A 112,984-nucleotide genomic window follows, 5' to 3' on the forward strand; every position below is an offset into this window, starting at 1 on the left:
AGCCCTGCACCGCCGTGTTCTCCACCCGGAACGCGACCGCGGGCCAGCGCCGCCGGGCGTTCTGCAGGACGTCGTGCTCGGCGTCGGAGTCGCGCCCGCAGATCAGCCCGATCTTCCCCGGCAGGAACGGCAGCGGGCGCTTGCGCTCGGGACGGAACAGCCCCTCCGACGCCAGGACCTGCTTCAGCCGCTCCAGCCGGGCCAGCAGCTCGCCGACGCCGACCGGCCGGATCTCCAGGACGCTCAGCGAGAACGTCCCCCGGTTGATCCAGAAGTCGGGCTTGGCGTGCACCACCACGCGGGCGCCGTCCGTCACTGCCGGGCCGGCCGCCTCGAACACCGCGCGCGGCCCCACGACCCGCACCGACATGTTCGCCACCGGGTCGCGGAGCGTCATGTAGACCGTCCCGCCGCGGGCGTTGAGGTCGGTGATCTGGCCCTCCACCCAGATGCGGCCCAGCTTGCCGATCCAGCCGCTCACCGCCTGCAGGACCGTCCGCACCGGAACCGGGGATTCGGCAGTGGTCTCCATCGCCATGCAGGAACACTAGTCAACTACTCGGCCCTGAAGGACCGAGCTTGTTGACTCGGTCCAGGAAGGCTTTGCTCATGCTCCCGACTGCCCTCTACGGCGGGGCGGTCACGGGTCACATCGCCGGTTCCCGCTCAGGTGGGGACCGGTGGGGGCATGTTGACGAATGCCCACGCCGAGCGTGCGCGGTTACGCACGTTGACCCCGGCGACGTGGTCGGCCGGCCCAGCGAGGCCGCATCGACGACAGTGGTAGTGGTCTCGCGAGGGCCGGTTGTTCCTGGCGGTGTGCCCGCAGCGCGGGCAGCGCTGCGAGGTGTAGGCCGGGTCCACCTCGATGAACGGCACACCGGCGCGGCGGGCCTTGTAGGCGATGAACGCGCCGAGTTGGTGGAAGGGCCAGGAAGACTGCCGTGCTCGCTGGTCGCGTCGAACCGTGACCCGCTCGCGGATGCCCTGGAGCTGTTCCAGGGCGATGCCGCGTTCGGTGCGTTGGGCGACAGCAACGACGGTCTTGGAGACCTTGTGGTTGATGTGGGTGGCGTGCCGCGATTCCCGGCGTGCGCGCTTTTTGAGCAGCTGCGCAGCCGAGCGGGTCCTCTTGGCTTGGATCTCGGCCTTCTTGCGGGCCTGCCAGCGCCGGTAGCGGTCCAGGCGCCGCCCGGAGTGGTTGTCGCCGTCGCTGGTGGTGGCGAGGTTGTTGATACCCCGGTCCACCCCGATCCAGTCCTTCGGTTCGTACTGCTTGCCCTCGGGAACCTCGCATGTGGCGATCAGGAACCACTTGCCGTCCCGCAGCACCAGGTCCGATTCGCCCTGGCGGCATTCGGTGAGCCGCGTGAGCGCTGTGGGCGAGCAGGCGAAGCGGACGTTCTTCAGACGCCCGCCCATCGTCCAGATGGACACGGTCTGGGCGTCGTAGTTCCACGACAGGCAGCGGTCGTCGTAGGTGTGCGCGGCATCGGCGCGGAACATGATCGCCTTCGACTCGGCTTTGCGGCGTCGTCTGGAGCCCTCGCCGCCGAGGTTCCCCGCCCGGATATTGGCCCGCACTGTGGTGTAGGCGTCGGCCACGCGTTTGATGACGTGCTGCGCGGCCTGCGCGCCCAGGCCGTCGGCCTTGAGGTCGCCGTAGGTCATCGACCGCAGGTTTTTGACCGACCCCTTGAGCCCGTACACCTGGAACGAAGCGGCCGAGACCCGGTTCGCGCACTCGTTGACCGTGCGCAGGGTGCGCTCGAGCGCCGAAGCTTGCACGACGTCCGGCACGAGCTTGACCTGCACAACGATCTTCATTGTCGTGATCGTAGCAATACTTTGCGTAATCACCGCGTTCTATGGTGGCGCCCGCTGCGGAATATCGCCGAGTACACCCAGAGCACCTGAGGAGAGTGACCCGTGACCGCATCCGAACGCGAGCTGGCCGAACAGCTCAACCTGCGCCTGCGCCACGTCGTGCTGATGATGCGGCAGGTGAGCGCCGACCAGCCGGTCACCGGCCAGCAGCTGTCCGTGCTGGGCTCGCTGGAGCACGGGCCGCGCCGGATGACCGAGCTGGCCGCCGAGCACGGCGTCCGGCTGCCGACCATGACGGCCCAGATCAACCGGCTGGAACGGGACGGCCTCGTCACCCGCGGCCGGGACGGCGCCGACGCCCGCGTCGTCACCGCGCGGCTCACCGGGACGGGCCGCGACCGGCTGGCCGACGGGCGGGAGCGCCGCCTCACGTTCCTCAGCGGGCGCCTCGCGAACCTGTCGGACGAGGAGCGCGCCAGGGTCGCGGCGGCGCTGCCCGCCCTCGACAAGCTCCTCAGCGGCCCCTGAGACGCACAGGAGCCCCCGGCGGGCGCCGGGGGCTCTCCCTTGCCCTCGCGGTCAGCTGAGACCGTTGAGCTTCGCGATGCGGCGCTCGTACATGCGGATGACGTCCTCGCGGGCGGCGTGCTTGCGCTCGTACTCGCGCAGCAGCTTCACCTGCTCGACGGACAGGCCGCGCAGGCGGGCGCGCAACTGCGGCAGCGTCGCCGCGTCGTAGTCGGGGACCGGCAGGTCCGCCGCGATGTGCGCGGCCTCGGCCGGGGCGGCGGGCTTGTTCTCCGGCTTCGGCTCGAACGCCTTCTCGTCCTTGGCGACCGCCTCGCCGGTCGCCGCCTCGGACGCCTCAGCGGGGCCTGCCTTCCCGGCCTCTTTGGGCTCGGCCTTCTCGGCCTCGGGCTTCTTCGCCTCGGGCTTCTTCGCCTTGGGCTTCTTGGCCTCCGCCTTCTCCGCCTTCTCCGCCTCGGGCTTCGCGGGCTCGGCGGCCTTCGGGCTCGGCGCGGCCTTCGCCTGCGGCGCGGGCTCCTGCCGCGGTTCGGACGGCACCGGCTTCGGAGCGGGCTCGGCGACCGGCGTGCCGTCGTCCGCCGGCTTGGCGTGCCGCCGTCCCAGCGCACCGGGCTTCGCCGGCTTCGGCGGCACCCCCGGACGGGCGTGCTTCGGCATGTGCCGCGCCTCGGCGCCGGGCTTGCCGATGGAGATCTCCTCGCCGGTCGCGCGCGCCGCGGCCGGCCGCGCGGGCCGCGTCCTGCGGACGGGCTCGGGCTCCGGCTCCTCCTCCTCGCCGCGCACCCGCTGGGCGACCCGCCCGACGACCTTCTCGGCCGTGCTCTGGACGTCGTCGCGCAGCCGCCCGAGCACCGGCTTCACGCCGCCGCCCTCGGTGATCTCCTTGTAGTCCCGGGTGACCCGGTCGCCGAGCAGCAGCGCCCGGCCGACGCCGAACATGGCCAGCCGGACGGCGTGCAGCGGGAGATCGCGGACCTGCTCGCCCACCGTGTCCTGGACCTGCTCCTTGAGGCGGCGCGGCGATTTCGTCATCGACTCTTCCTCTTCCTGCCTCGTCACGAGAACTTCACTCTGCCCCATGGGTGCGATCGCGGTCACCCCGGGTTAATGGATTTCTGTCCAAAAGACACCGTGGAGTGGGTCACAGCCCGGTCACGGGTACGACCCCGCCACTCGTACGATAGAGCCATGACCGCCAACAGCCAGCGCCGAGTCCTGCTCGCCAAGCCGCGTGGTTACTGCGCGGGCGTCGACCGGGCCGTCCAGACGGTCGAGATCGCCCTGGAGAAGTACGGGGCCCCGATCTACGTCCGCAAGCAGATCGTCCACAACGTCCACGTCGTCAAGACGCTGGAGGAACGCGGCGCGATCTTCGTGGACGAGACCGAGGAGGTCCCCGAGGGGTCGATCGTGGTGTTCTCCGCGCACGGCGTCGCACCCGCCGTGCACGAGGAGGCCAAGGGCCTCGACCTGCGCACCATCGACGCGACGTGCCCGCTGGTCACCAAGGTCCACAAGGAGGCGGTCCGCTTCGCCGCCCAGGACTACGACATCCTCCTCATCGGCCACGAGGGCCACGAGGAGGTCATCGGCACCACCGGCGAGGCCCCCGACCACATCCACCTTGTGGACGGGCCCGGCGACGTCGCGAACGTCACCGTCCGCGACCCCGAGAAGGTCGCGTGGCTCTCCCAGACCACGCTGTCGGTCGACGAGACCATCGCCACGGTCGAGAAGCTCCGCGAGCGGTTCCCCAAGCTGATGGACCCGCCGTCCGACGACATCTGCTACGCCACCCAGAACCGCCAGGTCGCGGTGAAGGAGATGGCGGCGCAGGCGCAGCTCGTCATCGTGGTCGGGTCGACGAACTCCTCCAACTCCGTCCGGCTGGTCGAGGTCGCCAAGGAGCACGGCGCCGACAGCGCCTACCTCGTCGACTACGCCGAGCACATCGACCCCGCGTGGCTGGAGGGCGTCACCACGGTCGGCGTCACCAGCGGCGCGTCCGTCCCTGACGAGCTGGTCCAGGAGGTCCTCGCCTGGCTGGCCGAGCGCGGCTTCGGCGAGGCGGAGGAGATCGAGTCGGTGGAGGAGCACATGCGCTTCTCCCTCCCGAAGGAACTCCGCAAGGACCTGCGCATCACGCCGGTCTAGCCCCGGGCGCCGCTCAGTCCACCTCGCCGTGGTGGAGGCGGCGCTCCTGCGTCGTCGTGGGCGACTCGTCCCACCGGACGGGGTTCTCGTTCTCCTCCTTCTCGAAGAGGCGCACCCCGACGAGCTTGTCCCGCAGCTCGCGGACGTTCGTCATCAGGCCGCGGGCCAGGCAGATCACGACGACCAGCAGCGTCCCGAAGAACAGCCACGGCGCGGTGGCCGCCAGCGCGGTCAGCACGCCGACCGTGAGGCCGCGCAGCAGCGAGCCCTGCCCGAGCGTGGTGGCGGACACGACCGTGACCGTGGCCGCGAGGAACACCAGCGGCGGGCTGACGACGAGCGTGAGCAGGTCGGCCGGGCGTGTCGCGAACGCGGCGAGCGCGCAGCCGATCGCGAACCCGGCGCCGGCGAGCAGCGGCACGCCGAACCACCGCGACAGCAGCCCGCACAGCACCCCGGCGGCGAACATGACGACGATGCCGCCGCGTCCCGTCAGCGTGACCGGGCCCGCCCCGCCGGCCGCCGCCCGCGACCGGGGGGCCGCGCCGCGCTGACGTCCCACTGGACCCTCCGGAGCCGGCGAGGCGCCGCCGGGCGCACCGCGTACGGTGGATGAGCTCATCATCGCCACCTCTTCAGCCGGTCGATCTGCTCAGGGACGGCCTCTGCGCCGAAACCTACCGCTTCCGGGGCCGGGGCGGGCCGAGGCCGCTCGCCGTCCATGTCGTCGTCCAGGCCGCCGTTCATGTCGCCCATGTCGCCGTTCATGTCGCCGTCCGGGTGGCCGTCCTCCGCGGCCAGTTCGGCCGCGGAGAGCGCGCGGGGGCTCTCCTCCACGGGACGCGGGGCGTCCAGGCCGTCGTCGACCACGCCCAGCTCGTTCAGCTTGCGCGCGCTGACGAGCACGCGCGTCTCCAGCGACCCGACCGTCCGGTTGTAGGACTTGACGGCTCCGGTCAGCGCGCGGCCCAGCTCGTCCACGTGCTGGCCCATCGTGCCGAGCCGCTCGTACAGTTCCTTGCCCAGTTCGAAGACCGCGCGGGCGTTCCGGGAGAGGGCGGCCTGCTGCCAGGCGTAGGACGCCGTCCGCAGCATCGTGATGAGCGTCGTCGGCGTGGCGATGTGGACGCGGCGGCGCATCGCGTACTCCAGCAGGCCGGGGTCGCGGTCGAGCGCGGGCGCGAGGAACGCCTCCCCGGGGATGAACAGGACCACGAACTCGGGTGCCGGGCTGAACGCCTGCCAGTACGCCTTCGCCGCGAGACGGTCGACGTGGTCGCGCAGATGGCGGGCGTGCGCGTCCAGCCGGACGGGGTCGCCGCTCTCGGCGGCCTGCAGGTACGCGGCCAGGGAGACCTTGGAGTCGACCACGACGTTCTTGCCGCCGGCCAGCCGCACGACCATGTCGGGACGCACCGTCCCGTCCGCGGTGAAGGCACTGGCCTGCTCGTCGAAGTCGCAGTGGTGCGCCATCCCGGCCAGCTCCACGACGCGGCGGAGCTGGAGCTCGCCCCACCGTCCGCGCGCCTCGGGCCGCTGCAGCGCCCGGACGAGCGACTGCGTCTCGCGGCGCAGCTGGTCGGAGCTCTGCCGGACGAAGTCGACCTGCTTGGCGAGCATCGCGTGCGACTCGCGGCGGCCCGTCTCCACCTCGCGGAGCTGCTCCTCCACCTTGGCGAGCGTGTCCTTGAGCGGCGCGACCAGGTGCTCGACGGCCTGCTGGCGGCGCTGTAGCTCGCCCGCCGCCTCGACCCCGGCCGCCTTGAGCCGCGCGTCCGCCAGCTCTAGGAACCGCTGGTTGCTGGCGTCCAGCGCCTTCGCGGACAGGTTCTCGAAGTGCTCGGCCATCCGCTCCTCGGCGTAGGCGAGCTTCTCCTCGGCCGCCCGCGCCCGCGCGATCAGCGCGCCCTGCCGCCCCGTCGCGAGCGCGTACCCGGCCACGGCGCCGAAGACGGCGCCGACGAGGAGGCCGGCGAACAGCGCGAGGTCCATCCGTTCATCGTGACAGCGCGGCGGCGAAGCGCGTCCACGACGCGCCGGGATGCCGCGTGACGCCCCGTCCCGGACATTCGGCAGACGGGCGGCGATTCCGGACAGCCCGAGGGGTCCCCGCGCGCTCATAGACTTATCGGCCGTGAGCCTCTCCATCGGAATCGTCGGGCTGCCCAACGTCGGCAAGTCCACGCTGTTCAACGCGCTGACCAAGAACGACGCGCTGGCCGCCAACTACCCGTTCGCGACCATCGAGCCCAACGTCGGCGTGGTCGGGGTCCCCGACCCGCGCCTGCACGCGCTGGCGGAGGTCTTCGGCTCGCAGAAGATCATCCCGGCGACGATGGAGTTCGTCGACATCGCCGGCATCGTCAAGGGCGCGTCCGAGGGGCAGGGGCTCGGCAACAAGTTCCTCGCCAACATCCGCGAGACCAGCGCGATCTGCCAGGTCATCCGCGCCTTCGAGGACCCGGACGTCACGCACGTGGACGGCGAGGTCGCCCCGTCCCGCGACATCGAGACGATCAACACCGAGCTGATCCTGGCCGACCTCCAGACGATCGAGAAGGCGCTGCCGCGTCTCGACAAGGAGGCCCGCACCAAGAAGGACAAGGCGAAGCTCGCCGTCGTCGACGCCGTGAACGCCGCCCAGAAGCTGCTGAACGACGGCGTGACCCTCTTCGCGGGCGCGGAGCAGGCCGGCGTCGACCCGGCGCTCCTGCGCGAGTTGCACCTGCTCACCGCCAAGCCGTTCCTCTACGTCTTCAACCTCGACGAGAGCGAGCTGACCGACGAGGCCGTGCGCGCGCGCCTGCGCGACCTGGTCGCCCCGGCCGAGGCGATCTTCCTGGACGCCAAGATCGAGGCGGAGCTGATCGAGCTGCCGGACGACGAGGCGCTCGAACTGCTCCAGGGCATGGGCCAGGAGGAGTCCGGCCTCTCGCAGCTCGTCCGGATCGGGTTCGACACCCTCGGCCTGCAGACGTACCTGACGGCGGGGCCGAAGGAGGCGCGCGCCTGGACGATCCGCAAGGGCGCCACCGCGCCGGAGGCCGCGGGCGTCATCCACACCGACTTCCAGCGCGGTTTCATCAAGGCCGAGACCGTCTCGTTCGACGACCTCGTCGCCGCCGGCTCCATGGCCGCCGCCCGCACCGCCGGCAAGGTCCGGATGGAGGGCAAGGAGTACGTGATGCAGGACGGCGACGTCGTGGAGTTCCGTTTCAACGTCTGACAGGCCCGCCGCACCGTGCTCCCGCGGTCTGGCAACCGCCGTGACCAGTGTGATTTTGGCAACAGCGGGTCCTGCTGTGCCCCATGTGGCCGCTGAGCTGGGCGTTTTGCTGTGATATGTCGCGAATGGGCCACTCTGTCGGTTTCTTTCGGGAACGGATTGCGGCCGTCGCCGTCACCCGGTCAGCAAGCAACCGCCGAGTCGCGCCGCTTGTCCGGAACCTGGACCTGCGCACTCTTCGGAGCCTTGGATAGGGGATCGTCACCGTTTGGCAATCTTCCCCGTTCCTGCTGAGGTGGATTGCATTATCCACAACCGCGTGCCGGGGCTGTGCTTCGCTGCGATGCGCTGGAACAATTGACGCCCGTGGTTACCCTGGGCCCGAGGTGGGTTCAGAAAAGCCACCGGGACATGACCAGGCAACAGGGCGCGCCGACCGGGGGCGAGGCGCGAGCGGAGGCAGGATGGCTCGCAGGTCGGCCGCGGGACGCGGCCGTGACACCGCCGTAGTCGAGGAGACCGCGGCGCCCGGCCGGGCGCTCGCGTCCTCCGTCGACCCTTCGTGGGGCCTCCCCGAACCGGACGGCCGCGGCCGCCCCGGACGCGGCGGCGCACGGAGCGGCGGTTCGCGGACCGGCGGCCGCTGGGGCGGGTCCGGCGGGCGCTGGTGGGTGTGGGTCGGGCGCGCCGTGCTGTGGGCGCTGATCATCGTCATCCTCGTCAACGGCGTCCGCGCCCCCTTCGAGCGCTTCACCGCCGACGAGTCCGCCGGCGGCGCCCCGACCGCGTCCAAGCCGCCGAAGAGCGCCGGATTCCCCAGCAGCGCCGCGGGCGCCTTCGCCATCCAGTTCGCCAACGTCTATCTCAACTACGACCAGAAGACCGCCCCCGCCCGCGAGGCGCAATTGAGCACCTTCCTGCCCGACGGCGCCGACGCCCAATTCGGCTGGAACGGCGTCGGGAAGATGCAGGTGCAGTCCGTCCAGGTCGCCGGAGTGGACGCCCGCGACGCCAGCAACGCGACCGTGACGCTGCTCGCCCGCACCACCGACCAGTGGCTGCGGCTCGCCGTTCCCGTGTACGCCGACAAGAGCGGATCCCTGGTCGTGTCCGCCCGCCCCGCCCTGCTTCCCCCGCCGACCAAGGCGCAGCTTCCCCAGGACGGCGTCGAGAACCGCGACACCGCGCTGGAGAACGAGCTCAAGCCCTTCCTCGGCACCTTCTTCCAGGAGTACGCGACCGGCAACCAGGAGGCCCTGTCCCGCTTCTCCGACGGGACGACCATCGCCGGCCTCGCCAAGTCCGTCACGTTCATACAGGTCAAGGAGGTCGTCGCGCCGAAGGGCCCGGACGGCGAGCGCACCGTCACCGCGATGGTGGTGTGGCAGCCCGCCGCGGGCGGCGGCGGTGAACTCGAGCAGAGCTACCAGCTCACCATGGTCAAGAAGGGCACGACCTGGCTCGTGCGCGACATTCGCGGCAGCACCGAACCGAACGCGTCATGAGAGGCCGCGAATTGAAGAACCCGACCCCCGAATCCGCCGACCAAGGAAGGTAGTCAGTCGATGCTGCATCACCTCATGGCGTCGATTCCGCACGAAATCCTGGCGGCGCCCGACGACGAACTCAAGACCGACCAGCTCGCCGATTGGCTCCGTCAGATATTCGGCCCGCTGTTCCTCGTGATCGTCTCCATTGTGGCGATCTTCTTCCTGTTCACCCGCGAGATCACGCGTTTCGTCCAATTCATCGTGCTGGCGATCGGAATCGGAGTGGTCTTCTACGTGCCGAACATCATCGAGACCACGGCCAAGGCGATCGCCAAGGCCCTCGGTGTGGACGTCTCCTGACCCGGGGAGGCACGGCGCTCGCGCAGTGAGGGGAGTAGGGGCGTGGATCTACCCACGTACACGAACATCTGGCGTATCGAGAAGCGGCTCTACAAGCTGTACGACCTGCGGCTGCCCATGCCGCTTCCGCTCGTCCAGATCGGTGTGTTCCTCGGCGTCTTCGTGCCGTGGATCCTGCTGCTCAGGATCGTCGGCATCCCCTTCGAGTCGCCCTGGCACGTCCTCTACATCGTCCCGCCGGGCGTCCTGACCTGGATGGCGACGCGCCCCGTCATCGAGGGCAAGCGGCTCACCGAGCTGCTGCTCTCCCAGGGCCGCTACCTCGCCGAGCCGCGCACCTGGTGCCGCCTCACCCCGATCCGCGAACCCCGCGAAGTGGTGATCGTCGCCCGCGTCTGGCGCCGCACCGAGGCCCCCGCCCCGGTCGCCGCGATGGAACGCGCCGCCATCAAGTCCCGCCGCAGGCGCAGGCATGCGGACCCGGAGCCGACCCCGATCCCGGCCCGCCTGCCCCGCCCGGCGACCGCCGCGGCGCCCCCGCCCCTCGTCGAGTACGCCGCCCAGCGCGAACCCGAGCCCGTCCCGGCCGCGGCGCCCCCCAAGCCCTGGCGCCGCACCACCCGCGACATCTCCCACGAGGACGACGTCCTGCCCGTCCCCGCCGCCGAGATGGAACGCCCCCCGGCGACCCCCCAGCTGGAGACGCCCCCGGGCTCCGGCAAGCGCGCCCTGGCCTCCGGCGTCCGCCGCCCCGGCGCACCGGCCGAGTTCTGGCAGGCCGCCCAGCCCACCCGTCCCGACATCCCCCAGCAGACCCCGGCCGACATCCGCCGCACCGCCGAAGAGATCGCCAACGGCCCCCGCCCCGCGCCGGCCACCACGGAACGCACCCCCGCAGGCGGCCCGGCCGGAACCACCCCACCCGACGCCCACACCGCCGCAGGCCGACCGGTCGCGCCGCAGCGGCAGAGCCCGCCCCCCGCAGCCGAGCCCCCCCAGCCACCCCCCGTCCGCGCCGAGCCTCCGCACGATTCGGAGCAGGTCAGGGCGCAGGAGCCAGGATCTCCGACCACGGGCGCCGAGTCGTCGTCCGCGAGTGAGGTCGCTCAGCCGCCGCGCGTCCCATCCGACGCGCGGGCGGCCGGGCCCGCCGCTGCCGCTGCGCCCCAGCAACCCGAGTCGTCGGAGCAGACGAGGCCACAGTGGCCGGGCGTACCGGCCGCAGAGCGTGCGCGGACACCCGAGCCGTCGGGTGCGCGCGAGCCTTCCCAGACGCAGCCTGTCCGCGCTGAGGGTGATCCGTCCGATCTGCGGGTGGCCGGTCGTGCCGCTGGTGGTTCGTCTCCGGAGGGCGGGGCGTCCGGCGCTTCGCAGGAGTCGGAGCAGGTCAGGGCGCAGGAGTCGGGGTCTCCCGCCGCGGGTGCCGAGCCGGCGCCTGCGGGAGAGGTCGCGCAGCCGCCGCGGGTTCCGGCTGAGGACGTTCCGTCCGATGTGCGGGTGGCCGGTCGTGCTGCCGCGGCTCCGTCCCCTGGTTCCGAGTCGGAGCGGGTGAGGGCGCAGTGGCCGGGCGTACCGGGCGCGGAGGGCGCGCGAGCGTCCGAGTCGGCGGCTGCGGGTGAGGCTACCCGGACGCAGCCTGTGCGCGCCGAAGGCGGGGCGTCCGGGGCTCCGGGGCCTGCGGGCGGGGGCGCGCCGGGTGAGGCTTGGCCGACCGGGGTCGGGCAGGGGGGCGCCCCAGCGCCGGAGGCCGCTCCGTCCGAGGGTGGAGAGCCCGGGGACCGGAGGGTCGCCGGGGTGCGGACTCCTCCTCCGCCGCCGTGGGCGCCGCCGCCGGTCACGCGGCCGGACGTGCCGATGGTGCCCGGGGCGTTCGGGGCGCAGGGCGTGCAGCCGCCGGCGCAGGGCGGCCAGCCGCCGGCGCCGCGGCGGGAGCCGCCGAAGCCGTGGTCGGAGGAGCTGTCCAGGCCGCAGTGGCCGGCGGCCGAGAGGCCCGCGCCGCCCCAGCCCGCGCTGCCCCAGCCCGCGCCGCCCCAGCCCGCGTCGGCCCAGCCCGCGGCATCCCAGCCCGTGCCGGCGCCCGCGCCGCCGGTGGAGGAGCAGGCGCCGCCGCGGGAGGTCCGGTCGCAGCCGGCGTCCCCGGTGCGGCCGCGGCCGTTGCCGCCGCCACCGGCGCCGCCGCCGTCCGGGCCCGCGATCACGCCGCCGGGGCCCGAGCACGAGGTCACGACCGGCGGCCTGCGACGGCTCATCCATGCCGTCGGCGGCGGGCACGGCGAGGTCGACGCCGAGTACCAGCAGCGGTTGCAGCAGCCGTTCCACGGGACGCGGCACGTCGTGGTGCTCGGATGCACCGGCGGCGCCGGGCAGACCGTCACCGCGCTGATGCTCGGGCACACGTTCGCGCAGCACAACGGGGAGCCCGTCGTCGCGATCGACGTCAACCCCGGGCCGGGTGCGCTGGCGCGCCGGACGCGCAGCGACACCAACGAGACGCTGACCGGGCTCATCACGCGCGCCGACCAGGTCGGCAGCCTCACCGCCATGCGGCGGTACACCTCGCAGGCCAAGTCCGGGCTCGACGTGATCGCCGCGGGCAAGAACCCGCTGCAGGCGCTCGACGACCGGGACTACGCGCTCGCGATCCGCACGATCGACCGGTTCTACTCGGTGACGCTGCTGGACGCCGCGGCCGCGGTCGTCGCGCGCGTGCTGCCGTACGCCGACCAGATCGTGCTGGTCGCGCCGGCCAGCGCGGACGCGCCGCGCGCCGTGGCGATGACGTTCGAGTGGCTGGACGGCCACGGCTATGAGGAGCTGCGGTCCCGCGCGGTGACCGTCATCAACGGCGTGAGCCGCCGCAGCATGGACGACGTCGAGCAGGCCGAGGCCGTGGCGCGGGGGCGCTGCCGGGCCCTGGTGCGCATCCCGTGGGATGATCACCTGAGCATGGACCGCGCGCCGCGCAACGAGCTGAAGTCGTTGCGGACGCCGACGCGGCGTGCCTACCTTGCCCTTGCCGGTGTGGTCGCCGGAGGATTCACCGTCATGCCCGAGCGTTACCAGGAGCTTCAGCAGGAGCAGGAGGCCACCCGATGAGCGCCCCTCGCGGGCATCGAGCGGAGACCGGACGGGGCCGGGTGATCCTGGCGGACGCGTTCGACGTTCATGACCGTCCGGATGGTGAAAAGTCGCCCGGGCAGCCCTGCGCGGCCGCCCGCCCACCGGAAGAATCGTTGGTCGGAACCGAGGGCGGGAGGGCGGCATGAGCAAGTCCAGCCGGCTGGCCGTCCGGTACTTCGACGACCGCGTCCTGTTCACCGACCACGCCGCTTGGGCGTACTTCCGGCTGCCCACGGTGTCGTACGAGTTCACCACCGGTGAGGAGCGCGAGGCGCTCGCCACCAACATCACCATCGCGCTCGCGGGCATCCGCATGCAGGACGCGGAGGTCCACCTGCGGATCGCGCACCGCACCTACCCCGCGGCGGAGTGGGCGCTGGCCCTGGACCGGACGTCCGACGGCGGGCCGGGCTGGCGGGAGTACCTGGAGGAGACCTACGCCCACGTGTGGGCGAAGGACTTCTGGACCAAGGAGGTCTACCTCGGGGTGCGGCTCGGGCCGCGCGGCATGGGCGCGCACCTGTCCGGCGGTGTCCTGTCGCAGCTGCTCGGGCTCTACAAGCGCAGCGAGAACGTGCTCGGCGTCAACGACGACGCGATCGACAAGAAGGAGATCGCGCGCTGGACCGAGCAGGCCGAACGGATCGGGCGCGCGCTCGGCGGGTCGGCCCTCTACGCCCGCCACGCCACGTCCACCGAGGTCGCGTGGCTGTTCCAGCATGCCGTGACGGGGTCGCTGGCCGATCCGCCGCCGTCCGCCGTCCCGCGCAGGACGTGGGGCAAGGGCGAGATCGAGTCGCTGGTGGAGGGCGCCATCCACAACGGGCGCTCCTACCTGCGGATCGAGCAGCCCAACTTCACGGGCGCGGGCGGAGGCGCGACGGCCGCGTCGTATGTCGCGTACCTGTCGTTCGCCCGGTTCCCGGACATGATGCCGTTCCCGGACGGCGAGCCCTGGTTCCACTACTCCGACGCCCTCCCGTTCCCGGTGGAGATCAGCGCGCGGATGAAGCTGATCCCGCCGGCGAAGGCGTCCAAGGACGTGTCGCGGAAGCTGGCCCACGCCCGCGACATGGACCAGCACATCCGGGAGGCGGGCGCCGAGGCGCCGATCGCTCTCGCGGAGCAGATCGACGCGGCCCGCATGCTGGAGCACGGCATCACCAAGGAGCGGCTGCCGTTCGTCTACGGGTGGCACCGGCTGATCGTGTCGGCGCCGACGGAGGAGCTGCTCGCCCAGCGGGTGGACGCGGTGGTCGAGCACTACCGCGACATCGGCATCGACGTCGTGAACTCCACCGGCGACCAGTTCTCGCTGTTCCTGGAGTCGCTGCCCGGCGACCAGATCCGGCTCAACGCGTACGCGCAGCGCCAGCCGCTGCGGACGATCGCGGGCGGCATGCCGGTCGCGACCGTCGACCTCGGCGACCGTCCCGACGAGGAGAATGAGGGCTGGATCGGGCCGTACATCGGCGAGACGCTCGGCCGGGCCCGCGCCATCGTGCATTTCGACCCGCTCGTCGCGGCGGCCCGGAACCGTCCGACGGCGGTGGCGATCACCGGTGAGCCGGGCGGCGGCAAGACCACGCTCGCGCTGCTGCTGATCTACCAGATGGCGCTGCGCGGCGTCACGATCGCGGCGATCGACCCGAAGGGCGACGCGGAGTCGCTCGTCGAGCTGCTGAAGGCGCGCGGGCGCAAGGCGCGGATCCTGCCGCTCGGCTCGGCCGCGCCCGGCCTGCTCGACCCGTTCTCGTTCGGCGACGACCTCGCGACGATGAAGACGATGGCGACCGAGACGCTGCGGCTGCTGCTGCCGCGGATGTCGGAGGAGCGCGAGTCCGCCATGATCCAGGCGGTCGGCGCGGTCGCCAACGCCGAACGCCCGTCGCTCGGCCGCGTCGTCGACCACCTGGAGGCCGCCGACGACCCGGCGTCCAAGAACCTCGGCGCGGTGCTCCGCTCCATGTCGGAGATGAAGCTCGCGCGGCTGTGCTTCGACCCGTCCGGCGGGGAGCGCATCGACACCGAGGGCTGGACGACCGTGTTCACCCTCGGCGGCCTCACGCTGCCGGACGTCACCATCTCGCGGGAGGACTACTCCTACGAGCAGCGCCTGTCGGTCGCGCTGATGTACCTGGTGTCGCAGTTCGCGCGGCGGCTCATGCACGGCCTCGACCGGCGCCTGCCGAAGGCGATCTTCCTGGACGAGGCGTGGGCGATCACGTCGACGCCCGAGGGCGCGAAACTGGTGCCGGAGGTGTCCCGCATGGGACGCTCCCGGAACACCGCCCTGATCCTGGTCTCCCAGAACGCGGGGGACCTGCTGAACGAACAGGTGACGAACTGCCTGTCGTCGGTGTTCTCGTTCCGTTCCACCGAACGGGTCGAGGTCGGCAACGTCATGTCGCTGCTCGGCGTCGAGGCGTCCGACGAGCACAAGGCCGTGCTGCGCAACCTCGGCAACGGCGAATGCATCTTCCGTGACCTCGACGGCCGAGCGGGGCGCATCGGCGTCGACCTGATCTCCGAGGAACTGCAGCGTTGGCTGGACACCAACCCGACCCGGTCCCGTCCGGGCGCGTCCGAACTCACCGTCGCGGGGGCCGAGGTCCAGGAGGTCAGTCGATGAGGGGTCCCCGCGACCGGACGATCGCGCGCCTTCAGCGCTCGCCCGGCGAAGGGCTCGACCGCGCGGTCCTGGACCGCCGTCCCGGCCGCCGCCGGCGGAGGCTTCCGCGCACCCGCCGCTCCGTCCTCGTCATGCTGGTGGCGGCGATCTTCGTGGTCATCCTCTCGCCGATGGCGAGCGCGGGGCCGTTCTCGCCGAACAGCCCGTGCCGGCCGGCCGACAACCCCGCACCCGAGCAGTACGGGTCGGGGACGGACGGCATGATCAAGCCGCCCGACTACCCCAACGACAAGCTGCAGCAGACCAAGGTCGAACAGCTGACCTACTACGACCGGTACGGCACCGCAGGCCAGACCTGGTACGCGGTCGACATGGACTGCTCGGACGCGATGGCGCTCATGGGCAACGCCCTCGCCAACACGACGTTCACGATCGTCCGGGCCGTCGACCGGACGACGATCAGCGTGTACCAGGCCGCCGCGTCCGACTCGCTGCTCGGCTGGCTGAAGGACACCGTCGACGGCGTCATCAGCAACATCGGCAAGACGTTCAACGCGCGCTACTGGTCGTGGGTGGTCATCCTCGGCGCGATGTGGCTCGCCTGGTGGGGGCTGGTCCGCAAGCGGGCCAGCAAGGTCACCGAGGGCGTGATCTGGATGGTCGCCGCCATGGTGGCGCTCATCTGGCTGATCGCGCGCCCGGCGGACTTCACCACGCTCGGGACGAAGACGTCCGAGGCGACGAGCGCCGCGTTCAACGCGGCGCTGCCGCAGAGCGACACCAAGGGCGCGACCTGTATACCGAGGCCGGACGGCAAGCCCGATCCGGCGGCCTCCCAGAACCTGGACGCGACGACCCGCAACGCCAACGGGCTGTGGGTGGCGCTCGTCTGCAAGCCGTGGCTGCAGGGCGAGTTCGGCACCACCGACCCCAACGCGAAGATCGTCAAGGAGAACGCCGACAAGCTGCTGTGGTCGCAGGCGGTCGACCTGCCGGAGACCTACGGCGACAACAAGGTCGACCTGGGCAAGAAGGCCGACGCCTACAAGGACGTCACGAAGAACATCAAGGACAACCACCCGCAGACCTATTCGCTGTTCCAGGGCAAGAACTGGCAGAACCGGCTGGCGGTCGCGTTCGGCGGGCTGTTCGCCGCGCTGGTCGCGGGGCTGCTCATCATGGTCATCGCGATCGCGCTGATCGTCGTGAAGATCGCGTTCCTGCTGCTGCTCGTCGCCGGGCCGATCTTCCTCGGGATCGGGATACATCCCGGCATCGGACGGGTCATCGCCGTCCGATGGCTCGAACTCCTGCTGTCGATGCTGCTGAAACAGGCGGCCCTCATCGGCGTCCTGTCGCTGCTGCTGTGGGCGTACGGACTGATCCTCGGCGAGACGCTGCCGTGGGGCCTGCAGGTGCTGCTCATCGCGCTGGTGACCTTCGCGGCGTTCATCTACCGCAAGCCGTTCCAGCACCTGTTCTCCGCCGTCGGCTACTCGGCGGTCGGGTCGCGGGACAAGAGCGAGGCGCAGCTCAACAAGTCGGTCGCGGAGGCGCGCCGGAGCACCGCCGCGGTCGCGGGCGCCGCCGTGCCGGGCGCGGCCGGCTACCGGCTGGCCCGGTGGGCGAAGCGCGAGGCGACGTCCGAGGGTGTCGCGCCGGCGGCGCAGGGCGACGCGTCGACCGGTACCGCGGTCGCCGTCGCCGACCGGCGGGCCGGTGCTGGGGCGGGCGAGGGCCCGTCGCCGGAGGAGGCGCCGGTGCTGGCGGCGAAGCCGCGCGGCGCGGGCGCCGTGGTGGCGCGGCAGGGCCGGTCCCGGCGGGGCGCCCCGCCGCTGAACCTGCCGACGCGGGCGGGCGCGCTCAGCGATCGCCGCGCCGACGACGGAACGGCGGCGACCACCCGGCCGGGCGGCGTCTCGCCGGCGAAGGGCGGCGCCGGTGGCGGCGCGGGCGCGGGCGCGGCGGCCGGTGGCGGGAAGCCGTCGTCCGGTGCGGGGCCCGGGAAGGGCACGGTCCGTCCGACCACGTGGTCCGGCCGAGGCGGCGTCAGCGGTGGCGGCGACGACGGCGGTTCCGGCGGGGGCGGCGGCTGGTTCGCCGGCGGCCGGACGTCCGGCTCGACCGACCGCGGCCGCGGCCGCGCGGGCGGCGACTCAGGTGGCTCGGGCGGCTCGGGCGGTGGTTCCGGTGGCGCGGCGCCCGCGGCGAACGTCCCCCGGCAGCGCGGCGGTTCGGGCGGTGGCGCGTCCAACGGCGCACCGCCGGCCCAGGGCCCGGGCGGGCGGCGGCAGCCCCCGCCGCTGTGGGGACGGCGCGGCTCCGAGGAGGGCCCGCCGATCCCGTTCTGGCTGCGTCCGGTGGACCGCCCGTCCGGTGAGCCGGAACGGGACGAGTGATGAACCTGAACGACCGCCGGCGCAAGCTCCTGTTCGCGGGGCTGGTCGTCGTGCTCGCCGCCGTCGGCATCTACCTGACGGTGGCCGCGCCCGATGACGGCGACGACCGGACCGAGGCGCGGCCCAGCGCCAGTCCCACGGCCGGTCCCGCCGGCCCGGAGTCCCCGCCGCCGGGAATCCAGCAGGCCGTGAACCCGGGCGACTTCGACATCTACCGGCTGCTGCCGTTCTCCCGGCAGGAGTTCGCCACGGCGGCGGACCTCGCCCAGCGGTTCGTCGCCGCCTACGAGACGTACCGCTACGACGAGCCCCCCGAGACCTACATGGGGCGCCTGTCCGGCCTGGCCACCGACGACCTGGGGCAGCAGCTCGGCCGGGACGCCGCGACGCCGGGCCTGCTGGAGGAGCGCCGCCGCGAGCAGGTCGTCGCGCAGGGATCGGCGTCCCTCGACCAGGTGCGCACCATCGAGAACAACTCGGTCATCTTCCTGGTGACGGGCCGGCAGCAGTTGACGAAGAGCGGCAAGGAGAGCAGCGAGAGCGAGCAGTACGCGGTGACCGTCGCGCGCGACGGCGGCTCCCTGAAGGTGTACGCGTTCCAGCCCGCGGACGCCGGGCAGGCGGGTGACACCGGATGACCCCGCGCCGGTTGCTGCTCGCGGGCGGCCTTGGCGTCGCCGCGGTGATGTTCGTCGCGCTGGTGTTCGTCCCGATCCTGTTCGGCGCGAGCCAGTTCATGTTCGGCGGCGGGGTCGGCGGCGGGGGCTGCGTGGACGTCGCGGGCGCCGACGCCCAGCCCGCGGCGGCGGACGACGCGAAGGCCGTCCCGGAGAACTATCTGAAGCTTTACCAGGAGGCGGGCAAGAAGTACGGCATCCCGTGGAACGTGCTGGCCGGCGTCGGCAAGGTGGAGACCGACCACGGCCGGTCGACGCTGCCGGGCGTCGGCAGCGGGGAGAACTACGCGGGCGCCGGCGGTCCGATGCAGTTCCTGGCGGCGACGTTCAAGGCGTTCGGCGTCGACGGGAACAAGGACGGCAAGAAGGACCGCTACGACCCGGCCGACGCGATCCCCTCGGCGGCCGCCTACCTCAAGCACAACGGCGCCCCGCAGCGGATGAAGACCGCGATCTTCCAGTACAACCACTCGTCGGACTACGTGGACCTCGTCCTCGACTGGGCGAAGCGCTACGTCGGCGGTGACTTCAAGGTCGTCCAGGCGAACGGCGTCAACTGCGAGGACAACGAGCTGCCCGCCAACGTCGGCGCCCTCGTCCAGCAGATCATCCAGTTCGCGCTGGCGCAGCGCGGCAAGCCGTACGTGTTCGGCGCGAACGGCCCGGACGCGTGGGACTGCTCCAGTCTCATCCAGGCCGCCTACCGGCAGGTGGGGCTGAACCTGCCGCGCACGACGTTCGAGCAGTGGCCGTTCGGCGTGAAGGTCGGCAAGGGCAGGGAGCAGCCGGGCGACCTGGTGTTCTTCAACTCCGGGCCGGGGACGTCGGCGGGCAGTCCCGGGCATGTCGGAATGGTCATCGGCAGGGGCAAGATGATCGTGGCGAGCTGCTCGACGTGCGTGCCCGCGATCGGCGTGAAGACCTACAAGCGGTCCGACTGGGTGGGCGTGACCCGTCCGCTCGCGCGCCCCGACTTCAAGGAGAAGGTCGGCGAGCTGGCCGTCCGGCAGCCCTGATCCGCGCGGTCAGCGGAACCGCCGGTCGCCGACGGACAGCAGGAGGACGCGGAGCGCGTCGGCGGCGTCCCGGACGTCCGCCTCCGGGACGCGGCCCAGGACCTCCTCGTGTGCGGCGCCGGCCGCGCGCAGGGCCTGCTCGGTGATCCGCAGCCCCTCCGCGGTCAGCTGGACGAACCGGCTGCGGGCGTCGCCGGCGTTGGCCTCGCGCTCGATATGGCCCGCCTTCTGGAGGCGCTGCAGGACGTTGCTCGTCCCGCCGGAGGTGAGGAACGCCGACCGGGTCAGCTCGCTCGGCCGCAGCCGGTACGGCTCGCCCTCGCGGCGCAGGACGGTCAGTACCTCCAACTCGGCGTAGGTGAGGCCGAGTTCGGCGAGCGCGGGCCGCATCGCCTGCTGGACGAGCATGGCGATGCGCCCGGCCCGTTTGCCGACCTCCAGCATCGCGACGAGCGGCTCGGACAGCCCGTCCCGCCGCCACGTCCCGGCCACGGCGTCGATGTCGTCCCGGCGCTCCCCATGGTCTGCCTGCACGCACCGAGGATACTCACTCAGCATATTGCTTTCTAAAAAGCTTTTCCCTAACCTTTGTGGAATGACATCTTCACTGCTCCTCCGGAACGGCACCGTCATCGACACCGACCCGGTCCCGACCGTGCTTGCCGGCGCCGACGTGCTCGTCGAGGACGGCCGTATCGCCGCGGTCGGCCCCGGCCTGCCCGCACCCGCGGACGCCGAGGTGGTCGACGCGACCGGACGCATCGTCATGCCGGGCTTCGTCGACACCCACCGGCACACCTGGCAGGCCGGGATCCGCGCGATCCTGACCGACGCGACCCTCCCCGCCTACCTGGAACGCGTCCTCGGCGAGCTGGCGCCCCGCTACCGCCCGGACGACGTGTACACCGGCACCCTCGCCGGCGCGCTCGAATGCCTCGACTCCGGCATCACGACACTGGTCGACTGGTCGCACATCCAGCTGAGCCCCGGCCACACGGACGCGAGCATCGAGGCGCTCCGCGCGTCCGGCATCAGGGCGGTGTTCGGCTACTGCCACGGCGGTGATGGCGACCTCGAAGCCGAGACCCGCCGCGTCCACCGCGAGTACTTCGGCGCCCCCGCCGGCACGCTCAGCATGGCGATGGCGGCGCTCGGCCCGGAGATCGCGCGCGAGGACCGCGTGCTCGCCGAGTGGCGCCTGGCCCGCGACCTCGGGCTTCCGGTCACCGTCCACATGGGCGGGCACGGACCGGAGAGCGCCGCACGCGGCCTCGCCTTCCTCGCCGGCAACGGGCTGATGGAGCATCCGACGACCTACGTGCACGCCAACCACTACACCGACGAGGCGCTCAAGCGGATCGCCGCCGCGGGCGGGACGGTGTCCGTCGCGCCGACGATCGAGGCCGCCCTGGACATCGGCCCGCCGCCCACCGGACGGGCCCGGAACGCGGGCGTCCCCACGGGCCTCGGCGCCGACACGGTCGCGAGCGGCCCCGGCGACATGTTCTCCATCATGCGGGCCGCCTACCTCCTGGAACGCGGACGCCCGAACCTCTCGTTCGGCACGGCCGACGTCCTGCGGACGGCCACGATCGAGGGCGCCGAGGCCGCCGGGCTCGCGGACGTCACCGGATCGCTGACGCCCGGCAAGCAGGCGGACCTGCTGGTCCTGCGCACCGGCACCCTCGGCGTCGCGGCGGCCCACGACCCGATCGCGGCCGTGGTCCTGTCCGCGGACACTCGCAACGTCGACACCGTCCTCGTCGGCGGCCGCGTGGTCAAGCGCGGGGGAGAGCTTCTGGAGCGGGACGTCCCGTCGCTCCTGGACTCGCTCTCCGCGTCCGCCGCACGGCTGGCCGGACGATAATTGCTCGGGGAACGCCGGCGACGCGTGGCATGCTGATCGGCGTGGAGCCCGAGATAAGCATCCGCGTCGCCGGCGAGCTGCTGATGTTCCTGCCCGCCGCGCGGCGCGTGGCCGTGAACCGGGTGCCCTTTGACGGGACGTCGACGCTGGGGCACCTCGTCGAGTCGCTCGGCGTGCCCCTGCCCGAGGCGGGCCCGATGACGATCGGCGGCGCGGCGGCCGACCCGTCCACCCGGCCGGAGGCGGGCGACGAGGTGCACGTGGCGGCGGTGCCGCGCCCGCAGCCCGTGCCGCTGGAGCCGGGCCAGGCCGCGCCGAGCTTCCTGCTGGACGTGCACCTCGGCACCCTCGCACGGCGGATGCGCCTCCTCGGCCTCGACACCGCCTACCACAACGACATGGACGACCCGGCGCTGGTCGTCCAGGCCAACGCCGAGCGCCGCGTCCTGCTCACCCAGGACCGCGGCCTCCTGCGCCGCCGCGCGCTGTGGTTCGGCGCCTACGTCCGCGGTTCCCGCGCGGACGACCAGCTCCGCGACCTCCTCGACCGCTTCGCGCCCGTCCTCCGCCCGTGGACGCGCTGCACCGCCTGCAACGGAACCCTCGTCCCCGTCGATAAGCACGAGGTCGAAGGCGCCCTGCGGGACGGGACGCGCCGCACCTACGACATCTACGGACGCTGCGCCGACTGCGGCCAGGTCTACTGGCGCGGCGCGCACGGCGACCGGCTGGAGGAGATCGTCAGGGAGTCGACGCGGCTGGTCGCGTCCGTCCGGGGCGACGGGCACCCCAGGGCCGCCGTATCCGAGACATAGCGAGAGGGGCTGGTTGCGATCGATCCGATGGTGGTGGTGGGCGCGGCGATCGTCTCGGACGGCCGGCTGCTGAGCGCGCAGCGCGCGGAGCCGCCGCACATGGCGGGCGGCTGGGAGCTGCCGGGGGGCAAGGTCGACCCCGGCGAACCGGACGAGGACGCCCTGGTCCGCGAGTGCCACGAGGAACTGGCGATCAAGGTCCGCCTGATCCGCCGCGTCGGCGGCGACTGGCCGCTGAGCGAGCGCGCCCTGCTCCGCGTCTGGACCGCCGAGATCACCGAGGGGGAACCCCGGCCCCTCGAACACCTTGCACTCCGCTGGCTCACCCCCCAAGAGCTCTACGACGTCGACTGGCTCCCCGGCGACCGCCCCGTCATAGCCGCCCTGGCCCAGGGCGACTACATCTAGCCCTCACCGCACCCCGCACAGACCGAGGCCATGACGTCCTTGAGCCCAGCCATCGCCGACCTCCACGTTGCGATCGCGTCCGAAGGCAGGTTCAAGCGAAGCGAGAACCTGATCGCGCAGCGAGCCGCAAGGCGAGCCGGAGCGATGCAGCGATCGCCGCCTCGCCCGTGGAAGGGAGGGCGCTCCAGCGCCCGACCGCCGAGGGCGAGGCAAATGAGCTCGAGGGCTTCCTGCCGCGCCGCAGGAAGCCCCCGACATCTGTGGGGGAGCGGTCAGGTGATGCGGTTGGCGCCCGCGAAGTCGGAACGGTCCGACAGCCGGGAGATCTTCACCACATCGCCGGTCTGCGGGGCGTGCAGATACTTGCCGTCGCTGAGGTAGATGCCCATGTGGTGGAGGTTGCTGCCGAAGTAGACGAGGTCGCCGGAGCGAAGTTGGCCGCGGGAGACCTTCGTGCCGAGCTGGTACAGGTCGCCGGTGTAGTGCGGCAGCCCGGACTTGCCGACCTGGGCGTAGGCCCAGACGACGAGGCCGGAGCAGTCGAAGCTGCCCGGACCGGCGGCGCCCCACACGTAGGGGGAGCCGAGCTTGCCGTACGCCTTGCGGGCCATCTTGGCGGGCAGGTCGGAGCCCTTGATGGTCGCGGTGAGGCCGGTGCGCGGGTCGCTGGCGCTCGTGGTGGACAGCTTGTCGAGGCGCTTCATCACCTCGGTGACCTTCGACTTCGCCTCGGCGCGCGCCTTCTTGGCGCCCTCCCAGGCCTTCTTGACCTGCGCGGTCTTGGCCCCGGCGTCGCGTTCGGCGGCCTCGGCCTGATCGATCTGCCGCTGCAGGGCCTTGACGGCGTGCGCCTGGTTCTCGACGAGGTAGGCGCTGTCGGACAGCCCGTCCGGGGAGCCGCTCGCGCCGAAGATCGCGTCGGGGGCGCCGGCCATGTAGTTCGCCGCGGCCATCCGGCCGAGCTGCTCGCGGGCGGGGGCGGCCTGGTTCCGCAGGGTCTGGGCCGTCCTGGCGGCGTCCCGCTGGGCCTTCTGCGCGGCCTTCAGGTCGACGCGGGCCTTGTTGAACTTCTCCGTGAGGATCTCGGCCTCTTCGTTGAGCGCGTTGAGGCTCTTGCGCAGGCCCTTCTCCGTCGTCGGAGTGGGGCTCGGCGCCGCCTCGGGCGCGGCGGCCAGCCGGAACGGGGGCGCGGCGTGGGCGGCGACGGGCGCGGTGGCGCCGAGGCCGATCAGGAGCAGGGCGGCCGCGGTGGCGGCGGGCGTGACGCGCCGCCGCCGGTGGGGGTCCGGTGCCAAGCCGGTGTTCTCCTCTCCTCGCGCGCCTACCGGGTTAGCTGACGGGTTCGGGCCAGGAGTCGCCCTACGGCGCGCGCCCTGCGGCGTGTGCCGATTCACCCCGATTGCGTGGGTCCCCGGTTCTCCCTGGAGACGGGAGATTCGGCGTTCCGGCCGCAGTCCCGGGGGGTGGGACTCCGCACGACCGGATCTCGGGCAGATTACAAAGGATGGGCAAAGTTGGCGAATCGGGGCCGGAGTGACGCCCGTGAAGGCCGTGCCGCAAGGGGGTGGACGCGCGGGGGATGGGCGGCGCACGGCGGCGCGTAGAATGGAGTGCTGCCGCGTATCTGCGGCGACTCTCCTGAAACCTCACGCAAGGTAACCCGCATGCCCATCTCCACGCGCGACGACCTCCGGAACGTCGCGATCGTCGCCCACGTCGACCACGGCAAGACGACGCTGGTCGACGCCATGCTCTGGCAGTCCGGGGCCTTCCGCGAGAACCAGGACGTCGACGACCGGGTCATGGACTCCAACGACCTGGAGCGCGAGAAGGGCATCACCATTCTCGCGAAGAACACGGCCGTCAAGCACAACGGGCTGACGATCAACATCATCGACACCCCGGGCCACGCCGACTTCGGCGGCGAGGTCGAGCGCGGGCTGTCCATGGTCGACGGCGTCGTCCTGCTGGTGGACGCCAGCGAGGGCCCGCTCCCGCAGACCCGGTTCGTGCTGCGCAAGGCGCTCGCCGCGCGGCTGCCGGTGATCCTGGTCGTGAACAAGACCGACCGTCCCGACGCCCGCATCGACGAGGTCGTGGACGAGACCTACGAGCTGTTCATGGACCTCGACGCCGACGAGGACCAGATCGACTTCCCGATCGTGTACGCGTCGGGCCGGGCCGGGCGCGCCTCGCTGAACAAGCCCGCCGACGGCGCCATGCCGGACAGCGAGGACCTGGAGCCGCTCTTCTCGGTGATCACCGAGACGATCCCGGCGCCGTCCTACGACCCGGACGCGCCGCTGCAGGCGCACGTGACGAACCTGGACGCCTCCAGCTACCTCGGCCGGATCGCGCTGTGCCGCGTCCACGCCGGGACGATCAAGAAGGGCCAGCAGGTCGCCTGGTGCCGGCACGACGGCAGCATCGAGCGGGTGAAGATCACCGAGCTGCTGATGACCGATGCGCTCGCCCGCAAGCCCGCCGAGGCGGCGGGGCCGGGCGACATCATCGCGATCGCCGGCATCCCCGAGATCATGATCGGCGACACGATCGCCGACGCCGACGACCCGCGCCCGCTGCCGCTGATCACCGTGGACGAGCCCGCGATCTCGATGACGATCGGCACCAACACCGGGCCGATGGCCGGCCGCGAGAAGGGCACCAAGGTCACCGCCCGCATGGTCAAGGACCGCATCGACCGCGAGCTGGTCGGCAACGTGTCGATCAGGGTGCTGCCGACCGAGCGGCCGGACTCCTGGGAGGTGCAGGGCCGCGGCGAGCTGGCCCTCGCGATCCTCGTCGAGAACATGCGCCGCGAGGGCTATGAGCTGACCGTCGGCAAGCCGCAGGTCGTCACCCGCGAGATCGACGGCAAGCGGCACGAGCCGGTCGAGCGGCTCACCGTCGACATCCCCGAGGAGCACCTGGGCGCGGTCACGCAGCTGATGGCGGTCCGCAAGGGCCGCATGGAGCACATGACGAACCACGGCACCGGCTGGGTCCGGATGGAGTTCCTCGTCCCGGCGCGCGGCCTGATCGGGTTCCGCACCGAGTTCATGACCGAGACGCGCGGCACCGGCATGGCGCACCACGTCTTCGAGGACTACGAGCCCTGGTTCGGCGAGCTGCGCACCCGTCCGTCCGGCTCCCTGGTCGCCGACCGCTCCGGCGCCGCGACCGCGTACGCGATCACCAACCTGCAGGAGCGCGGCACGTTCTTCGTCGGGCCGACCACCGAGGTGTACGAGGGCATGATCGTCGGTGAGAACTCCCGCTCCGACGACATGGACGTCAACATCACCAAGGAGAAGAAACTCACGAACATGCGCTCGTCCACCGGCGACGAGCTGGAGCGGCTCACCCCGCCGCGCATCCTCTCGCTGGAGGAGGCGCTGGAGTTCTGCCGCGAGGACGAGTGCGTCGAGGTGACCCCGGCGAACGTCCGCATCCGCAAGGTCGTGCTGGACGCCAAGGAGCGCGAGCGCATGCGCGCCCGCACCAAGCGCGCCGGCTAAGGCCGCCAGGCGCAGCGTAAAGGGCGGCCCCGGGGTTCTCGGAACCCCGGGGCCGCCCTTCTACGTACCGGTCACTTCAGCTGGACGGTCCCGGTCACGTCGGCGGCCAGGCGGAGCTGGTCGCCGTCGCGGAGGGGGGCCTCCACGCCGCGGGGGAGGCGTTCGCCGTTGACGAACGTCCCGTTGGTGGAGCCCTCGTCCCGCACCCAGGCCGTGCCGGACGGGTCGAGCCAGACCGTCGAGTGGCGCCGCGACACGTTGTCGTACTGCGTGAACGTGGCCGCCACCGGGGACTGGCCCGCGTCCCGGCCGAGCACGAGGTGCTGACCCACCGACACCTTCAGCTCGCCGGTGGGGAACTGGACCCGCAGGACGGGCGTGCCCGACTTGGGCAACGGCCGCAGGCACGAGTCGCACTGCGCGGCGCCGGGGTTGCTCAGCACCGCCTCGCAGTACGGGCACATGAACGCGGTGCTGTCGGGGGCGGGGGGACGGCCCTGGTTGTGGTCGTGCGGCAGCAGCGTGGCCTCGCGGCCGTGCGGCGGCAGCGGCGGCTGGCCCCCGTGCTGCGGACCGCCCTGCGGGGGGCCGCCGAGCTGGGGTCCGCCGTGCGGAGGCTGCCCCTGCTGGGCCGGCGCGCCGTACTGGTCTTGCGGGGCGCCGTACTGGTCTTGCGGGGCGCCGTACTGGTCTTGCGGGGCGCCGTACTGGTCCTGGGGAGCACCGTATTGGTCCTGGGGGGCGCCGTACTGGCCCCGCTGGGCACCGTATTGGTCCTGCGGGGCGCCGTACTGGTCTTGCGGTGCGCCGTACTGGTCCTGGGGCTGCTGGTACTGCGGCTCGCGCTGCTGGTACTGGTCGGACGCCGGCGGCTGCGGCGCCCCCCACTGGTCCTGCTGCGGCTGGGGCGCGCCCCACGGGTCGGCGGGCGGCTGCTGGTGCTGCTGCATCGGCGGCTGGCCCCCGTGCTGGGGACCAGCTTGCTGGGGACCGCCCTGCTGGGGGGCACCCTGCTGGGGTCCGCCGTGCTGCGGCTGGCCGTACTGTCCCGGCTGGCCGTGCTGGTCCTGCCCCGGCTGGGCCATGGGGGGACCCCACGCGTCCTGCTGCGGCTGCGGTGCGCCCCACGGGTCGGGCTGCTGGCCGGGCGGGCCGCCGGGCTGCTGGTGCTGGCCGCCCTGCTGCGCGTACGGGTCATGGGGCTGCCCGTACTGCGGCTGGCCCCCGTGTTGGGGAGCGCCGTGCTGGGGGGCACCGTGTTGGGGAGCACCGTGTTGGGGTGCGCCATGCTGCGGGCCGCCGTACTGGCCGCCCTGGGGCGGGCCGCCTTGCGGCTGCTGGTCGTCGTACCCGCCCGGCCCCTGCCGGTGGGCGCCGCCACCGCCGCGCGCCAGATTGGCCCCGCAGTTCATGCAGAGCAGGTCGCCCTGCTGGTGCGGCTCACCGCAGACAGGACAGTTCAAGGTCGCCATGACACATCCCCCGAGCGCACCCCGGCGCGGTCGAGACTCGACGTCAGGTGCTCCATGTCACCCCTTCGCGGGATCCCGATGTAGTACACCCGCCTTCCCTCCGGCCCTTCGTCCACGGACACCTGCACTCGGGGCCCTGTTCCATCTCCAGTCTTCCCGACGCCGGCCAGTGCCCCGTACCGCCGCCGCCCCAGCGGGGACAGCGGCACGACACGCTGGTTGGCCGACCCCCTCCAGAGTAGGGAGCCGCCGCCGGAGTGTCGCCCCCCCGGGTTCAGCCGGTCGACGTACGGTCCGGTGATCACGGCGTCGCACATGCCGAGAAGCTCGCGCGTCTCGCCGCTGCGGGAGAGCCGCGAGTAGGCATATCCGCTGTAAGCCAATATGTCCAACTCAATCGTCTCACGGCCGGGGGTGTCCCGCCACGCGTGGACACCGCGCAGCAGGGCCGCCAGCGCGGCCGGCTGCTCGAACGGCTCACCACCGGAAATGGTGACGCCGTCGACCGGTCCGGGCAGGGACGCGAGCCATCCTAAGACGGTCTCCACGGGCACCGCGCGGCGCGGGTCGGCGTCCCAGGTGTCCCTGGACAGGCAGCCGTGGCAGTGCAGCGTGCAGCCCTGCGTCCAGATGCCGGCGCGGGTTCCGGGGCCGAGTGTGGTCACCGGGTAGTGCGCCTTGGCGAGCAGCAGCGCCTCGCCGGTCACGCGAGTTCCAGATGGACGATGCTTCCCTCGCGCCGGATGCCCGTCACGGTGACCTTCTCGTCCGGCACGAGCTCGCGGTCGAACAGCGCGCGCGCCAGCGGGTTGACGAAGTGCGACTCCAGCGCCATGCCGATGCCGCGCCCGCCCTTGTCCAGCTCCTCGGTGCACCACTCGCGCAGCGTCGTCAGCGCGTCGCCCTTCACGGCGAGGGACAGCCGGTGCTCCTCGGTGACCCGCCGGCAGATGTTCGCGAACTGCAGGTCGAAGATCTTGTGCGCGGCCTCGGCGGAGATGAAGTCGAACACGACGATGTTGTCGCCGAACCGGTTGAGCAGCTCCGGCCGGTTCAGCACCTCGGTGAAATGGTCGGCGACCGCGCCCTTGATGCGCTGCTCGACCTCGTCGTACGACATCCCGGGTGTGATGTTCTGCACACGGCCGGACGACCCGTACGGGGACCCGTCCCGCGTCGTCAGGTCCCGGCCCGGGACGTACATCCCGAGGTTCGAGGTGAAGATCAGGATGGACTCGGAGAAATGGACGGTGTTGCCGCGCCCGTCGGTGAGCCGGCCGTCCTCCAGGATCTGCAGGAACTTGTCCAGGATGCGCGGGTGCGCCTTCTCGATCTCGTCGAAGAGGATCACCCGGAACGGGTCCTCGCGGACGGCGTTGGTCAGCTCGCCGCCCGCCTCGTGGCCCACGTACCCGGGCGGCGACCCGATCAGCCGGTCGCCGGACCCCTCGCCGGAGAACTCGCTCATGTCGAAGCGCAGGTAGGCCGACTCGTCCCCGAACACCAGCTCGGTGATCGCCTTCGCCAGCTCCGTCTTGCCGGTGCCGGTCGGGCCCGCGAAGAACAGCACGCCGCGCGGCCGGCTCCCGGACCGGGTCGCCTGCGCCCCGGACAGGCCCAGCACGGCCCGCTTCAGGATGTCGAGGGTCTTGGTGACGGCCTGCGGCTGCCCGATCACCCGCTCCGGGACGCGCTTCTCGCCCTCCAGCACCCGGCGCCGCAGATGGCCGCGGCTCCACGGGTTGTCGAGCACGCCGAGCTTGTAGGTGCGCACCGCGTCCGGCAGGTCGGCCAGGTCGACGTTGCGCTCCTTGGCCAGCCGCGTCACCTCGATCATCGACTGCAGGGTGAGTCCGTCGGCCTGCTCGGCGAACGCGTCGCAGGCCGCCGCCGCGGCCTCGTCGTCCGCGACGTCGGTCACGCCGAACGCGCGCGCCAGCAGCCGCGCCGTCTCCTGCCGGTCGCCGAGGTGCGGGCGCGGGATCGTGATCTCGCGGATGTTCTCGTTGTCCGCCGTCAGCCACGGCGGCAGGTCGCCGGGCCGCTCCACCAGCCAGACGACCGGGTTGTAGAGCGGCTTCGGCCGCGGCCCCGTCACCCGCACCGGACGCGCCGTCCGCGACAGCTTCGCGCAGAACCGGAAGAAGTCGCGCTCGGCCGGCTCCAGGTCCGTCGGGGTGCGGGCGATCCGCGACGCCGAGTCGATCACGAACGCGGCGCGGACGTCCTCCTTCGGCCGGGCCACCGCCGACAGCAGCCTCGTCAGCCCCTCCAGGGACGGTTTCTCGTCCGCCTTGGTCTTGCCGAGCAGCCGCTCCGCCGCCCGCGCCGAGTCGTCGTCGCCCCCGGGCATGATCTGCAGGCCGTCCACCGGATCGTAGACGGCCATGAACGACGCGCCGCTGGAGCGCAGCGTCTCCCACAGCAGCGCGCGCAGCGGCAGCAGGCCCGTGGGCGCGCCGCCCTCCGCGGGCGGCGTCAGGAAGCTGTCGTACAGGTTCCCCGAAAGGACGTACTGGGAGTGCACGGACAGGGTCGCGTCGAGCTCGCGGATGAACGGCGGCCAGCCCTGCAGCCGGCCGCCGAGAGTCGGCGAATCAATGCTCATCTGTGCTCCCCTGCGAGGCGACGACGACCCCTGCCGGGGGCGACGCCCCTTGCGCCCCACTCCATGTTCCGCCCCCCGACATCTCAGTTATGACGTTCGCGATGGCGCTCGCGTTGCCCGGCACGCCCCTTAGTCTGCCGTGGCCGCGCCGAAACCGGCAGCTCACGCACCCCCGGCTCCAGCCGCCACGCCACGTCCGAGCGGATCCCGGCGTCCGCCAGCCGGTCCCGCGCCGCCTCGAACGCCTCGCACCACTCGCGCTCCCGCTCGACGTCCACCCGCCGGTCGTCCTCGCTCTCGGCGGGCCGCTCGCGCACCATCGACGCCCGGACGTGCGCGGCGTCGTCGACCCGCATCCGGACGCTGTGGTCGGGCCAGGCGCCCTTCGTCAGCGTCACCGTGCCGTCCTCGGCGGTCAGCGTCTCGAACCCGGCGTGGACCTCGTACCCCATGTCCTCGAACGCGGCGGTGATCGAGCCGAGCACGTACCGGCGCTCGGCCTCGGCCTGCTCGGCGGCGTCGCGCTCGGCCGCCGCCCGCCGCTCCTGCGCCCGCCGCTCCTCGGTGCGGCGGTTCGCGGCCTGGATCCGCAGCCGCACCTCCTGCAGGACGCCCTCGGCCTCCTCCGCCGTCCCGGCCCCGGCGAGCAGCCCGGCCGCCTCGGCGACGGCCCGCCGCTCCGCGTCCGCCGCGTCCGGCAGCAGCCGCGTCATGATCCGTTCGAGGTTCCGCTGGACGTCCTCGTCGCCGGGCGGCGGCGTGCCCGGGACCGTCCCGGCCACCAGGCCCTCGGCGGGGACGGCGAAGATCTGCGCGCTGACCTGGGCGGCGAGATGCTCGGACAGGTGCCGCTCCGCCTCGTCCAGCGCCCGGTCGGTGGCCGCGCACCAGGCCGTCAGCTCGTCGGGGGACTGCTCGTCCGGCCGCAGCGCGTCGGGCAGCGGCACCTCGGCGCCGATCTTCGCGCGGGTCTCGGCGAGCGCCTCGATGCGCGCGTTGCGCTCCACGACCTCGCGCAGGGCGCGCTCGTGCGACTCGACCTCGGCGAGCGCCGCCGCCCGCGCCTCGGCCCGCCCCGCGGCCAGCGCCGCGAGGGCCTCCGCGCCGCGCCCGGCCAGCCCGGCGCCGCGTCCGAGGACCCGGTTCATGCCCAGGCTGAGCACCACCGCCGCGTCCAGCGCGATGTCCGCGTCGATCCCGCTGCTCAAGACGTGCCTCCGATCGTGCGTGCCTGCCGCCAGCGGTGCAGCCGGACCCCGGCCGCCACGGCGTGCGCGGCGGGGACGGCGATGAGGACGAGAAGCCAGAGCAGGCTCGCGACCGACGTCAGCGCCGCGAGCAGCAGCAGGAGGAGCAGCAGCGGCAGCGTGACGGCGATCAGCAGGACGCCGCAGCCGCGCCGACCGGTCCGCCGCGCGGCGCCCGACATCGTCTGGGACGCCTTCGAGAGCCCCCGGCTGCCCGCCCCCAGGAATCCCGACAGCATCGACCATGGGCCGTACGGGAGGTAGTCCTTGCCCTGCACGCGGGCGAGGACCGCCTCGCTGCCGCACTGCACCGCCCAGGCGAGCACGGACACGACGGCCAGTGCGCCGAAAGAGAAGCCCGACGATGAACTGTGCACGCCCACGGAGGACGTCCCGTCGTCGCTGCCGCCGCCGAACAGCGAACCGACCACCCAGCTCCCGGCGAGCCAGAAGGCCAGGATCGGCAGCGTCCACATGACCGCCCTGGCCATGGCCGCGTTCCGCCCGGCCAGCCGCTGACGTTCCCGCTCCGCCTGCTGCGCGCGCAGCTCCGCGTCCCGCCGCTCGGCGGCGTGCCGGTCGCGCGCCCTGGACTCGCTCTCCAGCACGGCCTCGGGCGCGGCGCGCGTCACCGCGAGGAGCCGCAGCGGATCGTCGCCCGCCCCGTCCGCCATCCAGGTGAACCACGGCGCCGGGTCGGCGACGGCCGCGCGCGCCCTCCCCGCGCCGTTCGCGATCAGCCGGCCCGTCTCCGCCGGACGCGCCGCCAGCGCGAGCAGCGTCAGCAGCACGGCGGGCGGCTCCTCCGCCTCGGCGTCCGGCAGCCGCCGCGCGACCTCCGGCGGCGTCGCGTCCTGCTCGCGCAGCCAGCGGACCAGGTCGTTCCACGCCGGCACGAGGGCGCGCCACTGGTCGTCGATCCGGGCCAGTTCCTCGGCGCCCTCGAACCCCGCCATCACCTGCAGCAGATGGTGCTCCCACAGGGCCCGGCCGATCAGGAGGGCGGTGCGGTGGTCGGGGTGGCGCTGGTCGCCCGCCAGCGCGGCGAGTCCCGGCAGGTCGGCGGCCGTGACCCGGCGGCCCAGAAAATGCGGCGGCAGCGTCGGATCCAGCCACCGCACCAGGTGCAGCAGCTTCACGTCCGGGGGGAGCCTCGTCATGAGGTAGCCGTCGACGAGGCCGATGCGGCTGTCGTCCGGGACGTCCGCGAGCCACTCGCGCAGGCTCCGCCATGCCTCGCCGGACTCGCCGCGTCCGAAGAAGTACTGCGCGGCGTGATCCCAGCTCTCGACAAGCGCGCGCGCCAGCTCGTCCCTTCGCGTGTAGCGGCGACCCTGGAACGGGAGGCCGCTCCCCGCTTCGTCTGGAGCGCTCTCCTCGGCGACCGGGGGCGAGCCCCCGTCCAGCCATTCCTGGACCTGCTCGCCCGTCCACCTTCTGCGCGGGTCCCGGGTCAGCAGCCCGCGGCACAGCATCCGCAGCCCCGGATCCGCGACGTCGTCGGCGCTGACCGCCCGCGTCGCCAGATGGTCGACCACGACGGTCTCGCTCAACCCCTGGAACGGCGCCCGCCCCGTCGCCAGCTCCCGGACGATCATGCCGAGCGACCACCAGTCGCGCGCCGGCGACACCTGGCCGGACAGCGACTCCGGCGCCGCGTACGCCAGCGTCCGCGACGACGACGCGAACACCACGCTCTGGTCGAGGACCTTGCTCAGCCCGAAGTCGGCGATCGCCAGCCGCAGCGGCCCCGTCCCCAGCACCAGGATGTTCTCCGGCTTGAGGTCCCGGTGCACGATCCCGGCCCGGTGCAGCGCCGCCAGCCCCGCCGCGAGCTGCGCCGCGACCTCCCGGACCGCCTCCCCGGGAAGCGGCATCAACGCCCGCAGGTTGCCGTCCGGCACGTACGGAGTGATCTCGTAGTCGCGCCCGTCCGCGTGCCCCGTCTCCAGGATGCGCAGGACGTTCGGCGAGTCGAGCGCGGGCAGCTTCGCCCATACGTCCCGGTCGGCCCGGTAGCCGCGGCGGAAGATCTTCACCACGTACTCGTCGCCGCGCGCGTCCCGCACCAGCAGCAGGTCCGACTCGGCGCCCTGCACCGGCAGCTCCGCGACCGTCGCGTACCGCTCGCCGAGCACCGCGGGCAGCCGCATCAGCGGATCGCCGGCCGCCGCCGCGTCCCGCGCCGTCTCCGCCGCCGTCCGCGGCCCGGGAACCCGCGCGCCCTCACGCCGCGTGGCCCCGGCGTCCCGCCGCGTGTCCCGCGGCGGGGTCCCGCCGAACTCGCCCACCAGCAGCCCCGTCTAGACCTTGTCCTTGATGACCCGCAGATACTCGGCCTGCTTGAACCGCACCACCACCGCCTCCATGAGGATCCGGACGAACAGCATCTGGAAGAACCAGATCAGCGGCGTGGCGATGATCAGCAGGATGGCCACGGCCCAGTAGAAGTCCATGGAGATGATCCAGATGGCGAGCCCGACGATGGCCAGGCACTCGAGACTGATCATCACCATCGACAGCGTGTAGAAGACCTTGAGCAGCTTCGGGGTCACGAGCGAGTCGAAGTTGGCGTCGAGAAGAGCGCCCAGCAGCCCCTTGTCGGTTCGCTCCGGCGGAACCCACCCCTGCTGATCGGGCGGCCCCGCAGCGGGCGGGCGGGGCCCGGGGACGGGCCCAGGCTGCCGCGGACCGGGCGGTGGACCGTACGGGCCCCCCGGCGGTCCGGGCGCCTGCGAGCGCGGTGGTTGACCGGGGTCCGAAGGATTCGTCATCGCCGTCGTCTCCAGTGTGGGGCCTACATACAGACTCTAGAGCCTGCCCCCGCCCCGCACCCGGCCCAGCCACACCCGGCCGCCCCCGAGAACAAACCCGACCCGCTGAGGGCGGGCCGAGGAGCCTAGTGTCCCCTGCGCCCAGGGCGGCCGTCCTGCTTCGCGAAGGACAAGGCACTCGCCCTGCGCAAGGCGGCGTGTGTCGGTCGCCGCCTGCGGAGGGGCTGTTAGTGAGGAAAGTCGGTTCTTTTGGTCGGGTGGCCTGTACGTTGTGGGGGAGTCGCGGGACGGTGGCGGGTCTCGGCCTGTTCGTCCTCATTGGATCGGAATAGCGCGGCGGGGGCGGGTGATGTCGGGCTGGCTGCTCGTGATCGTGCCGCTGCTGCTGGGGCCGGCCCTCGGCATCGGCGGTGTCCATCGCTACCGCACATCGCGCGCATTTCTCGCTTCGGCGCATCGCGTGCCCGGAATCGTCGCCGGGGTCCATCGAAGGTCGACCACGGATTCCTACGAGTACTTCCCGGTGCTGCGTTTCCGCACATTGGACGGCGTCGACGTCGAGACGGTCGGCCAGACCAGGGCGGGGTCGTATGAGCTTTTCAGGCTCAAAGGGCACCAGGTGGAGGTCCTGTACGACCCGCGGAATCCTCGTGCGGCGCGGATGAACACGTCTTCGGGGCGCGCGCTGTCGGGCTCGGTCGGAATGGTGGCCGTCGGCTGCCTGGTCACGGCCATCGGTATCGCGATGCTGTTCGCGACCCTGGCGTGACACGGGCGAGGGAGCGATGATCGTTTTCGTGCTGCCGCCGGTGGGGTTCGCCGTCGGGATCCTCCTGGCTCCGCTGACCGCGCCGTACGTCGGCGCCGTCCCGCGCCGGCGGCGGGTCTTGATGGGGCTGGTCACGGCCGTCCTCTTCGGGGTGCTCGGATGGCGGGCGGGGGCGGAGCCCGTGCTGCCCGCACTGCTCTACCTCGCGGCGGCCGGTGCCCTGCTCGGCTTCATCGACGTCCAGGTCAAGCGGCTGCCTGACCGGTTCACGCTGCCGTCCTACGGGATCGCGGCGGCGCTGCTGGCGGCGGCGGCGCCGTTCACCGGCGACGGGCCGCGGCGGTTCGAGCACGCGCTCATCGGCATGGCGGTGCTGTTCGCGCTGTACTTCGTGCAGGCGTTCCTCGTCCCGTCCGGCATCGGCATGGGCGACGTGAAGCTGTCCGGCGTCCTCGGCCTCTACCTCGGCTGGTTCGGGCAGGACGCCTGGGTGCTCGGCCTCCTCGCGACCTACCTGCTCGGCGGCCTCGCGGCGGTCGGCCTCATGATCGTCCGCCGCACGCGGAAGGGCGAGTTCCCCTTCGGCCCGTGCATGCTCGCCGGGGCGCTCGCCGCCGTCCTGGCCTACGCCGGCGGCTGAACGCGGTCAGCCGCAGAGCTTCTGGCCGCCTTTCACCCCGCCCCCGATCTTGTTGATGGCGGGCGGCGTGAGCCGGACGCCGTTCGTGCCGATGACCAGCCGCACTCCGTCCTGCGGGGCCTTCGTGTCGGGGGCGAGCATCGCGTTGGGGACGTCCCGCGCGAGCGCCGTCGCCTGCGGTTCCGCGGCCGCCCCGTAGACGAGCCGGCTCTCCGCCGTCTCGGAGCCCTTCTCCACCTTCTTCGCGACCTTGTAGCCGCGCTGCCTGAGCTGTCGGACGACCCGTTCGACCAGCTTGTCCTTGGCGCCCGCGGCGACGACCGTGACATGCACCCTCGCCGGCGCGAGCGGCGCCGGCCCGGTCTGCGCGGGTTTCGCCGGCTCGGCGGGCAGCTCGCCGTCGTGTTTGATCGCGTCGAAGAGCGGCTTCGCCAGCTCCTGGTTCCACTGGACGCGGTTCGGGTCCGGCGCGTACCGCTCGACCGGGACGGTCACGAACCGCACCTGCCCCGCGCTCATCCCCCTCAGGCCGTCGGCCAGCTTCCGCATGGCCGCGAGATCAAGATCGTCATCGGTCGTCATCGACTTGGTCGCGGCTTTCAGGAACTTGTACGTCTTGGCCGGGTCGCTGAGGACGGAACCGCTGGTGGCCTTGTCCACCACCGAGGCCATGAACTTCTGCTGGCGCTCGATCCGCTCGAGGTCGGACCCGTTCCCGAGTGAATAGCGGGCCCGCACGTAGCCGAGGGCCTCCTCCCCCTTGACGGTCTGCTTCCCCGCCTTCAGATGGAGTTCGGCCCGCGGATCGTTCACGGGCTTGTCGACGCAGATCTGGACGCCGCCCAGCGCGTCGACCATCCGCTTGAACCCGGCGAAGTCCACCTGGACGAAATGGTCGATGTGGATGCCGGTGAGCGACTCCAGCGTCCTCCACGTACACGTCGGACCCGCATATGCGAACGCCGCGTTCAACATGCCGAACTGCGCTGGAACGGTCCCGCGCTTCTCCTTCTTGCACGCGGGGATCTTCACCATCGAGTCGCGCGGGAAGCTGATCCCGACGGCGTGATCCCGGTTGGGCGAGAGATGCAGCAGGATCGTGGTGTCCGACCGCGCCCCCGACATCCCCGCCGCCGCCCCGTACCGCGCGTTGTCGCCCTCCCGCGTGTCGGACCCGATCAGCAGGATGTTGAGCGACTTGTTCAGTTTCTTCGGACGGTCCGTCCCGAGCTTGTCGGTGACGTTCTCCTGCTCGATGCCTCCCACGAGATCGTGATACAGCCACGCGGCCCCACCGCCGCCGAGCAGCATGACCAGGACCGCCCCGAACGCGACCCGTCGCAGGATCTTCCGACGCCGCCGCCGGCCACCCGGGCCCTTGCCCCCCGGAATCTCGGCCGCCGTTCCACCACCACCCGCGCCCCCGGCGGTCTCACCGGCCCCCGATGCCGGGTCGTCTTCTGTCGCACGGGGCGGCTCACCCTCGACCAGAGGTGCGGAGCCGTCGGCCTCCTCACCCGCCGCGGCGGCGGCGCCGTCTCCGTCTTGCGCGGCACCGGTCGGGTCGCCGCCTTCGCCGCCTTCGGCGCCTGCTGTGCGGTTGCCGCTGTGCTCGCCTGGCGTGGCGGCGGATGGTTCGGCTTCGGTCCCTGATGTCGGGTCGCCGGCCTCTGCGCTCGGCGTGGTGGCGGAGGTCCCTGCCGCTTCCACGGTGGAAGGTGGTTCGCCGTCGGCCGTTGAGGCGAGGTTGTCGGACTGCTCGCCTGACGCGGTGGCGGAGGCTTCGGCTTCTTGGGTGGCGGGGGGGCGCTCGCCACCGGTCCGTGGCGCGGGGCTCGCGGGCTTCTCGCCTGCGGTGGCGGCAGAGGTCTCTGCTCCTTGGGTGGTGAGGGGTGGTTCGCCCTTGGCCCGGGGTGTGAGGCTGTCGGGTTCCTCGCCTGGCGTGGTGGCGGGGGTGTGTGCTTCGGGGTCGGCGGCCTTGTCCCGTGCGAGGTCGTCGCGGCCGGGGTCTTTGTCGCTCATCGGTGCCGTTTCGGGCGGGCCCTGGCTAGGGCGGGGGTCGGGTGGCTGATCATTCTATGGAGGCGGGGCGCGGGCTTCCCCTTGTTGGATGCCTGGATTGTCTGATGTGTTGACAGTTCCGGTCGGCCGGATCGGGCCGTGTTCCGTACGATCGGTGCCGTGGACGCGGGGTGGGTGATCGGCGGTCGGTTCACCATGCTCGACCGGATCGGGACCGGTGGGACGAGTCGTGTGTGGCGCGCCTACGACCGCGCGGAGGGGCGGTACTGCGCGGCCAAGCTCGTGCGGCGGCGGGGGCCCACGTCGATGCAGCGGGTCGTCCGGGAGCGGGCGTTGCGGCTGGCCCATCCGCATGTGGTGACGCCCTATGCGTCGTGCACGGCGGATGACGATGTGCTGCTCGCGATGGAGTTGGTGAGCGGTGGTTCGCTGGAGACCCTGCTCGGGGACTACGGCAGGCTGCCGCCCGCGTACGCGGCGGAGGTGCTCGATCAGCTGCTGGCCGCGTTGGGTCACATCCACGGCGCCGGGGTCGTGCACCGGGATGTGAAGCCCGCCAACCTGCTGCTGGAGCCGAGCCCGGTCGGGGCGCCGCACGTGCGGCTGGCCGACTTCGGGATCGCGCTCGGGGACGACGGGATGCGGCTCACCACGACCGGGTTCACCGTGGGCACTCCCGGATACCTGGCGCCCGAGGTGCTCGACTGGAACCGTCCGGGGCCGCGGCAGGATCTGTACGCGGCCGGCATGGTCTGCTGGCGGATGCTGACCGGCGCGGGCGACCCCGCGCCCCGGCAGCGGGTCGGGCCCGTGCCCGCCGGGGTGCCGCCGGCGCTGTGGTCGGTGGTCGGGCGGCTGTGCGCGGACGACCCCGCGCGGCGGCCGGAGAGCGCCGCCATGGCGCGGCGGGCGCTGGCCGCATGCCGTCTGGAGTTGCGGTTCCCCGTCCGGACGCTGGACGGCGAGCCGCTGCAGATCTTCGACCACCTCGGCCCGCCGCCGCGCTGACCCGCCCGGGCGGCCCGCCCCGCCTCGGGCGAAGCGCCGGTCACTCGATGGGGACGTTGGGGATGTCGCCGAACGGACCGGCGTTGAAGGTGACGGCCTTGACTTCGGGCGGGGGAGCGGGAACGTAGAAGAAGCCGCGGTTGTCGGTGCCGGGCTCGCCTCTGAAGGCCGACCAGCCGGGGTCGATGTAGGCGCCGCCCTCCTTGCCCAGGCGGACGCCGCTGTAGACGGTCTTGGTGGCGGGGTCGGTGACGGAGAACGCGCCGAAGGTGCCGCCGCGGGAGCCGGAGTAGTTCTCCGTCGGGCCGGGGCCGGTGTCCGGGCCGAGGTTGACGATGTCGAACACGACGACGAGGTAGGCGCCGTCGCGGTAGAACGGCTTCACGTCGAGGCGGCGTTTGTCGCCGGCCTCCCTGCCGAAGGACGCGTGGCCGCTCCCCACCGTCCGGCCGTCCGGATGGAAGGGGGCCGGCGGGCCCGCGGCGCCGCCCGGCTGCGCCTGCGTCCCGTGGGACGTGCCCGTCCCGGACGTCTGCTGCTTGATCTGGTACGAGATCTCGACGCGGCGGTTCTTCTGCCGGGCGCTCTCGTCGTCGGTGCCGCCCTCCTTGGCGACGGGGGCGGTCTCGCCCTTGCCCTCGGCCTTGTAGCGGTAAGCGGTGCCGAGCCGGGTCCGCAGCTCGTTGAGGACGGCGTCGGCGCGCCGCTGGGAGAGGGACATGTTGTAGTCGTGGGCGCCCCGGCCGTCGGTGTGGCCGGTGATCAGGATCGGCGGCTTGGCCGGGTCGGCCTTGGCCTCGGTCTCGGACGCCACCTGGTCGAGGACGGCCCTGGCCTGGGCGGACAGCGTGGCCTTGTCGAACTCGAACAGGACGTCGGTGCGCAGGCCGACCTTCTCCTCGCTGCCGCTGCTGGTGGTCGACTTGATCTCGCCCTCGGTGATGCCGTAGAGGTCGTGGGTCCCGCCGGTCGCCGGCGCGTCCAGCCCGCGCACGGGCCATGCGACCTGGCTGCCGGGCGCCGGCCTGTCGAAGAAGTCGGGCGTCGGCGCGGAGGGTTTCACCGGGCCCTGGCCGTCCACGACGGGCACGCCGGTGAACTCGCCGGCGGTGGTGGGGGAGACGACGGTGATGCGGTCCAGCGATTCGGGCAGCGGCGGGAACTCCAGGATCGTCTCGTACCGCGCGCCCGGGTAGGCGGACATGATGGTGAGGTCGCTGCCGACCGTCTTGTCGCCGCCGTCGTACAGCGGGGTGTAGGCCTTGTGCCCGACGGAGTCGACGAGCATGAAGTGCAGGTTGCTGTAGGCCGACCCGGCAATCGTCGTCCCGAAGGAGAAGTGCCTCGGCTCCTTGTCCGGGTTGGTCAGGTAGAAGCGCAGGACCGACCGGTCGCCGCGCCGCTCCACCTGCTTGATCTCCATCCGGGAGGGGGCCCCGCCCAATGAGGACCACGCGTCCTTGATCAGGGGGCCGGAGTACGGCTTCGGCTTCTCGGCGGCCGTGCGGTGCGGGGCCGGGTTCGCGCCGCCGCCGGAGCAGCCGGACAGGGCCAGCGCGAGGACCGATAAGCCGATGACGGGCTTCCAACGATGCATGGGCACCTCTCTGGGAATCAACGGGCGGCTGAGATCACGACTCGGCGGTTCTTGGCGCGGCCCTCCGGGTCGTCGGAGCCGTCCGGTCCGGTGTTGGGATGGGCGGGTTTCGTCTCGCCGTAGCCGGTGGCCTTGAGGCGGGAGCGGGCGATGCCGCCCTTGGTGGCGAGCCAGTCGGCGATGGCCTGGGCACGGCGCTCGGAGAGCGCCTGGTTGGACGCCGGGTCGCCCTTCCCGTCGGTGTGCCCTTCGACCTTGATGGGCGCACCGGACGGGATCTCGTTGCGGATCGACGCGGCCAGCTTCGTCAGGTCCGCCTCGGCGGCGGCCTTGACGTCGGCCTTGCCGAAGTCGAAGAGGACGTCCGTCTCGATGTTGTAGGCGATCTGGTCCTCGCCTTTGAAGACCTGGCCGGACCCGGCCACGTACGACGTGAGCGACGCCGACGGAACGCGGACGGCGGGAATGCGCACGGCCGGGAGGCGCACCGCCGGGACCCGGACCTCCGGGACGCATTCCCCGTTGTCATTGCACGTGCGCGAGCGGTACAGCGAGGTCCGGTAGAGGGAGGAGCGGTAGAGCGAGCTGCGGTACAGCGAGGAGCGGTACACGGAACTCACGTACTTCCCCTCCGCGGAGGGCTTGGTCTGGCAGACCTCCTCCTGGGACACCTCCCCCTGAGTGATCGCCTCAGTGGACACCGCCCCCGTCTCCACCGGGTCGACGTCGATGCCCGGCGCCTTGACGCCCGGTATCCGGGCCGCCGGGATCGCCGTGCCGGGGATCGTCGTCGCCGGGATGCTGACCGCGCCGAGGCAGCCGCCCGGGGCGGGCCGGTGCTCGACGCACTGCGCCGGCTTCGCGGCGCTCGGGCCGGTGCTCGCCGCCGACGTCCGCGACGGGCCGTCGCCCGCCTCGCCGCCGCAGGCGGTGAGGACCAGCGCCGCCGCAAGGAGGGCCGCGGAGATCCGGGTGGTGCGCTGCATGTTCGCTCACCCCTTCTCGTAGGTGATCTCTACGCGGCGGTTCTCGGCGCGGCCCGCCGGGTCGTCCTTGCCGCCCTGCTCGTTGGGGGCGACGGGCCTGGCCTCGCCGTAGCCCTTGGCGTGGAGGCGCGGGCCGGCCCCGCCCAGTGCGTCCCGCAGTTCGGCCACGACCGCCTCGGCGCGCCGCTCGGACAGCGTCAGGTTGTAGCCCGAGCCGCCGATGGAGTCGGAGTGCCCCGAGACCTGGACGGTGCCCTTGGCGCCGCGCAGCCGGGGAGCGAGGTCGGCGATGCGGCGGCGGGCGGCGTCGGTCAGCGTCGCCTCGCCGAAGTCGAACAGGACGTCCGCGGAGATGCGGACGGTGACCCGCGCGCCGTCGCTCTGCTCCTCTTCGAGGGGGATCACCGCCGTGGACAGGTCGATGCCGTACACGGAGCGGCCCGTCTCGATGGAGAGCACGGCCTTGGCCAGTTCGCCGTCCGGCACGGCCGGCTCCGCCCCGGCGACCGCCGGGGCCCCGAACACCAGGGCCGGAACGAGGACCAGGACGAGGGTCAGGACGCCCGCGAGGGCGACCGGCCGGCGCGTGCGGCGGCTCACCGTTCGACCGGGATGTTGCGGAACGTCGGCCACGACCCGATCTGCACGTCGATGGACTTCACGTTCTCCGGCGGGGCGGCGAAGGTGTAGAAGAACGGCGTGGTCTGGTTGTTCGTCATCCGCGTGAAGATGTCGTCGGTCTCCAGCTCCTTGCCGCCGGAGTCCTTCACCACGACGTACCGCTTCAGGTTCACCGGGTCGATGAGCGAGGTGCCGAGGCCGCGGTCGCCGTTCAGCCCGTAGGCGTTGATGCGGTCGGTCACCGTGCCGGGGAGGCGCGGCGTGAGATGGACGCCGAGCGTGGCCAGCCGGCCCTTCGCCTTCAGGCCCATGATGGCGATGTCGACCTTGGCGCCCTCCGCCGCCGGGCTGTCGAAGGTGCCCTGCACCACCGGCTTGGTGACGTCGTCGAAGCCCGCCTCGCCCGGCGGGACGGCGTCGGCGCCGCCGGACGTCGTATCGCGCCCGGACGACGCGCCGCTGTCGGACGACGAGCCGGACCCGCCGCCGAGCATCGAGCAGCCGGTCATCCCGCCGGCCAGGAGCAGGGCCGCCGCGCCGGCGGCCACCGGGCGAAATGCTGGGCGCATGGTCGATCCTCCCCGTCTGTCGCATATGCAAACAGCTCGGTCCGTGGCAACATGGCTCATGAACCACGTCAACGTGTGCGGACGTGAATCTAGCGTTTGCATTTGCGAATCGTCAAGGGTGGGGAGAAGTGAGCGTCGCCGAGGACACGGTCGCCCGGAACCGCGCGCTGCAGATCGAGTGGTACGGCGAGCCGCTCGGCGACCGGGTCCGCCCGCTGCTCGACCGGCTCGGCCTGTCCCAGTCCGGCCTCGCGGGCGTGCTCGGGCTGTCCGCGCCGATGCTGTCGCAGCTGATGTCCGGCCAGCGGGCCAAGATCAGCAACCCGGCCGTCCTGCACCGGCTGCTGGCGGTCGAGGACCTCGTCGCCGACCCCGCGTTCGACGCGCTCGCGGCCGCGGACGTCAAGGAGCGCCTGGAGGAGATCAAGGGGGAGACGGCGGCCACCACGTCCGGCCTCCGCATGGCCGCCTCCGAGCGCCCCGGCGACCGCCCCCCCGACGAGGGGGCCCGTCCGTCCACCCCCTCGTCCGAGCGGCCTCCGGAGGCCGAGCCGGCGCGGCTGGTGCAGGCCCTCCTGCGGGAGGTCGCGTCCGCCGCCGAGATCGACGCCGCCGCGGACCTCATCGCCGACCGCTTCCCCGATCTCGCCGAGGTCCTGCGGGTGTACGGGACGGGCCGCACGAGCGAGGCCGAGGCCCACTTCGCCCGGACCGTCCTCGGACGGCTGCTCGGCGACCGCTCGGTCATTCCGTAGCGCGCTCGTCTCGATTCCCGTCCGCCATAACAAGTGGTTATGGACGGCGGACGGTGCGACGCGGCCCCGACGAGGCTAAAGTCTGTGGTCAGACTCACATGCGGGTCTGCCTGTTATGTATGTCACAGCTCCCGTTAAGTGGCATAGGGTCGCTTCGCTGGAAGCGCACACGAGGCGTCACCGCCCGCATGCGGCACCGGCCTCCGGCCGCCGAGCGCGGTCCGGGCCGGAACGCATGGCCGGCGGCTCACGGCGCGAGGGCGCGATGGGCCGGCGGCCAGGGCGCGACTGCCGGACGGTGCGCGCGGACCGTGGTACGGGGACACGACGACCCGAGCTCAGGAGAGCGATCGATGAGCACTGTGGAGGCGCCCGCCAAAACGCGCGCCCAGATCAAGGAACGTACGCTCCGCAAGGACAACTGGCGGCTGTACCCGATCACGACCTTCGTGATCTTCACGGCGTGGGTGGTGTACGCGACAGTCCGGGCCTTCTGGGGCTCCGCGTTCTACGTGCCGGAGTACCACTACCTGACGCCGTTCTACTCACCGTGTCTGAACGAGATCTGCAACGACGTGGTCGGGCAGACCGGCCAGCGCGGCAACGCGGCGGAGTTCGGGACGTTCCTCCCGGAGAGCACCCGCGGCTGGATCCCGTTCGCGGCGATCTCGCTGCCGTTCCTGCTGCTGTTCCGCCTGACCTGCTACTACTACCGCAAGGCGTACTACAGGTCGTTCTGGGCGTCGCCCTCGGCGTGCGCCGTCCGGGAGCCGCACGGCAAGTACACCGGTGAGCGCCGCTTCCCGCTGATCGGCCAGAACCTGCACCGCTACTTCTGGCTGGCCGCCGTCCTCATCTCCCTCATCAACACCTACGACGCGATCCGCGCCTTCCACGGGAAGGACGGCGGGATCGGCATCGGGCTCGGCACCGTCATCCTGGTGGCGAACGTGGTCCTGCTGTGGCTGTACACGCTGTCGTGCCACTCCTGCAGGCACATCGTCGGCGGGCGGCTGAAGAACTTCTCCAAGCACCCGTTCCGCTACCGGATGTGGGGCTGGGTGTCGAAGATCAACGAGCGGCACGGCATGTACGCCCTGATCACCCTGGGCTCGCTGGTGGTGGCCGACGCCTACGTCGCACTCGTCGCCGGCGGCGCCTTCAACGACCCGCGTATCTTCAACTGAGGCCAAGGAATCATGACTGAGATCGAGAGGCACTCGTACGACGTCGTGGTGATCGGCGCCGGCGGCGCCGGCCTGCGCGCGGCGATCGAGGCGCGCCTCCAGGGCAAGAAGACCGCGATCATCTCCAAGTCGCTGTTCGGCAAGGCCCACACGGTGATGGCCGAGGGCGGCGCGGCCGCCGCGATGGGCAACGTCAACGCCAACGACAACTGGATGGTCCACTTCCGCGACACCATGCGCGGGGGCAAGTTCATGAACAGCTGGCGGATGGCGGAGCTGCACGCCAAGGAGGCCCCGGAGCGCATCTGGGAGCTGGAGCTGTGGGGCGCGCTGTTCGACCGCACCAAGGACGGCAAGATCAGCCAGCGCAACTTCGGCGGGCACGAGTACCCGCGGCTGGCGCACGTCGGCGACCGGACGGGCCTGGAGCTCATCCGCACCGCCCAGCAGAAGATCGTCGCCCTCCAGCAGGAGGACCACGCCGAGCACGGCGACTACGAGGCCAACCTCAAGGTGTGGGCCGAGACGACGGTGACCCGGCTGCTGAAGGACGCCGACGGCAGGATCTGCGGCGCGTTCGCCTACGTCCGCGAGACCGGCAAGTTCGTGGTGTTCGAGGCGCCCGCGGTGGTGCTGGCGACGGGCGGCATCGGCAAGGCGTTCAAGGTGACGTCCAACTCCTGGGAGTACACCGGGGACGGGCACGCGCTGGCGCTGCTGTCCGGCGGGACGCTGCTGAACATGGAGTTCGTGCAGTTCCACCCGACCGGGATGGTCTGGCCGCCGTCCGTCAAGGGCATCCTCGTGACCGAGTCGGTGCGCGGTGACCGCGGCGTCCTCCGGAACTCCGAGGGCAAGCGGTTCATGTTCGACTACATCCCCGAGGTCTTCAAGGAGCAGTACGCGACCTCCGAGGAGGAGGGCGACCGCTGGTACGACGACCCGGAGAACAACAAGCGGCCCCCCGAGCTGCTGCCGCGTGACGAGGTGGCGCGCGCGATCAACTCCGAGGTCAAGGCGGGACGGGGATCGCCGCACGGCGGCGTGTTCCTCACCGTCGTCGACCGGATGCCGGGCGGCGCCGCCGAGATCGTCAAGCGGCTGCCGTCGATGTACCACCAGTTCAAGGAGCTGGCGGACGTCGACATCACCAAGGAGGCGATGGAGGTCGGCCCGACCTGCCACTACGTGATGGGCGGCGTGGAGGTCGACCCGGACACCGGCGCGGCGAAGGTCCCCGGCCTGTTCGCGGCGGGCGAGGTGTCCGGCGGCATGCACGGCTCGAACCGGCTCGGCGGCAACTCGCTGTCGGACCTGCTGGTGTTCGGGCGCCGGGCGGGCCTCGGCGCGTCCGAGTACATCGACGCGCTGGCCGCGCGTCCGGCCGTCCCCGACGCCGAGGTCGAGGCGGCGACGGCGGAGGCCCTCGCCCCGTTCGAGCGGGAGGGCGGCGAGAACCCGTACGCCGTCCACGCCGAGCTGCAGCAGACGATGAACACGCTGGTCGGCATCATCCGCAAGGAGGAGGAGCTGGAGGAGGCCATCGCGGCGCTCGCCAAGCTCCGCGAGCGGGTGGCGAACGTGAGCGTCGAGCCGGTCGCGGTCGGCGACGGCCGCGGCTACCACCCGGGCTGGCACCTCGCGCTGGACCTGCGCAACATGCTGCTGGTGTCGGAGGCGGTCGCGAAGGCGGCGCTGGAGCGGCAGGAGAGCCGCGGCGGCCACACCCGCGACGACTACCCGGGCATGTCGGCGGAGTGGCGCAAGGTCAACCTGGTCTGCTCGCTGGCCGGCGACCCGGCGTCCCCCCACGTCGAGCTGACCCGGCAGCCGCTCCCGCCGATGCGCGAGGACCTGCTCGAACTGTTCGAGAACGACGAGCTGAAGAAGTACCTGACCGCCGAGGAGCTGCCGAAGGGGCTCGCCGAGGAGGTCAGGACGGAGGAGGCGGAGGACGCGGCCGGGTCGGGCGCGACCGCCGCCGGCGCCGCGGACGACGAGGAGGGCGACCGATGAGCTACGAGGCCAAGTTCAGGGTCTGGCGCGGGGACGACGGCTCGGGCGAGCTCACCGACTACACGGTCGAGGTGAACGAGGGCGAGGTCGTCCTCGACATCATCCACCGGCTGCAGGCCACGCAGGCGCCCGACCTCGCCGTCCGGTGGAACTGCAAGGCGGGCAAGTGCGGCTCGTGCTCGGCGGAGATCAACGGCATGCCGAAGCTGCTCTGCATGACCCGGATGTCGACCTTCGACCCGGACGAGACGGTCACCGTCACCCCGATCCGCACGTTCCCAGTCATCCGCGACCTGGTCACGGACGTGTCGTTCAACTACCAGAAGGCGCGGGAGATCCCCTCGTTCGACCCGGGCGACGCCGAGCCCGGCGAGCTGCGCATGCAGCAGGTGGACGTGGAGCGCTCGCAGGAGTTCCGCAAGTGCATCGAGTGCTTCCTGTGCCAGAACGTCTGCCACGTCATCCGCGACCATGAGGAGAACAAGGAGAGCTTCGCCGGCCCGCGCTTCCTGATGCGGATCGGCGAGCTGGAGATGCACCCGGCGGACCAGGCCGACCGGCGCAACATCGCGCAGGACGACCACGGGCTCGGCTTCTGCAACATCACCAAGTGCTGCACCGAGGTCTGCCCCGAGCACATCAAGATCACCGACAACGCCCTGATCCCGATGAAGGAACGGGTCGTGGGCCGCAAGTACGACCCGGTGGTGTGGCTCGGCAGCAAGCTCGGCATCGTGAAGAAGGGCCAGGACACCCCGTCCGCCTGAGAAGTCCGCCCGAGAAAGTCCGCCCGAGAAAGTCCGCCCGAGAATCCCCCTGGATGTCTCTCGCGAACGTCCCCCGCCGCCCCGCGCGACGGGGGCGTTCGCGTTTCCGCCGCTTTCCGCTGCGGGAGCGGCGCTCTGGCAGGCGATGCTCCCGAAACACGGCGGGCGGCGCGCCCCGGACCGCCGCCCGCCGCCCCCGCCGTTCCCCGAGGACGCCATGGACGCCGGACGGCCCTCCGGCTACGCACGCCGGAAGTAACTGTGACTCACCCGCGGCCCCCGGAGTAGGGAATAGTGCACACAACGCGATATTGAACCGTGATTCTCTCCCGGGAGGCGGCCGGGCCCGGATCCCTTTAGCGTGGTGGCCATGAGCGCCCTCGAACCGGGTTCGTTCCTCGCCGATCTCACCCCGGCGGAACGCGCGGACCTGGAAGCACGTGGCCGCGTCCGCGAGTTCGCGCGGGGGGACACGCTTTTCAGCGAGGGGGAGGCGCCCGGCTGGGTCGCGGTCCTGCTGCACGGCCGGGTCAAGGCGTTCAGCTACCACGAGCAGGGCGGCGAGGCGCTGCTGGCGGTGCGCGGGCCGGGCGCGCTGCTCGGCGAGGTCGCCGCGATCGACGGGCAGCCGAGGTCGGCGACGGTCAAGGCCCTCGAACCGGTGCGGGCGCTGGCGCTGACGGTGGACGAGTTCATGGGGTTCCTGCAGGCGCACGGCCGCGTCTCCATCATCATCATGCGGATGCTGTGCCAGCGGTGGCGCGACGCCGACCGCAAGCGCGTCGAGTTCGGCATGTTCGACGCGACCGGACGGGTCGCGCAGCGGCTCGTCGAGTTGGCGGAGCGGTTCGGCGTGCCGCACCGGACGGGCACGGGCGAGGAGAGCGTCCGCATCACGCTGAACCTGTCGCAGGAGGAGCTGGCGGGCTGGGTCGGCGCGTCCCGCGAGGCGGTGAGCAAGGCGCTGCGCACGCTGCGCCGGCACGGCTGGATCGAGACGGGCCGGCGGCGGCTGATCGTCCACGACCTGCAGGCGCTCCGCCGGCACGCGCGCTGACCCGGTGCGCACCGGGCGGGACGGCGGCCCGTACTGTGTGCAGGATGCAGTTGCAGCAGCTCGCGTACTTCGTCGCGGTCGCGGAGGTGCGCCACTTCACGCAGGCCGCGGAGCTCCTGCGGGTGGCGCAGCCGTCGCTGTCCAAGCAGATCCGCGCGCTGGAGAACGAGCTGAACGTCTCCCTGTTCCGGCGCGCGCGCGGCAACATCACGCTGACGCCCGCCGGTGAGGCGCTGCTGCCGCTGGCGAAGCGCATCCTGGCCGATGTCGACACCGCGCGGCTGGAGGTGCAGGAGCTGGCGGGCCTCAAGCGCGGGCGGGTGCGGCTCGGCGCCACGCCGTCCCTTTGCGCGGGCCTGCTGGCGGACGTCCTGCGCCGCTTCCACGACACCTACCCGGGCATCCAGCTCATCGTCGAGGAGGGCGGTTCCCGGGACCTCGTCCGCGACCTGACGCGCGGCTCCCTGGACCTGGCCCTCGTCATCCTCCCCCTCCAGGGCGACCCGCCGCTGGACACGACCCCGATCCTGCGCGAATACCTCGTCGTGGCCGCCCCGGAGGGGCCCGACAACCCCGCGCAGCTGCCGCGCCGCTCGTACCTGCGCATCGAGGACCTGCAGAACCGTCCGCTGGTGATGTTCCGTCCCGGGTACGACCTGCGTGAGGCGACCATCAGCGCCTGCCGGGCGGCCGGGTTCGAGCCCAGGTTCGCCGTGGAGGGCGGCGAGATGGACGCCGTGCTGCGCTTCGTCGAGGTCGGTCTCGGTCTCGCGGTCGTCCCGAGCATGGTCCTCGCCGGGCGTCCCGGCCTGCGCGGGACGCCGCTCGTCCTGGCCGGCGAGGAGGCCCGCCGCGGTCGCCACGGCCCCGGGCTCCTCCGCACCATCGCGCTCGCCCACCGCAAGGACGTCGAGCTCACCCACGCCGCGCGCGCCTTCCAGGAGACCCTGCAGGAGTTCCTCGCGGAGGCCGGCACGGCCGGGACGCTCCCCGCCGGCGTCGAGAACCTGGTGGACGCCTAGCACGGGCGGTGCCGGTCATCAGGGGCCGAGGGAGCGGAGGCGGGGCCCTCGCGGCGCGCTGCGGTTGTGCCGGAGCAGGGCCGCGAGCGCGGCCGGATCAGGCGCTGAGAAGGTCCCGGAGGAGGCGGGTCCGGAGGGCGTCGTCGCCGTCCTCGGGCGGGTGCCAGGGGCAGGCGATGTCCAGGGCGGCCACGCGGCCGGTCGCCATGATGCGCCGGACGGACGCGACCACCGCGTCGTACGAGGGGCCGCCGTCCACGGGGAACTTCAGTCCGGGCAGGTCGGCGGCGTCGATGACGTCCACGTCGATGTGCAGGAGGAGCGGGCCGTCCGGCAGGGCCACGTCGTCCACCGGGCAGCGCCGCACCTCGGAGGACGCGAGGAACTCGGCCTCGGCCGGGTCGAGGTCGCGGGCGCCCACCAGGACGGCGCGGTCCTCGGGCAGGGGGCGCAGCCCGAGGCGGTCGGCGAGGAGTTCGCGGTCGGCGCCGAGGATCTGGCGCAGCGGCATCCCGCCGATGTAGCCGGACGTCGAGCTCTCCGTCGTGTGGATGTCGCCGTGCGCGTCGAACCAGATGATGGACGCGTCCACCCCGGCCCGCTGGAGGCCCGCGAGGACGGCCTCGGCGGTCAGGCAGTCGCCGGAGACCACGGCGGGCCGCGTGCCGCCCGCGACCTGGTCGGCGATCTCGGCGGAGACGAGTTCGAACAGGGCGGCGACGCGTTGCCACACGTCGCCGTCCGGCAGGTCGCGGGTGACCGGGATGAGGTCGAGGCCGGGCAGGGGGAAGGACGCGTCGGGGAGCCGCTCGTCCTGGTGGTACGGAACCAGTGTGATCATGCGTTCCAGGTTAGAACGGCCCCGCCCGGTACTCCGGGCGGGGCCGAGACCAGGGCCCTGGAAGGGCGCGTTACCGCTTCTTGCCGCCCGCGGTCGCCTTCAGGTAGTCGCCGTTGAGGCGGCCGATCACGTCGAGCGGGATCTCCTTCGGGCAGGCGACGGTGCACTCGCCGGTGTTGGTGCAGCCGCCGAAGCCCTCCTCGTCGTGCGTCTCCAGCATGGACACGACGCGGTCCCAGCGCTCCGGCTGGCCCTGCGGCATCAGGCCGAGGTGGGTGACCTTGGCGCCGAGGAACAGCGCGGCGGACCCGTTCGGGCACGCCGCGACGCAGGCGCCGCAGCCGATGCACTCGGCGGCCTCGAACGCGCGGTCGGCGTCCGGCTTCGGCACGGGCGTCGAGTGCGCCTCCGGGGCGGTGCCGGTCGGGGCGGTGATGTAGCCGCCGGCCTGGATCATCCGGTCGAACGCCGACCGGTCGACGACCAGGTCCTTGACGACCGGGAACGCCTTGGCCCGCCACGGCTCGACGTCGATGACCTCGCCGTCCTTGAATTTGCGCATGTGGAGCTGGCACGTGGTGGTGGCGCGCTCCGGGCCGTGCGGGGTGCCGTTGATGACCAGCGAGCACATGCCGCAGATGCCCTCGCGGCAGTCGTGGTCGAACGCGACCGGCTCCTCGCCCTCGGCGATGAGCTTCTCGTTGAGGACGTCCAGCATCTCCAGGAACGAGGCGTCGGGGGAGACGTCGGCGAGCTTGTACTCGACCATCCTCCCCTTGTCCCGGGGGCCGCTCTGGCGCCAGACGCGCAGTGTGAGCTTCATGATTACGTGTACGACCTCTGCTACTTGTACGACCGCTGCGTCGGCTTGACGTACTCGAAGTTGAGGGCCTCCTTGTGGAGGACGGGCTGCCCGCCCTCCCCGGCCCATTCCCAGGCGGCGACGTAGCCGAAGTTGTCGTCGTCGCGCTTGGCCTCGCCGTCCTCGTCCTGGCTCTCGGCCCGGAAGTGGCCGCCGCAGGACTCGGCGCGGTGCAGCGCGTCGACGACCATCAGCTCGGCCAGCTCGAAGAAGTCGGCGACGCGGCCGGCCTTCTCCAGCTGCTGGTTCAGCTCCTCGCCCTTGCCGGTGACCTTGACGCGCGTCCAGAACTCCGCGCGCAGCGCCGGGATGAGGTCGAGGGCCTTGCGCAGCCCCTCCTCGGTCCGCTCCATGCCGCAGTACTCCCACATGATGTGGCCGAGCTCGCGGTGGAAGGAGTCGACCGAGCGGTCCCCGTCGACGGCGAGGAGCCGCTCGATCCGGGTCCGGACCCGGTCCTCGGCCTCGCCGATCGCCGACTCGGAGACGGGCTCGAACGGGTTGCGGGCGATGTAGTCGCCGATGGTGTTCGGCAGGACGAAGTAGCCGTCGGCGAGGCCCTGCATCAGCGCGGACGCGCCGAGCCGGTTCGCGCCGTGGTCGGAGAAGTTCGCCTCGCCGATCACGAAGAGGCCCGGGATCGTGGACTCCAGGTCGTAGTCGACCCACAGTCCGCCCATCGTGTAGTGGACGGCGGGGTAGATGCGCATCGGCGTGTCGTACGGGTTCTCGCCGGTGATGCGCTCGTACATCTGGAAGAGGTTGCCGTACTTGGCCTCGACCTTGTCCCGGCCGAGCCGCGCGATGGCGTCGGCGAAGTCGAGGTAGACGCCGAGGCCGCCGGGGCCGACGCCGCGTCCCTCGTCGCAGACGTTCTTCGCCGCGCGGGACGCGATGTCGCGGGGGACGAGGTTGCCGAAGGACGGGTAGATGCGCTCCAGGTAGTAGTCGCGCTCGTCCTCGGGGATGTCGGACGGCCTGCGGGTGTCGCCGCCCTTCTTCGGCACCCACACCCGGCCGTCGTTGCGCAGCGACTCCGACATGAGCGTCAGCTTCGACTGGTGGTCGCCGCTGACCGGGATGCACGTCGGGTGGATCTGCGTGTAGCACGGGTTGGCGAACAGGGCGCCGTGCCGGTGCGCGCGCCAGGACGCGGTGACGTTCGAGCCCATCGCGTTCGTGGACAGGAAGTACACGTTGCCGTAGCCGCCGGACGCCAGCACGACCGCGTCCGCCGTGTAGTGCTTGATCTCGCCGTTGATCAGGTTGCGGACGACGACGCCGCGGGCCCGCCCGTCCTCCATGATCAGGTCGAGCATCTCGTGCCGCGGGTACAGCTCGACGTTGCCGGCCTCGACCTGCCGCATCAGCGCCTGGTAGGCGCCGAGGAGCAGCTGCTGGCCCGTCTGCCCGCGGGCGTAGAAGGTGCGGGAGACCTGCGTCCCGCCGAAGGAGCGGTTGTCGAGCAGGCCGCCGTACTCGCGGGCGAACGGGACGCCCTGCGCGACGCACTGGTCGATGATGTTCCGGGAGATGTCGGCGAGCCGGTACACGTTCGACTCGCGGGAGCGGAAGTCGCCGCCCTTCACCGTCTCGTAGAAGAGGCGGTACACGCTGTCGCCGTCGTTGCGGTAGTTCTTCGCGGCGTTGATGCCGCCCTGCGCGGCGATGGAGTGGGCGCGGCGCGGGGAGTCCTGGAAGCAGAACTGCTGGACGTGGTAGCCGGCCTCGCCGAGGGTCGCGCCGGCGGAGCCGCCCGCGAGGCCCGTCCCGATGATGATGATCTTCTTCTTGCGCTTGTTGGCCGGGTTGACCTGCTTGGCCTCGAACTTGCGCGTCGTCCAGCGGTTCTCGATGTCGCCCTTGGGGGCCTTGGCGTCGGCGATCGGCTCGCCGGACTTGTAGAAGGCGTCGGTCATGGTCAGCTCACCCATCCGAACGTGATGGAGACGGGGACGGCGACGAAGCCGAGCGTGACCAGCGCGGCGACGGTCGCGGCGAGGCCCCGCAGGGCGTTGTGGCTGCGCGGGCTTCGCAGCCCGAGCGTCTGGAACGCGCTCCAGATGCCGTGGTTGAGGTGCAGGCCGACGAGCAGGACCGCGACGATGTACCAGACGGTGATGTACCAGCGGGACGGGTCGAAGTCGGCGACCATCCGCTCGTACGGCGTGGCGTCGCCGCCCTTGGGGTTCACGACGAAGAACGTGAGGTCCAGCAGGTGCCAGACGATGTAGAAGGCGATGATGACGCCGCCCCAGCGCATCGTGCGGACCGCGTAGCCCTGCGCGTGCGACTTCTTCTTCGACTGGTACTTCACGGGGCGCGCGTGGGCGGCGCGCCTGCCGAGCGACACCGCCGACCACATGTGCAGGACGACCGAGACGGCGAGCACGACCTCGAGGAGCGTCAGGACGGTGCGGTGCGGTACCGCGGGCTCACCGATCGTGCGCAGCCAGTGCGCGTAGTGGTTGAAGTCCTCCGCGCCGAGAAGGATCTTCAGGTTCCCGAGCATGTGCGTGATCAGGAACAGCACGAGGACGCCGCCGGTGACGGCCATGACGGCCTTCTTGCCGACGGTCGATCGGTAGATCGCAGGTATCGCTATAGCCACGACCTGCACGTTATGTCCGGATCGGAGAATAGTTCCAAGTCATCAGCGCACTGATGGCGATAGCCGCAGGCTATGAACGCATGCCGGGCCGTCGTTGTGGCCGTTCCGTGACGTCCTGCCTGGTGAGTGACCTCACAGGGGGTTCGGGAACTCCCCGATCGCGTGATCCAGGCGACATTGACGGAGGTCGCGGACGTGTGGACGAGTGTCAGGGGCGCGCGGTCAATGCCCCGGCAGGACCCTCTCGGCCTGCCGAGACAGCAGCAGGACGGCGAGGTCGTCGGTCAGGGCGTCCCCGTTGAGGCGCTCCACCTCGGTCACCAGGCCGTCGATGAGGGCGCGTCCGGTGGCGCCCCTGCCGCGCGCGAGGCGGGCCAGGTCGACGAGCCCGTCGGTGCCGAGCCGGTCCGAGCCCTCGCCGACCCGCCCCTCGATGAGGCCGTCGGTGTAGAGCATCAGGCCCCACGACTCGCCGAGGTCGATCTCGGTCGTCGGCCACTCGCCGCCCGGCAGCAGGCCGAGCGCGGGGCCGTGCGCGTACTCGGGCAGCGCGGCGACCTCGCCGTCCGCGCCGAGGGCGCCGCGGAACAGCAGCGGCGCCGGATGCCCGGCGAGGTGCATCCGGGCGGTCCGCCGGGACGGCGCGATCGTGACCATGCACAGCGTGGTGAAGATCTCCTCGCTGCGGCGCTCGTGCCCGAGGACGGTGTCGAGGGTGCCGAGGAGCTGCTCCCCGGTGTGCCCGGCGAGGACGAGCGTCCGCCACGCCATCCGGAGCTGGACGCCGAGGGCCGCCTCGTCCGGGCCGTGCCCGCACACGTCGCCGATCACGAGGTGGACGGCGCCGCCCTCGGTCTGCACCGTGTCGTAGAAGTCGCCGCCGAGCAGCGCCCGCCGCCGGCCGGGCCGGTAGCGGGTGTGGTGCCGCAGCGACGGGTCGTCGATCAGCGGGACGGGCAGCAGCCCGCGCTCCAGGCGGGCGTTCTCGCGGCCGAGGATGCGCGCCTCGACCAGCCGCCGCTCGGTCTCCTCCGAGCGCTTGCGCTCGATGGCGTACCGGATCGCGCGGGCCAGCAGCGGCGCGTCGACCTCCTGCTTGACCAGGTAGTCCTCGGCGCCGGCGGCGACCGCCTGGACGCCGAGGTGGGCGTCGTCCAGGCCGGTGAGGACGACGACGGCGGCGGGGCCGGACAGCGCGAGCACCTGCCGCAGCCCGTCCAGCCGGTCGATGCCGGGGGTGGACAGGTCGACGATGATGCACTGGGTGCGGCGCGTCAGCGACCGCCGTGCGGCGGCGAGGTCGGGCGCGACGGAGATCTCGGCGTCCATGCCGGTCTCGGCCAGCATCTTCTCGACCATGAGGACGTCGGAGGGGTCGGCGTCGATGAGGAGCAGGTCGATCCTGTCCTCGGCCCCCGGCGTGAAGGGGTACGTCTGGTGGCTGATCGTGCTCACAGGGCTTCCGGAGAGTCGGGCGGACGGCACTGGCAACGGCTGGTAACGCTCCGCTTGTTCCCGGCGGTGCGGGAGTGCGCGGCAGACCGCGCCGGGGCAGCGGCATTGGCCTAGCCGCCATGGTCCCGGCTCAAGGAGCGGAGGAAGCATCGCTCCGTACGCCCCAGACCTTAGCGTGTCCGCACGGCGTGGCGCACCCCTGGAACGCGTCCTGATCATGATTTCCGGCCCGTCCGAAACGAGTCCGACCAGGTGGAAAACCAGTCGAACTTCGGATGTTCCGCTGCATAACCTTTCGTCTCGTGAAGCCGTTGCCGGAGAAAGATCCTGGCACGCCCGACCATGCCGTCCGAGGAGGGACGACCCCCCGCGCCCCCGGCAGCGCCTCCGGCGCCGATGAGGGGTCCCCCTCGCGTTACCTGCTGTGGGTGCTGCGCGTCCAGTGGCGCAGCGTCACCTCCGGCGCGCTCCTCGGCGTGGTCTGGATGCTCAGCCAGGCCCTCATGCCCGCCGCGATCGGCCGCGCCATCGGCGACGGCCTCGCGGCGCGGGACGAGCGCGCCCTGCTCGCGTGGTCCGGCGTGCTGCTCGGCCTCGGCGTCGTGCAGGCCGCCACCGGCGCCGCCCGGCACCGGTTCGCCGTGTACAACTGGCTCGCGGCCGCCTACCGGACGGTCCAGCTCGTCACCCGGCAGGCGACCCGGCTCGGCGGGACGCTGCCGAAGCGGCTGAGCGCGGGCGAGGTCGTGAGCATCGGGCTGTCCGACGTGTCGCACATCGGCGACGCCGTCGACATCGTCTCGCGCGGGTCGGGCGCCGTGGTCGCGATCATCGCCGTGGCGGGGATCCTGCTGGCCACGTCGCCGCCGCTCGGCCTCATCGTGCTGGTGGGCGTCCCGCTGATCCTGGCGGTCGCGGCGCCGCTGCTGCGCCCCTTCCGCGACCGCGAGCTGGCGCACCGCGAGCTGGTCGGCGGGCTGAGCACGCACGCCACCGACCTGGTCGCGGGCCTGCGGGTGCTGCGCGGCATCGGCGGCGAGGCGCTGTTCTCCGGCCGCTACCGGGCCGAGTCGCAGCGGGTGCGCGCGGCCGGCGTCGCGGTCGCGCGGGCGGAGACCCGGATGAACGGCGCCGAGGTGCTGCTGCCCGGTCTGCTGATCGCGCTGGTGACGTGGGCCGGCGCCCGGTTCGCCGCGCGGGGGACGATCGGCGTCGGCGAGCTGGTCGCGTTCTACGGGTACGCGGTGTTCCTGATCGTCCCGCTGAAGACGCTCGGCGAGGCCGCCGGCAAGATCACGAAGGGGCTGGTCGCGGCGGGCCGGGTGACCGCGCTGCTGGCGATCGACCCCGAGCTGCCGGACGCCGGGACCGCGCGGCCGGCGGCGGGCGCCGAGCTGGTCGACATCGCGTCCGGGCTGGTCGTCCGGCCGGGCCGGGTGACCGCGATCGCGGCGGCCGACCCGCGCGACGCGCAGGCGGCCGCCGACCGGCTCGGCCGGTACGCGCCGGGCGACGTCGACTTCGGCGGCGTGCCGCTGCACGCCGTCGCGGACGTCCGGAAACGGATCCTGGTGGCCGTCAACGAGGACCGCCTCTTCTCCGGGCCGCTGCGCGAGTCCCTGGCCCCGGACGGCGACGAGCAGGCGCTGAAGGCGGCCGTCTGGGCGGCCTGCGCCGAGGACGTCGTCGCCTCGGCCGGCCTGGACGCGCACATCGCCGAGGCGGGACGGGAATTCTCCGGCGGCCAGCAGCAGCGCCTCCGCCTCGCGCGAGCGCTCGCCGCCGACCCCGACGTCCTCATCCTGGTGGAGCCGACCAGCGCCGTGGACGCGCACACCGAAGCGCGCATCGCCGGCAGGCTCGGCCAAGCGCGCGCGGGCCGCACCACCGTGGTGTGCACGACCAGCCCGCTGATGCTCGACCGGGCCGACCACGTCGCGTTCATCAAGGACGGTCAGGTCGTCGCGGAAGGAACGCACCGCGACCTCCTGGAAACCGAGCCGCGCTACAGGGCCACCGTCACCCGCGGCGAAGACCGCGGCGCGGCGCCTGCCGGGGACGGCCGCGCGGAAGTGCGGGAACAGCCCGCGGGAAAGGCGGGGACGTGAGCGCTGAGACGCTGCCGGTGGCCACGCCTGCGCAGGTGCGGGTGTACGCGCGCCGGCTCGTGCTGCGGCATCCGCGCGCCCTCGCGGGGGTGCTGGCCCTGCACGCGCTGGCCGCCGTGACGGGCCTGGTGACGCCCCGGCTGCTCGGCGCGCTCGTCGAGGACGTCCGCGATGGCCGCGCCTCCATCGACGCGACCGGCCTCGCGATCGCCGGGTTCGTGATCGTGCAGGGCGTGCTGATCCGGTACGCCTACCTCGCCTCCGCGCGGCTCGGCGAGCGGGTGCTGGCCGAGCTGCGGGAGGAGTTCGTCGACCGGGTGCTGGCACTGCCGCTGTCCACGGTCGAGCGGGCCGGCACCGGCGACCTCGTCACCCGCGCGTCCCGCGACGTCGACACGCTGAGCACGTCCGTCCGGTACGCGATGCCGGAGACGCTCGTCGCGATCGTCGTCGGCGCGTTCACGTTCGGCGCGCTGCTGCTCAACGGCCCGCTCGTCGCGCTGCCCGCGCTCGTCGCCGTCCCCTTCCTGGTGGCGGTGATGCGCTGGTACCTGCCCCGCGCCCACGGCGGCTACCTGCGGGAGAACGAGGCGTGGTCGCGGATCGCGGACGGGCTCACCGAGACCGTCCAGGGCGCCCGGACCGTCGAGGCGCTCGGCCTCGCCGACCGGCGGCACCGGCGCGGCGACGCCGACATCGCGTCCTCCTACCGGGCCGAGCGCTACACGCTGCGGCTGCGCATGCTCCTGTTCCCCGTGGCGGAGCTGAGCTTCGTCCTGCCCGTGGTGTCGACCCTCGTCGTCGGCGGCCTCCTCTACATCCACGACATGGCGTCGCTCGCGCAGGTGACCGCCGCGACCCTGTACGCGCAGCTGCTCATCGAGCCGGTGGACACCATGCTCTCCTGGCTGGACGAGCTGCAGCTCGGCGGCGCGTCGCTGGCCCGGCTGCTCGGCGTCGGCAACGTCCCGCCGGACCGCGCGCCGGGCGACGGCGCACCCGAGGGGGAGCGGCTCACCGCGTCGGGCGTCCGCTACTCCTACCGGCCGGGCCGGGACGTCCTGCACGGCGTGGACCTCGACCTGCGGCCCGGCGAGCGCCTCGCGATGGTCGGGCCGAGCGGCGCGGGCAAGTCCACGCTCGGCCGCCTGCTCGCCGGGGTGGACGGCCCGCGCTCCGGCGCCGTCACCGTCGGCGGCGTCCCGCTGGTCGAGCTGCCGCTGGACGGGCTGCGCCGCGAGGTCGCCCTGGTCACGCAGGAGCACCACGTGTTCCGCGGCACGCTGCGCGAGAACCTCGTGATGGCGCGGCAGGACGCCTCCGACGACGAGATCCGCCAGGTCCTCGCGGCGGTCGACTGGGACGGGCCCGGCCTCGGCACCGAGGTCGGCTCCGGCGGCGCGACGCTGACGCCCGCGCAGGCGCAGCAGCTCGCGCTGGCGCGGCTCGTCCTCGCCGACCCGCACACGCTCGTCCTGGACGAGGCGACATCGCTGCTCGACCCGCGCGCCGCCCGCCGGCTGGAGCGCTCCCTCGCCGCCGTCCTGGACGGCCGGACCGTCGTGGCGATCGCGCACCGCCTCCACACCGCCCACGACGCCGACCGCGTGGCGGTGGTGGAGGACGGGCGCATCACCGAACTCGGCACCCACGACGAACTCATCGCCCAGAACGGCTCCTATGCCGCCCTGTGGTCGTCCTGGCACGGAGGTACCGGGCCGCTACCCCGTTGACCCGCGGCGTGTTGTTGCTTCCGACGCGCTCATACCAACAACACGCCGCAGGTCGACGTACGAACCGGGCGGGCTAGGTGGCTGACAGGGCCGACTTCAGGTAGTCCACTTGGATGTGGAGGAGGTTCTCCGCGACGACCTCCTGCGGGGTCATGTGGGTGACGCCCGACAGCGGCAGGACCGTGTGCGGGCGTCCCGCCGCCAGCAGCGCGGACGACAGCCGGAGCGTGTGGGCGGCCACCACGTTGTCGTCCGCGAGCCCGTGGATGATCATCAGCGGACGCTTCAGCTCGCCGGCCATCTCGATCAGCGAGTTCGCGGCGTAGTTCTCCGGCTCCTCGTCCGGATGCCCCAGGTAGCGCTCGGTGTAGTGGGTGTCGTACAGCCGCCAGTCGGTGACGGGCGCGCCCGCGATGCCCACGTGGAACACGTCCGGCCGGTGCAGGACGGCGAGCCCCGCGAGCCAGCCGCCGAACGACCAGCCGCGGATGCCGACGCGGTCGAGGTCGAGCGCGTCCGGGTGCTTGCGCGCGGCCTCGATCAGCGCGGTGATCTGGTCGTCCAGGACGGGCTTGACGAAGTCGCCGCGCACGGCGCGGTCCCACGCGGGGCCGCGCGCGGGCGTGCCGCGGCCGTCGGCGATCACGACGGCGAAGCCCTGGTCGGCGAGCCATTGCGCCTCGCAGTACATCCGCTGGACGGCGAGGACGCGCTGCGCGTGCGGTCCGCCGTAGGGGTCCATGAGGACGGGCAGCCGTCCCTGGCCCGGTTCCCACCCGGTGGGCAGCAGCACGGCGGTGCGGATCTCGCGGTCGCCGGCGCGCATCAGGTCGACGCGCGGGGTGATCACCGGGGTCTCGGCGAAGGAGGCCACCGGGTGCGTCCCGGACGGCGTGCGCACCTCGGCCTGCGAGCCGGGGCGGTCGAGCCGCGCCCCCGTCACCACGGTGACGCCGCCGGAGCGGATGCCGCCGAAGACGCCCGGCCCCTCCGTCAGCCGCGTGATCTCGCTCCCGTCGCGGGAGTAGAGGTGGACCTCGGTGGGGTCCTCCGACGCCGTGAACAGGATCGACTCGCCGTCCACCCCGAGGATCGCGCGGACCTGCAGGCCGGCGGGCGTGACGGGCTTGCCGGCGACGGTGATGCGGCGCGTGTCGGCGTCGCGGTCCTCGGTGGTCCAGACGAGGTCGCCGGAGTTCGTCCGGACGGGCAGGCCGGGGACGATGTCCGTCCACACCGGGTCGTGCTCGACGTGCGCGAGGGACGTCTCGCCGTTGGACGGGTCGACGCTCAGCACCCGCTGGGACCGCTGGTCGCGGGGCTGCACGACGATCAGCAGGCCGTGCCGGTCCCAGCCGGCGGCCACGAAGTAGGGGAACATGCCGCGGTCCCACGCGACGCCGGTGCGGCGGCCGTCGACCTTCAGCAGCACCAGCGACACCAGCGCGTTCGGCGTCCCGGCGGCCGGGTAGGCGATCTCGGCCGGGGGGCGGTCCGGGTTCGCGGGGTCGGCGATGTGCCAGCGCTGCACCGGCGTCTCGTCCACTCGCGCGACCAGCAGCGTCCCGCCGTCGGGGGACCACCAGTGGCCGCGCATCCGGTCCATCTCCTCGGCCGCGACGAACTCGGCCAGGCCGTAGGAGATCTGGTCGGACTCCGGCTGGACGAGCGCCCGGTCTTCGGTGCCGTCGATCTCGATCAGCCGCAGCGTCCGGCCGGACACGTAGGCGACCCGCCGCCCGGCCGGGTCGGGACGCGGGTCGAACACGGGTGTCCGCGCGGGCAGTTCGCGGACCAGCGCGGTGTCGAGGTCGGCGACGTAGAGGCGGCCGGCGAGGGTGAACACGGCCTGCTTCATGCCCCGGTCGGTGGCGTAGCCGACGATGCCGCCCGCCTGCTCGCGGGCCCGCTCGCGGCGGGCGCGCTCCTCGGCGGGCAGGTTCTCCTCGCCGGGGACGTCCAGCGCGGCCGGGTCGGCGACGCACCGCTCCTCCCCGGTCGCGGTGTCCAGCGTCCACAGGCAGGTGACCGGGTCGTCGCCCGCCCTCGTGCGCAGGAACGCGATGCGCGACTCGTCCGGCGCGATCTGGAAGGCGCGCGGGACGCCGAGGCTGAACCGTCGGGTGCGGGCGCTCTGCCGCGGATAGCTGATGCTCATGGCATCCGAGTCTGCCAGGACGCCCGGCGACCGGGACGCGCGGAAGTGCGGCGCACGGCGGCCTCCTGCCCCCTATGATCACGGGTCGTCGCGTGGTGGACGGGGAATGTGCTCTTGCCCTTGTCCGCGCTCGCGTAAGCTCAAGGCTTCCCCAAGCACTTTTTCCGTCGCGGGCTGAGGAGTGGTCAATGCCGGAGCTGCAGCCGGGTGATCCCCGGCGGCTAGGCTCGTACGAGATCGTCGACCGGCTCGGCGAGGGCGGCCAGGGCGTCGTCTACGCCGGCGTCGACGCCTCCGGGAACCGGGCAGCGATCAAGCTCCTCCGCGCCGACCTGGCCGGGGACACGATGGCGCGCACCCGGTTCGTCCGCGAGGCGCAGGCCGCCAAGCAGGTCGCGCGGTTCTGCACCGCGCAGGTCCTGGAGGCCGACGTCGCGGGCGACCAGCCCTACATCGCCAGCGAGTACGTGCCGGGCCCGTCGCTGTACAAGCAGGTCACCGAGGGCGGCCCGATCGGCGGGGCGGCGCTCGACCGGCTCGCGATCGGCACCGCGACCGCGCTGGTGGCGATCCACCAGGCCGGGATCGTGCACCGCGACTTCAAGCCGCACAACGTCATCATGGCGCCGGACGGCCCCCGGGTGATCGACTTCGGCATCGCGCGGGCCCTCGACACCGGGCAGACGAACGCGACGAAGGCGATCGGCACGCCGTCCTACATGGCGCCCGAGCAGGTCGCGGGCGCGACGCTCACCGAGGCCGTGGACGTGTGGGCGTGGGCCACCACGATGGTGTTCGCCGCGACCGGGCGCCCGCCGTTCGGCGACGACACCGTGATGGCGGTCATCAACCGGGTGATGCACGAGCCGCCGATGCTGGACGGCGTGCCCGCCGACCTGCACCGGCTGATCGGCGCCTGCCTGGCCAAGGAGCCGGAGCGGCGGCCGACCGCGCAGCAGATCATGATGGCGCTGATCGGCAGCGGGCCGGGCGGCGCCGGGCAGACCCGCATGGACGACCCCGCGCAGGCCAACACGATGCTCGCGGAGGGCTCCACGCTCGCCGCGGGCGGGCTCGGCGCGGCCGGGATGATGGCGGGCGCGACCCAGCCCGGCGCCGGGACGCGCCGCGTCTCCCCGGCCGACTACACCGGCGGCCTGCCGCCCGCCGGCCCGCCGGCCGGCGCGGGCCGGGCCCGGTACGACGACTGGGAGCCCGAGCGCAAGTCCCGGTGGCCGATCGTCGCGGCCGTCGCGGCGATCGCCGTGCTGGCGCTCGTCGTCGGCGTGTTCGCGGCGACCCGCGGCGGCGACAGCCCGTCCGACTCGCCGACCACGCCGGCCGTCACCGACTCCGGGACGGTCTCGGAGACGCCGACGTCCGAGGAGCCCGTACAGCCGACCCCGACCCGGACCCGCACCCGGACGAACACCCCGCCGCCGACGCGGACGACCGAGCCGACGACCGCGCCGCCCACCACGAGCGAGCCCACGACCGCGCCGCCCACGACGAGTGTCCCGACGACCGAGCCGCCGACCACCGGCGGCGGAGGCGGCGGCGACGGCGGCGGCGCGGGCGGCACCGGTGGCGGAGGCGGCCCGGGAAGCGGCGGGGGCGGCTGAGCCGGGCCGGCCCACGGGCCGGTCCGGGAGGCGGCGACGCGGCTCCGTGCCGTGTGGGGCAGGGCGGTCATCGCCGCGATGCCGTGCCCTGAGTAGGCTCGGTGACTATGAAGGAGCCGCGGATCCTGTTCGTCCACGCCCATCCGGACGACGAGTCCATCGGGACCGGGGCGACCATGGCCAAGTACGCCGCCGAGGGCGCCCATGTCTGCCTCGTCACCTGCACGCTGGGTGAGGAGGGTGAGGTCATCCCCGAGGACCTGCGCCACCTGGCGTCCGACAAGGAGGACCGCCTCGGCGAGTACCGCATCGGCGAGCTCGCGGCGGCCTGCGCGGCGCTCGGCGTGCGCGACCACCGCTTCCTCGGCGGCGCGGGGCGCTGGCGAGACTCCGGCATGATGGGCGCGCCCACGAACGACGACCCGCGCTGCTTCTGGCGCGCGGACGTCGACACCGCCGCCGCCGACCTCGCCGCGGTGATCCGGGAGGTCCGGCCGCAGGTGATCGTCACCTACGACGAGCGCGGCAACTACGGGCATCCCGACCACATCCAGGCGCACCGCGTCGCGTGGCGGGCGTTCGAGCTGGCCGCCGACCCGGACTTCCGGGACGGCGCCGAGCCGTGGCGGGCCGCCAAGTTCTACGCCTACGCCACGCCGCGCACCGTCCTCGCGCGGGCGATCGCCGTGATGCGCGAGGCGAAGCTGCCGTTCGCGCGCGTCGCCGGGCTGGACGAGCTGGGCTCCGGCGTCCCCGACGGCCAGGTCACCACGGTCGTGGACGCCCGCGCCCACCTGCCCGCCAAGCTCGCCGCGCTGCGCGCCCACCGGACCCAGATCCTCGTCGCGCCCGAGCAGGTCGGCCCGTTCTTCGCGCTGTCGAACAACCTGGGCCAGCAGGCGTTCGGCACCGAGTACTTCATCCTGCAGGCCGGTGAGCCGGGCCCGGTCGGCCCCGGCCGCCGCGAGCTCGACCTGTTCGCGGGCCTGGCCGAGCCGGGCGCCTGACCGCCGCGGATCCCGGCCGGGAACCCCGGCCGGTACCCTGGCGTCCGTGCACAACGACGACGACGAGGCGCGGGTGAGCCTCGCCAAGGACGGCCTCCCGGCGGACGGCGTCGCCGGCGCCTACGCTGTGGAACGGGCCGACGGCGAGGGGCCGCTGGACGCGTTCGTGTCCGGCGCCGCCTACGCGGCCCTCGCCCTGCTCGGCGCGGTGTTCGGCGTGGTCGGCTCGTTCGCCCAGGACTGGACGGTCGGCTCCGTCCCCGTCGCGGCGATCGTCCTGGTGGCGCTGGTCTTCGCGATGGCGCGGCTGTCCGGCCTCGGGATGGGCGGACGGCTCGGCGCGGCGATCCCCGCGGTCGCGTGGGGCGTCGTGGTGTTCGTCATGTCGGTGCGCCGCACCGAGGGCGACCTGGTCGTCCCCGGCAGCACGGCGGGCTACCTGTTCATCATCGGCGGCATGGTCGCGGCCGTGGCCGGGATCATGATGGTGCCGCCGGCCCGCCCGCCGGGCGACTGGCTGCTCGGCAGGGCGGGCCGGGCCCGCGGGTAGCGGCTCGTCAGGACGCCATCGGGGCGGGCTCCGCGTCGAGGTGCCCCGGCGCCTGCTCGCTCCGGTGGCCCTTGAGGGTCAGGCAGGCCGCGGCGCTGAGCAGGATGACGCTCATCGGCAGCAGCATCGTCGGCTTCATCGCGTGCACGAAGCCGTGCGAGAACACCTGCCCGGCCAGCTCGTGGACGCGGTGCGCGACGCTCGGCGAGACGCCCGGCGGGAGCTGCTGCTTCGCGCCGGTCTGGCCCGCGCCGACCTCCAGCCCGCTCTTGGCCGCGTTCGCGAACCCCTCCACGAAGCCGGGCCGCACGCCGGCCGGCAGCCCGGCGGCGCGGGCTGCGGCCTCGTCCCGCAGCGAGGCCGCGAGCCGGTTCTGCAGGACGGCGCCGACCGCGGCGCTGCCGAGTACCGACCCGACCTGCCGGATCGTGTTGTTGACGCCGGACGCGGCGCCCGCGAGGCGCGGCGGGACGTTCCGGGTCGCCTCGGTGGCCATCGGAGCGAACACGCCGCCGATGCCGATGCCGGACACGACGAGCGCGGGGACGAACGCCTTCCAGTCGGTCGCGACCCCGGCGACGAGGACGATCCAGGACATGCCGGCCGCGTAGAGGGTGAGGCCCGTCATCAGGATGAACTTGCCGCCGATCCGGTCCGACAGCCGTCCGGCCGCGGGGGCGAGGAACATCGACACGAGCGAGGACGGCGCCATGACGAGGCCCGCCTTGAGGGCGCTGAAGCCCAGCACCGACTGCAGGTAGATCGTCATCGGCAGGACCATGCCGATCATGCCGATCGAGACGGCCGCGCCGACGAAGTTCAGCACGGTGAAGTTGCGGTCGCGGAACAGGGAGAACGGGACGAGCGGCTCGCCGTCCTGCCGGCCGCGCTGCTGGAGCACGAAGATGACGAACAGCGCGAGCCCGGCGGCGATGAGCCCCCAGATCCCCTCGTTCCACTCGTACTTCTGGCCCTCGGTGAGCGCGAACGTGAGGCAGAACAGGGCGGCGGACGCCAGCAGCACCCCGACGACGTCGAAGCGGTGCCGGACGGTGCGGGTGTGGCCGGGCAGGATCGGCACGGCCATGGCCAGCACCAGGATGCCGATCGGCAGGTTCACGAAGAAGATCCACCGCCAGTCGAGGCTGGTGACGAGCAGCCCGCCGACGGTCGGGCCGGCGATCGTGGACACCCCGGCGACCGCGCCCCACACGCCGAGCGCGGCGCCGCGCCGCTCCGGCGGGAACACCCCGATGATGATCGACATGGTCTGCGGCATCAGCAGCGCCGCGCCGAGCCCCTGCACGCCGCGGGCGGCGATCAGCTGCACCGGGTCCTGCGCGATGCCGCACACCAGGCTGGACAGCGTGAACAGCGCCACCCCGGCGATGAACAGGTTCTTCTTGCCCCACAGGTCGCCGAGCCGGCCGGCGGTGATGAGCAGGACGGCCAGCACCAGGACGTAGGCGTTGACGACCCACAGCACCTCGGCCAGCGAGGCGTCCAGCTTGTCGATCATGCTCGGAATCGCGATGTTCACGATCGTCAGGTCGAGCAGCGTCATGAAGAATCCCAGCGACAGCGTGAGCAGGATCGCCCAGGGATTTCCGCGCCATTTGCTCATGAGTCTTCCTTGTCGTCATGGCGTGGTGGTCGTGGCCGCGGGTGGCAGCGGGTGTGCACCTCGTCGTCCTTCCAGGTGAGGCGACCGGCGTCCAGGTCGCCGGCCAGCCCCCGCACGAACTCCAGCTCGCCGCGCACGCGCGCGATCATCCATTCCTGGTCGACGAGCTTGTAGCGGGCGAGGCCCTGCTTGCGGAGGGCGTCGTGCGCGGTCTGGTGGGCGGCGAGCGCCGCCTCCAGCAGGACCGTGCGGCCGCGCAGGAGCCTGGCGACCTCGTCCTCGGGCAGCAGGTTGAGGAACGCCAGTCCGGTGCCGAAGAGCGGGAACTCCGCGGCGGGGTTGCGCAGCAGTTCGGCGAGCCGGATCTGCGCGGCGTCCCGTCCGGCGGCGGTGACCGCGTAGATGGTGCGTTCGGGACGGCGGCCCTCCCGGCTCGTCTCCAGCGGCTCGATGAGACCGGTGGAGGCGAGCCGCTCCACCGAATGGTAGAGCGCCCCGTGCGTGATCTTGACGGCCTGGTCGTAGGCGTGGTCGCGGATGCGCTGCTGCATCTCGTACGGGTGCATGGGGCCGTCGCACAGCATGCGCAGCACGGTCAGCGCGAGCGGTGTGAGCGGTCGGGACATGGTGCCGGGCCTCGTGTCGATGTGGATTAGTCCGCTCAGACTAATCCATATAGACGGCCTTCGTCACCTTACCTGCATACCGGACAAGTCCCGCAGGTGGGGGCGGGGTCAGCGCACCGCGTCCACCGAGTTGGCCGCGCCGTTGCGGGTCACGAAGTCGCCCACCCGGTCCTCCCGGACGGCGGTGGACAGCGCGCGCACGCCATCATCGTCCAGGAGTACGACACTCTGCCCGTCCCGCTCGGCCATCCCCGCGACCGGGGCCGTCAGGTACTCCATCAGGGACGCCCTGAGCAGCCGCTGCGCGAGCCCGCGCAGCGTCCCGGTGGTCACCGAGTCGTCCACGCTCACCGAGGCGGTCGCCGCCCGGACGAACCGGTCGATCTTGAGCGGGTTGCGGGTGTCCAGCGCCTTGGCCGCGAGCGCGTGCAGGAACGCCTGCTGCCGCTTGATCCGGTCGAGGTCGCCGCCCGGCAGGTTCCACCGCTGCCGGACGAAGTCGAGCGCCTCGGCGCCGTCCAGGTGCTGGCGCCCGGCCTTCCACCTGCGCTCGTGCATCGGGTCGTAGGTGTTCTTGGTGATGGTGACGTCGACGCCGCCGAGCGCGTCCGTCATCTTCACGAACCCGCCGAAGTCCAGTGCCGCGTAGTGGTCGACGCGGACGCGCGTGAGCTGCTCCACGGTGCGGATCAGCAGCGACGGCCCGCCGTAGGCGAAGGCCGCGTTGATCTTCGTCTCGCCGTGCCCGGGGACGGGCACGAAGCCGTCCCGGGGGATCGAGATCAGCGACACCCGGTCGCCGCGCCCGGCCAGGTGCACCAGCATGATCGTGTCCGCCCGGGAGCCCATCGAGGGGATGTCGGCGCGCCGGTCGGACCCGATCAGCAGCCAGTTCTCGCCCCGTCCGGTGGACTCCGGCCGCCCGCCCCCGCTCGGCATCGCGCCGGCGACCCGCTCGACCTCGCCGTCGTACGCGCGTTGCAGCAGGTAGAGACCGCCCGCGAGGAGCAGCAGGACGCCCATCGCCAGCCCGCCGCATCCGATCACGACCCGGCGCCGGCTCCTGTTCCGCAGCATGCCGACCACAGTGCCGCAGGCGCCGGTCCGGGCCGCCGCGCCGTGCGGTGCGCGGCCAAGTCTTTGACGACTCGCGGGTTTGTGTTAGCGAGCGGGACGCCGCCGGGCGGCGTTGACCGGCGGCGTCCCGGGATCTCGGGTCAGCCCTTCAGCGCGATCTCGAGCTGGTCGAGGGCCCAGTCGAGGTCGGCCTGCTCGATGACCAGCGGCGGGGCCAGCCGCAGGGTGGTCTCGTGCGTCTCCTTGGCGAGGACGCCGAGGTCCATGAGGCGCTCGCTGACCGGGCGGGCCTTGCCGTGCAGCTCGACGCCCGCCCACAGGCCGCGGCCGCGGACCTCGCGGACGAGGTCGCCGGGCAGCCGGCCGAGGCGCTCGTGCATGTGCGCGCCGAGGGTGCGGGAGCGCTCCTGGAACTCGCCGGTCTTCAGGATCGCGATGACCTCGCGCCCGATGGCGCAGGCGAGCGGGTTGCCGCCGAACGTCGAGCCGTGCTGGCCCGGCTTGAAGACGCCCAGGACGTCCTGGTCGGCGACGACCGCGGAGACCGGCATGATGCCGCCGCCGAGGGCCTTGCCGAGGACGTAGACGTCGGGGACGACGTCCTCGTGCTCGACGGCGAACGTGGTGCCGGTGCGGCCGAGGCCCGACTGGATCTCGTCCGCGATCATCAGTGTGCCGTTGGCGGTGCACAGCTCCCGCACGGCGCGCAGGAACCCGCTCGGCGGGACGTTCACGCCGGCCTCGCCCTGGATCGGCTCGATCAGCACGCCGACCGTGGCGCCGTCCATCGCGGCCTTCAGCGCGTCGACGTCCCCGTACGGGACGGTCCGGAAGCCGGGCGTGTAGGGGCCGTAGGAGTCGCGGGCGTCCGGGTCGGTGGAGAAGCTGATGATCGTGGTGGTGCGGCCGTGGAAGTTGCCCTCGAACGTGATGATGTTCGCCTGGTCGGCCGGGACGCCCTTGACCTCGTAGCCCCACTTGCGGGCGGTCTTCAGCGCCGTCTCGACGGCCTCGGCGCCGCTGTTCATCGGCAGGACCATGTCCTTGCCGCACAGCTCGGCCAGCTCGGCCGTGAACGGGCCGAACTGGTCGTGGTCGAACGCGCGGCTGACCAGGGTGACGCGGTCGAGCTGCCGTCGCGCGGCCTCGGTGAGGCGCGGGTTGCGATGTCCGAAGTTGACCGCGGAGTAGGCGGCCAGCATGTCGAGGTAGCGGCGGTCGTCGACGTCGGTCAGCCACACGCCGTCCGCTTCGGCGACCACGATCGGAAGGGGGTGGTAGTTGTGCGCGCTGTGGTCCTCGGACATCGCTCGCAGCTGGTCGGTTCGCGTCACGACGCTCCTTCGCGGCTCGGCCCGGCCGGTCGGGCCGGGGCATGGCTGGGACACCGGACGCGGGTCCGGTGCCGAGGGGAGGAGGCCGGCCGGGTCAGGTGGCCGCCGGTCCGCCTCCCAGCGTATGTTCGGAAATGACCGTCGACCAATGACGAAAACCGACTTCGGGGGTGTTATTTGTTGCGTCTTGACGACCTGGACCGTCGAATCGTTGCGCGACTCCTGGAGGACGGGCGCGCCTCGTACGCGCAGATCGGCGACCGGATCGGGCTGTCGGCGCCGGCGGTGAAGCGGCGGGTCGACCGGCTCCGCTCGGACGGCGTGATCAACGGCTTCGCGGCGGTCGTCGACCCGGCGGCGCTCGGCTGGACGACCGAGGCGTTCATCGAGATCTTCTGCACGGGAGCGACCTCCCCGGAGGAGATCTACTCCAGCGTCCGCGGCCATCCCGAGGTCGTCGCGGCGTACACGATCAGCGGCGACGCGAGCGCGCTGGTGCACGTGCGGGCGCGCGACATCCAGCATCTGGAGCAGGCCCTCGAACGGCTGCGGCGGGAGGACAACATCACCGCGACGAAGACGTCGATCGTGCTGTCGCGGCTGATCGGCCGTCCCACCGACGCGCCCTCCGGCTGACGCGCCTTCCGGCCGCGCGGTTACCGCCCAGTAGGCTGCCGTCATGGACTTCGCGACCGCTGACCTCATCGACGACTTCGGGGACGAGCTGCGCAGCTGCGAGACGCAGTTCCGCTCCTACGGCGCGCGGACGTCGTTCGCCGGCCCGGTCTCGACCGTGCGCTGCCACCGCGACAACGGCCTGGTGAAGAAGCTGCTGAACACTCCCGGCGAGGGCCGCGTCCTGGTCGTGGACGGCGCCGGATCGCTGGCGTCCGCGCTGATGGGCGACATGATCGCCGAGGCGGCGGTGGCGAACGGCTGGGCCGGCGTGGTGATCAACGGCGCCGTCCGGGACGTGGCCGCGCTGCGCGGCCTCGATCTCGGCGCGAAGGCGCTCGGCTCCAACCCGCGCAAGAGCGCGAAGGACGGCGCCGGCGAGGTGGACGTCCCGGTGTCGTTCGGGGGCGTGGAGTTCCGTCCGGGCGACTGGCTCTACAGCGACGAGGACGGGATCGTGGTGGCGGAGCGCGAGTTGCCACTCTGACCTGGGCGCATCGCTCGACATGCCAGGACGGCATCTGGTCAAGGACGCCAACCCGCAGGACATCGACAAGGTCGACTTCGTCCTCCCCGACGGCACGCCTAAGAAGATGACGATCGGCGACTACCGGCAGCTCTCGGACGCGCTGTACCACGCGGGCACGGACTCCGGCAGCCAGTACGAGTACGTCGACGAGGCGAACCGGCTGCACTTCTACGTCCTGGACGTGAAGCGCGACCGGACGGGCGTCCTGTCCTACACGGTCGCGGTCGGCTCGCTGGACGGCGCGGGCCCGCAGCGGCGGGGCGTCCGGCTGACACCTGGGCTCGCCCGCCCAACCGGTGCGGGCTGGACGAAGTGCACGATGACGCTGAGCAACACGGGCCGGGCGCGTCCCGGCACGCGCGGCTGCGGCTGACCGGGACCTCGGAGAGCGACCCGAGCAAGTCCGGCAGCGGCGCCTGCGTCCTGCGCTGACCCCATCGGGACGGCCCTCCGGGCGGGGGCCGTCCCGTTCCCCCACGTCCAGGTGATCACGCCGGTTCACCGGGCGGACGTAAACATAACTTGATCATCGCGGGAGACGCGGTCGCCCTTATCCCGACCCGGCCGCGGTTACGTCACGGTACGTGATGATCATGCAGCGTACAGCGGCACGGCTCGGCGGGCCGGGCGTCGCGGCCCTCGCGGCCGGCGCCGCGCTCGTGGCCGCCCCGGCCACCGCCCAGGCGGCGCCCGCGACGACGGTGTCGGCCAAGGCCCCGGCGGACGTGAACCCCCGCGACTTCGTCCTGCGCCGCGGCGCCGACCGGAGCACGCCGCTGCGCGAGCTGAACGGCAGGCTCCGCCGGAGCGGCGTCGACGCGCTGCTGCGCGCGTCCGGCCGGGCCCGGATGGGCCGCGGCTGCGCGAAGCCCGCCGGCGTGCCCGCCCACTCGCTCGTGTACTGCTTCAACAAGAAGGACACCGCCACCCGCAGCTGGGTCCCGCAGGGCGTCACGACCGTCTCGGACGCGACCGCCGGCGAGCGGTGGGCGGGCGGCGTCCGGCCGATCCTCGTGTCCTGGCACGACAGCGGCAAGGTCAGGCTCACGTTCGTCGACCCGGGCCGGCGCACCTACCGGCACGTCCTCCTCGTCGCGCCCAAGATGGAGCACGGCCGCGCGACGTACTCCGACATCGGCATCCACGCCGGCGGCATCGCCTGGTACGGCGAGAAGGTCTACGTCGCCGACACCCGCCACGGCGTCCGCGAGTTCGACATGCGGGAGATCTTCGACCTCTCCCGGAGCAGGGCGGGCTCGACCGGCCACCCCGGCCGGGTCGGCCTCCACCACGGCAAGTACTACGGGCACGGGTTCCGCTACGTGATGCCGCAGACGAGCAGCTGGGAGTTCGCCCACGGCAGGGTCGGCGCCAGGTGCCGCGGCACCGGCCCGCTCCGCATGTCGTGGATCTCCGTCGACCGCACCACCTCGCCGCACTCCCTCGTCGCGGGCGAGTACTGCCGCCCGAAGTGGCCGCGGGGACGGGTGGTCACCTGGCGGCTCGCGGCACTGGCCGGCGGCGGCCCCGTCCGTCCCAGCTGGGGCGCCGGGCTCCCGGCCGACAGGATCCAGGGCGGGGTCCGGACGAACGGCCGCTGGTGGTTCACCCAGAGCCACTCCGGCAAGCGCGGCACCCTCCTCACGACCCGTCCCACGTCGCGCGGCTGGTCCAAGGTGAAGCGCCGGACCATCTCCTACGGCCCCGAGGACCTCTCCTGCTACCGCGGCCGGCACCGCATCTGGACGGTCGCCGAGCACGCGAACCGCCGGGCGCTGTGGGCCTTCCGGGCGCGGTCCTGCTCCTGAAACGCCCCGAAGGCCGGGTACTCCGGCCCGGCCTTCCGCCCGTCCTCAGAGCGAGTCCATGGCCGTGTCGGCGATGCCCTGGAGCGTCCGGCGGTCGGCGCCGCCGCGGGCGACGACCTGGATGCCGCTGACCGCCGAGATCACGAAGTGCGCGAGCGCGTCCGCGTCCTTCCCCGCGTCGATCTCCCCGGTCCGCATGCCCTCCTCGATGGCGGCCTTCAGAGCCGCGAACCGCCGCAGCCGGTCCCGTCCGAGCCGCTCCGCGATGTCGGCATCGTGCGGGCCGAACTCGATCGTCGAGTTCACCAGCAGGCACCCGGCGGGGTCGTCCTCGCCGGACGCGACGGCCCACTCCAGGACCGTCCGCAGCCGCTCGCGCACGGATCTCTCGCCGTCCTCCATCAGCCGGACGAGCCGTCCGGTCCTGTCGTCCATGTAGTGCGTGAGCGCCTTGACGAACAGGTCCCGCTTGCTGGCGAACGTGTTGTAGATGCTGCTGCGCCCGAGCCCGGTCGCCTCGCAGAGCGCCTGCGTGGAGGTCGCCTCGTACCCGTCCGCCCAGAACGCCCGCATGGCGGCCTCGACCGCCCGCTCCTCCTCGAACTTCCTAGGACGCCCCATACTTCGCACGCTAACACTTTATGGACAGATCAATCCAATAAGGGTGGACGCCCGCGCGTGACCTCACGCCTCCGGTGAAGCGTGCGCGACCTGGACGGTCCGTTGCCGCCCTCGCCGGATGAACACGCCGCGCCCCGGGGGAGGGGACCCGGTCAGGGGCTCGGCACCGTACGTTCTCGCCTCCAGGCTTTCGCCCGACCCCAGCAGGACGGCGGGGGCGCCCGCCACATGCAAGGCTGAGGTCAGCGGATCGGTCGGCCGGGGGGCGAAGGTCGCCGATCGTGCCAGCACGAGATGCACCCGGTCGCCGCCAGAGAAGAGCAAGTGCGGCGGGACCGCCCGCAGGGGGTCGTCGTCGAGATCGGCGTCGATCACGAAGAGGTAGACGTCGCCCTGCTCCGGTCGCCCGAAGACCCCGGCCACGCGCCGCACGAACTCCTCGGTCGAGCCGGTGTACCCCACGCCGCGCGGAACCGGTGCGCCGAGGCCGAACTCTTCGGACAGCGTCCGCAGAATCTCGTGCGTGTCGAGGACGAGGATCTCCGCCGCCGCGTCACCGGCGCGGATCCCCCGGACGAGCAGATGCAGCAGATTCGCGCGCCCGGATCCGCGTCGGCCGGTGACGAGCAGGTGCTGATCCGTGGCGAAGTCGACGAAAACCGGTTCGCGGGTGCTGGTGTCGACGCCTATCGGGACGCGGCCTCCGGCGCTCGCGGGCAACTGGCTCACATGCAACCTGACCAGTGAGCCGGTCAAATGCGGATCGCCGATCGGGCCGACCACGGTGAAGCGCGAGTCGAATTCGCGAACGGCACGGCGGACGGACTCCACCCGTCCGCCGTCCCCGCACAGGACGACCAGCGGATCGTCCGGTTGCTCGTCCATCGCGGCGATCAACTCTTCGACGACTTCCCGGCCGAAGTAGTCGGTGGTGGCGTCAGCCGGGTTCCCGCCCTCGATCAGCAGCACTTCACCGCGGAACGTCCGGAACAGTTCGGGAATCGACTCGGCGGCGTCGCCCAGACGGTGGCCGATCGCCCGCCAGGACACCCTGTTCACACCACCGTGCGAGAGGACGCCCAGGTCGGCGAGTATCCGTCCGTAGTGGTCCAGCAGCGTCTCGATCTCCGGCCCGATGGGACCGGTGAGCACCAGGTGACGCGGCAGCCGGCCGGACGTCACGGCCGCGACGTCCGCCGTGAGGAGCTCATGGAGCTTCGCCTGGACCACGGGGTCGTTGACCGTGGTCTCCACCCCGTCCAGGATCTCCTGGAGGGCAAGGCCCGGCTCCGTGGTCCCGAGCGACTCCGGCGCCGCCCGCGACGCCCCGTGGGCGCGGTTGCGGAACAGGCAGATGGCCCTGTTGTCGTCGTTGAACTCGGTGGAGTACGGGCGCGGCCGGCCCTTGTCGGTGAGATGCCGGTAGAGGGCCTCGTGGAGCGTCCGCATGTCGAGGCTCGCGGGCGCCCCCGCGATCCCCTCTTCGAGGGTTGCGATCAATTCACCGGTGAACGTCGTGTGGGGAGCGCCTTGGCCTATGGCCGCGGGCTCGCGCTCGGACGTCGACGACATGACGAACGTCCTGTCACCGGCGAGTGTGTCCGGGGGGAGACCGTCGTCCAGCGTCCGTCCGGTGGAGGAGCAGTCCAGGAGCAGGACCTTGTGGCGCGGGCCGCCGGCGACCGCGCGGTACAACCGGTGGAAGGCGAGCGTGGTGGACGCCTCGCCTGACTGCGATGAAGGAAGGGCGAGCGAGAACTCGCCGTCCTCCTCCCGCAGGCCGTGGCCCGCGTAGTAGACCAGCAGCGCGTCCTCAGCGTCCTGGGCGGCGCGCTCTACGGTGTCCACGATCTGTGCCGCGTTCTGGGGGTCGACCAGCACGACGCAGTTGCGCTCAGGCAGGCCCCATACCCGCGGGTCGCACAAGACCCGTCTGAGTCCCTCCACGTTGTTCCGGACGGCGGGCAGGGCCGGCAGCGAGGTGTACTGGGACACGCCGATCAGCACCGCACGTGACCGCTCGGGATCGGCCACTTCCGGCCCCGCCTCGGCTGGGGCCGTGCTGGTGCGCCAGTGGTCGCGCGTCCGCTGGACGAAACCCTCGACCACGGGTTCGGGAGGCTCCTCCGCCACGGTGAACCGTTGCGGGGAGCCGCCGCCTGCGAGGAGGTAGGCCGTGTGCTCGTCGGGGAAGGTGAGGCCCGCCCGCCCCATGAGGCGCTGGAGTTCGGCAGGTGAGCTGGGGCCCGCGGCGATGCGCCAGCCGAGGAGCGGAAGGAAGCGGTTCCAGATCGTGGTGTTCTCGACCGTCGTCGTCGTGAGCAGCAGTTGGACGCCGAGAGATCTTCCGCGTTGTGCCAGCGAGAGGAGCGCTTCGCCGACCTGGGGCCTGTTCGTGGGAAGCGTCAGCGACACATCGGTCACCACCAGCAGGCGTGGCGGCGTATCCGGCCAGCGCTCCTTGTCGCCCTCGAAATAGGGCGGTTCCGGGAAGCCGCGCGGTGATGCGGTGGTGGTGCGGGCCTCAAGCGCACGCGACAGGTAATCGAGGAAGCGCTCAAGTCTTTCCGGGTGCCCGAGCAGTTCGTCCTCGGAGTAGCGGACGTGCGGGAGGGCGAGAGGTTCACCGAGCGGATTCTTGCCGAGCCCGGCGAAGAAGAAGTTGAGGTCCGCGGGCGAGTGGCTGGCGGCGAGGGCGAGGGTGATGGCGCGGACGACGCGCTGCCGCGCTTGCGGGCCGCCGATGATCAGGCCGTGCGGAAGGCCCGACGAGGAGTCCAGCGGGTAGAGGCTGAGGGCGTTGCCGTCCAGGTCGTAGCCGATGGCGGGATTACGCGGTTCCGACTCCGGGAGCGCCCATGTCTCATGGAACATGCCGCTGGGCCCGCCGCCGTTGAGCCGGAGGACGTCGAACTTCGGCACCGTCCCAAGGTGTGGTGCGGGTTCTGCGGGCAGGGGGAGTTGTCTGGCCTGGAGGCCGCGCCGGAGCATCAGTTCGGCGGTGGAGTCGCTGAGATCAGGCGGCATGCGCGCGGGGAAGAAGCTGGGGTGGGTCCGATCAGCGAGGACGTGAAGGAACGCGAGCCCGCCGCCGTGCCTGCTGGACCCCATGTTCCATCCGGCCGAACTCGTGAGGGCGCGGGCCGGGGGGAGGTCGTCCGAGGAGCAGACGATGAACGTGATCCCCTGGGCGGCGCCCACCTCGTAGAGCCGGGCGAGGGGCTCCGACAGGTCGGGGTGCGCCTCCAGCAGGGGCTGGGCGTCGTCGATGACCACGACGAGGGCGGGCATCGGGTCGAGCGCCCGGCCGCCGGCGATGGCGGTCTGATACTCGTCCCACGTCTCCACGCCGGCGGATCGCAGGATGGCCTCGCGGCGTCCTCGCTCGGCTTCGAGGGCGTCTGGAAGCCCGCTGACCGGCGGCCGGTCCGCCGCCCCGAAGCCGGCGGCGACGTGGGGAAGGTCTTTCAGAACGCCGAACGACCTCCAGCCGGAGGTGAGGCCGACGAGGACGAAGTTGACGATGTTCGGCGAATGGCTCAGGGCCAGGCTCCACAGGACCGCTCTGAGCAGCGATGCGCGAGCGACCTCCGGGGCCCGTATCGATCCGTGGGGCAGGTCGGGGCGGCCGTTCAGAACGTCCAATGTCACCGGGTGCCGCCCGTCCAGGCCGATCACTGCGGGGCGCGGGGGGCGGTCCCAGCCGGCGCCGATGAGTCGGTCGACCGGCTGGCCCAGGAGTTCCAGCAGGTCGGGAGCATCCGGGAAATCGGTCGCCGGGGCCGGGGCGAGGTGGGTGCGGGTCTCGGGGGTGAGGAGGGCGAAGTGGTCGGTGTCGGCGGTGAGGCGCACCGGGCCGCCGTCGCGGGGGAGGAGGGCGCGGAAGGTCTCGGCGGCGGTGCCCGCGCGGCGCTCGATCTCGGCCGAGACGGCCTCGAGGACGTGCCGGGTGTGCTGGGCCTCGGGGCGCGGGAGGGTGTCGAGGAGGGCCTCGCGGGCCCCCGGCACGAACTCGTAGCGGACGTCGCCGACCGGGCGGAGCAGCCCGCTCAGCAGGACCTCGGCCAGCTGGCCGGGACCCGAGCCGCCGAGGATGCGGTGCTGGATGAGCCGCATCACCGGCAGGGACGGGACGGACACGGCGACGTGCGCGGCGAGTTCGGCGGCGGCAGGGGAGGCGGTGGAGAGGAAGCGCCGGACGCGTTCGTCGATCGGCAGTTCGCGTTCGCGCCGCACCGGGACCGGCAGGGAGGCCGGGCCGCTCGACGGGTGCGCCGCCAGCGCGGTCATCGCGGTGGGCTGCGGGGCCGAGCCGGAGACCAGGCGGGCCCAGGCCGCGAACCAGCGCGGCGCCACCTCCAGGACCGGGACGGGCACGCCCGGCGCCATGGCCCCGTCGAACGGGGTGAAGCGCAGGTCCGTGTTCGGGGCGCCGGGACGGGGCAGGACGGCGAGGCCGGGCGTGGCCGGTGCGGCGGTGCGGCGCCAGAGGCGTTCGGTGAGGGGCTGCAGGATCGCGGTGGGCCCGGCCCGCGCCCAGTGACGGACGGCGCGCGTGGCGTGCCCGTCCCACCAGTGCGGGCCTGAGCAGTCGCTCAGGACGAGCACGGCGTGGCGGCCCGAGGCGTCCAGGAGCGTGCGCGGGTCCTGGGGCGGGGCGCCGGGGGCCGCCGACACGCGGCCCGTCCCGTCCAGGTGGCTGACGTGGACGTCCTGGAACGCGCCCTGGCGGATGAGCGTCTCCGCCAGTTCGCGGGCGAGCGGCTGCCAGAGCCGCATGGTCGGGCCGGTGTCCACGACGAGGCCGAGGGTGAGCCAGCGTTCGGGCGACGGGACGAGGACGGGCGTCCACAGGCGGGTGTCGGCGATGCGCGCGGCGGTGGCGTCCTCGTCCAGTTCGCGGCGGTGCCGGGACGGGACGCGGCGCTTCAGCGGGCGCAGCGCCCGCTGCACGCCCAGGGCGTCCGCCAGCATCGGGGCCGTCGGCACGAGGACCTCCGACGCCTCGCCGGCCGGTTCGGCGCCCGGCTCGGGACGCGGATGCAGGCGGCTGCGCGGCTCCGGCTGGGCCGGTGGTGCCGTGGCGGGAGGGGTGGAAGGGGGCGCCGGGGGCGGGCTCCCCGGGGGATCGGCGGACGGCCGCGGCGGTGCCGGCGGGACGGGTGAGGGCGGCCCCTCGGCCGGGGTGATCTGGCAGGCGAGCCACAGCATCTCGCTCAGTTCGCGGGCGTCCGGCGGCGGTCCGATCGCCGACAGGACGTCCCGCAACCGGTCAGTCGTCATCGATCGGGCCGGTCAGGTAGGGCATGATCCGGTCGGCCAGCGCGCGGCGGTCCTCGCCGTCGGCGTGGCGGCACAGGTAGACGGCGTTGAGGAGCTGGTCGGTCGCCAGCGTGCCGGACGTCGACCGCTCGAAGAACCGGCGGACGAGGTCGTCGCTCTGGTCGGCCAGCGGCCCGAGGTGCTCGCGGACGATCGCGGACAGCTCCGCCTCCCCGGCCGGCTGGCGCAGTTCCACCGTCACGCATCGGCGGAGGAACGCGGGCGGGAACTCGCGTTCGCCGTTGCTGGTCATCACCACGAACGGGAAGGCGTTGCAGCGGACGGTCCCGGCGGTGACGGTGACGCGGGAGCCGGGCCCGTCCGCCGTCATGACCTCGGCGGCCGGGTCGGCCCGCCGGGTCAGTTCGGGCAGCTCGTACTCGCCCTTCTCGAAGATGGTGAGGAGGTCGTTGGGCAGGTCGATGTCGCTCTTGTCGATCTCGTCCACCAGGAGGACGCGGGGGCGCGCGTAGGGGAGCAGCGCCGTTCCGAGGGGGCCGAGGCGGATGTAGCGGCCGATGTCCTCGTCGGCGGGCGCGTTCTCCCGTCCGGCCGCGTACAGGCGCGTCAACGGGTCGTACTGGTAAAGACCGTCGCGCAGGGTGCTGCGGCTGGTGATGGGCCAATGCAGGACGGGCCCGAGACCGAGTTCGTGGGCCACCGCGTAGGCCAGCGTCGACTTTCCGGTGCCGGGCGGCCCCGTCACCAGCAGCGGGCGACGCAGATACAACGCGGCATTGACCTGCTGTACGGCGTCGTCCGACGGACGGTAGGTGGTCGCCTGGTGCTCGTTCCCGGAACCGCCGGACGGGGTGTCCAGCACGGGTTCGCCGCCGAACGCGCGCCAGGGCGGGGGCGGAGGCAACCGCTCGATGTCGTCGCCGTGCGGGCTACGGCTCCCGGTGTAAAGCAGCCAGTCCGGCACCTATACCTCCATGGCGAGCGGGGGGTCGGGAAGGCGGGACGGGTCGTCCCACAGCAGCGTCAGGTCGCGCCCGCAGTGCGGCTTGTCCTTGGGCACGCCCACGGCGGCCCTGCGCAACTCGTGCACGAGCTGCGGCAGTTCGTCCGGAGGCGCGTCCCTGATGGCCTCGGCCAGTTCGTCCAGGATGCTGTGGCCGCGGCACTGTTCGTGGGTGTCGGCGTTGCAGCGGGTCCGCGTCCACAGCATGACCGGGACGCCGTTGTTGAGCGCGGCCGTCAGCCAGTTGTCGGACGGACGCGACCCGTAGACCAGCACGCAGTAGTCGATGTTGGCCTCGATCAGGTTGTGGAAGTGCTTCCCGCTCCGGGGCGTGTCGCAGGGGACCCGCTGCGGGTCCGTCCGCCCCATGGCGCTGAGCCGCCGCCAGCGCTGGTACGCCTGGTCCCGCTCGAAGGAGTCGGGGCGGAGCCGCTGCACGTCCCGGACGACCACCGGATACCGGCGCATCGGGATCGTCCGGCGCGGAGGATTGGTGTACCAGAGCTCGAACGGCGTGCTGAGCCATTTCTGCGGCACCGCGAACTCGATCATCCATTCGCGTTCGAAGAGGGCCGGCGCCAGTTCGGCGACGCTCGCCTCGACGACCTGCTGGACCCGCTGCTTCGCGACGTTCTCCGTCCGCCGGGACCGTCCCGCCGCACCGTCGATCCAGAGGTGCACGGTGACGTCGAAGTCGCCGTGCGTCAGGCGTTCGAGCCGCACGATCACCGAGGGGAGCTCCGAGCGCGCGCCGCGGGGGGCCGGGGCGGCCTCCGGCAGATGCCGCCTCGACCAGTCGCTCAGGCGCCGCGCGGCCGGCTCGGGCAGATGCCGATGCAGAACCCGCAGGTACCGGACGAGCTGCTCCTCGCGGAAGCCTTCGGCCATGTGACGTACCGAGTGCCAGACCGACCGGAATCCCTCGTCCAGGGGACGCCCGATGACCGCGTTCAGTTCCGCGTTGAGAGCCTGGGTGAACGGTGCGCCGTCGAGAAGTGCGCGCAGTTCACGCCGCGCCGGGGCGGTGAGCCAGGGCAGCGGCAGGAGATCGTCCAGTTCCTCCCAGTACCGCCGGATCTGCTCGATCGGGAGCATGGAGCCGAGGTCCGTGCGGCCGCCGTCGCGCAACTCGGCGTCCGACACCATGCCGATGACCTCGCCGGTGGACAGGTCGTAGACCGCCGACCCGCTGAACCCCTTCTCCAGCGCCCCTTCGGTCGCGCGCAGCTCCCACCATTCGTTCCGGCGGCTCCAGACGGGACTGGTCCGCACCGTCGCGTGCCGCTCGTCACCGTCCTTGCGGCGCGGGAACCCGCAGACGCCGAACTCCCGCCCGGCCGCCGAGGCGCGCGCGCCGGCGGGCGCGGCGAGCGGCGCCGGAGCCGGCCGGACCGGGCGGCGCAGTTCGAGGACGGCGACGTCGCCGAGATCGCCCGGCTGCCGCCAGTCGGTGCACCGCAGGACCGTGACGGGCAGGTCTTCCTCGCCGCCCGGGAACCCGACGCGCGCCTCCTCCAGCCCGTGGACGGTGTGGGCGCAGGTCAGCAGCCGCGTCTCGGTGACGAGGAACGCCGCACCGAGCTTGCCGCCGGCCGGATGGCCGACCCAGGCGCGCCACTTCCAGTCGTCCACGATCCCCGCTATGCCTCCTGCGCGGCGTCCGGGCTCGGCCGCCCCCACGTCATCTTGACCTTGAGGTGCCCCTCGACGGAAGTCTTCGCGATGACCGCCCCGGCCGCGGCGTTCAGCTTGACGCCGAACTCCAGCTCGACCGCGTCGGGGTTCAGGTCGCCGCCGCGCAGCGAGGCCAGCGCCGACTGCGCCGCCTCCCGGACGTTCCGGAACGCGTCCTCGAACTTGCCCGCCGCCTCGTGGAAGATCTCGCCCGTCCGCGACACCGACGCGAACCCCGGCTCCTGGTCGTCGCTCTCCACGACGATGGTCCCGTGCTCGGTCTGCCAGCGCACCAGTTCGTTCACATTCGCCCCCTCACGCGGGCGAATCTAACAACTTTGTCGGTGCCGGGTGCTTGGCTGGGGGACCCGCGGCCACAGGAGGACACGATGATCACGGTCGAGCAGGTGCGGGCGCTCACGCGGACGCTGCCCCGCACGTCGGAGCACCTCATCAGGGACCACGTGAAGTTCCGCGTCGGCTCGATCGTCTACGTCGCCTTCTCGCGCGACGAGACCGTCATGGGCTTCGCGTTCCCCAAGGAGGAGCGGGCCGCGCTGGTGGCCTCCGAGCCCGCCAAGTTCCACCTGCCCCGCGAATCGGACATGCGGTTCAACTGGGTGCACGCCTGGACGGCCGCGCTCGACGAGCCCGAGATGCGGGAGCTGGTCACCGAGGCGTGGCGGATGGTCGTGCCGAAGAAGGTCGCCGCCGCCCGCCTCGGCGACCTCTAGTGCGGCGGGGGCGCCGGGTCGACGGCGTTGCCGGCGCCGCAGCCGCCCTCGCCCGGCATCCGCTGGATCCGGGGCGGCGACCACACGCTCGTCCTGCCCGGCGCGACGCGGGCGAGGACGCAGTCGAACGCCTCCGACAGGTACGGCTTCACCCTCAGGACCAGGCCGACGACGTCCCCCCTGGTCGCGAACTCGCTGCTGATCGCCGGGTCCAGGTGGAGCGACGCGACCGCCGCGCGGACCTCCGCCTCGTCCGCGCGGCCTCCCACCGGGACGCGTGGCAGCGCCTTCCGCAGCTTCTCGCGGGGGATCTGCGGCGTCTTCGGCCATGGTCCGAACTTCAGTGCCGCCCCGGCCGGGCAGGTCACGAGGCGAGTGCCGTAGTCCTTCCATTCGGTGGTCGTCGAGAACCGCATCCGGAAGCAGCGCCGCACGGTGACGGGCTCGCCGTAGTACGGCCTGGCAGGCGCCCCCGTGCCGGAGACGCGCACGACGAGGACCACCCCGGTCCCGGCGGTCGAGGCGCCCGCCATGCTCATGACCTCGACGCCGTCGAGATCCGCCGCGCGGTGCGCCAGGTCCCGCCCGGGGATCACCCGGGCGGTGTAGAGCTTGTCGCCGGCCAGGTCCGCGGTCCGCCGCGCGTCGTCGGTGGCCCGGTCCTCCGCCGTGGCGCCCGCCTCGGAGTAGGGGACCTGGCCGCACCCGGCGGTCATCAGGCAGGTCAGCAGGACGATCGCGAGTCGGCGCATGCGGCCATGATCGCGGACGCGGGCGAGGGCCGGCCATCCGCTGATGTACTCATTCCGCGTCCAGGGTGCCCGCGACCGGCCGGTGGCCGGAGGTCCCGCGGCGTGCACCAGGGCGGCGCGCACGAGGCGTCAGGCGTCGGCCGGCTGCACCTCGGGCTCGGCCTCCTCGGCCGCCCCCCGGGCCGGGGCGGGCGCCGGCCCGCGGCGGCCCCACGCCATCGCGGCGGCGAAGCACGCGAACGGCAGGGCGGGCAGCATGTACCGGTAGTCGAAATCGACGATCGCCGGAGGGACGGCCAGCAGCGCGACGGCGGGCGTCCAGAACAGCGCGGTCCGCGCGCGTGCCCGCCGCCACACGATCCCGGCCGCGCCCGCGAGCAGAACGGCCCCGAGCACGGTGCCGGGCACGCTCACACGCTCCTGGTAGCCGCGCATGAACCCGGCGTACGGCTCGACGATGTGCGTTCGTCCCGTCCCGTGCGAGTACTCGCGGACGACCGACTGCCGGTCGCCGCCGCCGAGGACGGGCAGACCGGGCTTGCGCGCGGTCGGCTTGGTCGGGAAGTGGTACCTGGCCTCGGTCCCGACCGTCGGATACTGCGAGCGGTGCCACGCGAACGTCCGGACGAAGAAGTCGTACGACACGACCCGCAGATAGTCGACCGGCTGGTTCCGGATCGCCCACACCGCGAACCGCTGCGCCCGCGCGTTGGTCTCCTCGTCGAACGCCCGCCCGTTCGACCACCCGGTCGGCGAGTTCGCCTCCCAGATCTGGTGGGACGAGGCCGGCCGGCTGCCCTTCTCCCCGTACGGGCAGAGGCTCGCCAGGTCACGGGGCGGCGTGTGCGCGTCGCAGTCGGCGAACGCGGCCGTCCGCCCCCACAGGAAGATGCCGTCCACCCCGGTCATCGCGAACCGGCCGTGCTCCTGCTGGAACCACGCCGCGTACGCGCCCACGGGCAGCACGAACGTCACCGCCAGCGCCGCGTACACCGGCCACCTCGTCCGCCGCACGACCAGATAGACCACGACGATCGCGAACAGCGGCAGCCCCACCGTGCGCGTGACGGCCGCCACGCCCAGCAGCGCCCCCACCACGGCCGCCCGCCGCCACCCGGTCGCGCCCGGCTTCGCCACCAGCAGCATCGCCCCGAACACCAGGACGGTGAACACGGTGTCCGACAGGAGCAGGTGCTCGAGTTCGATCTGGTACGAGTCCAGCAGGATCGGCGCCACCGCGAGCGCCGCCCACGTCCTGCGCACCTCGAAGTCGCGGACGAGCATCCGGTACCCGACCGCCGCGATCCCGACGATCGCCGCGTGCTGCAGCACCGTCACGAGCGCCAGGCTGTGGAACGGCTTCAACACCCACAGGAACAGCCCGTAACCGGACGGCCGGAGCGGATGCGGGAAGGGGTCGTCCGCGATCCGGACGAAGTCGTAGCTGTCGTTGAACCACAGCACGCCCCGGAAGCCCAGCATGGCCACGACCCGCAGCGCCACGCCCGCGAGCAGCACGGCCGCGAACAGCCAGTGGCCCCTGACCGCGCCCGCCGCGGCCTTCAAGCGACGATCGGCCAGAGGGGAGAGCAGCACCGGGGAACCTAACTGTGGACGAGCGGGCGGACGAGTCCCGCGCCGAACGACTATCGGCCGTATCGCGCCGGGGCGGGCCACCAGGCTGCGTCACCGCATCCGCCCGCGCATCGGCCGCGATCCTACCAGCGCGCTTCGCCCCCCACCCGCCCAGCGCTCCGGTAGCGTCGGGCGGACCGCCGACCGAAGGAGCCGATCATGGCGGGCCCGACGCAGGAGCAGATCGAGCACTACGTGCGGACGCTCGACCAGTTGTTCCACCTTCCGGTCTGCCCGGGGGAGAGCCTGTCCTGGACGGTCGTCCGCCCGCACAGGGCCGGCCTGACGGTGCGGGACCTGGTGCGCCGGTTGCACGGCGACCCGGACGCCCTGACCACCCGCCGCCCGGACGACGACGGCGACTACGACTTCGTCGACGCGGTGTTCCTCGAAGACCGCGGCGACGTGCTCGTCATCGTCGCCTTCGGCACCGCCGCCGCCGAGGTGGAGGCGCTGAGGCAGCTCAGCCGGGACGCCACGGTCCACTCGGTGTTCTGGCTGATCAACAACCACAACCGGCTCTACCGTCTCGTCGACGGCGTGCTGATCACCGAACTGGACGTGCTCGACCCGCTGACCCGGTGGGGCGCCGACCCGGACGCCCTGACCGACCACCTCGGCGCGCTGTGCGACCTCGCCGCGCAGACCACCCCGGGCCCGGACTGGGAGACCGCGATGGCCACCCTGGAGTCGCTCACCGGCCAGCGCCTCGACGCCGAATGGTTCGCCCGTCCCCAGCTCTACGCCGAGGCGAACCGCGTCAAGACGCACGGTCACTAGTGCGGGCCATCAAGGTTCACCGGGTGCGTTGACCTGCGGCGTGTCGTTGTTTTGGCGAGGCCGATAACAACGACACGCCGCAGGTCAACGCAGGGACGATCCTGCCGACATTCGTGGTCACCGCACTAGACGACCCCGACGGCTGCAAGATCGAACTCGTCCAGTGGCCCCTGGGCCATCCGCCTGGCATGACCGCCGCCGACCTGACCTGATCCCCGAACCGCGCGCAGCGTGCGGATATATGGTGGTTCGGGACATTTCAACGGCGGTGCTTGAGGAGACGTTCGTGGCATCGGATCTGCCTGGAGAGTCGTCGGGTCAGGACAAGCTTTCCCGGGTGAACACGAGCGTCCCCCACCCCGCCCGGGTCTACGACGTCTGGCTGGGCGGCAAGGACAACTTCGCCGCCGACCGGGCCGCCGCCGAAGCCGGGCTGCAGGCGTTCCCGGCCACGGTCAAGTCCGTGCGCGCCAACCGCGCGTTCCTGGCGCGGACGGTGGAGTACCTGGTCGCCGAGGCCGGCATCCACCAGTTCCTGGACATCGGCACCGGGCTGCCGTCGGCCAACAACACCCACGAGGTCGCCCAGGCGATCGTCCCCGAATGCCGGATCGCCTACGTCGACAACGACCCGATCGTCCTGACCCACGCCGAGGCGCTGCTGAAGAGCACCGACGCGGGCCTGACCGACTACATCGACGCCGACCTGCGCGACCCCGGCAAGATCCTGCGGGAGGCCGCCCGCACGCTGGACTTCACCCGGCCGATCGCGATCATGCTCGTCGCCGTCCTCCACTTCGTCCCGGACGAGTCGGACCCGTACCAGATCGTGAACACGCTGATGGACGCCGTCCCCCCGGGCAGTCACCTGGTGGTGTCCCACACCGCGAAGGACATCTTCCCCGAGGAGATGGCCGCGTTCGCGCGGACCATGAACGCGAACTCGGCGGAGGCGGTCACACTGCGCGACCGCGACCAGGTCACCGCCTTCTTCCGCGGCCTGGACCTCATCGACCCCGGCGTGGTCGAAGTCCCCAAGTGGCGCCCCCGCTCCGACCTGGAAGCCGCCGCCCCCGCCGCCCTCTGGGGCGGCATGGCCCGCAAACCCGCCTAGATCCCCCGGTTGATGGAACGACCTCTTGCCGTGAACTCGTCGAGCAACGACGGATTCGCCTCAAGCATCAGCTTGATGCCGTCCGCGACTTGCTCGGGCGTGACGGTCTCCAGCACGCTCTTCAACTCCGCGTCCTCGATCCGGGCATTGAGCAACACCCTCATCTGCCCTTCACTGTAAAGGCGGGCCTTTTCGCTGAGTAGCCCGGCCGTCAGCGCCGCAACGAACCGCTCCCGCGCTTCCGTGCCGCTCATGCCGGCTCGATACTCCTCGAGCGCGGCGACCACCTCTCCCGAGGACTCCGGAGGCGCGTCGACCAGCATCGAAGGCACGCACTCGATCAGGTTCTCCACCTGTGCGCCGTCGCCCTCACGAACCCTGGCAAGCCTCTTCCGCGCCGACTTCACGAACGGAAGCGCCTGGTCCCTCCACCATTTCCTGAGGTGCGGCGCAGCCTTCTCCACGGCCTTGAGGGTGCCCAGGACGACCAACGCGGCGACAATCTTCTGAATCTCCGCTAGGTCATCGTCATCTTCATCCGACGCATACTCATCGGCACCATCAGAATAGATTGATGGCATTCCGGTCGGCGAGCCGTCCTCGTCATCAGGAAAGAACGTGCCGTGCCCGACGAGGTGCCCCTGCTCGTCGTACAGGTTGTGATGAATGCCGCCATATTTCGATTGCCCGGGAGTCAGCCCGTCGGAATACTCAAAACGGCCTTTGACGCTGACCATTTTCACTCCCAGCCTGCGTGCATGCGCGTCGGACGGCCCCCGAACACGGTAAGCCCCGTCGGCTCGTCCGGGACTAGCACGACTAGTCCCGATGAGCCGGCACCAACAGTACCCGCGACCAACGCCATTCCCGCGAGGAGTCAGGAAACGGCTGGGCGTGGCAGGGCCCCGGCCCGGCGATCGGGCCTCTGCGGCCAGTTGGAAGCTAGCGCTTCTTGAGGTCGGCGAGGAGGGCGTGGAATTCGGCCGGGGCGAGGACGAGCCTGGGGCCGTCCGGGTCCTTGGAGTCCCGCACACCTACCGCGCCGCTGACGGCTGCCAACTCCACGCATGAACCGCCCTGATCGTTGCTCTGCCGGGCCTTTCTCACTTCGGGTGGGCGGAGGCCTTGACGGAGGCGTCCCATGCGTCAGTGAGCGCGGTGCCGGTGCCGAGGGCCTCGTCCAGTCGTATGGCGAAGTCCCTCCTGCAGCGGGTCGTTCCGTTCTCCACTTGGGCGACGTAACTGCGGCTCACGGCGGCGCGTTTTGCCAGGTCAAGCCGCGAAAGGCCGGTCTCGTGGCGTAGTCGTGTCGCTTCTTGGCCGAAGGCGATCGTCTGGCGGGTCGGCCTGCGTGCAGCCATCTGGCACACCTCCTTGGAACCGGCTCACACCTTTGACAACGGTCTGCGTGAGTTATCGGGCTTAGGCGGTCACGCTACGCTTTGGAGTGGAAGCTGTGCGCGGAGTCACGAAGATCGGAGGTGATCGTTCATGCAGGGCCCCGCGGAGATCGTTGTGCCGGTTCAGGGCGAGTCGATCAAGCTGGCTCGGGACTGGGTGGAGGACGTACTGGAGAGGTGGGGCCAGGACGCCTATGTGGCGAAGGGCGTGGTGTCCGAGCTCGTCACGAACGTCCTGCGTCATACGGGGAGCGCTGCGGCGACCGTGCGGCTCGTCCAGGCGGACAAGGGGACCGTGATGGAGGTCCTCGACTCGTCCGACGTCCTGCCGGTCGCGTCGCCTGCGGAACTGCTGAGCGAGGGCGGACGGGGGGCTGGTGATGAGGTGATGATGGGCGTGCTGGTCAAGGAGTGGGGCGCTCAGTCGCTCGGCGGGAAGGTCGTGTGGGCGCTGCTGCCCGATGCCGACGTCTGAACGGGGCGGACGTGCGCCGAGTCGTGGCACGCACCTCAGGACGTCGGCGTCCGGCGACTGTGCTTGCCCATCGGTGTGGGGCCGGAGCACCGGGGTGATGCCAGGGCGTCAGTCGTCCAGTATCTCGATCATCGGCAGGGTCCCGTCGACTCTGGCTCCTGCGGACTCCGGGGGGATCGCCTCGTCTTCCCGTACCGCCCTTGTGACCTTCATTGGCGCATGCGGTGTCACCAGATACCTGCCGGGCGGTAGCACCTTGTGGTCGGGGAGGACGATCCTCGTCGTGGTCGTCCACCGGCTCATGGTGGCGCATTCCGCCCGGACGAACGGCTGGTGTTCGCCGACGGTGTCGCCCCGGACGGGAAGGGTGACAGCGCCCGACAACTTCTGCGGAATGTCGTTTCGTTTCGCCGGTGGCATACGGTAAAAGGTGAGGTAATCCGTACTCTTGACGTCGAGTTGATCTTTGCCGAGCCCGATTCCCCAGCTGTATGCGTGGGTTTTGGGCGGGTCCGCCTTGTCGCCGAAGCATTGGCGTTCACCGCTCGGAGTGTAGTAAAGGGCTCCAGGAGTGCGTCCCCGGAACTCTTCGACGAGGCGCACTTCCGTTCCGGTCTTCGCCCTGGCCGGGGTGAGCGTGTACTTGAAGTCGATGTACGGGGTCTCTGCGGCGGGCAGGTATCTCTGGCCAAGGAGGGCACCCGGGTTGGTGAAGTAGGCGTGCACCCCGGCGTGGCTCGTCCCGCCCACTTTGGGGCCGGGCCAGAAGAGCCAGGCCGCGATCACACCGCCTACGCCGGCCACCCCGATGCCGGCGGCTCCCTTCGCTCCGCCGATCTTGGCCAGGAAGCCCTTGGACACGGACGCGCCGGTCTTCGCCATCACGTCCACCGACGTGGCGCCCTGAGCGAGCCCGGCCGAGACGTGCCCCGCCGCCGTCGATGCGACCGCACCGGCTCCGGTGGCGGACGCTCCGGGTGCCAGAAGAGCGCTGCCGAGCATTGTTAGCGGAACGGCCGTCATCACGGTCGCGGCGACTGCGCCGAGGGCGAGGAATCCGCGCCTTTCCCAGTCTGGCCCGTAAGTCCGGACCGCAACCGATTCCAACTCGCTCACAAATTCGTAGGCGCTTCCCGCCCGGTCGTCCGGGCTCTTCGCCAAGCCTCGCCGGACGAGTGGACGCAATGGCCCGGGCACGCTCTCGAACGCTGTGAAGCCCTGCTCGTGCGCGGTCTTCAGTTCCGCGAGAGTCGTCCCTCCGAACGGCTTCCTGCCGGTGATGCACTCGACGAAGACGCAGGTTGCGGCATAAAGGTCGGTCGCGGGGGAGACGGCTGCGCCCGCCCATTGCTCCGGTGACATGTACGCGGGCGTCCCGGCCTGGCCGCCCTGTCCGGTGAGGACCGCGACCCCGAAGTCGATGAGCTTGCTCTGCCCATCGTCCTGGACGAGCACGTTCCCAGGCTTGTAGTCGCGGTGGACGACCCCGACCGCGTGTGCGGCCGCGAGGCCGAGCAGCGAGCCCTTCAACGTCGCCAACGCGGCTTCGGCGGTCAGTCCGCCCTCGTGCTCGTCCAGCACCTTGCGGAGTGGACGCCCCGGGACCGCCTCCAGGATGATCGCCGCGCCCCAGGGCGATTCCAGGTAGTCGAGTAAGCGCGCCACATGCGGGTTGATGACCCGCTTGAGCATCTGGGCTTCATGGCGGAAGACACTTCGGGCGGCAGGGTCACCGAGTAACCCGGTGGCCAGGTACTTGATCGCGACCGGTCCGCCGCCGGACTGGTGGCGCGCGAGCACGACCTCGCCTTGGGCGCCCGTCCCCAGCTTCGCGAGTTCGACGAAACCCGGCAGCCGATGTCCGGGCGGCGTCACTGGCCCGTGTTGGTCTGGATCTCGCCGACGACGAGCGGTGTGGGCGCCGACGAGATCGGGTTGTCCGGAAGGACGGCGCCGTCGGAGTCGCAGTCGTCGCCCGTACACGTCCACTCGACGCCCCAGCTGATGGTCGCCGTGATCATGTACTTGCCTCCGGGCTGCGACGCGGACGAGCGCTTGAAGGTGTAGTTGCAGGTCTTGCTGTCCTTCCTTCCGGCGTCGGCGCCCGTGCAGACGAAGTCGCGCTTCTCGACCAGATCCCATATCACCGACTTGGGCTTGGCCGTCAACTGGACGGTCTGCGCGCCAATCGTGATCGGCTGGGTCTGTACTTCATCGAAGCCTTCCACCCACAGGGACGTCTGCAGCCCGACATACGTCTTGTCCTTGGGTGCCGTGTGCACAACGACCTTGGGGAACGGCGCCGAGGCCCGTGCCATGGCGAGCAGGTCGGCCGTGTCGGGCGGCGCCGGCTGCGGTGCGGGGCCCCCGGGAACCTGCACGACGCCCGGGGCTTCATCGGGAGTCAAACCCTCTGGCGGAGGAGGCAGCACGGGACCGCCGGTGCCGCCACCGCCTGTTCCGCCTCCACCCCCGCCGGTTCCGGGGGTGCCGACGATCAGGTTGCAGTTCCCGCGTTCGCCGACGACCCCGCAGCCGTCCGCCCGGGCGCTCGGCGCGGCGGTGACCAGGGGGACTGCCAGGGCCGTTGTCGCGAGCACGGCCGCGGCCGTCCGGCGACCGGTGGAGGTGTTGGGCGACATCGCATGTCCTTCCCTGCGGACCGTCAGCATTGCCGGTCCCGGACGTTGGCGGCGACCTTCCAGGTGCCGGAGTCGTACTGCACGGTGGCCCGGTACACGAAGGCCCCGGCGGGGAGGTCCCCCGTCCGCTTGCCGGTCTGCGCGGAGTAGCGGTAGGCGGCGAGGGTGCTGACGCAGTCGATCACGTAGACCTTCGTGCTGTCCTTGGAGCGGGCGTACACGCGCGGGTTGAACGTGTTCGTGAAGCGCCAGATCACGCCCTTGGCCTTCGTGGCCTCCACGTCGTTGGTGACCTCGGTCAGCAGGGGGTCCATGGCGACGTCGGGGAGGGCGCTCGGGTCGTTGGTCTCGTAGGCCTTGCGGTAGGCGTCCTGGTAGGCGCGGTAGCGCTGGAGGACCGTCTTGTAAAGCTCCGCCGTGGGGACGGCCGAGGGGGCGCCGGCGGTCGCGCGGGCGGCGGCGCCGTTGTCGAGGGAGCCGTTCGGGGCGAGTTCGCCGTTCGAGGACGAGCCGGACGAGCCGCAGCCGGCGGCCGTGCACGCGGCCAGGAGGGCGACCATGGCGGCGGCGCGGTTTGACCCGAGCGGGGAGGAACGAACCAACCGGGCGCGCATCGTCTTCCTTGAGCGGCAGCCGACAACGGGGGCGGAATACGCGCGAAAGCTTACAGAGATGCGTGTGACGAGAAAAGAGATTCGTTGCGACCGGCTTGACCTCGACCATGGTTGAGGTAGCAGGCTGGCGGCGGAGTATCGCTGATGGGAGGGGTTCGATGCGTGCGGTGTGGCTGAAGGGGTTCGGCGGGCCTGAGGTGCTCGTCCCCGGGGAGGCGCCCGATCCGGTTCCGGCCGAGGGGCAAGTACTGATCGAGGTCGCGTTCGCCAACATCACGTTCGTGGAGACGCAGATGCGGGCGGGGACCGGCCCGGCCCCGGTGAGGCTGGAGCCGCCGGTCATCCCGGGCAACGGGGTCGGCGGGGTGGTGACGGCGGTCGGCGCGGGCGTGGACGGCGCGCTGGCCGGGCGGCGGGTCGTGAGCAGTACCGGGGGCAGCGGCGCCTACGCGGAGAAGGTCGCCGTGGACGCGAAGGCGCTGTTCGACGTCCCGGACGGGCTGGCGCTCGATGACGCGGTGGCGCTGCTCGCGGACGGACGGACGGCGGTGATGATGCTGGACGCGGCCGGCCCGCGTCCGGGGGAGCGGGTGCTGGTGGAGGCGGCGGCCGGCGGGGTCGGGACGCTGCTCGTCCAGTTGGCGAAGGAGAGGGGCGCGACGGTCGTGGCGGCGGCCGGGGGCGCGCACAAGACCGAGGTCCCGTTGCGCCTCGGGGCGGACGAGGCGGTCGACTACCGCGAGCCGGGCTGGTCCAAGAAGCTCGGCGAGTTGGACGTGGTCTTCGACGGGGTCGGCGGCGATGTGGCGCGCGAGGCGTTCACGCTGCTCCGCGGTGGTGGACGCATGGTCAGTTTCGGCCTTGCGTCCGGTGAGTGGGCGGACATCCCGGACGAGGAGGCGGCCCGGCGCGGGGTGGTGCTCGTCCGGCCGAGCGCCACGCCCGAGCGGCTCCGGGAGTTCACGATCAGCGCGCTGGAGGAGGCCGCCCGGGGACGGCTCCGGCCGGTGATCGGCCAGCGTTTCCCACTCGACGGGGCCGCCGACGCGCACCGGGGGATCGAGTCGCGGTCGACCGTCGGCAAGACCCTCCTGGAGGTCCGCCCTAGCTGACCCTCTTCAGGAAGGCCTTCAGGGCGCGTTCGTAGGCGGCCGGGTCGACGTTCCACGATTCGGTGTGGCCGCCGAGTGTGCTGATGTGCGTGACCATGCCGGGTGGGGCCTTCCTGGCGAAGGTGTAGGCGGGCCCGTTGGCGACGGTCTCGTCGTCCCTGGCGGTGTAGAGGAGCACCGGCCGCCGTAGGCGGGGAGCGTAGCGGCGCTGGTCGTAGTCGGTCAGGTCGATGCCGATGCGCCATTCCAGGACCCGCTTGGCCACGTCCGTCATGAAGCCGGGCAGATTGCGGGCGTCACCCTGCTTGTCCAGGGTGGCGCTCCAGTCCAGGACGGGGGAGTCCAGGACGATGCCCCGGACGAACGACGGGTCCTTGCGGAGGGCCGTCATCGCCATCGCACCGCCCATCGACCATCCGTACAGGACGACGCCGGTCGCGCCGTGTGCGCGCGCGTAGCCCATCGCGGAGATGACGTCGTGCCACTCCGTGTCGCCGAGATGGTTCTTGCGGTCGCCGGAGGAGGGCGCGCCCACGTCGTTCCGGTACGCGATCGACAGCATGGGAAGGCCCATCTCGTGCACGGAACGCATGGCGCGGAGCGTCTCCGCCTTGTCCGCGTTCCGGCCGTGGACGGCGATGACCCATGTCCCGTGCAGGGTGGAGCCCGGCACCAGCCACGCCGGCATCGGCCCCACCTGGGACGGATACGTGATGCTCTCGAAGGGCAGCCCCAACGCCCGCTCGGGGTCGCCGTCGTACATCCAGTGGTCGATGGCCGCGGGCGCGCCCTTCACGAGGGAACCGGAGACGACGGACGAGACCTTCCGCACGACACGGTCCTCGTCGCCCCCGACGATGGGCCCGAGGAGGGCGCGCCCGTCCTTCCAGACGAGGGCCCACTCCCCGGGGCGTTCCGTCTCCGGCTCGCGGGGCAGTGTGACGGTGCCGTCCGCCGCGTCGACGATGCTCAGCGGGTACTCGGCGGAGTGGTCGACCTCGATCGCGACGCCCGCGAAGTACCAGCCGATCCCTCCGACGGCCGCGAACAGGAGCACGGCGAGAGCGACGACGCTCGCCATCAGCGGGCGGGCACGGCGTCGCCTCGGGCGGACCGGCGGTTCGGGGGCCGCCGGGGCCGGGGACTCTGGGGCTTCGGTCGACACGGCATACGAAGTTAGCTTCTCCCAGGCACCGCGGAAGCCCGGGTCACCTCGCGGTGCGGTTAATCTGCCGGGCAGGTGCCATCGAGGACGCCGTCGGAGGCACGGTCAGGGGGAGTGATCAGGCGGTTCCGATCGCGGACACCAGCCCGAGCGCCAGCACCATGTCGAGGTGGATGAAGGTCTCCAGCTTCGCGCCCGGGGCCACACCCGGGTCGGCGGCGAGGCGGTCCAGGACGGCGAGGGCGCCGGGGCCGCCGAGGTCGTCCGCGAGCGCGGCCTCCGCCTCCGCCGCGTACTCCCGGCTCATGGGACGGCCCGGGGACGTCGCCCACTCGGCGACCTTGCGCCGCCACCCGTCCAGGCGCTCGCCCGCGGCGGACGACCGGGCCTCGGACATGTCCAGGGGCTCCCGGTAGGGGACCTCCAGCATCGCCAGCCGCGCGGCCGACGGGTCCGAGGGCGGCTCGCCGGTCTCGGCGGGCACGGTCAGGCACAGCGCGCCGGTGTCCGTGCCGGCCGAAGTGGAGATGTACACGTCGGCGTCGGGCAGCGGCTCGTCGAGCACCTCGACCGACGCGACGCTGTAGTCGGCGTAGGCGTCGCCCATGGCAAGCGGGGTGCTCACCAGGCGGACGCGACGCCCGCCCCGCTGCACGACGCGCCGCAGCAGGTCGGCGACCACCAGTGTGCGGTACCCCGCGCCCGGCAGGATCTGGACGCGCAGGCCCCGGCCGGCCGGCAGCGGCTCGGCACGTCCCGTCCGATGGTCGTACAACCGCAGCATGCCTCCCACCCTAGGCGGCGGGACGGGGGCGGGACGGGGCGGGACGCGGCGGGAATCAGAGCGGGCGGTCGGACGCCAGCGGCCCGAACGGCAGCGGCGCGGCCCCGTCCGACCGGCGGACGGCGGCGAACCGCAGCCGCACGTAGTCGGCGACCCACCCGGACTCGCGGCGCAGCGCGGGCGCGGCCAGGTCGTTGACGCGGTCGAGCAGCGGGTCGACCATCTCGGGCGGGACGTCGGCCAGCGCGCGGGCGGCGTAGGCGCGGACCCAGTCGGCGGCGCCGTTCGGGCCCTCGGTCATCCGGGTCGGGCGCTCGGCGTGCTCCAGCAGCCGCAGCGTGAACCCGGCGTCCTCCAGCTTGGTCGCGTACGCGGCCGGCGACGGGAAGTACCAGGGCAGTTCCGGCTCGCCGAGGCCGAACACCCGCCACGCCGTCTGCATCGCGACGATCAGCTCGGCGCAGTTCCCGGCGCCGCCGAGCTCGCCGACGAACCGGCCGCCGGGGCGCAGCGCCGCGTGCACCCGCCCGATGACGGCGTCGGGGTCGCGGGTCATCCAGTGCAGGGCGGCGTTGGAGGCGACGGCGTCGAAGGACTCGGTGACGGTGAAGTCGTGGGCGTCGCCGACGATGAACGACAGCCCCGGGTGCATCGCGGTCGCCTGCGCGACCATGTCGGGACTGCCGTCGATGCCCAGCACCTCGGCGCCCCGCTCTGCGATCTCCGCGCTGAACGTCCCGGTGCCGCACCCGAGGTCGATGACCCGTTCGCCGGGCTGCGGATCGAGCAGGTCGACCAGGGGCGCACCGTGCGCGGAGACGTACCCGAAGGCGGAGTCGTACGTCGTCACGGCCCAGTTCACTGTCATAATTTATCGGAGAAAGTCCAGTAGGGAGGCAGGGTTCCGCATGGCGGACGTCACGTCCGAGGTCCGCGTCGTCGGAGCCGAGAGCCGGGACGGCCTGACCCTGCGCACCGTCGGCCTCGCCGCGCGGGGCCTGCCGGAGCTGCGCGCCGAGGCGCTGCCGCCCTATCTCGGGGACGGCTGGGCGCGCGTCCTCGGCGCCCTCGCGCGGCGCCTCGCGGCCACCGGCGAGCCCCCCGCCGAAGTCGCCCCCGGCGTCGGGATCCGGTTCGCGGAGGCCGGGGACGGCGCGCTGGTCGCCGTCCCGCCGCCGGGACGCGACGAGGGCGAGTGGCGCCGGGATGTCCTGCTCCGGCTCTTCCCCGAAGCCCGGAGCTGACCGCCCCGCAGCTGAAGACTCGTTCTAGAATCGGGTTCTGTCCAGCGTGAGAGGGGTTCGCAGATGCCGTACAAGGAGATCGAGTACGAGGTTCGCGACGGGATCGCCACCGTTACGCTGAACCGGCCGCACAAGATGAACGCCTACACGTTCACCATGCGCAACGAGATGCTCGACGTCTTCGACCGGATCGACGCCGACGACGACGTCCGCGCGGTCGTGGTGACCGGCGCGGGCCGCGCGTTCTGCGCGGGCGCCGACCTGAGCGGCGGCGGCGACACCTTCGACAAGGAGAAGTCGAAGGACATGTTCGCCGGCGAGGACGACATCCTGGAGGACGGCACCCCGCGCGACGGCGGCGGCACCGTCGCGCTGCGCATCGCCCGCTGCCTCAAGCCCGTCATCGGCGCGTTCAACGGCGCCGCGGTCGGCGTCGGCGTGACCATGACCCTCCCGATGGACGTCCGGCTCGCCAGCGAGAAGGCCAAGTTCGGGTTCGTCTTCGCGCGCCGCGGCATCGTCACCGAGGCCGCGTCCAGCTGGTTCCTGCCCCGCCTCGTCGGCATCGCGCAGGCCATGGAGTGGGCCGCGACCGGCCGCGTCTTCGGTGCCGAGGAGGCCCTCGCCGGCCGCCTCGTCTCCCGCGTGTACGCGCCCGACGAACTGCTCCCCGCCGCCTACGCCCTCGCCCGCGAGATCGCCGACAACACCTCCGCGGTCTCCGTCGCCGCGATCCGCCGCCTCATGTGGTCGGGCCTGTCGTCGCCGTCCCCGTGGGACGCGCACATCGCCGACTCCCGCCTGATGGCCGCCCTCGGCGGCGGCGCCGACGCGATCGAGGGCGTCTCCTCCTTCCTGGAGAAGCGCGACGCCGAGTTCCCGCTGCGCGTCAGCAAGGACCTCCCGCCCGAGGTGCCCGACTGGCCGCTCCGCTGACGTCCGCCGGCCCGGCCCGCCGCGGCTCCGCCGGGTCGGCGAACCGCGGCTCCGCCGGGCCGGCGAACCGGTCACGGACGAGTATCCGCACCAGCGAGTGTCTTTAGCATGACGGAGGGTATTAGGCGCCCCGAAGCGACACGTTCGGGGGTGCGTGGTGCGGATCAGGAAAATCGCGGTCATTGCGGCCGGACTGCTGCTCGTCGCGGGGTGCAGCCACGCGGACAAGAAGCAGGCGCGGACGGCCGGGCAGAACGCCGCCCTGGGGAAGAAGACGCCGGCGACGCACGCGCCGACGCCGCCCCCGCCCCGCAGGATCGACTGCGACCGGGTGAAGTGCGTCGCGCTCACGTTCGACGACGGTCCGGGCCCCTACACGGCCGGCCTTCTCGACACGCTCAAGAAGGGTGGCGTGCGCGCCACATTCTTCATGCTCGGCGAGAACGTGGGGAGCCATCGCGACGTGGTGCGCCGGATGGCCCTCGAAGGGCACGAACTGGCCAACCACAGCTGGTCCCATCCGCAGCTGACCGGGATGTCGCCCGCCGGGGTGCGGTCGCAGATCCAGCGGACGCAGAAGGCCGTCCAGGACGCGTCCGGCGGCGTGAGGCCGACGCTGATGCGCCCGCCGTACGGGGCGACGAACAAGCGCGTCGGACGCGACATCGGGATGCCGCTCATCATGTGGAGCGTCGACACGCTCGACTGGCGCTACCACAACGTCGCGCGCGACACCCGGGTCGGCGTCAAGGAGGCGAAGCCCGGCGGCATCATCCTGTTCCACGACATCCACAAGACGAGCGTCGAGTCCATCCCGGCGGTGGTGGACGGCCTGAAGAAGCGCGGGTTCACGCTCGTCACGGTGTCGGAGCTGTTCCAGGGGCAGCCGCTCAAGCCCGGCGTGTCCTACAGCGAGCGCGTCACCGAGCCCGCGCCGGTCACCGCGAGCCCGCCGCCGACCGGGTCGCCCGCCGGCCCGTCGCCCGCGACCACGGCGCCCGGCGGCCGGACGCCGGCGAGCCCCGCTCCGTCGAGCCCGGCACCGGGCAGTCCCGCGCCGGGCAGCCCCGCGCCGCAGAGCCCCGAACCTGGGGGCCCCGAACCCGGGAGCCCGGCGCCGGAAAGCCCGGCGCCCGCGGGAACGCGCTGATCGGACGTGCGTCAGCCGTCCTCCGGCTGCTCCCGCCGGGGGCGGCGCCGCGCCGGCGGGCGCGGCGGCACCACCTTCGCCGCGACCATGATCTCCTCGGGTACCTCGACCAGCTCTCCGTCGCGCCGGCGCACCATGAGCGTCTTGCCGGACCACGATTCGAGCACGCCGACGACGTCGCTGTACTCTCCCGTAGGCAGACGGCGGCGCAGCGAGATCCGCTGGCCCACGTCCGCGCCACTGATGGACACCACCAGCCGCGCGGCGAAGCGGGCGGACATGTGAGACCCCCATGTCGAATCGACTGAGCCGTGGTGGCCATACTATTCACAGCGAGCTTGCGGCGACCCGTGACGTGCGGCGGGGCCGGATATCCGAGAGGAGTCACTGACGTGACCTACGTCATTGCGCAGCCCTGCGTGGACCTGCTCGACAAGGCATGCATCGAGGAGTGCCCGGTCGACTGCATCTACGAAGGGAAGCGTCAGCTCTACATCCACCCGGACGAGTGCGTCGACTGCGGTGCGTGCGAGCCGGTCTGCCCGGTTGAGGCCATCTACTACGAGGACGACGTCCCCGACCAGTGGAAGGACTTCTACAAGGTGAACGTCGAGTTCTTCGACGACCTCGGCTCGCCGGGCGGTGCGTCCAAGGTCGGCAAGATCGACAAGGACCACCCGATCGTCGCCGCGCTGCCTCCGCAGAGCCACGACGAGTAGCCGTCCGGGGGACCCATTGGCGCGTTCCGGCACGGGGGCGCGCCCCGCGGGTCCCCCTGCGCCGAATTCCGGGCCGTGGCCTCCCGAGTGAGGGAAGGCCGCGGCCCGCCGGGTTCCAGAGCCGCCGGGTTCCAGAGGAGGAGCAGGGACAGTGTTCACGTTGCCGGACTTTCCGTGGGATCGGCTCGCGCCCTACAAGGAGCGGGCGCTGGCGCACCCGGACGGCATCGTCGACCTGTCCGTCGGGACTCCCGTGGACCCGACGCCCGAGCCGATCCGGGCGGCCCTCGCCGGAGCCGCCGACGCGCCCGGCTACCCGCAGACCTACGGGACGCCGGAGCTGCGCGAGTCGGTCGCGGGCTGGCTGCGCCGCCGCGCCGGCGTGTCCGGCGCCGACCCGGACGCGGTGCTCCCCGTCATCGGCACCAAGGAACTGGTCGCCTGGCTGCCGACGCTGCTCGGCGTCGGCCCCGGCGACCGGGTCGTCTTCCCCGAGCTGGCCTACCCGACCTACGACGTCGGCACCCGGCTGGCCGGGGCCACGCCCGTCGCGACGGACGGGCTGCTGGCCCTCGGCCCCGTCAACCCGAAGATCGTGTGGGTGAACTCGCCGTCCAACCCGACCGGCAAGGTGCTGCCCGCCGAGCACCTGCGCAAGGTCGTGGCGTGGGCGCGCGGCAGGGGGGCGATCGTCGTCAGCGACGAGTGCTACCTGGAGTTCGGCTGGGACGAGGACAGGCCGCCGGTCTCGATCCTGCACCCGGACGTGTGCGACGGCTCCCACGAGGGGCTGCTCGCCGTCAACTCCCTCTCCAAGCGCTCCAACATGGCCGGCTACCGCGCCGGGTTCGTCACCGGCGACCTCGCGCTCGTGAAGCGGCTGCTGGAGGTCCGCAAGCACGCCGGCATGATCGTCCCGGCGCCCGTGCAGGCGGCGATGACGGTGGCGTTCGCCGACGACGCCCACGTGGACGAGCAGCGCGCCCGGTACGCGCGCCGCCGCGCCGTCCTGCGGGAGGCGTTCGAGCGGCACGGCTTCCGCGTCGACCACTCCGAGGCGTCCCTCTACCTGTGGGCCACGCGGGACGAGCCGTGCTGGGACACCGTCGCCCACCTGGCCTCCCGCGGCGTCCTCGTCGGGCCCGGCGAGTTCTACGGCCCGGCCGGCGCCCGGCACGTCCGGATCGCCTTCACCGCGACCGACGGCCGCGTCGCCGCCGGCGCCGCCCGCCTCTGAGCCGCCCGCCTCCGACTCCCGCGCGGCGCCCGCTTCCGGCCCGCGCGGCCCCTCTGACACCGTGCGCCGAACCGGCCGCACCGGGTTCCGGCCCCGCATCGGATCTCCCGTTTTCGCATGAAACCTGGGGATCATTTGATACGTCTCATCGCGGTATGGGCTTGGGACGCCACAATCGGTAGGATCCCGCTGGTCTGCGCCCTGATTGATCGACGAAACGATGGAGGTGTCCGTGGGCGGAACGGCGATTGTCATCCTCCTGGCGCTGGTCCTGGTCGCATTGATCGTGCTCATCGTCGTGCTGCTGCGACGCCGTCCGAGCGCCCCGGCGCCCGCCCCCGCGGCTCCGCGGGACCCGTTCGCGCCGGAGGACTCGGTGGCCGGCGACCCGCGGGCCCTCAAGGCGGGCGACATGGTCGAGTACCTCGGCACCCGCTACTTCGTGCGCGGCTCGGTGCGGCTGAGGGAGGGCGGCTTCACCTGGAGCGAGCACCTCCTCGACGCCGACACCATCGAGGGCACCAAGGTGTGGGTCTCCGTCGAGGAGGACCCCGACCTGGAGGTCGTCTGGTGGACGGAGCACGACATCGGCGACCTCAGGCCCGGTGAGAAGACCATCGTCGTCGACGGCGTCGAGTACCGCCGCGACGAGCACGGCACCGCCGACTACACCAGCGAGGGCACGACCGGCGTCGGCGTCCAGGGCCGCGTCGAGTACGTCGACTACGAGGGCCCGCGCGGGAAGTACCTGTCGTTCGAGCAGTACGGCGGCGGGCAGTGGGAGGCGGGCCTCGGTGAGCGCGTCCCCACCGGATCGATGACGATCTACCCGGGCGGCGGTAGCTGAGTTGCGCGCCACCCTCGACACCCCCTACGCGGACGCGCGCGCGGACGGGCTCTCCTTCGTGCTCGGCCTGCCGCCGCTGGACGCGCTCGCCGTCCTCCCGGTGGAGCGCGCCGGCCTGACCGTGCAGATGCGCCTGCTCGGCGCGTCCCACCAGGTCATCGCCGGTCCGCTGAGCGAGACGGTGGCGTGCCTGCCCGACCGGACGGAGCCGCTTCCCGGACGGGCCGCGACGAGCGTGCCCGGCTGGGCGTACGAGTTCGCCGCGACGACCGCCGCGCACAGCGACGGGACGGCGTTCGCCCGCGCCGTCGAGGCCGTGTGCGCGCGGCTCGCGGACCGCGATGACGCGCTGACCGGGGCGTTCCCCGGCTCCCCGCACGCCGTCACCGCGCTGGCCCTGGAAGAGACGCAAGAACCCGGGTTCGGCTGGCGGACCTGGCACGCCTACCCCCAGACCAGGGAGATCGTCATGACGCGAAGCCGGTTGGTGAGACCCTCGTGAACAGCAGACACCGGGTGGCGGGCGCGGTGGCCGCCGCCGCCCTGACCACCGTCGCGCTCGGCGGCTGCGGGCAGTCGCAGGCGTCCTGGATCGGCGACAAGTACACCAGCATGGGTGCGGACACCTACCGCTCCCCGAAAGCCCCCCAGTCGGTGGCCTCGGAGATCAGCCGCAAGTTCAAGCCGATCGACCGGGTGGACGACACCCTCGCCAAGGGCGCCGCCGGCGGCATCTTCCTGCGCTACCCGAAGCTCGTCGTCGGCGTCCTGCCGAACGGCGCGGGCAGCCGCATCACGGTCGACAGGCCCCGCCGTGGCTACAACCGCTACTACTCCCACGTCGGCGGGCGCTGGGCGAGCCCCGGCAGCAACGGATGGAACAGCAGAGGCGCCGCGTCCTTCCGGGGCGGCGGCCCAGGGTCGGGGAAATGAGGAGCGACAGATGAACGACATCCTTGACGAGGTCGGCGCGACGTTCGCCTACGGGGCGATCGGCATCGCGCTGATGGCGCTCGGCTACCTGGTGGTGGAGGTGACGACGCCCGGCAGGCTCGGCAAGCAGATCTGGACCGAGGGCAACCGCGGCGCGGCGCTGCTGCTGTCGGCCAAGCTCCTCGGCATCGGCGCGATCGTCACCACGGCGATCGTCACCAGCGACAGCGACCTCACCGACGGGCTGATCGACACCGCCGTGTTCGGCGGGTGCGGCATCGTGCTGATGATCGTCGCGTTCTTCCTGCTGGACGTGATCACGCCCGGCAAGCTCGGCGCGACGCTCGTCGACGCGGACGGCGGCGGCACCGCCATCCACCCGGCCGGCTGGGTCGTCGCCGCGGCCGACCTCGGCGTCGCCGCGATCGTGGCCGGGGCGGTCTCCTGACGTCCCGCGACCTGGACGAGGCCGTCGGGCCCTCCGGCCCCGGCCCGTCCGCCCCCGACCCGTCCGCCCCGGAGCCGCCTGGCTCCGGGGCGGCCTCCCCGGAGCCGTCCCGGCCGGACGGCCCGGGGAGGACGCGCGTCCCGGCGCGGCTCGCCCGCGCGCTGATCCTCGCGGCCGTGTTCACGTGTGCGGCGTGCGGGCTGGTGTACGAGCTGGCGCTGGTCGCGCTCGGCAGCTACCTCGTCGGCAACTCCGTCACGCAGGCGTCGATCGTCCTGTCGGTGATGGTGTTCGCGATGGGCGTCGGGTCGCTCGCCGCGAAGCCGCTGCAAGGCCGCGCGGTGGTGGCGTTCGCCGTCGTCGAGGGCGCGCTGGCGCTGATCGGCGGCGTGTCGGTCCTCGCGCTGTACGCGGCGTTCGCGTGGCTCGACCTGTACGTCCCGGCGCTGGTCGTCGTGTCGTTCGCGGTCGGCGCGCTGATCGGCGCGGAGATCCCGCTGCTGATGACGCTGCTGCAGCGGATCCGGAAGCAGGACGCGGGGTCGGCGGTCGCCGACCTGTTCGCCGCCGACTACGTGGGCGCGCTCCTCGGCGGGCTCGCGTTCCCGTTCCTGCTGCTGCCGGCGTTCGGGCACATCAAGGGCGCGCTGCTTGTCGGCGTCGTGAACGCGGTCGCCGGGATGGCGGTCGTGCTGTGGCTGTTCCGCCGCGACGTCGGACGCGTCGCGCGGGCCGCGCTGGCGCTCGGCATGGTGGCCGTCCTCGGCGTCCTCGGCGGGACGTACGCGATGGCGGACGGTTTCGAGGTGTCGGCGCGGCAGGCCCTCTACAGCGACCCGATCGCGCTCTCGGAGCGCACGAGGTACCAGGAGATCGTCATCACCCGGCAGGCCGGGCTCGGCCCGTCCGACCTGCGGCTGTTCCTGAACGGCGACCTCCAGTTCTCGTCGGTGGACGAGTACCGATACCACGAGTCGCTCGTCCATCCGCTGATGTCGGGGCCGCACGGCCGGGTGCTGGTGCTCGGCGGCGGGGACGGCCTGGCGCTGCGCGAGGTGCTGCGCTACAAGGACGTCCGGAGCGCGACGCTGGTCGAGCTGGACCCGGAGATGCTGCACCTGGCCCGCACCTACAGGCCGATCGTGTCGCTGAACGACCGCTCCTTCGAGGACCCCCGCGTCAGGACCGTGGAGGCCGACGCGTTCTCGTGGCTGCGCGGCCTGACCGAGCGGTTCGACGCGATCATCGTGGACATGCCCGACCCCGACGACGTGTCCACGGCCAAGCTGTACTCGGTCGAGTTCTACGGGATGGTGAGGCGCGCCCTCGCCCCGGGCGGCCGGATGGTCGTCCAGTCGGGCTCGCCGTACTTCGCGCCCAAGTCGTTCTGGAGCATCGAGAAGTCGATCGCCGCCGCCGGTTTCGCGACGACCCCGTACCACGTGGACGTGCCGAGCTTCGGGGACTGGGGCTTCGTCCTGGCGTCCCCCGCCGGGACGGCGCCGGCGCTGGAGCTCGCCGCGGGCGTGCCCGGCCTCCGGTTCCTGGACGGCGCGGTCCTGCAGGCGGCGACGGTGTTCCCGAAGGACCGCCGCAGCCGGGACGTCGAGGTCAACACGCTCGTCCACCCGCGCCTCGTCGAGTACGAGGGCGAGGAGTGGAAGAACTCCTGACCGGGCACGGTCGGTCTGGCACGGGTCGGTCGGGCACGGGTCGGTCGGGCACGGTCAGTCGGGCACGGACCGGCGGATGGCCTTGTCGACGGCCCGCTGGAACGACGTCACCAGCGACTGGATCATCAGCGGCTTGAGCTTGCCGGCCATCTCCATGAGCCGCTCGCGCTCCCGCGGCGACCGCCCGCCCTCCCGGTACGGCCGGACGACGGTGTCCTGGAAGACCTCCTGGAGCTCGGCGGCCAGCGCGGTCGTGTGCCGGTCGACGGCCTGATGGGACGCGATCAGCGTGTCCAGCGGCATCGGCAGCTCGGCGAGTTCGGCGCTGATCCCGAGCAGCGCGGGGCTGACGACCCGGATGACGTCGTCCGACACGCGCTCGACGACCCCGAGCGCCTCCAGCCGGTCGATCGTCTCGTCGTCGAGGTGCCGCCCGGCCCGCCGGTCGAGTCCGTGCCGGTCGAGGTCCTCGGGCCGCTCCGGCGCCCACGGCGACAGCAGCGCCCGCTGGAGCGCCAGGTCCTCCGCCGGGGCGTCCAGGGGGATCCGCTGGAGGTGCTTCTCGATCGCGGCGAGCGTGAGCCCGAGCGACTGGAGCTCCCGGACGAGTTCCAGCCGCGCGAGGTGGTCGGGGCCGTAGAGGCCGGTCCGGCCGCGCAGCCGCGGGGGAGGGAGCAGGCCGCGCCCGGCGTAGAACCGCACGGTCCGGACGGTGACCCCGGCGCGCGCGGCCAGCTCGTCGACGGTGAGCTCCATCCCGCCTCCCTCTATGTGACAGTGCCAGTGTTACATTAACTCTGTATCAGCACACACTTACTCAAGGGAGACCGCCGGATGGGACGGGACATCTACACCGACGAGCACGACGCCTTCCGCGACATGGTGCGCTCCTTCATCGAGAAGGAGGCCGCCCCCCACCACGAGCAGTGGGAGAAGGACGGCATCGTCTCCCGTGACGTGTGGCTGGCGGCCGGCCGCGCGGGGCTGCTCGGCATCGACATGCCGGAGGAGTTCGGGGGCGGCGGCAACTCCGACTACCGCTACTACGTGATCTTCAACGAGGAGCTGGCGAAGGCCGGCATCAGCGGGCCCGGCTTCGCCGTCCACAACGACATCAACGGCGGCTACCTGCGCCAGCTCTGCACCCCCGAGCAGCAGGCCCGCTGGTTCCCCGGCTACTGCTCCGGCGAGATCATCACCGCGATCGCGATGACCGAGCCCGCCGCCGGCTCCGACCTGCAGGGCATCAAGACGACCGCGATCAAGGACGGCGACGACTACGTCCTGAACGGCTCGAAGACGTTCATCTCCAACGGCATCCTCGCCGACCTCGTCATCGTCGTCGCGAAGACCGACCCGTCCGCCGGGGCGAAGGGCGTCAGCCTCCTCGCCGTCGAGCGCGGCATGGCGGGCTTCGAGCGCGGACGCAACCTCGACAAGGTCGGAATGCACGCCCAGGACACCGCCGAGCTGTTCTTCGACAACGTCCGCGTGCCCAAGGCGAACCTCCTCGGCGAGGAGGGCATGGGCTTCATCTACCTGATGACGAACCTGGCCCGCGAGCGCCTGTCCATCGGCGCGACCGCGATGGCCGCCGCCGAGGACGCGTTCGAGCAGACCCTGGAGTACTGCAAGACGCGCGAGGCGTTCGGCCGTCCCATCGGCAAGTTCCAGCACAACCGCTTCACGCTCGCCGAGATGAAGACGGAGCTCACCGTCGCCCGCTCGTTCACCGACGAGTGCATCCTCAAGGAGAGCGAGAACGAGCTGACCGCCGACGAGGCCGCGATGCTCAAGTGGTGGAACACCGAGCTGCTCAAGCGGGTCGTCGACCGCTGCGTCCAGCTCCACGGCGGCTACGGCTACATGACCGAGTACCCGATCGCCAAGGCCTACCAGGACGTCCGCATCCAGACGATCTTCGGCGGCACCACCGAGATCATGAAGGAGATCATCGGCCGCGGCCTCGGCGTCTGACCCGGGCCGGGGCCTCGGCGTCCCCGGCCGGAGCGCGGCTCAGCCGAGCGGCGGGACGACGGCCTCGATGAGGTGCGGGCCCGGTTCGGCGAGCGCCTTGCCGAACTGGGCCGCCAGCTCCTCGGCGGTGCGGGCGCGGGACGCCGGGACGCCCATCCCGGCCGCCAGCGCGACGAAGTCGAGGGAGGGGCGCGACAGGTCGACCATGTCCCGGGTGACGGTGCCCGGCTCGGGCGCCGCCGGGACGGCGCCGACCCGCGTCGTCTCCATCGACAGGATCGCGTAGGCGCCGTTGTTGAAAATGACGGTCGTGACGTCGAGGCCCTCGCGGGCCTGCGTCCACAGCGCGGAGATCGTGTACATGGCGCTGCCGTCGGACTCCAGGCAGACGACCGGGCGGTCCGGGCAGGCGATCGCGGCGCCGGTCGCGACCGGCATGCCCTGGCCGATCGCGCCGCCGGTCAGCGAGAGCCAGTCGTGCGGGGGCGCGCCCGCCGTGGCGCCCGGGAGCCACAGCCCGGAGGTGTTCGCCTCGTCCGACACGATCGCGCCCTCGGGCAGCAGCGCGCCGATGACGGCGGCGGCGGACTCGCCGGTGAGCGTCCCGGACGGCAGGTCCGGCCGCGCGGCGGCCTGCAGGGCCGGGACCGCCTCCTTGGCGATCGCGTCGGCGAGCCCGGTGAGCGCGCCGGTCGGGTCGGGGCCGAGGTCGTGCACCTGGCAGCCGTCCGGGACGAGGTCGCCGGCCTTGCCGGGGTAGGCGAAGAACGTCACCGGGCGGCGCGCGCCCGCCAGGACGATGTGCCGGACGCCCTCCAGCTGCGCCGACGCCATCTCGCCCAGGTAGGCGAGCCGCTCCACCGCCGGGACGCCCGCGCCGCGCTCCAGCCGGGCCGGGAAGGTCTCGCACAGCACCCGCGCCCCGGTCGCCGCCGCGATGCGCCCGGCGGCCGCCAGCCCTTCGCGCCGGGTCGCCGCGCCGCCGATCAGCAGGACGCACGTCTCGCCGCCGGTCAGCGCGGCGGCGGCCGGCTCCAGCGCGGCGGCGGGCACCGGCTCGGGGGACGGGGCGGGCAGCGCCGCCGCCACGTCCCCGCCGTCCGACCAGGCGACATCGGACGGGACGATCAGGGTGGCGACGCCCCCGGCCCTGGCCGCCATGACGGCCTCCGCCGCGGCCTGCCCGGCGTCCGCGGCGCCGCCGGGCCGCCGCGTCCAGGCGGACACCGACCCGGCGACCGCCGCGATGTCCGACTGCAGCGGCGCGTCGAACCGCTGGTGGTCCGTGGCGTGGTCGCCGATGACCGTGACGACCGGCGTCCCGGCCCGCCGCGCGTTGTGCAGGTTGGCGAGCCCGTTCCCGAGCCCGGGGCCGAGGTGCAGCAGGACGGCGGCGGGCGCCGGCGCCATCCGCCCGTACCCGTCGGCGGCGCCGGTCGCGACGCCCTCGAACAGGCACAGGACGCCCCGCGCGCGCGGCTCGTCGTCCAGCGCCGCCACGAGGTGCAGCTCGGACGTGCCCGGATTGGCGAACCACACGCCGACGCCGGCGTCCGCCAGCGTGCGCACCATGGCCTGCGCGCCGTTCATCAGCATCTCCCCACGCTCGTTCACCAAGGGTCGTCTCAAGCGGTCGTGCACCGTGATCAGCCGAACAGGACGCCCGGATTGAGTATCCCGTCCGGATCGAACGATGTCTTGATCCGCCGCATCAGTTCCACCTTCGCCGGATCCTCCAGGGCGCGGAAGTGGCGGGTCTTCTCCCGCCCGATTCCGTGCTCGCCGCTGATCGTCCCACCCAGCTCGACGGCCGTGGCGAGGAGCTCGTCCATCACGCGCTCCATCGCGTCCGCGTCCGGCTGGAACACCGACAGGTGCACGTTGCCGTCGCCGGCGTGCCCGCACCCGCCGATCAGCGCCCCGTGCCGTCCGGCGACCACCGGGACGGCGGCGAAGAACCGGGCCAGCGCGGCGCGCGGGACGACGGCGTCCACGATCGCGTTCGCGCCCGCGTTGCGCGCCGCCCAGAACGCCTGCTCCCGGGCCGTGACCAGCTTGCGGAGCGCGTCGCCCGCGAGGACGTACACGTCGGCCGCGCCCAGGGCCGCCAGCTCGTCGCCGAGGGCCTGGACGTCCTCGTCCAGCCGCTCGCCGGAGCGGTTCTCCAGGATCACCAGCAGATAGGCCCCGGCGGCGTCGCGGACGTCCTGCGGCACGCCGAGGTCGAGGCCCGCGTTCTCGGTGATCGCCGCCATCGCGAGGACGTCCACGTACTCCAGCACCAGCGGGTCGAGGCCGCCGCCGGTCAGCCGGGGCACGGCCGCCGTGACCGCCTCCGTGTCCGGGAACGGCGCCAGCGCGCCGGCGCGGTGCGGGAGCCGCGGGCGCAGCCGCAGCGTCGCCTCCGTGACCAGGGCGAGCGTGCCCTCCGACCCCACGATGAGCTGCGTCAGGTCGTAGCCGGTGGACGTCTTCACGTACCGGCCGCCCGTCCGGATCACCTCGCCGGTGGCCAGCACCGCCTCCAGCCCGAGGACGTGATGCCGGGTGACGCCCTCCTTCACGGCGTGCATGCCGCCCGCGTTGGTCGCGACCGTCCCGCCGATGCTGGCGCCGCCCTCGCCGGGGAAGATCGGGTACACGAGCCCCTGCGCGGCGGTCGCCTCGTCGAGTTCGGCGAGGGTGACGCCCGGCTGGACCACCGCGACCTGGCCGCCGGTGTCGATCTCCAGGATCCGGTTCATCCGCTCGAACGACAGCACCAGCCCGCCGGGACGCGGGACCGCCGCGCCGGACAGGCCCGTGCCCGCCCCGCGCGCCGTGACCGGCAGCCCGTGCGCGGCGGCGACGCGGAGCACCTCGGCGACCTGCCCGGTGTCGGCCGGCCGCACGACCATGCCCGGCCGCTCCGCCGGGACGCCGAGCGACTCGTCCCGCCCGTACTCCGGCGGTACCTCGTCGCCCACCAGCACGTGCTCCACGCCGACGACGTCCGCCAGCGCCGTCCGAACATCTGCCATGGCTTTCCTCCCAGGGGCCCCGGTCCGGCAAGTCTGACGCCGCCGGGCACCGGCGGCGCGTGACCTCCGGCCTGGAACCGCGGACCGAAAGTCCCGGGCGCTCGCCTCGCGGAGACCTCCCGGCCGCCACGTTGATCGCGCGAACGCACCTGAGAAGAAGGTCGTACGGCTCGGCTCCGTTCGCAAGGCATTCGGCGCCGTCACCACCCACTCGTTTGCGGCCTCAATCAATCCCGAGTTATCAACATCCAAAAAACGGTCGCACATTCGCGTATGGTCGCGGCTCTTCTGCCGCGTTACAGTGCCGGTGAGCGGGAGGGCGGCCTCTCGCACGAGCGGGATCGAGAGATCATGGCTTTCGGCGAAACGATCGACGGGCTGATCATCGTGCCGCCGCCCTCTCCGTCGGAGACCAATCCGCCGCTCGGTCCGATGATCTTGGCGCGCGTGGCGGCCCGATATGGCCTGAACGTCGAGGTCCGTGATCTCAACATGGAGTATATCCGGCAATTCATGACGGACGTCGGCACGTCGACCGGCGGCATTCTCGGTGACCACGGAAAGGACCGCGCGCTGCTGGCCGCCGCGGCCGGCCGGTTCTTCGCGAGCACGGGACTATGCCCCGGGGAGGCCGTGCACGTCCCGGACACCGCCGATCCGCGGGCCGGAATGCATTTCGATTTCGATACCCTGCGCAGGGCCACCGGACGGGCGGCCGCGGCGGGTTCCTTCTGGGAGAACTGGCTGGCCGAACGGCTTTTCGAGACGGTTCCGGAACCGCCGGCGGTCGTCGGGATCTCCATCATGGGTCCCTCCCAGGTCTTTCTCGCGCTGGTCGTCGCGCGGCTCGTCAAGCGGCACTGGCCGGAGTCGGTCACCGTTCTCGGCGGCAGTCATGTCACGCTGCTGGCGGGGGAGATGGCCGCGGAACCGCGCTATCTGGAGTTCGTCGACCACGTCCTGCCCGGACACTCGGAGGAGGGCTTCGCGACGCTGGTGCGGCGGGTCCGCGCGGGACGTCCGTCCGCGCCGCGCATCGCGGCGCCCCCGCCCGCCGCGGGGCGGTTCGACTACCATCCGCTGGCGGCGGCGCGGCAGCTGGCCCTCTACGATCCGTCCACCCTGACCATGCCGCTCCAGTTCACCCGGGGCTGCTCCTACGGCCGTTGCACGTACTGCACCTATCCGGTGGTGGAACCGGTCGCGACGCGGCTGGACGCGGGACGGGCCGCGGCGGCGATGGGGGCGCTGATCCGCGAGCACGGGATCACCCGGTTCTCGGTGAAGGACTCGCTGCTCACCGTCCCGATGATGCTGAGCCTCGCCGAGGCGCTGGAGAAGGCGGGCGTCCGGGCGCGGTGGAGCGCGACGACGAAGGTCACCCGCAGCCTGGCCGTCCACGCGCGCAGGCTCGCCGACGCCGGCCTGGCGACGCTGGAGTTCGGCGTGGAGACGGTCCACCGGCGGGGGCAGGAGCTGTTCGACAAGGTGACGGCGCCCGGGATCGTCGAGGAGGTGGCGGCGGCCTGCGCGGACAGCGGCATCGCGGTCGTGCTCAACCTGATCTTCGGGCTACCGGGGGAGACCCTGGACGAGGCGGAGTACCAGCTCGCATGGTTCGCGGCGCAGCGCGACCGGTCCCCGGGGCTGGTGGACGGCTCGCTGAACCTGCTGGAGATCGTCCGCGACTCGCCGCTGGCGCTGCGTCCGCCGCCTGGCGTGGAACTGCGCGGCATCGCGCCGTGGGCGTACTGCTACGACTGGAACGCGCCGGCGTGGCGACCGGAGCTGGCGGACCGCCTGCGTCACGTGGAACTGCAGGCGAACGCGCTCACACGGCCGTCAGCAGTTCTCTGAGATCCCTGATCCGGTGGTCGGCCTCGCAGTCGCGGAACCGGAACTCCGGGTGGGTGAACAGGTAGCGGCTGCCGCCGCCGACCTCGGCGAGCCGCATGTCGCTGGGGGAGTCGCCGATGATCACTATCTCGTCGTAGCGGGGGCCGCCGGCGAGGTGGTCGCGAAGGACGTGCGCCTTGGTGCGCTCGGCGTCCCGGCTGTGCTGGTCGACCGCGAACGCGGTGCCCTCGGGGAAGAACTCCTCCAGCCGCAGCACCTTCAGGAAGATCGCCAGGGTGGCGGGCCGGGTGTTGGAGATCAGGATCTGCTCGTGCCGGCCTCCCACGGCGGCCAGCACCTCGGGCGCGTGCGGCGTCGGCTCGATGCCCTCGCACTGCATGTTGGGGTTGCTCTCCGACATTTCGAAGCAGGCTTCCTGGAGCTCCATCGCGTGCGCGTACGCGTCGTCTCCGAGGAGCCAGGTGAAGTACTCGTACCACTTCTTGCCATAGAGATCGATGCTGTCGGCGTGGGTGAAGCGCCGGTGGTGACCGAAGCGACGGAGGACCTCGTTGGAGATATCAATGACCGCTCGATGATTGCCCCGCTCAAGCGTGCCGTGCAGATCCCAGACGAACAGCTTTCCCATGGGAGACCACCTTGCGTTGCTGCGCAGCGGATCGTCAGCGCGACCGAAGCATTTCCATCATCTCCGTCAAGCGAGCCCACAGCGTAGCATCGATCTGTTCGCCCTGGAGGGCGCCGTGAAACTTTTCCAGTCGTTCGAGTCCTTCTTCGGGGACGGCCGGATTCCGCACGAGCAGGACGTCCAAAAAGGTATAGAGATCGATCGCGAGACGGAGTGGGGAAATCGTCTGCGCTGACCTGGAACGTTCGAATACGTTCACAATTGTACGGAGCGTGTTCGTGCATGGGCGGTAGGGGGGATCGTCCAGGTATGGAGGCCCCTCGTCGCGGTCGATATCGCCGTAGTAATACAGCACATAACCTCGGCAGAGAGCGCGAAAGTCCGGCTCTTCCTCCAGTCGTCCCAGGAATCGGCGATCAATGCCGCGCGCCCCCTGGTGACAGAGCGCCCACAGGAGGGCGGCCGAAAGAAACGGATCACTTTCCCGCGCCAGCATGTCCCGCAGAACCGCCTCGCTGTGGGGAACGGTCCTTGACAGGAGGTAGACCAGCAGGTTGCAGATGGCCAGTACCTCGGGTGCCGTTCCCCGGGACCGGGCCGCCCGGTACGCCTCGGCGAGGCGCTCCCGCAGGCCCGGGGGCGGCGTCGACCGGAGCAGGGCGACCAGGTGGTGCCGGATCTCGCGGGTGAGGTCGCGGCGGAACAACTCGTGCATGCTCTCGGCGTCCGGCCGCGTGAGGAGCGCGTCGCAGACGTGCGCGGCGACGAGGTGCTCGAAGAAGGAGTAGTGGAGGAACTCGCCGACCTCCCGGTTCCGGACGGTCCGGACGTTGAGGATGAGGTCCAGCGCCCGGCGGACGCGCTGCGGCCCGAGGTCCGCCGGCAGTGCGCCGATGAGGTCGGAGAGGATGACGGTGTCGCCGGCCATGGCGCCGGACGAGTGCGCCGCCCACGCCGCCGCCTGCCAGATTTCGAGAGCGCGCGCCTCGCCGGCCGACTCGCCCGCGGACGACTCGGCGACACGGGCCAGCTTGGACAGGTACTCGCCGTAGAGGGTCACCCGGTCGTCCACGTCCTGGGCGCCCTGCTCGCCGATGAAGGTCAGCATGCGCGCGTAGAGCGGCCGTTCCACGAGGCCGCACAGGTCCCGCCGTTCGGAGACCATGGCGTAGAGCCGCTTCGGATCGTCCAGGAGCCGGGTGCCGTACAGGCGACCCAGGAACGCGGTGAAATCGACGTCCAGCCGCCAGGGCTGGACGACGTACACCTCGTCGAAACCGGGATCGGCCAACAGCGGGGAGAGCGTGTGCTCGTACTCGCGCAGCCGCGAGGTGACGAGCGCGGGACGGGACTGGAGCATCGCGGTGAGGTCGTCCGCCAGGTCCCTGCCGTCGGCCGCGGCCTCGTCCAGGCCGTCCAGGAACAGGACCGCCCCCGGCAGGTCCTTCAGCCCCGGCCACGCGGGGTCGCCGAGCAGGTCGGCCCGGTCGCGCGCCCGCGCCGGAAACGGCAGGAGGCCCGCCTCCAGGCTCTGCTGGACGAGGTCGTACAGCGCCACGCTCTTGCCGCCGCCGGGCTCACCGAGCAGCAGCGCCGACCGTCCCTCGCGGAGACCGCGCAGGACGGGCTCCAGGGTCAGCTCCTGACCGCCGCGCCCGCGCTCGTGGTAGCGGACGACCCGCGTCCCGATGAGCAGCCCCGCGGTGCGCAGCTGGTGCAGGCTCATGTCGAGGGGGTAGGCCGTGCGCCGCCGCCCCAGGTCGCGCACCAGCCTCCCGGACAGCGCCGCGGCCTCCGCCACCGCCGCGGCACCGGCGGCCGGGGCGGCGTCGGCCACCGCCGCGGCGGCGGGCGGGGCGGGCTCCGCCGGCTGTTCGGGGACGCTCCGCGCCAGCGCGAGAGCGATCTTCCTGAGGTCGCGTTTCAGCGGTTCCTTGCGGTAGTGGTTCTCCCATGACCAGTGCGGGTCCCGGCATTTGGCCGCGGCCCGGTGCCGGTCGATGACCTGGCGGCCCGACCATTCGCCGAAGCCGAGCAGGATCCGCGCGACGGTCCGGTCGTCGAAGCGCAGCCCGTTCTCGACGGCGTCCTCGAGGACGCCGATGAGGGCCCTGACCCGGGCGGTCGCCGGGGCCCCGGCTCCGGCGCGGGCCAGCACCGCGGGATGGTCCAGAAGCGGGGAGTTCTCCAGGTGGGCTCCGTAGAGACCGGGAGTGATCAGTTCCCTCAGGGCCTTGATCCAGCGCTCCAGAGGGTCGGGGGTCGCGGCAGCACTCATCGTCGTCTCGCAATCGCCTCGTCGCGATGCTACGTACGGCCGCGTCCGCGAAATGCGGCCCTCGACGCATATCGACGAATCTTCCCGGATCTGGACGTCCGCGATGCGGCGCACGACGCAGCGGAGCCGGGATCGTCAGGAGGTGTCGGATCCAGAGGCGCGAGGGAGTGGCATCTCGATGGACGTGCAACTCGTGAACATGGTCATCAGCGACGCGATGCCGATCGTGGCGGCGTTCCTGTCCGCGTGGCTCACCCGCGGACGCGGGCCGCGCCCCCCGTCCGGCCCCCTGGACGAAGCGGACTTCGACCAGGGGGCCTGACCCTCCCCCCGACCCGGGGCGGGCGCCCCCGGGTCAGACATCCCTGGAGGTTGGGATGTCAAGCGGCGAGGTCGTGGTGGTGGTGTGACCAGGCGGTTGCCTGGTCGTAGGGGGTTTGGGTTTTGAGGCAGCCGTGGAGGATGCCGACGAGGC

100 protein-coding genes and 1 riboswitch (1 of these 101 only partly in view) are annotated in these 112,984 nt (G+C 72.2%); of the genes, 50 read left to right on the forward strand and 50 right to left on the reverse strand.

Going from position 1 to position 112,984, the window contains the following annotated elements:
• Together xseA and SM611_RS20300 are read right to left on the reverse strand one after the other, a co-directional pair.
• Positions 1-538 carry the 5' portion of an exodeoxyribonuclease VII large subunit gene (gene xseA, locus SM611_RS20295; RefSeq protein ID WP_371951410.1) on the reverse strand. Its footprint begins 677 nt before the window's first position, so the window shows 538 of its 1,215 coding nt (coding positions 1-538); it begins with the start codon at positions 536-538; the stop codon falls past the left edge of the window.
• Positions 539-666: 128 nt separating this feature from the next.
• On the reverse strand, positions 667-1,827 hold the full coding sequence (locus SM611_RS20300; RefSeq protein WP_371951411.1) for an RNA-guided endonuclease InsQ/TnpB family protein: 1,161 nt from the start codon (positions 1,825-1,827) through the stop codon (positions 667-669).
• 102 nt (positions 1,828-1,929) lie between these two features.
• Between SM611_RS20300 and SM611_RS20305 the strand changes: the two genes are divergently transcribed.
• Positions 1,930-2,355 carry a MarR family winged helix-turn-helix transcriptional regulator gene (locus SM611_RS20305; protein WP_371951412.1) on the forward strand — a complete coding sequence of 142 codons (426 nt, stop codon included), beginning with the start codon at positions 1,930-1,932 and terminating at the stop codon, positions 2,353-2,355.
• A 51-nt stretch (positions 2,356-2,406) separates the two neighbouring features.
• On the opposite strand, the gene SM611_RS20310 is transcribed toward SM611_RS20305, so the two are convergent.
• On the reverse strand, positions 2,407-3,387 hold the full coding sequence (locus tag SM611_RS20310; RefSeq protein ID WP_371951413.1) for a DUF8129 domain-containing protein: 981 nt from the start codon (positions 3,385-3,387) through the stop codon (positions 2,407-2,409).
• A 156-nt stretch (positions 3,388-3,543) separates the two neighbouring features.
• On the opposite strand from SM611_RS20310, the gene SM611_RS20315 reads away from it, so the two are divergent.
• Positions 3,544-4,509, forward strand: a complete 966-nt coding sequence (locus SM611_RS20315; protein ID WP_371951414.1) for a 4-hydroxy-3-methylbut-2-enyl diphosphate reductase — start codon at positions 3,544-3,546, stop codon at positions 4,507-4,509.
• Between the two features lie 13 nt (positions 4,510-4,522).
• On the opposite strand, the gene SM611_RS20320 is transcribed toward SM611_RS20315, so the two are convergent.
• Both SM611_RS20320 and SM611_RS20325 read right to left on the reverse strand, forming a co-directional pair.
• Positions 4,523-5,071 (reverse strand): DUF6542 domain-containing protein, encoded by a 549-nt coding sequence (locus SM611_RS20320; RefSeq protein ID WP_371951415.1) that lies wholly within the window; start codon positions 5,069-5,071, stop codon positions 4,523-4,525.
• Between the two features lie 59 nt (positions 5,072-5,130).
• Positions 5,131-6,501 carry a DNA recombination protein RmuC gene (locus SM611_RS20325; RefSeq protein WP_371951416.1) on the reverse strand — a complete coding sequence of 457 codons (1,371 nt, stop codon included), beginning with the start codon at positions 6,499-6,501 and terminating at the stop codon, positions 5,131-5,133.
• A 142-nt stretch (positions 6,502-6,643) separates the two neighbouring features.
• On the opposite strand from SM611_RS20325, the gene ychF reads away from it, so the two are divergent.
• The 8 genes from ychF (at position 6,644) to SM611_RS20365 (ending at position 19,429) form a co-directional block, all read left to right on the forward strand.
• Positions 6,644-7,735 (forward strand): redox-regulated ATPase YchF, encoded by a 1,092-nt coding sequence (ychF, locus tag SM611_RS20330; protein WP_371951417.1) that lies wholly within the window; start codon positions 6,644-6,646, stop codon positions 7,733-7,735.
• 464 nt (positions 7,736-8,199) lie between these two features.
• Positions 8,200-9,240, forward strand: a complete 1,041-nt coding sequence (locus SM611_RS20335) for a conjugal transfer protein (RefSeq protein ID WP_371951418.1) — start codon at positions 8,200-8,202, stop codon at positions 9,238-9,240.
• Between the two features lie 60 nt (positions 9,241-9,300).
• Positions 9,301-9,585 carry a hypothetical protein gene (locus tag SM611_RS20340; protein WP_067798886.1) on the forward strand — a complete coding sequence of 95 codons (285 nt, stop codon included), beginning with the start codon at positions 9,301-9,303 and terminating at the stop codon, positions 9,583-9,585.
• A 42-nt stretch (positions 9,586-9,627) separates the two neighbouring features.
• Complete coding sequence (locus tag SM611_RS20345; RefSeq protein WP_371951419.1) at positions 9,628-12,681, forward strand: TcpE family conjugal transfer membrane protein; 3,054 nt, start codon at positions 9,628-9,630, stop codon at positions 12,679-12,681.
• Positions 12,682-12,847: 166 nt separating this feature from the next.
• Complete coding sequence (locus SM611_RS20350) at positions 12,848-15,337, forward strand: ATP-binding protein (protein ID WP_371951420.1); 2,490 nt, start codon at positions 12,848-12,850, stop codon at positions 15,335-15,337.
• A complete protein-coding gene (locus SM611_RS20355; protein WP_371951421.1) occupies positions 15,334-17,736 on the forward strand; it encodes a type IV secretion system protein in 2,403 nt (800 codons plus the stop codon). Before SM611_RS20350 ends, SM611_RS20355 begins: the two co-directional genes overlap by 4 nt.
• Entirely contained in the window at positions 17,736-18,374 is a 639-nt protein-coding gene (locus tag SM611_RS20360) for a hypothetical protein (RefSeq protein WP_371951422.1), read from the forward strand. Before SM611_RS20355 ends, SM611_RS20360 begins: the two co-directional genes overlap by 1 nt.
• Positions 18,371-19,429: a C40 family peptidase gene (locus SM611_RS20365; RefSeq protein WP_371951423.1), complete on the forward strand. Its 1,059-nt coding sequence runs from the start codon at positions 18,371-18,373 to the stop codon at positions 19,427-19,429. The genes SM611_RS20360 and SM611_RS20365 overlap by 4 nt, the downstream gene beginning before the upstream one ends.
• A gap of 9 nt (positions 19,430-19,438) precedes the next feature.
• Here SM611_RS20365 and SM611_RS20370 read toward each other — a convergent pair whose 3' ends face one another.
• Complete coding sequence (locus SM611_RS20370) at positions 19,439-19,963, reverse strand: MarR family winged helix-turn-helix transcriptional regulator (protein WP_371951424.1); 525 nt, start codon at positions 19,961-19,963, stop codon at positions 19,439-19,441.
• Positions 19,964-20,024: 61 nt separating this feature from the next.
• Between SM611_RS20370 and SM611_RS20375 the strand changes: the two genes are divergently transcribed.
• The 3 genes from SM611_RS20375 to SM611_RS20385 are packed head-to-tail and all read left to right on the forward strand — an operon-like array spanning position 20,025 to position 22,519.
• Positions 20,025-21,296: an amidohydrolase family protein gene (locus SM611_RS20375; RefSeq protein WP_371951425.1), complete on the forward strand. Its 1,272-nt coding sequence runs from the start codon at positions 20,025-20,027 to the stop codon at positions 21,294-21,296.
• 29 nt (positions 21,297-21,325) lie between these two features.
• On the forward strand, positions 21,326-22,111 hold the full coding sequence (locus SM611_RS20380) for a Mut7-C RNAse domain-containing protein (protein WP_371951426.1): 786 nt from the start codon (positions 21,326-21,328) through the stop codon (positions 22,109-22,111).
• A 27-nt stretch (positions 22,112-22,138) separates the two neighbouring features.
• A complete protein-coding gene (locus SM611_RS20385; RefSeq protein ID WP_371951427.1) occupies positions 22,139-22,519 on the forward strand; it encodes a (deoxy)nucleoside triphosphate pyrophosphohydrolase in 381 nt (126 codons plus the stop codon).
• Between the two features lie 272 nt (positions 22,520-22,791).
• On the opposite strand, the gene SM611_RS20390 is transcribed toward SM611_RS20385, so the two are convergent.
• Positions 22,792-23,814: a C40 family peptidase gene (locus SM611_RS20390; RefSeq protein ID WP_371951428.1), complete on the reverse strand. Its 1,023-nt coding sequence runs from the start codon at positions 23,812-23,814 to the stop codon at positions 22,792-22,794.
• A 7-nt stretch (positions 23,815-23,821) separates the two neighbouring features.
• A riboswitch (cyclic di-AMP (ydaO/yuaA leader) is annotated at positions 23,822-23,971 on the reverse strand.
• Between the two features lie 212 nt (positions 23,972-24,183).
• Between SM611_RS20390 and typA the strand changes: the two genes are divergently transcribed.
• The gene (gene typA, locus SM611_RS20395; RefSeq protein ID WP_371951429.1) at positions 24,184-26,037 is read left to right on the forward strand and encodes a translational GTPase TypA; all 1,854 of its coding nucleotides are present in this window, start codon (positions 24,184-24,186) and stop codon (positions 26,035-26,037) included.
• A 71-nt stretch (positions 26,038-26,108) separates the two neighbouring features.
• Here the strand turns inward: typA and SM611_RS20400 are convergent, their stop codons facing one another.
• From SM611_RS20400 to SM611_RS20425, 6 genes are all read right to left on the reverse strand, one after another.
• On the reverse strand, positions 26,109-27,509 hold the full coding sequence (locus tag SM611_RS20400) for an FHA domain-containing protein (RefSeq protein ID WP_371951430.1): 1,401 nt from the start codon (positions 27,507-27,509) through the stop codon (positions 26,109-26,111).
• Positions 27,497-28,216 (reverse strand): 4Fe-4S single cluster domain-containing protein, encoded by a 720-nt coding sequence (locus tag SM611_RS20405; RefSeq protein WP_371951431.1) that lies wholly within the window; start codon positions 28,214-28,216, stop codon positions 27,497-27,499. Before SM611_RS20405 ends, SM611_RS20400 begins: the two co-directional genes overlap by 13 nt.
• Positions 28,213-30,117 (reverse strand): AAA family ATPase, encoded by a 1,905-nt coding sequence (locus SM611_RS20410; protein WP_371951432.1) that lies wholly within the window; start codon positions 30,115-30,117, stop codon positions 28,213-28,215. Before SM611_RS20410 ends, SM611_RS20405 begins: the two co-directional genes overlap by 4 nt.
• Before the next feature lie 83 nt (positions 30,118-30,200).
• Positions 30,201-31,325, reverse strand: a complete 1,125-nt coding sequence (locus SM611_RS20415; protein ID WP_371951433.1) for a response regulator receiver protein — start codon at positions 31,323-31,325, stop codon at positions 30,201-30,203.
• Positions 31,322-33,655: a serine/threonine-protein kinase gene (locus SM611_RS20420; protein WP_371951434.1), complete on the reverse strand. Its 2,334-nt coding sequence runs from the start codon at positions 33,653-33,655 to the stop codon at positions 31,322-31,324. The genes SM611_RS20415 and SM611_RS20420 overlap by 4 nt, the downstream gene beginning before the upstream one ends.
• Before the next feature lie 12 nt (positions 33,656-33,667).
• The gene (locus SM611_RS20425; protein ID WP_371951435.1) at positions 33,668-34,138 is read right to left on the reverse strand and encodes a DUF4282 domain-containing protein; all 471 of its coding nucleotides are present in this window, start codon (positions 34,136-34,138) and stop codon (positions 33,668-33,670) included.
• Between the two features lie 349 nt (positions 34,139-34,487).
• Here SM611_RS20425 and SM611_RS20430 point away from each other — a divergent pair, with 349 nt between their 5' ends.
• Both SM611_RS20430 and SM611_RS20435 read left to right on the forward strand, forming a co-directional pair.
• Complete coding sequence (locus tag SM611_RS20430) at positions 34,488-34,907, forward strand: DUF3592 domain-containing protein (RefSeq protein ID WP_371951436.1); 420 nt, start codon at positions 34,488-34,490, stop codon at positions 34,905-34,907.
• 16 nt (positions 34,908-34,923) lie between these two features.
• Positions 34,924-35,547 carry a prepilin peptidase gene (locus SM611_RS20435; RefSeq protein ID WP_371951437.1) on the forward strand — a complete coding sequence of 208 codons (624 nt, stop codon included), beginning with the start codon at positions 34,924-34,926 and terminating at the stop codon, positions 35,545-35,547.
• Positions 35,548-35,553: 6 nt separating this feature from the next.
• On the opposite strand, the gene SM611_RS20440 is transcribed toward SM611_RS20435, so the two are convergent.
• The gene (locus SM611_RS20440; RefSeq protein ID WP_371951438.1) at positions 35,554-36,813 is read right to left on the reverse strand and encodes an LCP family protein; all 1,260 of its coding nucleotides are present in this window, start codon (positions 36,811-36,813) and stop codon (positions 35,554-35,556) included.
• Between the two features lie 915 nt (positions 36,814-37,728).
• Between SM611_RS20440 and SM611_RS20445 the strand changes: the two genes are divergently transcribed.
• Complete coding sequence (locus SM611_RS20445) at positions 37,729-38,577, forward strand: serine/threonine-protein kinase (RefSeq protein ID WP_371951439.1); 849 nt, start codon at positions 37,729-37,731, stop codon at positions 38,575-38,577.
• A 40-nt stretch (positions 38,578-38,617) separates the two neighbouring features.
• Here the strand turns inward: SM611_RS20445 and SM611_RS20450 are convergent, their stop codons facing one another.
• The 4 genes from SM611_RS20450 to SM611_RS20465 are packed head-to-tail and all read right to left on the reverse strand — an operon-like array spanning position 38,618 to position 42,350.
• Positions 38,618-40,174 (reverse strand): OmpA family protein, encoded by a 1,557-nt coding sequence (locus SM611_RS20450; RefSeq protein WP_371951440.1) that lies wholly within the window; start codon positions 40,172-40,174, stop codon positions 38,618-38,620.
• A gap of 17 nt (positions 40,175-40,191) precedes the next feature.
• Positions 40,192-41,160 (reverse strand): OmpA family protein, encoded by a 969-nt coding sequence (locus tag SM611_RS20455; protein WP_371951441.1) that lies wholly within the window; start codon positions 41,158-41,160, stop codon positions 40,192-40,194.
• 6 nt (positions 41,161-41,166) lie between these two features.
• On the reverse strand, positions 41,167-41,760 hold the full coding sequence (locus SM611_RS20460) for an OmpA family protein (protein WP_371951442.1): 594 nt from the start codon (positions 41,758-41,760) through the stop codon (positions 41,167-41,169).
• Complete coding sequence (locus tag SM611_RS20465) at positions 41,757-42,350, reverse strand: hypothetical protein (RefSeq protein ID WP_371951443.1); 594 nt, start codon at positions 42,348-42,350, stop codon at positions 41,757-41,759. Before SM611_RS20465 ends, SM611_RS20460 begins: the two co-directional genes overlap by 4 nt.
• A 128-nt stretch (positions 42,351-42,478) precedes the next feature.
• Here SM611_RS20465 and SM611_RS20470 point away from each other — a divergent pair, with 128 nt between their 5' ends.
• From SM611_RS20470 to SM611_RS20495, 6 genes are all read left to right on the forward strand, one after another.
• Positions 42,479-43,105: a DNA-binding protein gene (locus SM611_RS20470; RefSeq protein ID WP_371951444.1), complete on the forward strand. Its 627-nt coding sequence runs from the start codon at positions 42,479-42,481 to the stop codon at positions 43,103-43,105.
• 353 nt (positions 43,106-43,458) lie between these two features.
• Positions 43,459-44,292, forward strand: coding sequence for a succinate dehydrogenase subunit SdhC (gene sdhC / locus SM611_RS20475; protein WP_371951445.1), 834 nt, complete (start codon positions 43,459-43,461; stop codon positions 44,290-44,292).
• A gap of 12 nt (positions 44,293-44,304) precedes the next feature.
• Positions 44,305-46,308 (forward strand): fumarate reductase/succinate dehydrogenase flavoprotein subunit, encoded by a 2,004-nt coding sequence (locus SM611_RS20480; protein ID WP_371951446.1) that lies wholly within the window; start codon positions 44,305-44,307, stop codon positions 46,306-46,308.
• A complete protein-coding gene (locus tag SM611_RS20485; protein WP_371951447.1) occupies positions 46,305-47,075 on the forward strand; it encodes a succinate dehydrogenase/fumarate reductase iron-sulfur subunit in 771 nt (256 codons plus the stop codon). Before SM611_RS20480 ends, SM611_RS20485 begins: the two co-directional genes overlap by 4 nt.
• Before the next feature lie 370 nt (positions 47,076-47,445).
• Entirely contained in the window at positions 47,446-48,132 is a 687-nt protein-coding gene (locus SM611_RS20490; protein WP_371951448.1) for a Crp/Fnr family transcriptional regulator, read from the forward strand.
• A 44-nt stretch (positions 48,133-48,176) separates the two neighbouring features.
• Positions 48,177-49,154: a LysR family transcriptional regulator gene (locus SM611_RS20495; protein ID WP_371951449.1), complete on the forward strand. Its 978-nt coding sequence runs from the start codon at positions 48,177-48,179 to the stop codon at positions 49,152-49,154.
• A gap of 97 nt (positions 49,155-49,251) precedes the next feature.
• Here SM611_RS20495 and SM611_RS20500 read toward each other — a convergent pair whose 3' ends face one another.
• From SM611_RS20500 to SM611_RS20520, 5 genes are all read right to left on the reverse strand, one after another.
• On the reverse strand, positions 49,252-49,995 hold the full coding sequence (locus SM611_RS20500; protein ID WP_371951450.1) for an arginase family protein: 744 nt from the start codon (positions 49,993-49,995) through the stop codon (positions 49,252-49,254).
• Between the two features lie 70 nt (positions 49,996-50,065).
• The gene (locus SM611_RS20505) at positions 50,066-50,818 is read right to left on the reverse strand and encodes a succinate dehydrogenase/fumarate reductase iron-sulfur subunit (RefSeq protein WP_371951451.1); all 753 of its coding nucleotides are present in this window, start codon (positions 50,816-50,818) and stop codon (positions 50,066-50,068) included.
• Between the two features lie 20 nt (positions 50,819-50,838).
• A complete protein-coding gene (locus SM611_RS20510; protein ID WP_371951518.1) occupies positions 50,839-52,776 on the reverse strand; it encodes a fumarate reductase/succinate dehydrogenase flavoprotein subunit in 1,938 nt (645 codons plus the stop codon).
• Between the two features lie 2 nt (positions 52,777-52,778).
• Positions 52,779-53,468 (reverse strand): succinate dehydrogenase cytochrome b subunit, encoded by a 690-nt coding sequence (locus SM611_RS20515; RefSeq protein WP_371951452.1) that lies wholly within the window; start codon positions 53,466-53,468, stop codon positions 52,779-52,781.
• Between the two features lie 222 nt (positions 53,469-53,690).
• Positions 53,691-54,923, reverse strand: coding sequence for a PP2C family protein-serine/threonine phosphatase (locus tag SM611_RS20520; RefSeq protein ID WP_371951453.1), 1,233 nt, complete (start codon positions 54,921-54,923; stop codon positions 53,691-53,693).
• 302 nt (positions 54,924-55,225) lie between these two features.
• Between SM611_RS20520 and SM611_RS20525 the strand changes: the two genes are divergently transcribed.
• Together SM611_RS20525 and SM611_RS20530 are read left to right on the forward strand one after the other, a co-directional pair.
• The gene (locus SM611_RS20525) at positions 55,226-57,031 is read left to right on the forward strand and encodes an ABC transporter transmembrane domain-containing protein (protein WP_371951454.1); all 1,806 of its coding nucleotides are present in this window, start codon (positions 55,226-55,228) and stop codon (positions 57,029-57,031) included.
• On the forward strand, positions 57,028-58,764 hold the full coding sequence (locus SM611_RS20530) for an ABC transporter ATP-binding protein (RefSeq protein WP_371951455.1): 1,737 nt from the start codon (positions 57,028-57,030) through the stop codon (positions 58,762-58,764). Before SM611_RS20525 ends, SM611_RS20530 begins: the two co-directional genes overlap by 4 nt.
• A gap of 73 nt (positions 58,765-58,837) precedes the next feature.
• Here the strand turns inward: SM611_RS20530 and SM611_RS20535 are convergent, their stop codons facing one another.
• Entirely contained in the window at positions 58,838-60,922 is a 2,085-nt protein-coding gene (locus tag SM611_RS20535; protein WP_371951456.1) for a S9 family peptidase, read from the reverse strand.
• A gap of 188 nt (positions 60,923-61,110) precedes the next feature.
• Between SM611_RS20535 and SM611_RS20540 the strand changes: the two genes are divergently transcribed.
• The 3 genes from SM611_RS20540 to SM611_RS20550 all read left to right on the forward strand — a co-directional run bounded on the left by SM611_RS20540 (position 61,111) and on the right by SM611_RS20550 (position 64,101).
• Positions 61,111-62,544, forward strand: a complete 1,434-nt coding sequence (locus tag SM611_RS20540; RefSeq protein WP_371951457.1) for a serine/threonine-protein kinase — start codon at positions 61,111-61,113, stop codon at positions 62,542-62,544.
• Positions 62,545-62,651: 107 nt separating this feature from the next.
• Positions 62,652-63,551 carry an N-acetyl-1-D-myo-inositol-2-amino-2-deoxy-alpha-D-glucopyranoside deacetylase gene (gene mshB / locus SM611_RS20545; RefSeq protein WP_371951458.1) on the forward strand — a complete coding sequence of 300 codons (900 nt, stop codon included), beginning with the start codon at positions 62,652-62,654 and terminating at the stop codon, positions 63,549-63,551.
• A 46-nt stretch (positions 63,552-63,597) separates the two neighbouring features.
• The gene (locus tag SM611_RS20550) at positions 63,598-64,101 is read left to right on the forward strand and encodes a DUF6113 family protein (RefSeq protein ID WP_371951459.1); all 504 of its coding nucleotides are present in this window, start codon (positions 63,598-63,600) and stop codon (positions 64,099-64,101) included.
• A gap of 7 nt (positions 64,102-64,108) precedes the next feature.
• Here SM611_RS20550 and SM611_RS20555 read toward each other — a convergent pair whose 3' ends face one another.
• From SM611_RS20555 to rocD, 4 genes are all read right to left on the reverse strand, one after another.
• Entirely contained in the window at positions 64,109-65,725 is a 1,617-nt protein-coding gene (locus SM611_RS20555; RefSeq protein WP_371951460.1) for a DHA2 family efflux MFS transporter permease subunit, read from the reverse strand.
• Positions 65,722-66,351, reverse strand: a complete 630-nt coding sequence (locus SM611_RS20560; RefSeq protein ID WP_371951461.1) for a PadR family transcriptional regulator — start codon at positions 66,349-66,351, stop codon at positions 65,722-65,724. Before SM611_RS20560 ends, SM611_RS20555 begins: the two co-directional genes overlap by 4 nt.
• A gap of 108 nt (positions 66,352-66,459) precedes the next feature.
• Entirely contained in the window at positions 66,460-67,428 is a 969-nt protein-coding gene (locus tag SM611_RS20565; RefSeq protein ID WP_371951462.1) for an LCP family protein, read from the reverse strand.
• Between the two features lie 140 nt (positions 67,429-67,568).
• Positions 67,569-68,735 (reverse strand): ornithine--oxo-acid transaminase, encoded by a 1,167-nt coding sequence (rocD, locus tag SM611_RS20570; protein ID WP_371951519.1) that lies wholly within the window; start codon positions 68,733-68,735, stop codon positions 67,569-67,571.
• A gap of 207 nt (positions 68,736-68,942) precedes the next feature.
• Between rocD and SM611_RS20575 the strand changes: the two genes are divergently transcribed.
• From SM611_RS20575 to SM611_RS20590, 4 genes are all read left to right on the forward strand, one after another.
• Entirely contained in the window at positions 68,943-69,398 is a 456-nt protein-coding gene (locus SM611_RS20575; protein WP_371951463.1) for an Lrp/AsnC family transcriptional regulator, read from the forward strand.
• A gap of 43 nt (positions 69,399-69,441) precedes the next feature.
• Complete coding sequence (rraA, locus tag SM611_RS20580) at positions 69,442-69,924, forward strand: ribonuclease E activity regulator RraA (protein ID WP_371951464.1); 483 nt, start codon at positions 69,442-69,444, stop codon at positions 69,922-69,924.
• 19 nt (positions 69,925-69,943) lie between these two features.
• A complete protein-coding gene (locus SM611_RS20585; protein ID WP_371951465.1) occupies positions 69,944-70,339 on the forward strand; it encodes a hypothetical protein in 396 nt (131 codons plus the stop codon).
• 220 nt (positions 70,340-70,559) lie between these two features.
• Entirely contained in the window at positions 70,560-71,774 is a 1,215-nt protein-coding gene (locus tag SM611_RS20590; RefSeq protein WP_371951466.1) for a hypothetical protein, read from the forward strand.
• Between the two features lie 45 nt (positions 71,775-71,819).
• On the opposite strand, the gene SM611_RS20595 is transcribed toward SM611_RS20590, so the two are convergent.
• The 5 genes from SM611_RS20595 to SM611_RS20615 all read right to left on the reverse strand — a co-directional run bounded on the left by SM611_RS20595 (position 71,820) and on the right by SM611_RS20615 (position 80,660).
• On the reverse strand, positions 71,820-72,395 hold the full coding sequence (locus SM611_RS20595) for a TetR/AcrR family transcriptional regulator (protein WP_371951467.1): 576 nt from the start codon (positions 72,393-72,395) through the stop codon (positions 71,820-71,822).
• A 63-nt stretch (positions 72,396-72,458) separates the two neighbouring features.
• Positions 72,459-77,678: a caspase, EACC1-associated type gene (locus SM611_RS20600; RefSeq protein ID WP_371951468.1), complete on the reverse strand. Its 5,220-nt coding sequence runs from the start codon at positions 77,676-77,678 to the stop codon at positions 72,459-72,461.
• Positions 77,668-78,642, reverse strand: coding sequence for an AAA family ATPase (locus tag SM611_RS20605; protein ID WP_371951469.1), 975 nt, complete (start codon positions 78,640-78,642; stop codon positions 77,668-77,670). The genes SM611_RS20600 and SM611_RS20605 overlap by 11 nt, the downstream gene beginning before the upstream one ends.
• Entirely contained in the window at positions 78,643-80,313 is a 1,671-nt protein-coding gene (locus tag SM611_RS20610; protein WP_371951470.1) for a VMAP-C domain-containing protein, read from the reverse strand.
• A gap of 8 nt (positions 80,314-80,321) precedes the next feature.
• Complete coding sequence (locus SM611_RS20615; RefSeq protein WP_371951471.1) at positions 80,322-80,660, reverse strand: CU044_2847 family protein; 339 nt, start codon at positions 80,658-80,660, stop codon at positions 80,322-80,324.
• 84 nt (positions 80,661-80,744) lie between these two features.
• On the opposite strand from SM611_RS20615, the gene SM611_RS20620 reads away from it, so the two are divergent.
• Complete coding sequence (locus SM611_RS20620) at positions 80,745-81,089, forward strand: MmcQ/YjbR family DNA-binding protein (RefSeq protein ID WP_371951472.1); 345 nt, start codon at positions 80,745-80,747, stop codon at positions 81,087-81,089.
• On the opposite strand, the gene SM611_RS20625 is transcribed toward SM611_RS20620, so the two are convergent.
• Together SM611_RS20625 and SM611_RS20630 are read right to left on the reverse strand one after the other, a co-directional pair.
• Complete coding sequence (locus SM611_RS20625; RefSeq protein WP_371951473.1) at positions 81,086-81,841, reverse strand: hypothetical protein; 756 nt, start codon at positions 81,839-81,841, stop codon at positions 81,086-81,088. The two genes, SM611_RS20620 and SM611_RS20625, sit on opposite strands and share 4 nt — an antisense overlap.
• Before the next feature lie 129 nt (positions 81,842-81,970).
• A complete protein-coding gene (locus tag SM611_RS20630) occupies positions 81,971-83,437 on the reverse strand; it encodes a hypothetical protein (RefSeq protein ID WP_371951474.1) in 1,467 nt (488 codons plus the stop codon).
• Positions 83,438-83,635: 198 nt separating this feature from the next.
• On the opposite strand from SM611_RS20630, the gene SM611_RS20635 reads away from it, so the two are divergent.
• Positions 83,636-84,256 (forward strand): DUF6461 domain-containing protein, encoded by a 621-nt coding sequence (locus SM611_RS20635; RefSeq protein ID WP_371951475.1) that lies wholly within the window; start codon positions 83,636-83,638, stop codon positions 84,254-84,256.
• A 337-nt stretch (positions 84,257-84,593) separates the two neighbouring features.
• On the forward strand, positions 84,594-85,370 hold the full coding sequence (locus SM611_RS20640) for an SAM-dependent methyltransferase (protein ID WP_371951476.1): 777 nt from the start codon (positions 84,594-84,596) through the stop codon (positions 85,368-85,370).
• Here SM611_RS20640 and SM611_RS20645 read toward each other — a convergent pair.
• The 3 genes from SM611_RS20645 to SM611_RS20655 form a co-directional block, all read right to left on the reverse strand.
• The gene (locus SM611_RS20645) at positions 85,367-86,107 is read right to left on the reverse strand and encodes a hypothetical protein (RefSeq protein ID WP_371951477.1); all 741 of its coding nucleotides are present in this window, start codon (positions 86,105-86,107) and stop codon (positions 85,367-85,369) included. The genes SM611_RS20640 and SM611_RS20645 overlap by 4 nt on opposite strands.
• Positions 86,108-86,312: 205 nt before the next feature.
• The gene (locus SM611_RS20650; RefSeq protein WP_371951478.1) at positions 86,313-86,513 is read right to left on the reverse strand and encodes a DUF397 domain-containing protein; all 201 of its coding nucleotides are present in this window, start codon (positions 86,511-86,513) and stop codon (positions 86,313-86,315) included.
• The gene (locus SM611_RS20655; RefSeq protein WP_371951479.1) at positions 86,474-86,731 is read right to left on the reverse strand and encodes a helix-turn-helix domain-containing protein; all 258 of its coding nucleotides are present in this window, start codon (positions 86,729-86,731) and stop codon (positions 86,474-86,476) included. Before SM611_RS20655 ends, SM611_RS20650 begins: the two co-directional genes overlap by 40 nt.
• A 130-nt stretch (positions 86,732-86,861) precedes the next feature.
• On the opposite strand from SM611_RS20655, the gene SM611_RS20660 reads away from it, so the two are divergent.
• The gene (locus SM611_RS20660) at positions 86,862-87,245 is read left to right on the forward strand and encodes an ATP-binding protein (protein ID WP_371951480.1); all 384 of its coding nucleotides are present in this window, start codon (positions 86,862-86,864) and stop codon (positions 87,243-87,245) included.
• A gap of 108 nt (positions 87,246-87,353) precedes the next feature.
• Here SM611_RS20660 and SM611_RS20665 read toward each other — a convergent pair whose 3' ends face one another.
• The 3 genes from SM611_RS20665 to SM611_RS20675 are packed head-to-tail and all read right to left on the reverse strand — an operon-like array spanning position 87,354 to position 90,501.
• Positions 87,354-89,120, reverse strand: a complete 1,767-nt coding sequence (locus SM611_RS20665) for a serine/threonine-protein kinase (protein WP_371951481.1) — start codon at positions 89,118-89,120, stop codon at positions 87,354-87,356.
• Entirely contained in the window at positions 89,117-89,917 is an 801-nt protein-coding gene (locus SM611_RS20670) for a hypothetical protein (protein ID WP_371951482.1), read from the reverse strand. The genes SM611_RS20665 and SM611_RS20670 overlap by 4 nt, the downstream gene beginning before the upstream one ends.
• Complete coding sequence (locus SM611_RS20675; protein ID WP_371951483.1) at positions 89,911-90,501, reverse strand: hypothetical protein; 591 nt, start codon at positions 90,499-90,501, stop codon at positions 89,911-89,913. The genes SM611_RS20670 and SM611_RS20675 overlap by 7 nt, the downstream gene beginning before the upstream one ends.
• A 158-nt stretch (positions 90,502-90,659) precedes the next feature.
• Here SM611_RS20675 and SM611_RS20680 point away from each other — a divergent pair, with 158 nt between their 5' ends.
• Positions 90,660-91,613, forward strand: coding sequence for a zinc-binding dehydrogenase (locus tag SM611_RS20680; protein WP_371951484.1), 954 nt, complete (start codon positions 90,660-90,662; stop codon positions 91,611-91,613).
• Here the strand turns inward: SM611_RS20680 and SM611_RS20685 are convergent.
• From SM611_RS20685 to SM611_RS20695, 3 genes are all read right to left on the reverse strand, one after another.
• On the reverse strand, positions 91,606-92,694 hold the full coding sequence (locus SM611_RS20685; protein WP_371951485.1) for an alpha/beta hydrolase family protein: 1,089 nt from the start codon (positions 92,692-92,694) through the stop codon (positions 91,606-91,608). The two genes, SM611_RS20680 and SM611_RS20685, sit on opposite strands and share 8 nt — an antisense overlap.
• Positions 92,695-92,896: 202 nt before the next feature.
• The gene (locus SM611_RS20690; protein WP_371951486.1) at positions 92,897-93,562 is read right to left on the reverse strand and encodes a hypothetical protein; all 666 of its coding nucleotides are present in this window, start codon (positions 93,560-93,562) and stop codon (positions 92,897-92,899) included.
• A gap of 55 nt (positions 93,563-93,617) precedes the next feature.
• Positions 93,618-94,424: a class I SAM-dependent methyltransferase gene (locus SM611_RS20695; protein WP_371951487.1), complete on the reverse strand. Its 807-nt coding sequence runs from the start codon at positions 94,422-94,424 to the stop codon at positions 93,618-93,620.
• A 46-nt stretch (positions 94,425-94,470) separates the two neighbouring features.
• Here SM611_RS20695 and SM611_RS20700 point away from each other — a divergent pair, with 46 nt between their 5' ends.
• From SM611_RS20700 to SM611_RS20710, 3 genes are all read left to right on the forward strand, one after another.
• Positions 94,471-94,806 (forward strand): hypothetical protein, encoded by a 336-nt coding sequence (locus SM611_RS20700; protein WP_371951488.1) that lies wholly within the window; start codon positions 94,471-94,473, stop codon positions 94,804-94,806.
• A 63-nt stretch (positions 94,807-94,869) separates the two neighbouring features.
• Positions 94,870-95,742, forward strand: a complete 873-nt coding sequence (locus SM611_RS20705; RefSeq protein WP_371951489.1) for a crotonase/enoyl-CoA hydratase family protein — start codon at positions 94,870-94,872, stop codon at positions 95,740-95,742.
• Positions 95,743-95,899: 157 nt separating this feature from the next.
• Positions 95,900-96,892, forward strand: a complete 993-nt coding sequence (locus SM611_RS20710; protein ID WP_371951490.1) for a polysaccharide deacetylase family protein — start codon at positions 95,900-95,902, stop codon at positions 96,890-96,892.
• 11 nt (positions 96,893-96,903) lie between these two features.
• On the opposite strand, the gene SM611_RS20715 is transcribed toward SM611_RS20710, so the two are convergent.
• Entirely contained in the window at positions 96,904-97,173 is a 270-nt protein-coding gene (locus tag SM611_RS20715) for a putative acetyltransferase (RefSeq protein ID WP_371951491.1), read from the reverse strand.
• 111 nt (positions 97,174-97,284) lie between these two features.
• Between SM611_RS20715 and fdxA the strand changes: the two genes are divergently transcribed.
• The 7 genes from fdxA to SM611_RS20750 all read left to right on the forward strand — a co-directional run bounded on the left by fdxA (position 97,285) and on the right by SM611_RS20750 (position 102,749).
• Positions 97,285-97,611 carry a ferredoxin gene (gene fdxA / locus SM611_RS20720; protein WP_141578074.1) on the forward strand — a complete coding sequence of 109 codons (327 nt, stop codon included), beginning with the start codon at positions 97,285-97,287 and terminating at the stop codon, positions 97,609-97,611.
• A 151-nt stretch (positions 97,612-97,762) separates the two neighbouring features.
• The gene (dapC, locus tag SM611_RS20725; RefSeq protein ID WP_371951492.1) at positions 97,763-98,848 is read left to right on the forward strand and encodes a succinyldiaminopimelate transaminase; all 1,086 of its coding nucleotides are present in this window, start codon (positions 97,763-97,765) and stop codon (positions 98,846-98,848) included.
• Between the two features lie 232 nt (positions 98,849-99,080).
• Positions 99,081-99,695: a DUF4178 domain-containing protein gene (locus SM611_RS20730; protein ID WP_371951493.1), complete on the forward strand. Its 615-nt coding sequence runs from the start codon at positions 99,081-99,083 to the stop codon at positions 99,693-99,695.
• 1 nt (position 99,696) lies between these two features.
• On the forward strand, positions 99,697-100,197 hold the full coding sequence (locus SM611_RS20735) for a DUF2617 family protein (RefSeq protein ID WP_371951494.1): 501 nt from the start codon (positions 99,697-99,699) through the stop codon (positions 100,195-100,197).
• Positions 100,194-100,628 carry a DUF4247 domain-containing protein gene (locus SM611_RS20740; RefSeq protein ID WP_371951495.1) on the forward strand — a complete coding sequence of 145 codons (435 nt, stop codon included), beginning with the start codon at positions 100,194-100,196 and terminating at the stop codon, positions 100,626-100,628. Before SM611_RS20735 ends, SM611_RS20740 begins: the two co-directional genes overlap by 4 nt.
• A gap of 10 nt (positions 100,629-100,638) precedes the next feature.
• Positions 100,639-101,076: a DUF350 domain-containing protein gene (locus tag SM611_RS20745; protein WP_371951496.1), complete on the forward strand. Its 438-nt coding sequence runs from the start codon at positions 100,639-100,641 to the stop codon at positions 101,074-101,076.
• Between the two features lie 11 nt (positions 101,077-101,087).
• Positions 101,088-102,749: a polyamine aminopropyltransferase gene (locus SM611_RS20750; protein ID WP_371951520.1), complete on the forward strand. Its 1,662-nt coding sequence runs from the start codon at positions 101,088-101,090 to the stop codon at positions 102,747-102,749.
• A gap of 54 nt (positions 102,750-102,803) precedes the next feature.
• Here the strand turns inward: SM611_RS20750 and SM611_RS20755 are convergent, their stop codons facing one another.
• The gene (locus SM611_RS20755; RefSeq protein ID WP_371951497.1) at positions 102,804-103,505 is read right to left on the reverse strand and encodes a MerR family transcriptional regulator; all 702 of its coding nucleotides are present in this window, start codon (positions 103,503-103,505) and stop codon (positions 102,804-102,806) included.
• A 78-nt stretch (positions 103,506-103,583) separates the two neighbouring features.
• On the opposite strand from SM611_RS20755, the gene SM611_RS20760 reads away from it, so the two are divergent.
• Entirely contained in the window at positions 103,584-104,726 is a 1,143-nt protein-coding gene (locus SM611_RS20760; protein WP_371951498.1) for an acyl-CoA dehydrogenase family protein, read from the forward strand.
• 39 nt (positions 104,727-104,765) lie between these two features.
• Here the strand turns inward: SM611_RS20760 and SM611_RS20765 are convergent, their stop codons facing one another.
• Together SM611_RS20765 and SM611_RS20770 are read right to left on the reverse strand one after the other, a co-directional pair.
• Positions 104,766-106,340, reverse strand: a complete 1,575-nt coding sequence (locus SM611_RS20765) for an acetolactate synthase large subunit (protein WP_371951499.1) — start codon at positions 106,338-106,340, stop codon at positions 104,766-104,768.
• Between the two features lie 32 nt (positions 106,341-106,372).
• The gene (locus SM611_RS20770; RefSeq protein ID WP_371951500.1) at positions 106,373-107,746 is read right to left on the reverse strand and encodes an FAD-binding oxidoreductase; all 1,374 of its coding nucleotides are present in this window, start codon (positions 107,744-107,746) and stop codon (positions 106,373-106,375) included.
• Between the two features lie 351 nt (positions 107,747-108,097).
• Here SM611_RS20770 and SM611_RS20775 point away from each other — a divergent pair, with 351 nt between their 5' ends.
• The gene (locus tag SM611_RS20775) at positions 108,098-109,603 is read left to right on the forward strand and encodes a B12-binding domain-containing radical SAM protein (RefSeq protein ID WP_371951501.1); all 1,506 of its coding nucleotides are present in this window, start codon (positions 108,098-108,100) and stop codon (positions 109,601-109,603) included.
• Here SM611_RS20775 and SM611_RS20780 read toward each other — a convergent pair.
• Positions 109,578-110,231 (reverse strand): HAD family hydrolase, encoded by a 654-nt coding sequence (locus tag SM611_RS20780; protein ID WP_371951502.1) that lies wholly within the window; start codon positions 110,229-110,231, stop codon positions 109,578-109,580. The genes SM611_RS20775 and SM611_RS20780 overlap by 26 nt on opposite strands.
• Before the next feature lie 34 nt (positions 110,232-110,265).
• Positions 110,266-112,509, reverse strand: a complete 2,244-nt coding sequence (locus SM611_RS20785; protein WP_371951503.1) for an NACHT domain-containing protein — start codon at positions 112,507-112,509, stop codon at positions 110,266-110,268.
• Positions 112,510-112,687: 178 nt separating this feature from the next.
• On the opposite strand from SM611_RS20785, the gene SM611_RS20790 reads away from it, so the two are divergent.
• Complete coding sequence (locus tag SM611_RS20790; RefSeq protein ID WP_371951504.1) at positions 112,688-112,831, forward strand: hypothetical protein; 144 nt, start codon at positions 112,688-112,690, stop codon at positions 112,829-112,831.
• The last annotated feature ends 153 nt before the right edge of the window (positions 112,832-112,984 follow it).

Origin of the sequence: Actinomadura monticuli (assembly GCF_041463655.1) — a bacterium.
GTDB classification, from domain to species: domain Bacteria; phylum Actinomycetota; class Actinomycetes; order Streptosporangiales; family Streptosporangiaceae; genus Spirillospora; species Spirillospora monticuli.

What these genes read in the sequence shown, in the direction of transcription:
- SM611_RS20300 (WP_371951411.1), bottom strand. Translation starts at nt 1,827, where the DNA reads ATGAAGATCGTTGTGCAGGTCAAGCTCGTGCCGGACGTCGTGCAAGCT.
- SM611_RS20310 (WP_371951413.1), bottom strand. Translation starts at nt 3,387, where the DNA reads ATGACGAAATCGCCGCGCCGCCTCAAGGAGCAGGTCCAGGACACGGTG.
- SM611_RS20315 (WP_371951414.1), top strand. Translation starts at nt 3,544, where the DNA reads ATGACCGCCAACAGCCAGCGCCGAGTCCTGCTCGCCAAGCCGCGTGGT.
- SM611_RS20325 (WP_371951416.1), bottom strand. Translation starts at nt 6,501, where the DNA reads ATGGACCTCGCGCTGTTCGCCGGCCTCCTCGTCGGCGCCGTCTTCGGC.
- SM611_RS20335 (WP_371951418.1), top strand. Translation starts at nt 8,200, where the DNA reads ATGGCTCGCAGGTCGGCCGCGGGACGCGGCCGTGACACCGCCGTAGTC.
- SM611_RS20340 (WP_067798886.1), top strand. Translation starts at nt 9,301, where the DNA reads ATGCTGCATCACCTCATGGCGTCGATTCCGCACGAAATCCTGGCGGCG.
- SM611_RS20350 (WP_371951420.1), top strand. Translation starts at nt 12,848, where the DNA reads ATGAGCAAGTCCAGCCGGCTGGCCGTCCGGTACTTCGACGACCGCGTC.
- SM611_RS20355 (WP_371951421.1), top strand. Translation starts at nt 15,334, where the DNA reads ATGAGGGGTCCCCGCGACCGGACGATCGCGCGCCTTCAGCGCTCGCCC.
- SM611_RS20360 (WP_371951422.1), top strand. Translation starts at nt 17,736, where the DNA reads ATGAACCTGAACGACCGCCGGCGCAAGCTCCTGTTCGCGGGGCTGGTC.
- SM611_RS20365 (WP_371951423.1), top strand. Translation starts at nt 18,371, where the DNA reads ATGACCCCGCGCCGGTTGCTGCTCGCGGGCGGCCTTGGCGTCGCCGCG.
- SM611_RS20375 (WP_371951425.1), top strand. Translation starts at nt 20,025, where the DNA reads ATGACATCTTCACTGCTCCTCCGGAACGGCACCGTCATCGACACCGAC.
- SM611_RS20380 (WP_371951426.1), top strand. Translation starts at nt 21,326, where the DNA reads ATGCTGATCGGCGTGGAGCCCGAGATAAGCATCCGCGTCGCCGGCGAG.
- SM611_RS20385 (WP_371951427.1), top strand. Translation starts at nt 22,139, where the DNA reads ATGGTGGTGGTGGGCGCGGCGATCGTCTCGGACGGCCGGCTGCTGAGC.
- typA (WP_371951429.1), top strand. Translation starts at nt 24,184, where the DNA reads ATGCCCATCTCCACGCGCGACGACCTCCGGAACGTCGCGATCGTCGCC.
- SM611_RS20400 (WP_371951430.1), bottom strand. Translation starts at nt 27,509, where the DNA reads ATGGCGACCTTGAACTGTCCTGTCTGCGGTGAGCCGCACCAGCAGGGC.
- SM611_RS20410 (WP_371951432.1), bottom strand. Translation starts at nt 30,117, where the DNA reads ATGAGCATTGATTCGCCGACTCTCGGCGGCCGGCTGCAGGGCTGGCCG.
- SM611_RS20425 (WP_371951435.1), bottom strand. Translation starts at nt 34,138, where the DNA reads ATGACGAATCCTTCGGACCCCGGTCAACCACCGCGCTCGCAGGCGCCC.
- SM611_RS20430 (WP_371951436.1), top strand. Translation starts at nt 34,488, where the DNA reads ATGTCGGGCTGGCTGCTCGTGATCGTGCCGCTGCTGCTGGGGCCGGCC.
- SM611_RS20435 (WP_371951437.1), top strand. Translation starts at nt 34,924, where the DNA reads ATGATCGTTTTCGTGCTGCCGCCGGTGGGGTTCGCCGTCGGGATCCTC.
- SM611_RS20450 (WP_371951440.1), bottom strand. Translation starts at nt 40,174, where the DNA reads ATGCATCGTTGGAAGCCCGTCATCGGCTTATCGGTCCTCGCGCTGGCC.
- SM611_RS20455 (WP_371951441.1), bottom strand. Translation starts at nt 41,160, where the DNA reads ATGCAGCGCACCACCCGGATCTCCGCGGCCCTCCTTGCGGCGGCGCTG.
- SM611_RS20465 (WP_371951443.1), bottom strand. Translation starts at nt 42,350, where the DNA reads ATGCGCCCAGCATTTCGCCCGGTGGCCGCCGGCGCGGCGGCCCTGCTC.
- sdhC (WP_371951445.1), top strand. Translation starts at nt 43,459, where the DNA reads ATGAGCACTGTGGAGGCGCCCGCCAAAACGCGCGCCCAGATCAAGGAA.
- SM611_RS20480 (WP_371951446.1), top strand. Translation starts at nt 44,305, where the DNA reads ATGACTGAGATCGAGAGGCACTCGTACGACGTCGTGGTGATCGGCGCC.
- SM611_RS20485 (WP_371951447.1), top strand. Translation starts at nt 46,305, where the DNA reads ATGAGCTACGAGGCCAAGTTCAGGGTCTGGCGCGGGGACGACGGCTCG.
- SM611_RS20490 (WP_371951448.1), top strand. Translation starts at nt 47,446, where the DNA reads ATGAGCGCCCTCGAACCGGGTTCGTTCCTCGCCGATCTCACCCCGGCG.
- SM611_RS20495 (WP_371951449.1), top strand. Translation starts at nt 48,177, where the DNA reads ATGCAGTTGCAGCAGCTCGCGTACTTCGTCGCGGTCGCGGAGGTGCGC.
- SM611_RS20500 (WP_371951450.1), bottom strand. Translation starts at nt 49,995, where the DNA reads ATGATCACACTGGTTCCGTACCACCAGGACGAGCGGCTCCCCGACGCG.
- SM611_RS20505 (WP_371951451.1), bottom strand. Translation starts at nt 50,818, where the DNA reads ATGAAGCTCACACTGCGCGTCTGGCGCCAGAGCGGCCCCCGGGACAAG.
- SM611_RS20510 (WP_371951518.1), bottom strand. Translation starts at nt 52,776, where the DNA reads ATGACCGACGCCTTCTACAAGTCCGGCGAGCCGATCGCCGACGCCAAG.
- SM611_RS20535 (WP_371951456.1), bottom strand. Translation starts at nt 60,922, where the DNA reads ATGAGCATCAGCTATCCGCGGCAGAGCGCCCGCACCCGACGGTTCAGC.
- SM611_RS20540 (WP_371951457.1), top strand. Translation starts at nt 61,111, where the DNA reads ATGCCGGAGCTGCAGCCGGGTGATCCCCGGCGGCTAGGCTCGTACGAG.
- mshB (WP_371951458.1), top strand. Translation starts at nt 62,652, where the DNA reads ATGAAGGAGCCGCGGATCCTGTTCGTCCACGCCCATCCGGACGACGAG.
- SM611_RS20555 (WP_371951460.1), bottom strand. Translation starts at nt 65,725, where the DNA reads ATGAGCAAATGGCGCGGAAATCCCTGGGCGATCCTGCTCACGCTGTCG.
- SM611_RS20560 (WP_371951461.1), bottom strand. Translation starts at nt 66,351, where the DNA reads ATGTCCCGACCGCTCACACCGCTCGCGCTGACCGTGCTGCGCATGCTG.
- SM611_RS20565 (WP_371951462.1), bottom strand. Translation starts at nt 67,428, where the DNA reads ATGCTGCGGAACAGGAGCCGGCGCCGGGTCGTGATCGGATGCGGCGGG.
- rocD (WP_371951519.1), bottom strand. Translation starts at nt 68,735, where the DNA reads ATGTCCGAGGACCACAGCGCGCACAACTACCACCCCCTTCCGATCGTG.
- rraA (WP_371951464.1), top strand. Translation starts at nt 69,442, where the DNA reads ATGGACTTCGCGACCGCTGACCTCATCGACGACTTCGGGGACGAGCTG.
- SM611_RS20585 (WP_371951465.1), top strand. Translation starts at nt 69,944, where the DNA reads ATGCCAGGACGGCATCTGGTCAAGGACGCCAACCCGCAGGACATCGAC.
- SM611_RS20590 (WP_371951466.1), top strand. Translation starts at nt 70,560, where the DNA reads ATGCAGCGTACAGCGGCACGGCTCGGCGGGCCGGGCGTCGCGGCCCTC.
- SM611_RS20595 (WP_371951467.1), bottom strand. Translation starts at nt 72,395, where the DNA reads ATGGGGCGTCCTAGGAAGTTCGAGGAGGAGCGGGCGGTCGAGGCCGCC.
- SM611_RS20600 (WP_371951468.1), bottom strand. Translation starts at nt 77,678, where the DNA reads ATGACGACTGACCGGTTGCGGGACGTCCTGTCGGCGATCGGACCGCCG.
- SM611_RS20620 (WP_371951472.1), top strand. Translation starts at nt 80,745, where the DNA reads ATGATCACGGTCGAGCAGGTGCGGGCGCTCACGCGGACGCTGCCCCGC.
- SM611_RS20625 (WP_371951473.1), bottom strand. Translation starts at nt 81,841, where the DNA reads ATGCGCCGACTCGCGATCGTCCTGCTGACCTGCCTGATGACCGCCGGG.
- SM611_RS20635 (WP_371951475.1), top strand. Translation starts at nt 83,636, where the DNA reads ATGGCGGGCCCGACGCAGGAGCAGATCGAGCACTACGTGCGGACGCTC.
- SM611_RS20645 (WP_371951477.1), bottom strand. Translation starts at nt 86,107, where the DNA reads ATGGTCAGCGTCAAAGGCCGTTTTGAGTATTCCGACGGGCTGACTCCC.
- SM611_RS20650 (WP_371951478.1), bottom strand. Translation starts at nt 86,513, where the DNA reads ATGGGACGCCTCCGTCAAGGCCTCCGCCCACCCGAAGTGAGAAAGGCC.
- SM611_RS20655 (WP_371951479.1), bottom strand. Translation starts at nt 86,731, where the DNA reads ATGGCTGCACGCAGGCCGACCCGCCAGACGATCGCCTTCGGCCAAGAA.
- SM611_RS20660 (WP_371951480.1), top strand. Translation starts at nt 86,862, where the DNA reads ATGCAGGGCCCCGCGGAGATCGTTGTGCCGGTTCAGGGCGAGTCGATC.
- SM611_RS20670 (WP_371951482.1), bottom strand. Translation starts at nt 89,917, where the DNA reads ATGCTGACGGTCCGCAGGGAAGGACATGCGATGTCGCCCAACACCTCC.
- SM611_RS20675 (WP_371951483.1), bottom strand. Translation starts at nt 90,501, where the DNA reads ATGCGCGCCCGGTTGGTTCGTTCCTCCCCGCTCGGGTCAAACCGCGCC.
- SM611_RS20680 (WP_371951484.1), top strand. Translation starts at nt 90,660, where the DNA reads ATGCGTGCGGTGTGGCTGAAGGGGTTCGGCGGGCCTGAGGTGCTCGTC.
- SM611_RS20685 (WP_371951485.1), bottom strand. Translation starts at nt 92,694, where the DNA reads ATGGCGAGCGTCGTCGCTCTCGCCGTGCTCCTGTTCGCGGCCGTCGGA.
- SM611_RS20690 (WP_371951486.1), bottom strand. Translation starts at nt 93,562, where the DNA reads ATGCTGCGGTTGTACGACCATCGGACGGGACGTGCCGAGCCGCTGCCG.
- SM611_RS20700 (WP_371951488.1), top strand. Translation starts at nt 94,471, where the DNA reads ATGGCGGACGTCACGTCCGAGGTCCGCGTCGTCGGAGCCGAGAGCCGG.
- SM611_RS20705 (WP_371951489.1), top strand. Translation starts at nt 94,870, where the DNA reads ATGCCGTACAAGGAGATCGAGTACGAGGTTCGCGACGGGATCGCCACC.
- SM611_RS20715 (WP_371951491.1), bottom strand. Translation starts at nt 97,173, where the DNA reads ATGTCCGCCCGCTTCGCCGCGCGGCTGGTGGTGTCCATCAGTGGCGCG.
- SM611_RS20745 (WP_371951496.1), top strand. Translation starts at nt 100,639, where the DNA reads ATGAACGACATCCTTGACGAGGTCGGCGCGACGTTCGCCTACGGGGCG.
- SM611_RS20755 (WP_371951497.1), bottom strand. Translation starts at nt 103,505, where the DNA reads ATGGAGCTCACCGTCGACGAGCTGGCCGCGCGCGCCGGGGTCACCGTC.
- SM611_RS20760 (WP_371951498.1), top strand. Translation starts at nt 103,584, where the DNA reads ATGGGACGGGACATCTACACCGACGAGCACGACGCCTTCCGCGACATG.
- SM611_RS20770 (WP_371951500.1), bottom strand. Translation starts at nt 107,746, where the DNA reads ATGGCAGATGTTCGGACGGCGCTGGCGGACGTCGTCGGCGTGGAGCAC.
- SM611_RS20775 (WP_371951501.1), top strand. Translation starts at nt 108,098, where the DNA reads ATGGCTTTCGGCGAAACGATCGACGGGCTGATCATCGTGCCGCCGCCC.
- SM611_RS20780 (WP_371951502.1), bottom strand. Translation starts at nt 110,231, where the DNA reads ATGGGAAAGCTGTTCGTCTGGGATCTGCACGGCACGCTTGAGCGGGGC.
- SM611_RS20785 (WP_371951503.1), bottom strand. Translation starts at nt 112,509, where the DNA reads ATGAGTGCTGCCGCGACCCCCGACCCTCTGGAGCGCTGGATCAAGGCC.
- SM611_RS20790 (WP_371951504.1), top strand. Translation starts at nt 112,688, where the DNA reads ATGGACGTGCAACTCGTGAACATGGTCATCAGCGACGCGATGCCGATC.